General features: G+C 63.4%; 108 protein-coding genes and 1 pseudogene. 46 read left to right on the top strand and 63 right to left on the bottom strand.

Translation table 11 applies throughout. The features are described 5' to 3' along the window. Window positions 1-115: 115 nt before the first annotated feature. Window positions 116-652: a L,D-transpeptidase family protein gene (locus NKI32_RS27355; protein ID WP_196815082.1), complete on the bottom strand. Its 537-nt coding sequence runs from the start codon at window positions 650-652 to the stop codon at window positions 116-118. Between the two features lie 144 nt (window positions 653-796). Between NKI32_RS27355 and NKI32_RS27350 the strand changes: the two genes are divergently transcribed. Together NKI32_RS27350 and NKI32_RS27345 are read left to right on the top strand one after the other, a co-directional pair. Then, window positions 797-1,480, top strand: a complete 684-nt coding sequence (locus NKI32_RS27350) for a response regulator transcription factor (protein WP_023670493.1) — start codon at window positions 797-799, stop codon at window positions 1,478-1,480. Window positions 1,481-1,657: 177 nt separating this feature from the next. Next, window positions 1,658-2,113 (top strand): cyclic nucleotide-binding domain-containing protein, encoded by a 456-nt coding sequence (locus tag NKI32_RS27345; RefSeq protein ID WP_023670494.1) that lies wholly within the window; start codon window positions 1,658-1,660, stop codon window positions 2,111-2,113. Between the two features lie 155 nt (window positions 2,114-2,268). Here the strand turns inward: NKI32_RS27345 and xth are convergent, their stop codons facing one another. From xth to tesB, 6 genes are all read right to left on the bottom strand, one after another. Continuing rightward, window positions 2,269-3,075, bottom strand: a complete 807-nt coding sequence (gene xth / locus NKI32_RS27340; protein WP_353004513.1) for an exodeoxyribonuclease III — start codon at window positions 3,073-3,075, stop codon at window positions 2,269-2,271. A 198-nt stretch (window positions 3,076-3,273) separates the two neighbouring features. Beyond that, on the bottom strand, window positions 3,274-3,954 hold the full coding sequence (locus NKI32_RS27335; RefSeq protein WP_023670496.1) for an outer-membrane lipoprotein carrier protein LolA: 681 nt from the start codon (window positions 3,952-3,954) through the stop codon (window positions 3,274-3,276). Between the two features lie 138 nt (window positions 3,955-4,092). Next, window positions 4,093-6,762, bottom strand: coding sequence for a DNA translocase FtsK (locus tag NKI32_RS27330; protein WP_353004511.1), 2,670 nt, complete (start codon window positions 6,760-6,762; stop codon window positions 4,093-4,095). Between the two features lie 345 nt (window positions 6,763-7,107). Continuing rightward, window positions 7,108-8,556 carry an ammonium transporter gene (locus NKI32_RS27325; RefSeq protein ID WP_373420142.1) on the bottom strand — a complete coding sequence of 483 codons (1,449 nt, stop codon included), beginning with the start codon at window positions 8,554-8,556 and terminating at the stop codon, window positions 7,108-7,110. Window positions 8,557-8,569: 13 nt separating this feature from the next. Beyond that, window positions 8,570-8,908 (bottom strand): P-II family nitrogen regulator, encoded by a 339-nt coding sequence (locus NKI32_RS27320; RefSeq protein ID WP_023670499.1) that lies wholly within the window; start codon window positions 8,906-8,908, stop codon window positions 8,570-8,572. A gap of 218 nt (window positions 8,909-9,126) precedes the next feature. Beyond that, window positions 9,127-10,002, bottom strand: a complete 876-nt coding sequence (gene tesB, locus NKI32_RS27315) for an acyl-CoA thioesterase II (protein ID WP_023687727.1) — start codon at window positions 10,000-10,002, stop codon at window positions 9,127-9,129. A 112-nt stretch (window positions 10,003-10,114) separates the two neighbouring features. On the opposite strand from tesB, the gene NKI32_RS27310 reads away from it, so the two are divergent. After that, window positions 10,115-11,371 carry a ubiquinone biosynthesis hydroxylase gene (locus NKI32_RS27310; RefSeq protein ID WP_353004508.1) on the top strand — a complete coding sequence of 419 codons (1,257 nt, stop codon included), beginning with the start codon at window positions 10,115-10,117 and terminating at the stop codon, window positions 11,369-11,371. Window positions 11,372-11,393: 22 nt separating this feature from the next. Here the strand turns inward: NKI32_RS27310 and plsY are convergent, their stop codons facing one another. Both plsY and NKI32_RS27300 read right to left on the bottom strand, forming a co-directional pair. After that, window positions 11,394-12,032: a glycerol-3-phosphate 1-O-acyltransferase PlsY gene (gene plsY / locus NKI32_RS27305; protein ID WP_353004506.1), complete on the bottom strand. Its 639-nt coding sequence runs from the start codon at window positions 12,030-12,032 to the stop codon at window positions 11,394-11,396. A 17-nt stretch (window positions 12,033-12,049) separates the two neighbouring features. Next, window positions 12,050-12,580 (bottom strand): hypothetical protein, encoded by a 531-nt coding sequence (locus NKI32_RS27300; RefSeq protein ID WP_023670503.1) that lies wholly within the window; start codon window positions 12,578-12,580, stop codon window positions 12,050-12,052. Window positions 12,581-12,777: 197 nt separating this feature from the next. On the opposite strand from NKI32_RS27300, the pseudogene NKI32_RS27295 reads away from it, so the two are divergent. Both NKI32_RS27295 and NKI32_RS27290 read left to right on the top strand, forming a co-directional pair. Beyond that, window positions 12,778-13,368 (top strand): annotated as a pseudogene (locus NKI32_RS27295) (FGGY-family carbohydrate kinase); the annotation flags it as partial. After that, window positions 13,365-14,972: a GMC family oxidoreductase gene (locus NKI32_RS27290; protein WP_353004504.1), complete on the top strand. Its 1,608-nt coding sequence runs from the start codon at window positions 13,365-13,367 to the stop codon at window positions 14,970-14,972. The pseudogene NKI32_RS27295 and the gene NKI32_RS27290, both read left to right, overlap by 4 nt. 19 nt (window positions 14,973-14,991) lie before the next feature. On the opposite strand, the gene NKI32_RS27285 is transcribed toward NKI32_RS27290, so the two are convergent. Both NKI32_RS27285 and NKI32_RS27280 read right to left on the bottom strand, forming a co-directional pair. Next, a complete protein-coding gene (locus tag NKI32_RS27285) occupies window positions 14,992-15,348 on the bottom strand; it encodes a YciI family protein (protein ID WP_353004501.1) in 357 nt (118 codons plus the stop codon). Then, window positions 15,345-15,560: a hypothetical protein gene (locus NKI32_RS27280; protein WP_023687714.1), complete on the bottom strand. Its 216-nt coding sequence runs from the start codon at window positions 15,558-15,560 to the stop codon at window positions 15,345-15,347. The genes NKI32_RS27285 and NKI32_RS27280 overlap by 4 nt, the downstream gene beginning before the upstream one ends. Before the next feature lie 219 nt (window positions 15,561-15,779). Here NKI32_RS27280 and NKI32_RS27275 point away from each other — a divergent pair, with 219 nt between their 5' ends. Beyond that, complete coding sequence (locus NKI32_RS27275; RefSeq protein WP_023670508.1) at window positions 15,780-16,205, top strand: OsmC family protein; 426 nt, start codon at window positions 15,780-15,782, stop codon at window positions 16,203-16,205. A 205-nt stretch (window positions 16,206-16,410) separates the two neighbouring features. Here NKI32_RS27275 and NKI32_RS27270 read toward each other — a convergent pair whose 3' ends face one another. The 7 genes from NKI32_RS27270 to NKI32_RS27240 all read right to left on the bottom strand — a co-directional run bounded on the left by NKI32_RS27270 (window position 16,411) and on the right by NKI32_RS27240 (window position 22,032). Beyond that, the gene (locus NKI32_RS27270; RefSeq protein WP_023708761.1) at window positions 16,411-17,043 is read right to left on the bottom strand and encodes a YceH family protein; all 633 of its coding nucleotides are present in this window, start codon (window positions 17,041-17,043) and stop codon (window positions 16,411-16,413) included. Between the two features lie 6 nt (window positions 17,044-17,049). Further along, window positions 17,050-17,787: a nucleotidyltransferase domain-containing protein gene (locus NKI32_RS27265; protein ID WP_023706720.1), complete on the bottom strand. Its 738-nt coding sequence runs from the start codon at window positions 17,785-17,787 to the stop codon at window positions 17,050-17,052. 65 nt (window positions 17,788-17,852) lie between these two features. Then, window positions 17,853-18,632 (bottom strand): succinate dehydrogenase iron-sulfur subunit, encoded by a 780-nt coding sequence (locus NKI32_RS27260; RefSeq protein WP_023670510.1) that lies wholly within the window; start codon window positions 18,630-18,632, stop codon window positions 17,853-17,855. A 40-nt stretch (window positions 18,633-18,672) separates the two neighbouring features. Further along, window positions 18,673-20,502, bottom strand: coding sequence for a succinate dehydrogenase flavoprotein subunit (sdhA, locus tag NKI32_RS27255; protein WP_023687711.1), 1,830 nt, complete (start codon window positions 20,500-20,502; stop codon window positions 18,673-18,675). 1 nt (window position 20,503) lies between these two features. Then, complete coding sequence (sdhD, locus tag NKI32_RS27250) at window positions 20,504-20,902, bottom strand: succinate dehydrogenase, hydrophobic membrane anchor protein (protein ID WP_023683885.1); 399 nt, start codon at window positions 20,900-20,902, stop codon at window positions 20,504-20,506. Continuing rightward, the gene (gene sdhC / locus NKI32_RS27245; RefSeq protein ID WP_023683884.1) at window positions 20,902-21,321 is read right to left on the bottom strand and encodes a succinate dehydrogenase, cytochrome b556 subunit; all 420 of its coding nucleotides are present in this window, start codon (window positions 21,319-21,321) and stop codon (window positions 20,902-20,904) included. The genes sdhD and sdhC overlap by 1 nt, the downstream gene beginning before the upstream one ends. A gap of 240 nt (window positions 21,322-21,561) precedes the next feature. Beyond that, complete coding sequence (locus NKI32_RS27240; protein WP_023709350.1) at window positions 21,562-22,032, bottom strand: hypothetical protein; 471 nt, start codon at window positions 22,030-22,032, stop codon at window positions 21,562-21,564. Window positions 22,033-22,284: 252 nt separating this feature from the next. Here NKI32_RS27240 and NKI32_RS27235 point away from each other — a divergent pair, with 252 nt between their 5' ends. Then, window positions 22,285-22,656, top strand: a complete 372-nt coding sequence (locus NKI32_RS27235) for a hypothetical protein (RefSeq protein ID WP_023687709.1) — start codon at window positions 22,285-22,287, stop codon at window positions 22,654-22,656. A 37-nt stretch (window positions 22,657-22,693) separates the two neighbouring features. On the opposite strand, the gene NKI32_RS27230 is transcribed toward NKI32_RS27235, so the two are convergent. Beyond that, window positions 22,694-23,890 (bottom strand): GGDEF domain-containing protein, encoded by a 1,197-nt coding sequence (locus NKI32_RS27230; protein WP_352741027.1) that lies wholly within the window; start codon window positions 23,888-23,890, stop codon window positions 22,694-22,696. 162 nt (window positions 23,891-24,052) lie between these two features. Here NKI32_RS27230 and NKI32_RS27225 point away from each other — a divergent pair, with 162 nt between their 5' ends. After that, window positions 24,053-24,364, top strand: a complete 312-nt coding sequence (locus NKI32_RS27225) for a hypothetical protein (RefSeq protein WP_023670517.1) — start codon at window positions 24,053-24,055, stop codon at window positions 24,362-24,364. A 108-nt stretch (window positions 24,365-24,472) separates the two neighbouring features. Here NKI32_RS27225 and leuC read toward each other — a convergent pair whose 3' ends face one another. The 8 genes from leuC to rplS all read right to left on the bottom strand — a co-directional run bounded on the left by leuC (window position 24,473) and on the right by rplS (window position 30,518). Beyond that, entirely contained in the window at window positions 24,473-25,882 is a 1,410-nt protein-coding gene (gene leuC, locus NKI32_RS27220; protein WP_023670518.1) for a 3-isopropylmalate dehydratase large subunit, read from the bottom strand. A gap of 72 nt (window positions 25,883-25,954) precedes the next feature. After that, window positions 25,955-26,167 (bottom strand): hypothetical protein, encoded by a 213-nt coding sequence (locus tag NKI32_RS27215; RefSeq protein WP_198022458.1) that lies wholly within the window; start codon window positions 26,165-26,167, stop codon window positions 25,955-25,957. Further along, window positions 26,164-26,799, bottom strand: coding sequence for a class I SAM-dependent DNA methyltransferase (locus NKI32_RS27210; RefSeq protein WP_023745409.1), 636 nt, complete (start codon window positions 26,797-26,799; stop codon window positions 26,164-26,166). Before NKI32_RS27210 ends, NKI32_RS27215 begins: the two co-directional genes overlap by 4 nt. A 58-nt stretch (window positions 26,800-26,857) precedes the next feature. Then, window positions 26,858-27,673 carry an amino acid ABC transporter permease gene (locus NKI32_RS27205; protein WP_023745410.1) on the bottom strand — a complete coding sequence of 272 codons (816 nt, stop codon included), beginning with the start codon at window positions 27,671-27,673 and terminating at the stop codon, window positions 26,858-26,860. Between the two features lie 170 nt (window positions 27,674-27,843). After that, on the bottom strand, window positions 27,844-28,644 hold the full coding sequence (locus tag NKI32_RS27200; RefSeq protein ID WP_023737994.1) for a transporter substrate-binding domain-containing protein: 801 nt from the start codon (window positions 28,642-28,644) through the stop codon (window positions 27,844-27,846). Between the two features lie 237 nt (window positions 28,645-28,881). Next, window positions 28,882-29,379, bottom strand: coding sequence for a MarR family winged helix-turn-helix transcriptional regulator (locus NKI32_RS27195; protein WP_023683877.1), 498 nt, complete (start codon window positions 29,377-29,379; stop codon window positions 28,882-28,884). After that, window positions 29,376-29,804, bottom strand: coding sequence for an organic hydroperoxide resistance protein (locus NKI32_RS27190; RefSeq protein ID WP_353004496.1), 429 nt, complete (start codon window positions 29,802-29,804; stop codon window positions 29,376-29,378). The genes NKI32_RS27195 and NKI32_RS27190 overlap by 4 nt, the downstream gene beginning before the upstream one ends. Window positions 29,805-29,957: 153 nt before the next feature. Then, window positions 29,958-30,518, bottom strand: a complete 561-nt coding sequence (gene rplS, locus NKI32_RS27185; RefSeq protein WP_023687704.1) for a 50S ribosomal protein L19 — start codon at window positions 30,516-30,518, stop codon at window positions 29,958-29,960. A gap of 325 nt (window positions 30,519-30,843) precedes the next feature. Between rplS and NKI32_RS27180 the strand changes: the two genes are divergently transcribed. Then, the gene (locus NKI32_RS27180) at window positions 30,844-31,596 is read left to right on the top strand and encodes a sulfite exporter TauE/SafE family protein (RefSeq protein WP_353004494.1); all 753 of its coding nucleotides are present in this window, start codon (window positions 30,844-30,846) and stop codon (window positions 31,594-31,596) included. Here NKI32_RS27180 and trmD read toward each other — a convergent pair. Together trmD and rimM are read right to left on the bottom strand one after the other, a co-directional pair. After that, entirely contained in the window at window positions 31,578-32,276 is a 699-nt protein-coding gene (gene trmD, locus NKI32_RS27175) for a tRNA (guanosine(37)-N1)-methyltransferase TrmD (protein ID WP_023726048.1), read from the bottom strand. The two genes, NKI32_RS27180 and trmD, sit on opposite strands and share 19 nt — an antisense overlap. Next, on the bottom strand, window positions 32,273-32,872 hold the full coding sequence (gene rimM, locus NKI32_RS27170) for a ribosome maturation factor RimM (RefSeq protein WP_353004492.1): 600 nt from the start codon (window positions 32,870-32,872) through the stop codon (window positions 32,273-32,275). Before rimM ends, trmD begins: the two co-directional genes overlap by 4 nt. A gap of 118 nt (window positions 32,873-32,990) precedes the next feature. On the opposite strand from rimM, the gene NKI32_RS27165 reads away from it, so the two are divergent. Both NKI32_RS27165 and NKI32_RS27160 read left to right on the top strand, forming a co-directional pair. Continuing rightward, window positions 32,991-33,929 carry a tyrosine recombinase XerC gene (locus tag NKI32_RS27165; protein WP_023736769.1) on the top strand — a complete coding sequence of 313 codons (939 nt, stop codon included), beginning with the start codon at window positions 32,991-32,993 and terminating at the stop codon, window positions 33,927-33,929. Window positions 33,930-34,002: 73 nt separating this feature from the next. Further along, window positions 34,003-35,064, top strand: coding sequence for a TraB/GumN family protein (locus tag NKI32_RS27160; protein WP_353004490.1), 1,062 nt, complete (start codon window positions 34,003-34,005; stop codon window positions 35,062-35,064). 848 nt (window positions 35,065-35,912) lie between these two features. On the opposite strand, the gene lpdA is transcribed toward NKI32_RS27160, so the two are convergent. The 11 genes from lpdA to mdh form a co-directional block, all read right to left on the bottom strand. Further along, window positions 35,913-37,319: a dihydrolipoyl dehydrogenase gene (gene lpdA / locus NKI32_RS27155; protein WP_353004488.1), complete on the bottom strand. Its 1,407-nt coding sequence runs from the start codon at window positions 37,317-37,319 to the stop codon at window positions 35,913-35,915. Between the two features lie 23 nt (window positions 37,320-37,342). Next, window positions 37,343-38,098 carry a glucose 1-dehydrogenase gene (locus tag NKI32_RS27150; RefSeq protein WP_353004486.1) on the bottom strand — a complete coding sequence of 252 codons (756 nt, stop codon included), beginning with the start codon at window positions 38,096-38,098 and terminating at the stop codon, window positions 37,343-37,345. Beyond that, the gene (locus NKI32_RS27145) at window positions 38,095-38,601 is read right to left on the bottom strand and encodes a hypothetical protein (protein WP_352512800.1); all 507 of its coding nucleotides are present in this window, start codon (window positions 38,599-38,601) and stop codon (window positions 38,095-38,097) included. Before NKI32_RS27145 ends, NKI32_RS27150 begins: the two co-directional genes overlap by 4 nt. Continuing rightward, on the bottom strand, window positions 38,598-39,335 hold the full coding sequence (locus NKI32_RS27140) for a DUF4241 domain-containing protein (protein WP_031195599.1): 738 nt from the start codon (window positions 39,333-39,335) through the stop codon (window positions 38,598-38,600). Before NKI32_RS27140 ends, NKI32_RS27145 begins: the two co-directional genes overlap by 4 nt. Window positions 39,336-39,351: 16 nt before the next feature. Beyond that, window positions 39,352-40,644: a 2-oxoglutarate dehydrogenase complex dihydrolipoyllysine-residue succinyltransferase gene (gene odhB / locus NKI32_RS27135; RefSeq protein WP_023745418.1), complete on the bottom strand. Its 1,293-nt coding sequence runs from the start codon at window positions 40,642-40,644 to the stop codon at window positions 39,352-39,354. Between the two features lie 48 nt (window positions 40,645-40,692). Continuing rightward, window positions 40,693-43,680: a 2-oxoglutarate dehydrogenase E1 component gene (locus NKI32_RS27130; protein ID WP_023736764.1), complete on the bottom strand. Its 2,988-nt coding sequence runs from the start codon at window positions 43,678-43,680 to the stop codon at window positions 40,693-40,695. A 132-nt stretch (window positions 43,681-43,812) separates the two neighbouring features. Next, a complete protein-coding gene (gene sucD / locus NKI32_RS27125; protein ID WP_023730253.1) occupies window positions 43,813-44,715 on the bottom strand; it encodes a succinate--CoA ligase subunit alpha in 903 nt (300 codons plus the stop codon). Between the two features lie 12 nt (window positions 44,716-44,727). Beyond that, the gene (locus NKI32_RS27120; protein ID WP_353004482.1) at window positions 44,728-45,219 is read right to left on the bottom strand and encodes a DUF1579 family protein; all 492 of its coding nucleotides are present in this window, start codon (window positions 45,217-45,219) and stop codon (window positions 44,728-44,730) included. Between the two features lie 2 nt (window positions 45,220-45,221). Next, window positions 45,222-45,593 carry a cupin domain-containing protein gene (locus tag NKI32_RS27115; protein ID WP_023702615.1) on the bottom strand — a complete coding sequence of 124 codons (372 nt, stop codon included), beginning with the start codon at window positions 45,591-45,593 and terminating at the stop codon, window positions 45,222-45,224. A 6-nt stretch (window positions 45,594-45,599) separates the two neighbouring features. After that, window positions 45,600-46,793, bottom strand: coding sequence for an ADP-forming succinate--CoA ligase subunit beta (gene sucC, locus NKI32_RS27110; protein ID WP_353004480.1), 1,194 nt, complete (start codon window positions 46,791-46,793; stop codon window positions 45,600-45,602). Between the two features lie 32 nt (window positions 46,794-46,825). Beyond that, window positions 46,826-47,794: a malate dehydrogenase gene (gene mdh, locus NKI32_RS27105; RefSeq protein WP_353004477.1), complete on the bottom strand. Its 969-nt coding sequence runs from the start codon at window positions 47,792-47,794 to the stop codon at window positions 46,826-46,828. A 233-nt stretch (window positions 47,795-48,027) separates the two neighbouring features. Here mdh and NKI32_RS27100 point away from each other — a divergent pair, with 233 nt between their 5' ends. Continuing rightward, the gene (locus NKI32_RS27100; protein ID WP_023687691.1) at window positions 48,028-48,456 is read left to right on the top strand and encodes a GNAT family N-acetyltransferase; all 429 of its coding nucleotides are present in this window, start codon (window positions 48,028-48,030) and stop codon (window positions 48,454-48,456) included. 209 nt (window positions 48,457-48,665) lie between these two features. Here the strand turns inward: NKI32_RS27100 and zapE are convergent, their stop codons facing one another. Together zapE and NKI32_RS27090 are read right to left on the bottom strand one after the other, a co-directional pair. Then, entirely contained in the window at window positions 48,666-49,850 is a 1,185-nt protein-coding gene (zapE, locus tag NKI32_RS27095) for a cell division protein ZapE (RefSeq protein WP_027050498.1), read from the bottom strand. A 30-nt stretch (window positions 49,851-49,880) separates the two neighbouring features. Continuing rightward, window positions 49,881-50,420 (bottom strand): protease inhibitor Inh/omp19 family protein, encoded by a 540-nt coding sequence (locus NKI32_RS27090; RefSeq protein WP_023687689.1) that lies wholly within the window; start codon window positions 50,418-50,420, stop codon window positions 49,881-49,883. A 373-nt stretch (window positions 50,421-50,793) separates the two neighbouring features. On the opposite strand from NKI32_RS27090, the gene NKI32_RS27085 reads away from it, so the two are divergent. The 8 genes from NKI32_RS27085 to NKI32_RS27050 all read left to right on the top strand — a co-directional run bounded on the left by NKI32_RS27085 (window position 50,794) and on the right by NKI32_RS27050 (window position 57,987). Continuing rightward, window positions 50,794-51,417 carry a hypothetical protein gene (locus NKI32_RS27085; protein ID WP_245263098.1) on the top strand — a complete coding sequence of 208 codons (624 nt, stop codon included), beginning with the start codon at window positions 50,794-50,796 and terminating at the stop codon, window positions 51,415-51,417. A 98-nt stretch (window positions 51,418-51,515) separates the two neighbouring features. Next, the gene (locus NKI32_RS27080) at window positions 51,516-51,677 is read left to right on the top strand and encodes a DUF1328 family protein (protein WP_023683859.1); all 162 of its coding nucleotides are present in this window, start codon (window positions 51,516-51,518) and stop codon (window positions 51,675-51,677) included. A 73-nt stretch (window positions 51,678-51,750) separates the two neighbouring features. After that, window positions 51,751-52,635 (top strand): diaminopimelate epimerase, encoded by an 885-nt coding sequence (gene dapF / locus NKI32_RS27075; RefSeq protein ID WP_023671745.1) that lies wholly within the window; start codon window positions 51,751-51,753, stop codon window positions 52,633-52,635. Next, complete coding sequence (gene mtaB / locus NKI32_RS27070) at window positions 52,635-53,954, top strand: tRNA (N(6)-L-threonylcarbamoyladenosine(37)-C(2))-methylthiotransferase MtaB (protein WP_023671744.1); 1,320 nt, start codon at window positions 52,635-52,637, stop codon at window positions 53,952-53,954. The genes dapF and mtaB overlap by 1 nt, the downstream gene beginning before the upstream one ends. A 12-nt stretch (window positions 53,955-53,966) precedes the next feature. Then, the gene (gene ftsY, locus NKI32_RS27065) at window positions 53,967-55,958 is read left to right on the top strand and encodes a signal recognition particle-docking protein FtsY (RefSeq protein ID WP_023671743.1); all 1,992 of its coding nucleotides are present in this window, start codon (window positions 53,967-53,969) and stop codon (window positions 55,956-55,958) included. A gap of 61 nt (window positions 55,959-56,019) precedes the next feature. Continuing rightward, window positions 56,020-56,691, top strand: a complete 672-nt coding sequence (locus tag NKI32_RS27060) for a septation protein A (RefSeq protein WP_023715760.1) — start codon at window positions 56,020-56,022, stop codon at window positions 56,689-56,691. Between the two features lie 67 nt (window positions 56,692-56,758). After that, complete coding sequence (locus NKI32_RS27055) at window positions 56,759-57,379, top strand: pyridoxamine 5'-phosphate oxidase family protein (RefSeq protein ID WP_023671741.1); 621 nt, start codon at window positions 56,759-56,761, stop codon at window positions 57,377-57,379. A gap of 59 nt (window positions 57,380-57,438) precedes the next feature. Continuing rightward, window positions 57,439-57,987: an NADPH-dependent FMN reductase gene (locus NKI32_RS27050; RefSeq protein WP_023687681.1), complete on the top strand. Its 549-nt coding sequence runs from the start codon at window positions 57,439-57,441 to the stop codon at window positions 57,985-57,987. An 83-nt stretch (window positions 57,988-58,070) separates the two neighbouring features. Here NKI32_RS27050 and NKI32_RS27045 read toward each other — a convergent pair whose 3' ends face one another. Both NKI32_RS27045 and NKI32_RS27040 read right to left on the bottom strand, forming a co-directional pair. Further along, window positions 58,071-58,277, bottom strand: coding sequence for a tautomerase family protein (locus NKI32_RS27045; RefSeq protein ID WP_023683852.1), 207 nt, complete (start codon window positions 58,275-58,277; stop codon window positions 58,071-58,073). Window positions 58,278-58,437: 160 nt separating this feature from the next. After that, window positions 58,438-59,358 (bottom strand): SMP-30/gluconolactonase/LRE family protein, encoded by a 921-nt coding sequence (locus tag NKI32_RS27040; protein WP_023671738.1) that lies wholly within the window; start codon window positions 59,356-59,358, stop codon window positions 58,438-58,440. Window positions 59,359-59,644: 286 nt separating this feature from the next. On the opposite strand from NKI32_RS27040, the gene NKI32_RS27035 reads away from it, so the two are divergent. Next, window positions 59,645-59,812 (top strand): hypothetical protein, encoded by a 168-nt coding sequence (locus NKI32_RS27035; RefSeq protein WP_023671737.1) that lies wholly within the window; start codon window positions 59,645-59,647, stop codon window positions 59,810-59,812. A 184-nt stretch (window positions 59,813-59,996) separates the two neighbouring features. Here NKI32_RS27035 and NKI32_RS27030 read toward each other — a convergent pair whose 3' ends face one another. From NKI32_RS27030 to ccmA, 4 genes are all read right to left on the bottom strand, one after another. Next, complete coding sequence (locus NKI32_RS27030; protein WP_353004471.1) at window positions 59,997-60,578, bottom strand: DsbE family thiol:disulfide interchange protein; 582 nt, start codon at window positions 60,576-60,578, stop codon at window positions 59,997-59,999. After that, a complete protein-coding gene (ccmD, locus tag NKI32_RS27025; protein ID WP_353004469.1) occupies window positions 60,575-60,778 on the bottom strand; it encodes a heme exporter protein CcmD in 204 nt (67 codons plus the stop codon). Before ccmD ends, NKI32_RS27030 begins: the two co-directional genes overlap by 4 nt. A gap of 122 nt (window positions 60,779-60,900) precedes the next feature. Next, window positions 60,901-61,566, bottom strand: a complete 666-nt coding sequence (gene ccmB / locus NKI32_RS27020) for a heme exporter protein CcmB (RefSeq protein WP_352861442.1) — start codon at window positions 61,564-61,566, stop codon at window positions 60,901-60,903. Between the two features lie 229 nt (window positions 61,567-61,795). Then, window positions 61,796-62,404 (bottom strand): heme ABC exporter ATP-binding protein CcmA, encoded by a 609-nt coding sequence (ccmA, locus tag NKI32_RS27015; protein WP_353004467.1) that lies wholly within the window; start codon window positions 62,402-62,404, stop codon window positions 61,796-61,798. Between the two features lie 285 nt (window positions 62,405-62,689). Between ccmA and acnA the strand changes: the two genes are divergently transcribed. The 3 genes from acnA (at window position 62,690) to NKI32_RS27000 (ending at window position 67,506) form a co-directional block, all read left to right on the top strand. Beyond that, window positions 62,690-65,380, top strand: coding sequence for an aconitate hydratase AcnA (gene acnA, locus NKI32_RS27010; RefSeq protein ID WP_352512817.1), 2,691 nt, complete (start codon window positions 62,690-62,692; stop codon window positions 65,378-65,380). 349 nt (window positions 65,381-65,729) lie between these two features. Next, a complete protein-coding gene (locus NKI32_RS27005; RefSeq protein ID WP_023671730.1) occupies window positions 65,730-66,509 on the top strand; it encodes a DUF1223 domain-containing protein in 780 nt (259 codons plus the stop codon). Window positions 66,510-67,119: 610 nt separating this feature from the next. Then, window positions 67,120-67,506: a DUF2794 domain-containing protein gene (locus tag NKI32_RS27000; RefSeq protein WP_023683844.1), complete on the top strand. Its 387-nt coding sequence runs from the start codon at window positions 67,120-67,122 to the stop codon at window positions 67,504-67,506. 118 nt (window positions 67,507-67,624) lie between these two features. On the opposite strand, the gene NKI32_RS26995 is transcribed toward NKI32_RS27000, so the two are convergent. The 4 genes from NKI32_RS26995 to NKI32_RS26980 all read right to left on the bottom strand — a co-directional run bounded on the left by NKI32_RS26995 (window position 67,625) and on the right by NKI32_RS26980 (window position 72,563). After that, window positions 67,625-68,215: a GNAT family N-acetyltransferase gene (locus NKI32_RS26995; RefSeq protein WP_352515361.1), complete on the bottom strand. Its 591-nt coding sequence runs from the start codon at window positions 68,213-68,215 to the stop codon at window positions 67,625-67,627. Window positions 68,216-68,332: 117 nt separating this feature from the next. Continuing rightward, window positions 68,333-69,073, bottom strand: a complete 741-nt coding sequence (locus NKI32_RS26990) for a Bax inhibitor-1/YccA family protein (protein WP_023671726.1) — start codon at window positions 69,071-69,073, stop codon at window positions 68,333-68,335. Window positions 69,074-69,312: 239 nt separating this feature from the next. Continuing rightward, window positions 69,313-71,862: an ABC transporter permease gene (locus tag NKI32_RS26985; protein WP_353004465.1), complete on the bottom strand. Its 2,550-nt coding sequence runs from the start codon at window positions 71,860-71,862 to the stop codon at window positions 69,313-69,315. Continuing rightward, a complete protein-coding gene (locus NKI32_RS26980) occupies window positions 71,862-72,563 on the bottom strand; it encodes an ABC transporter ATP-binding protein (protein ID WP_023683841.1) in 702 nt (233 codons plus the stop codon). The genes NKI32_RS26985 and NKI32_RS26980 overlap by 1 nt, the downstream gene beginning before the upstream one ends. Before the next feature lie 86 nt (window positions 72,564-72,649). On the opposite strand from NKI32_RS26980, the gene NKI32_RS26975 reads away from it, so the two are divergent. Continuing rightward, the gene (locus tag NKI32_RS26975; RefSeq protein WP_023671723.1) at window positions 72,650-73,294 is read left to right on the top strand and encodes an arylesterase; all 645 of its coding nucleotides are present in this window, start codon (window positions 72,650-72,652) and stop codon (window positions 73,292-73,294) included. A gap of 273 nt (window positions 73,295-73,567) precedes the next feature. Then, window positions 73,568-74,164 (top strand): RNA 2',3'-cyclic phosphodiesterase, encoded by a 597-nt coding sequence (thpR, locus tag NKI32_RS26970; RefSeq protein WP_023671722.1) that lies wholly within the window; start codon window positions 73,568-73,570, stop codon window positions 74,162-74,164. Here thpR and NKI32_RS26965 read toward each other — a convergent pair. Then, window positions 74,068-74,595: a low molecular weight protein-tyrosine-phosphatase gene (locus tag NKI32_RS26965; RefSeq protein WP_023702599.1), complete on the bottom strand. Its 528-nt coding sequence runs from the start codon at window positions 74,593-74,595 to the stop codon at window positions 74,068-74,070. The two genes, thpR and NKI32_RS26965, sit on opposite strands and share 97 nt — an antisense overlap. Before the next feature lie 104 nt (window positions 74,596-74,699). Here NKI32_RS26965 and NKI32_RS26960 point away from each other — a divergent pair, with 104 nt between their 5' ends. The 5 genes from NKI32_RS26960 to NKI32_RS26940 all read left to right on the top strand — a co-directional run bounded on the left by NKI32_RS26960 (window position 74,700) and on the right by NKI32_RS26940 (window position 78,104). Next, window positions 74,700-74,996, top strand: coding sequence for a 4a-hydroxytetrahydrobiopterin dehydratase (locus NKI32_RS26960; RefSeq protein ID WP_023698863.1), 297 nt, complete (start codon window positions 74,700-74,702; stop codon window positions 74,994-74,996). A gap of 119 nt (window positions 74,997-75,115) precedes the next feature. After that, window positions 75,116-75,478: a YkvA family protein gene (locus tag NKI32_RS26955; protein ID WP_352461003.1), complete on the top strand. Its 363-nt coding sequence runs from the start codon at window positions 75,116-75,118 to the stop codon at window positions 75,476-75,478. Between the two features lie 315 nt (window positions 75,479-75,793). Continuing rightward, a complete protein-coding gene (locus tag NKI32_RS26950) occupies window positions 75,794-76,297 on the top strand; it encodes an invasion associated locus B family protein (protein WP_023671718.1) in 504 nt (167 codons plus the stop codon). Between the two features lie 110 nt (window positions 76,298-76,407). Continuing rightward, window positions 76,408-77,640, top strand: coding sequence for a dual-specificity RNA methyltransferase RlmN (rlmN, locus tag NKI32_RS26945; protein ID WP_353004461.1), 1,233 nt, complete (start codon window positions 76,408-76,410; stop codon window positions 77,638-77,640). Further along, a complete protein-coding gene (locus NKI32_RS26940) occupies window positions 77,637-78,104 on the top strand; it encodes a hypothetical protein (protein WP_353004458.1) in 468 nt (155 codons plus the stop codon). The genes rlmN and NKI32_RS26940 overlap by 4 nt, the downstream gene beginning before the upstream one ends. Here NKI32_RS26940 and NKI32_RS26935 read toward each other — a convergent pair. Beyond that, window positions 78,076-78,717, bottom strand: a complete 642-nt coding sequence (locus NKI32_RS26935; RefSeq protein WP_353004456.1) for a LysE family translocator — start codon at window positions 78,715-78,717, stop codon at window positions 78,076-78,078. The genes NKI32_RS26940 and NKI32_RS26935 overlap by 29 nt on opposite strands. Before the next feature lie 189 nt (window positions 78,718-78,906). On the opposite strand from NKI32_RS26935, the gene NKI32_RS26930 reads away from it, so the two are divergent. From NKI32_RS26930 to NKI32_RS26920, 3 genes are all read left to right on the top strand, one after another. Beyond that, the gene (locus NKI32_RS26930; RefSeq protein ID WP_353004515.1) at window positions 78,907-80,130 is read left to right on the top strand and encodes an argininosuccinate synthase; all 1,224 of its coding nucleotides are present in this window, start codon (window positions 78,907-78,909) and stop codon (window positions 80,128-80,130) included. Between the two features lie 146 nt (window positions 80,131-80,276). Then, the gene (locus NKI32_RS26925; RefSeq protein WP_353004454.1) at window positions 80,277-80,585 is read left to right on the top strand and encodes a hypothetical protein; all 309 of its coding nucleotides are present in this window, start codon (window positions 80,277-80,279) and stop codon (window positions 80,583-80,585) included. 45 nt (window positions 80,586-80,630) lie between these two features. After that, on the top strand, window positions 80,631-81,095 hold the full coding sequence (locus tag NKI32_RS26920; RefSeq protein WP_353004452.1) for a hypothetical protein: 465 nt from the start codon (window positions 80,631-80,633) through the stop codon (window positions 81,093-81,095). 100 nt (window positions 81,096-81,195) lie between these two features. On the opposite strand, the gene NKI32_RS26915 is transcribed toward NKI32_RS26920, so the two are convergent. After that, entirely contained in the window at window positions 81,196-81,993 is a 798-nt protein-coding gene (locus NKI32_RS26915) for a lytic murein transglycosylase (RefSeq protein ID WP_353004450.1), read from the bottom strand. Between the two features lie 293 nt (window positions 81,994-82,286). Here NKI32_RS26915 and NKI32_RS26910 point away from each other — a divergent pair, with 293 nt between their 5' ends. The 7 genes from NKI32_RS26910 to NKI32_RS26880 all read left to right on the top strand — a co-directional run bounded on the left by NKI32_RS26910 (window position 82,287) and on the right by NKI32_RS26880 (window position 88,888). After that, window positions 82,287-83,384 carry a zinc-binding metallopeptidase family protein gene (locus NKI32_RS26910; RefSeq protein ID WP_353004448.1) on the top strand — a complete coding sequence of 366 codons (1,098 nt, stop codon included), beginning with the start codon at window positions 82,287-82,289 and terminating at the stop codon, window positions 83,382-83,384. Window positions 83,385-83,446: 62 nt separating this feature from the next. Beyond that, entirely contained in the window at window positions 83,447-84,046 is a 600-nt protein-coding gene (locus NKI32_RS26905) for a DUF1236 domain-containing protein (RefSeq protein ID WP_023683834.1), read from the top strand. A gap of 147 nt (window positions 84,047-84,193) precedes the next feature. Next, window positions 84,194-85,144 (top strand): CPBP family intramembrane glutamic endopeptidase, encoded by a 951-nt coding sequence (locus NKI32_RS26900; protein WP_353004446.1) that lies wholly within the window; start codon window positions 84,194-84,196, stop codon window positions 85,142-85,144. A 383-nt stretch (window positions 85,145-85,527) separates the two neighbouring features. After that, window positions 85,528-87,114 (top strand): signal recognition particle protein, encoded by a 1,587-nt coding sequence (gene ffh / locus NKI32_RS26895; protein ID WP_353004444.1) that lies wholly within the window; start codon window positions 85,528-85,530, stop codon window positions 87,112-87,114. A 7-nt stretch (window positions 87,115-87,121) separates the two neighbouring features. Further along, window positions 87,122-87,448 (top strand): chorismate mutase, encoded by a 327-nt coding sequence (locus NKI32_RS26890; protein ID WP_023671706.1) that lies wholly within the window; start codon window positions 87,122-87,124, stop codon window positions 87,446-87,448. A 105-nt stretch (window positions 87,449-87,553) separates the two neighbouring features. Next, window positions 87,554-87,955, top strand: coding sequence for a 30S ribosomal protein S16 (gene rpsP, locus NKI32_RS26885; RefSeq protein ID WP_023671705.1), 402 nt, complete (start codon window positions 87,554-87,556; stop codon window positions 87,953-87,955). 87 nt (window positions 87,956-88,042) lie between these two features. After that, window positions 88,043-88,888 carry an acyl-CoA thioester hydrolase/BAAT C-terminal domain-containing protein gene (locus tag NKI32_RS26880; RefSeq protein WP_023736745.1) on the top strand — a complete coding sequence of 282 codons (846 nt, stop codon included), beginning with the start codon at window positions 88,043-88,045 and terminating at the stop codon, window positions 88,886-88,888. An 87-nt stretch (window positions 88,889-88,975) separates the two neighbouring features. On the opposite strand, the gene NKI32_RS26875 is transcribed toward NKI32_RS26880, so the two are convergent. The 3 genes from NKI32_RS26875 to NKI32_RS26865 form a co-directional block, all read right to left on the bottom strand. Continuing rightward, window positions 88,976-89,239 (bottom strand): YMGG-like glycine zipper-containing protein, encoded by a 264-nt coding sequence (locus NKI32_RS26875; protein WP_023683830.1) that lies wholly within the window; start codon window positions 89,237-89,239, stop codon window positions 88,976-88,978. Between the two features lie 152 nt (window positions 89,240-89,391). Next, a complete protein-coding gene (locus NKI32_RS26870) occupies window positions 89,392-89,919 on the bottom strand; it encodes an SRPBCC family protein (RefSeq protein ID WP_023742091.1) in 528 nt (175 codons plus the stop codon). Between the two features lie 13 nt (window positions 89,920-89,932). Further along, the gene (locus NKI32_RS26865) at window positions 89,933-90,343 is read right to left on the bottom strand and encodes a DoxX family protein (protein ID WP_023687655.1); all 411 of its coding nucleotides are present in this window, start codon (window positions 90,341-90,343) and stop codon (window positions 89,933-89,935) included. Between the two features lie 356 nt (window positions 90,344-90,699). Between NKI32_RS26865 and NKI32_RS26860 the strand changes: the two genes are divergently transcribed. Then, the gene (locus NKI32_RS26860; RefSeq protein WP_352514910.1) at window positions 90,700-91,101 is read left to right on the top strand and encodes an ACT domain-containing protein; all 402 of its coding nucleotides are present in this window, start codon (window positions 90,700-90,702) and stop codon (window positions 91,099-91,101) included. A gap of 3 nt (window positions 91,102-91,104) precedes the next feature. Here the strand turns inward: NKI32_RS26860 and NKI32_RS26855 are convergent, their stop codons facing one another. Then, window positions 91,105-91,557 (bottom strand): GNAT family N-acetyltransferase, encoded by a 453-nt coding sequence (locus tag NKI32_RS26855; RefSeq protein ID WP_023742090.1) that lies wholly within the window; start codon window positions 91,555-91,557, stop codon window positions 91,105-91,107. Window positions 91,558-91,737: 180 nt separating this feature from the next. Next, complete coding sequence (locus NKI32_RS26850; RefSeq protein WP_023671698.1) at window positions 91,738-92,772, bottom strand: aspartate-semialdehyde dehydrogenase; 1,035 nt, start codon at window positions 92,770-92,772, stop codon at window positions 91,738-91,740. A 423-nt stretch (window positions 92,773-93,195) separates the two neighbouring features. On the opposite strand from NKI32_RS26850, the gene NKI32_RS26845 reads away from it, so the two are divergent. The 4 genes from NKI32_RS26845 (at window position 93,196) to NKI32_RS26830 (ending at window position 97,154) form a co-directional block, all read left to right on the top strand. After that, a complete protein-coding gene (locus tag NKI32_RS26845; RefSeq protein ID WP_023828756.1) occupies window positions 93,196-95,037 on the top strand; it encodes a DEAD/DEAH box helicase in 1,842 nt (613 codons plus the stop codon). Between the two features lie 324 nt (window positions 95,038-95,361). Further along, window positions 95,362-96,084 carry a DUF805 domain-containing protein gene (locus NKI32_RS26840; protein WP_023730273.1) on the top strand — a complete coding sequence of 241 codons (723 nt, stop codon included), beginning with the start codon at window positions 95,362-95,364 and terminating at the stop codon, window positions 96,082-96,084. Between the two features lie 193 nt (window positions 96,085-96,277). Further along, window positions 96,278-96,706 carry an SRPBCC family protein gene (locus NKI32_RS26835; protein WP_023708789.1) on the top strand — a complete coding sequence of 143 codons (429 nt, stop codon included), beginning with the start codon at window positions 96,278-96,280 and terminating at the stop codon, window positions 96,704-96,706. A gap of 70 nt (window positions 96,707-96,776) precedes the next feature. Then, on the top strand, window positions 96,777-97,154 hold the full coding sequence (locus NKI32_RS26830; protein WP_023683823.1) for a MarR family winged helix-turn-helix transcriptional regulator: 378 nt from the start codon (window positions 96,777-96,779) through the stop codon (window positions 97,152-97,154). A gap of 8 nt (window positions 97,155-97,162) precedes the next feature. Here the strand turns inward: NKI32_RS26830 and leuB are convergent, their stop codons facing one another. The 3 genes from leuB to NKI32_RS26815 form a co-directional block, all read right to left on the bottom strand. Continuing rightward, window positions 97,163-98,266 carry a 3-isopropylmalate dehydrogenase gene (gene leuB / locus NKI32_RS26825; RefSeq protein WP_023742087.1) on the bottom strand — a complete coding sequence of 368 codons (1,104 nt, stop codon included), beginning with the start codon at window positions 98,264-98,266 and terminating at the stop codon, window positions 97,163-97,165. 149 nt (window positions 98,267-98,415) lie between these two features. Next, complete coding sequence (locus NKI32_RS26820) at window positions 98,416-98,766, bottom strand: VOC family protein (RefSeq protein WP_352596795.1); 351 nt, start codon at window positions 98,764-98,766, stop codon at window positions 98,416-98,418. A gap of 13 nt (window positions 98,767-98,779) precedes the next feature. Next, a complete protein-coding gene (locus tag NKI32_RS26815; protein WP_353004439.1) occupies window positions 98,780-99,163 on the bottom strand; it encodes a RidA family protein in 384 nt (127 codons plus the stop codon). Window positions 99,164-99,631 lie beyond the last annotated feature (468 nt).

Here is a 99,631-nt window from a genome sequence, read left to right as displayed (position 1 = left end):
ACAAAACACACTATCTCCTTAATTTTATCTCATATCTCATACATCCTACTCATTACTGCGGACTCCCTTGTCCATAGTCCATACTCCCTACTCCCTACTCCCTACTCCCTACTCCCTACCTCACCACCCTCACCACCGTCCGGTCCGACACCAGCGGCAACAGCCGCGCCATTGTCCGCGCTGTCACCGCCACGCAGCCTTGCGTCGGTGTGAAGCCTGGGCGCGCCAGATGGAAGAAGATGGCGCTGCCGCGGCCGCGCCGGCGCGGCGCCATGTTCCAGTCCAGCACAAGGCAGGCGTCATAGAGGCGGTCGTCGCGCCGCATTCGCTCATGGCTGGCGCCATAAGGGATTTTCACCGGCCGGTTGTAGTTGCGGTCGTCCGGCACCTCGCACCAGCCGAGATCGGCGCCGATCGGCGCCATCGCCAGCCGGGTTTTGCGGCCGGCCGCGAAATGATCGCCCCGAAAATATCCTGACAAAATCCGCATCTCGCCAAGCGGCGTCGCACCGTCGCCTTCGCGCTTGTTGGCCGAGATGCCGCCGCGTCCGAGCGCACAGGCAAACACCTTGCTGCCGGCCTGCAATATCCCCTGGCTGGGGTTGCCCGGCCTCGCCCGAACCACCAGCACACGCAGCCTTTTCGGCAAAATTGCGCCGGCTGCATTGCGATCGCGTTTTTTCTTGTATGATCGTGTCACGGAACAAATCACTGTGTCGGACTGTTGCGCCGGTCAGCTTCCGCATAAATGGGGGGCGGTCAACTGAAAATTCTTTTCAAAACAATGGATTGATCCATGACATCACGTACCATTCTGATCGTTGACGATGATGACGACCTGCGCGGAACCCTCGTCGAGCAACTGGCCCTTTACGAAGAATTCGACGTCTTGCAGGAAGCGACCGCCGCCAAAGGCGTCGCCGCGGCGCGCGGCGGGCTCATCGACCTGCTCATCATGGATGTCGGGCTGCCCGACATGGATGGCCGCGAGGCGGTGAAGATCCTGCGCAAGGGCGGCTACAAGGCGCCGATCATCATGCTGACCGGCCACGATACCGATTCCGACACAATTCTGGGCCTCGAGGCCGGCGCCAACGACTATGTCACAAAGCCGTTCCGCTTCGCCGTGCTGCTCGCCCGCATACGCGCACAACTGCGCCAGCACGAGCAGAGCGAGGACGCCACCTTTTCGGTCGGGCCCTACACGTTCAAGCCCAGCCAGAAGCTTCTGATCGACCAGCGCGGCGGCAAGGTGCGGCTGACCGAGAAGGAAGCCTCGATCATCAAATATCTCTATCGAGCCGACCAGAAGGTGGTGACGCGCGACGTCCTGCTCGAGGAAGTGTGGGGCTACAATTCCGGCGTCACCACGCACACGCTGGAAACTCACGTCTACCGGCTGCGCCAGAAGATCGAGCGCGATCCTTCCAATGCTGAAATTCTTGTGACAGAAAGCGGCGGCTACAAGCTGGTTCCTTAAACTTTTCATTGTTCAATAAGCGGTCGGGGCGGGACTGTTTCGGGGAGGATCCGGCTGGGGGAGCCTGGATCGGCCCGCTGCGCAGATTGAAGTGTTAGAGCGTCCTTTGCGCGTCCAATTGGACACGCGGCGCTCTAAAGGAGGGATTGGACTGACCGTTCGGGGACGCAGCTAGAGATGGCGCTGGATGACGACATCCGCATCCTGTCCGCCGTGAAGCTCTTTGAGGGTTTCACGCAGGAACAGCTGCGCCTGCTCGCCTTCGGCGCCGAAGCCACCCATCTGCAGGCCGACCGCAAGCTGTACCGCGAGGATGACGAAGCCGACTCAGCCTATATCGTGGTCAGTGGCCGCATCGTGCTCTACCGCGAGCATGACGGCGACCGCATCCCGATCGGCACCGCCGGCCCCGGCACGATCCTCAGCGAACTGGCGCTGATCGCCGACTCAAGACGGCTGACCAGCGCCTCAGCCGAGACCGATTCGGAAGTGATAAGGTTGAGCCGCAAGATGTTTCGCCGCATCCTGGAGGAATATCCCGAGGTGGCGGTGAAACTGCACCAGCGCATCCTCGATGATTTCCAAGCCATGATCGCCCGCATCGAGAAGCTGGCGCCAAGGTTTGGCGGGTAGGTCCCCGCGACCGCGCTCACGCTTGGGTGTGTCGAGATTCAGGTCAGGCCGAGTCGAAAATGGCTGATACCGAGAACCGGAGCGTATTCAAAGTACGCACCGGAAGCGCAGGTATCGGCCATTTGCAGGCCGGCCTCACCTGAATATCGGCACGCCTAATCCAGGTCGAACCGCGCAATCACCGGCACATGGTCCGAGGGCCGCTCCCAGCCACGCGCCTCTCGCAGGATCCCATAGCCGGCAAAGCTCGGCACCAGGTTCGGTGACGACCAGACATGGTCGAGCCGGCGGCCGCGGTTCGAGGCTTCCCAGTCCCGCGCGCGATAGCTCCACCAGGTGTAGAGCTTCTGCTCTGGCGGCACGTCGAGCCGCATCAGGTCGACCCAGTCGCCGGCGATCCGCATCGCGTCGAAATTTTGCGTCTCGACCGGCGTGTGGCTGACGACGTTGAGCAATTGCTTGTGCGACCAGACATCGTGCTCCTGCGGAGCGATGTTGAGGTCGCCGACCAGGATCGAGGCCGACACCTCGTCATGCGCGGCGCGGATGGCGTTCATCTCGGCAACGAAATCGAGCTTGTGGCGGAACTTGCGGTTGATCTCCGGATCGGGCTCGTCGCCGCCGGCCGGCACGTAGAAATTGTGGACCAGGATTGCCTTGCCGCCGGCCTGCACCTTGACCGACAGATGCCGGCTGTCATCGATCTCGCAGAAGCGCCGTTTCTCGACAATCTCGATCGGCCGCCGCGCCACCGTCGCAACGCCGTGATAGCCCTTCTGGCCATGGAATGCGATGTGCTCGTAGCCGGCCTTGCGGAACGCCTTTTCCGGAAACAGCTCGTCGGGAACCTTCGTCTCCTGCAGGCAAAGCACATCGGGCGCCTGCTCCGTCAGCAGCCGCTCGACGATCGGCATGCGCAGGCGCACGGAGTTGATGTTCCAGGTGGCGATGGAGAAGGGCATGCGGCGGTCCGAACAAGGTCGCCGATCTACTGCCAGCCGAGCGCCACAAACACAAGCCAGCCTTTGCGGGCGGCGGCCCTGATTCAGGTCAGGCCGAGTCGAAAATGGTGGTCTCCGAGAACCGGAGCGGAGCGTACTTAAACCACGTGAGCACCGGAAGCGCAGGAGATCGCCATTGGCAGGCCGGCCTCACCGCATCTAGCGCTGGTTGGTGTTCAGCTCGCGGTTCGCCGCATAGTCGATGGCAAAGGTGTCCGCAGGGAAGCTGACGCCTTCCTTGGTGTTGTAGATCATCACCGTGGTGTCCTTGCCCTGCGCGTCGGTGATGGTCCACTGGCGCAGATCATAGGATTTCGGATCGAACATCATGGTGATCTTCGAATTGCCGAACACCGACTTGTCGGCAAGCTGGATGGTGGTGAGGTCGCTCTCTTCCTTGATCGATTTCACGCGGCCCCCCGAGAGGTCGATCTTGGTGTCGAGCAACAGCTTCAGCGGCGTCTTCGACAACGGATAGAGATCGGACGTTTTCAGCCGCTTGTTGAGGATGACCACCGACTTGCCGTCGGAAATCACCCGGAAATTCGACTTGCCGTCATAGTTGAAGCGAATCTTGCCTGGCCGCTCAAGGAAGAACTTGCCGCCGGTCTGCTGGTTGTTGGGGCCGAACTGGACGAACTCGCCGCTCATCGATTTGACCGAGGAGAAATGGTCGGCGATCTTTTGCGCCGTCGGCGGCACTGCCGCCTGCGCCGAGGCCAGGAGCTGGAACCCCGGCACGACGTTGATGGCCGCGGCGCCGGCAAGCATCAGGCCAAGGCCGAGCAACTGGCGACGGTTTGGAGCGAAATCGCTGATCGCGGAAAGATCGTTTTTCATGCCGGTCACTCTCGTGTGGTGTGTGTCTCGTTGCAGTCCGTGGACCCCCAGTTAGACTTAAGTTTGGCGGGCCGGACAGCGCTCAGTCGCTGTAACGCGCCAAAAGGTTCAAGGTTGCCGCCGGGCCGTATCGGCTGATCAGAACTTGTCGTCCTCGGTCGGCACCAGGATTTCGCGTTTGCCGGCATGGTTGGCCGGGCCGACAATGCCTTCCTTCTCCATCTTCTCGATGATCGAGGCGGCGCGGTTGTAGCCGATGCCGAGCCGGCGCTGGATATAGCTGGTCGACGCCTTGCCGTCGCGCAGCACGACCGAGACCGCCTGGTCGTAGGGATCGTCGGAATCCTCGAAATTGCTGTTGCCGCCACCACCAGCGCCGCCCTTGCCCGACGGCTCGTCATCGTCCTCGCCGTCATCCTCGGTGATGGCGTCGAGATATTCGGGCACGCCCTGCAGCTTCAGATGGGCGACGATCTTCTCGACCTCGTCGTCGGCGACGAACGGGCCGTGCACGCGCTGGATGCGGCCGCCGCCGGCCATGTACAGCATGTCGCCCATGCCGAGCAGCTGCTCGGCGCCCTGCTCGCCCAGAATGGTGCGGCTGTCGATCTTCGACGTCACCTGAAAGGAGATACGGGTCGGGAAATTGGCCTTGATGGTGCCGGTGATGACGTCGACCGACGGACGCTGCGTCGCCATGATTACATGGATGCCGGCCGCGCGCGCCATCTGTGCCAGGCGCTGCACCGCGCCTTCGATGTCCTTGCCGGCTACCATCATCAAATCGGCCATCTCGTCGATGATGACGACGATGTAGGGCATCGGCTCAAGATCGAGGTTCTCGGTCTCGTAGATCGCCTCGCCGGTCTGGCGGTCGAAGCCGGTCTGCACGGTGCGCGAGATTTTTTCGCCCTTCTTTTCAGCCAACTGCACGCGCGCGTTGAAGCCGTCGATGTTGCGCACGCCGACCTTGGACATCTTGCGGTAGCGGTCCTCCATCTCGCGCACCGTCCACTTCAACGCCACCACGGCCTTCTTCGGGTCGGTGACCACCGGGGTCAGCAGGTGCGGGATGCCGTCATAGACGGAGAGTTCGAGCATCTTCGGGTCGATCATGATCAGCCGGCAGTCCTGCGGCGTCAGCTTGTAGAGCAGCGACAGGATCATGGTGTTGATGGCGACGGACTTGCCGGAGCCGGTGGTGCCGGCGACCAGCACATGCGGCATCTTGGCGATGTCGACGATCACCGCCTCACCATTGATGGTCTTGCCCAGCGCCAGCGCCAGCTTGGACTTGGTCGTCTCGAAATCGCGGCTGGCCAGGATCTCCCGGAGATAGACGGTCTCGCGCTTGGCATTCGGCAATTCGATGCCGATGGCGTTGCGGCCGGGCACCACGGCGACGCGGCAGGCAATCGCGCTCATCGAGCGGGCGATGTCGTCGGACAGGCCGATGACGCGCGACGATTTGATGCCGGGCGCCGGCTCCAGCTCATAGAGCGTGACGACGGGGCCGGGCCGCACCGCGATGATCTCGCCCTTGACGCCGAAATCCTCCAGAACGCCTTCGAGCAGGCGCGCATTCTGCTCCAGCGCGTCCTTGGACAGGCTGGCGTCGCGCACCACGTTCTTCGGCTCCGACAGGAAATGCAGCGACGGCATTTCGAATGTTTCCGAGCCAATCAGCGAGGTCTGCGCCTCGCGCTGGACGCGCGCGCCCGGAGCGGGACGCGGCGCAGGTGCGGCGACGCGGGTCGCTGCATCGGAGCGGAAGTTCTGCACCTTGGCGTTCGTCGCGGCACGGCGCTGGACCGGCTCGTCGTCGAGTTCGACCTCCTCGTCGCCATTGTCGAAACCGGCATCGAGGACGTCGTCATCGTCCGGATCGACGGAAACGCTGCGGTCATTGACCATGGCGGCGAAGAACTCCGGCTCGACGCGGGCGCGGCCATCCGGGCTCATCCGCGCTTCGGCGAATTCCGCCGATTCGACCCGTTCGGCGGCGCGGCGCCATGCGGTGGAGCGCTGCTCCATCTCCGGCTCGAACTCGTCGCGCTCCTGCTGGCGGCGCACAGCCCGGCGATGCATCCAGGCGCGGAAAGACAGCCACCAGTGGGTAACGGCGCCGAGCGCCAGTATCCCCTCGTCGCCCTCGTCCTCGTCTTCGTCGAAGAGCAGGTCGTCCTCTCGGGGATCGGGCTCCGCGGTGCGCTCCATGACGGCAAAGCCGTTCTTGCGCGCAATCAGCGCCGAGCCATAGGCAAACAGCCACAGCGCCGGCGCAATGAGCACCATGGCAATGATGCTGGCAACAATGCCGGTCGGGTAGCCGCCAATGACCAGGCCCGGAATATTGAGCACCATGTCGCCGAACACGCCACCGAGGCCGGTCGGCAACGGCCACGTCTTGGGCGGCACCACGCAGCCGGCCATCGCCGCCGCGAGCAGCGCGAAGCCGAACCAGGCAAGGCCGCGCTTCGGCAGCCTATCGACGCCGCGCGCCGAAAACAGAAGAAAGCCCCAGATCACCGCCGGCACCAGGGCGGCAACCGCGGCAAGGCCGAAGAACTGCATGGCGAGGTCGGAGAATACCGCGCCCGCATAGCCCATGGCGTTGGTGACGATGTTGTCGGTGGCGTGCGAGAAGCTGGGATCGGCGACGTTCCAGGTCGCCAGCGCCGCGACGCCAAAGGCGACCAGCGCAAACAGGCCGGCGCCGACCAGCCGCCCGACCTGGCGCCGCGCGAATGCCTGGATGCCGTGCCCCGTATCGGTCAGCGCGAGCGGTGCTAAAGCCCCTGAACGCATGCTTCGTTCCCCGTCTGTCATGGCTGGCCGGGCGCATGACGCACTCCGGCAGATTCGGATGTCAGACTATCGGGGGGAAGGTTAAGGCCGCATTAACTATACGCACCCAGAGCCACGATCTTGCTCACTCCACTGTAGGCAGTCTCACCGGTTCGGAACCAATCCGGTCGACGTCTCCCCGCCGGCGGCCATCACTAGAACGTGATTGCGCAGGGACCGAGGCCGGCCAGCACGGTTGCCAAAAAGAGAGGCCCGGAATGACCCGGGCCTCAAAGCGTGAACTCCTTTCGGGAGCGTCACGACGGGATGGGAGAATGCGGGGCGGCCGAGGCCGCCCCGCAAGGCTTACGAGTGGTAGGCCGCTTCGCCATGCGAAGTCAGGTCGAGGCCTTCGCGCTCGGCGTCGGCTGTCGGACGCAGACCGATGATCAAGTCGACGACCTTGTAGAGGATTGCGCTGCCGATGCCCGACCACAGCAGGGTTACCAGGACGCCTTTGCCCTGTGCCAGGAGCTGCGTGGCCGTGCCGGCATAGCCGGCGGCGAAGTCGGCCGTCGAATAGTCGACGATGCCGGCGCCGCCGAGGGCGGGATTGACCAGAATGCCAGTGCCGAGCGCACCGATGATGCCACCGACGCAGTGGACGCCGAAGACATCGAGGCTGTCATCATAGTCGAACGTGTTCTTCACCACCGAGACGAAGAAGTAGCAGACGAAGGTGGCGACGATGCCAAGCACGATAGCGCCCATCGGGCCGGCAAAACCTGCAGCCGGCGTAATCGCGACGAGGCCGGTGACCGCGCCCGAAACAGCGCCGAGCATGGAGGCTTTGCCGCGCAGCAGCGATTCAAGCACGATCCAGGCCACTGCCGCCGCCGCCGTGGCGACGAAGGTGTTGATCATCGCCAGCACCGCATAGGCGTTCGCTTCGAGGTTCGAACCGGCGTTGAAGCCGAACCAGCCGACCCACAGCAATGAAGCGCCGACCATGGTCAGCGTCATCGAGTGCGGCGCCATGATGTCCTTCTTGTAGCCGATGCGCTTGCCGATCATCAGCGCGCCGACGAGACCGGCAATGCCCGCATTGATGTGAACGACCGTGCCGCCGGCGAAGTCGATGGCGCCGAAGCTGAAGATCAGGCCGGACGGGTCGGCATAGGCGCTCGGGCCGCCCCAGAACCAGACCATGTGCGCGATCGGGAAGTAGATTAACGTCACCCATAGGATAACGAAAAGGATCAAGGCGGAGAATTTGACGCGTTCGGCGAATGCGCCGACGATCAGGGCGGGCGTGATGCAGGCGAAGGTCATCTGGAAGACGACGAACACCAGTTCAGGAATGGCGACGCCCTTGCTGAAGGTTTCCGAAAGCGTCGATACGTTGACGCCGGAGAGAAACATCTTCGAAAGGCCGCCGACGAAGGCGTTGCCCGGGGTGAAGGCGAGGCTGTAGCCGTAGAAGACCCAGATGATCATGACCACGCTGGTGATGGTGAAGACCTGCATCAGCACTGACAGCATGTTCTTGGTACGAACCAGGCCGCCGTAGAAAAGCGCAAGGCCGGGAATGGTCATCAACAGCACCAGCACGGTGGAAATCATCATCCACGTGGTGTCGCCCTTGTCGACGGTAAAAGCCGGCGCTGCTGGCGCTGCCGCCGCGACGGCGGGAGCCGCCTCCTGCGCGAAGGCAGCAACCGTGCCCAATGCTCCGAGCGCTAAGGAGCCCAGCAGCGCGGAGCGCGCCACTGACTTCAAGGTGGAAGGTATATTCATTGAACTCTCCATTGGAATACGTGTTCGCCGCTCAAAGTGCGTCGGTGTCTGTTTCGCCGGTACGGATGCGCACCGCCTGATCGATGCCGAAGACGAAGATCTTGCCGTCGCCGATCTGGCCGGTCTTGGCCGCCGCCGTGATGGCTTCGACGGCCTTGTCGACCAGGTCTGTGCTAACCGCGACTTCGATCTTGATTTTCGGCAGGAAACTGACCGCGTATTCCGCCCCGCGATAGATTTCCGTGTGTCCCTTCTGACGCCCGTAGCCTTTGACTTCGGTGACGGTCAGGCCCTGGATGCCGACGGCGGTGAGCGCTTCGCGCACCTCGTCGAGCTTGAACGGCTTGATGATTGCCATCACGATTTTCATAAGGTTTCACCCTTTGCTGTTGCGGTCCCCCGCGTTTGCACACCTTCACCGATCCCAAAAAGCCCGGAGAGTGCCCAACAGGATTCAAGCTCCGTGCCAGTTGCCGAAGCAGGGTGTTAACTCATTGTAAACAAACGGATCGCTCGAGTCCCGGCTCCACGGTGCGCACTGTCAACGGACAGTCACTGATTAAAAAGTAGGCAATTTTTCGAAAATGCCTATTCCGCAGGCGGCCGCTTCAGCCGGATCAGGCCTTCCTGGGCAACCGAGGCGATCAGCGTGCCGTCGCGGGCAAACAGCGAGCCGCGGGTGAAGCCGCGCGACCCCTGCGTCGAGGGGCTGTCCTGCGTGTACAGGATCCAATCATCGAGCGGATGGCTGCGATGGAACCACATCGCATGGTCGAGGCTCGCCGCCTGGATGTCGCGGTCGAAAATGGCGCGGCCGTGCGCAAAGGTCGAGGTGTCGAGCAGCGTCATGTCGGAAAGGTAGGCAAGCACCGCCGCCTGGATGCCGCGGTCGGCCGGCACCGGGCCGGTGGTGCGGATCCAGATGTTCTGCTGCGGCTCCAGCTTTTCGCGGCTGGTGTAATGCTTCAGCATCACCGGCTTCATCTCGATCGGCCGGTCACGCTCCCAGTAGCGCTTGATGCCGTCCGGCACCGCCTCGCCGAACTTGCCCAGCAATTCGCGCTGCGACAACAGGCTGTCGGGCGGCGGCACGTCGCGCGGCATCGGCAGCTGATGCTCAAGGCCAACCTCGTCCTGCTGGAACGAGGCTTCCAGCGAAAAGATCGCCTGGCCGTGCTGGATCGCCACCACGCGCCGCGTGGTGAAGGAGCCGCCATCGCGGATGCGGTCGACCTCGTAGACGATCGGCACCTTGGTGTCGCCGGGCCGCATGAAATAGCCGTGCAGCGAATGCACGTGGCGCTCGGGCTCGACGGTGCGCTGCGCGGCGACCAGCGCCTGGGCGATGGTCTGGCCGCCGAAAACGCGCTGCCAGTCGAGCTTGGGGCTGCGACCACGGTACAGATTGTGTTCCAGCTGCTCGAGGTCGAGAATGCTGAGAAGCTCGTCCATGGCCGCCGTCATGCTTCGTGACCTCGCCGTAAGATGCTATGGCGGTTTCCGACAGGAATGGCGGGCAGTCAAGGCCGGAATGCCCCAATGGGCGGGAATGGTCGAGACTTCGAAAGGAATTGACATGGCGAACCGCAACCCGGACGCAAAAACCCCGCTCGACGTGCTGGTCGCTGGCGCCGGCTATGTCGGCCTCGCCGCCGCCGTGTCGCTGAAACAGGCGCGGCCGGGCCTCGCCGTGGCGGTCGTTGATGCTGCCCCCGCCGGCGTCTGGCAGAAGGACCGCCGCGCCTCGGCGATCGCCGCCGCCGCCTGCCGCATGCTCGACCAGCTCGGCGTCTGGCAGGAAATCGTCGGGCAATCGCAGGCGATCACCGAGATGATCGTCACCGATTCGCGCACCGCCGATCCGGTGCGTCCGGTGTTTCTCACCTTCGATGGCGAGGTCGCGCCGGGCGAACCGTTCGCCCACATGGTCGCCAACAAGGACCTGAACAGCGCCTTGCGCCGCCGCGCGCAAAAGCTCGGCATCGACATCATCGAAGGTGTCGCGGTCGCATCGTTCGACGGCAATGGCGCCGGCATCACCGTGCATCTGGCCGACGGCGCGGCGATTGAGGCGCGGCTGCTGGTCGCCGCCGACGGCGTCAATTCCAAATTGCGCGACATGGCCGGCATCAAGACGGTGAAATGGGAATATGGCCAGTCCGGCATCGTCTGCACGGTGGCGCATGAGCGCCCGCACAATGGCCGCGCCGAAGAGCATTTTCTGCCGGCCGGCCCGTTTGCAACGCTGCCGCTCAAGCCGACCGAGGACGGCACCAACCGTTCGTCGCTGGTCTGGGTCGAACGTTCCGAGGATGCCGAAAAGCTGGTCTCGGGCGACGACCTCGTCTTCGAGCAGGAGCTTGAATTGCGCTTCGGCCTGAAGCTCGGCGAAATCCGCGTCACCGACAAGCCGCGCGCCTGGCCGCTCGGCCTGACCATCGCGCGCGCCTTTGTCGCCCCGCGCATCGCGCTTGCCGGCGACGCCGCGCACGGCATCCACCCGATCGCCGGCCAGGGCCTCAATCTCGGCTTCAAGGATGTGGCGGCCCTTGCTGAAGTGGTGGTCGAGGCCGATCGCTTGGGACAGGATATCGGCGCGCTCGACGTGCTCGAGCGCTACCAGCAATGGCGCCGCTTCGACACGGTGCAGATGGGCGTCACCACAGATGTGCTGAACCGGCTGTTTTCCAACGACATCGGCCCGCTGCGCCAGCTCCGCGACATAGGCCTCGGCCTTGTCGAACGGATGCCCAGGCTGAAGGAGTTCTTCATCTGCCAGGCGTCGGGGTTGTCCAACGGCACACCACGGCTGCTCAAGGGTGAGGCGATTTAGGCCGGGAATGAGTGCCGCTTTGTCATAGACGCGGCTCGGCTCCTGACATCAGCCGCGCAATGTTGGCGCGGTGGCGCACGATCACGTAGATGCCGCCGGCGATGACCAGCAACCGGTAGGGCAATGGTTGTCCCATGCCGCCGACGAGGGCGATCGCGGTGAGCGCCGCCAGCATCGAACTCAGGGACACAATTCGGGAAACTGCCAACACCACGGCAAATGCCGTCGCCGCGCCTAGGCCCACAGGCCAGGACATCGCCAACAAAACACCCAACCCCGTCGCAGCCGATTTGCCGCCGGTGAAATTCAGCCAGATCGAACGGCTATGCCCAAGCAAAACAGCGAGTCCGGCCAGGCATACAATCCAAGGAGCCCAAACGGGCATATCAGATATTGCCGACGGCGGCGTTGCGGAGGACCAGAAACAAAACCAACGGGCAAAGATGACCGCTGCCGCCCCTTTCAGCACGTCCACCAGAAGCACCACCAATGCTGGCCATTTCCCGAGTGTGCGCAATACATTTGTCGCACCGGTGGACTTGGAGCCGTGCTCCCGGATATCGATGCCCTTAAGCAGTTTCCCCGCCAGATAGCCGGCAGGCGTAGAGCCGATAAGGTAAGCGGCAGCCGATCCTGCCACGCTCGCTATCCAGAATGACATGCGGCCCGGGCTGTTTCTCAGTTGACCTCAAACCCCAGCTTCTGCCGCAGTCGCAGCATGCGTTGGTCGGCGACCTTGAAACTCTGCTCGCCGCTCTTGGCAACACGATCCAGCATCTGCAGCAGATCTTCGCGCTCGTGGGGATCGAGGCGCTCGCGCAGGAAGGGCGCCAGCTTGTCGATGACGATCGTCGTGTCGTCGATCTGCGCCGCGGCCCATTTGGCGTAGACGACGGCTTCATCGGTCTTCTTCTGGTTGTCCGCAATCTGCGAGATCACCTCGCGGATGACCGTTTCGCGCTTCGGCAGGATCGGGCCGTGCTCCGCTGCCAGTGCGGTGATCAGCGTTGCCGCCGCCACCACCGGATCGTCGATCGCCGTCAGCGGCGACAGCGCCGCCTGCTTGCGCAGCTTCTTGCGCCTTATGTTGCCCTGGACGCGGCCGACGACGTCGGCGACCTCGCGCGCGGCTTCGTTCATGGCCTTCATGCGATACCACCAGAACGCCCCGGCTCCCAGCACGCCGAGAATAGCAATCAGGAAAGGCATGTCGAATTCCCCCGAAAATTGCGGCGACGATAGGAGAACTCCGGCGTTGCTTCAACACGCAAGAATTGTATCTGATGAGAAAACAGAGCTGGCCCCCTAATCATCCAGACGCCGAGATCGGACGTCCTGGGTTCAGGTCGCTCGTCACGGGCACTAATGATGCAACCGCTTAGCGATAACGCCGACTTCGCATCGAGCGCGGTGCCCATTATGACGATCCGTTCGGCCACTGCAACGCGGCTGTCGGCGCGGTGACGCCGGCCTGGGACGATCCGATGTTCCACCCGTTTCTCTACGGGTCGGGGCAAGGGGCGGAATACCGCGCCGGCTTCTACGGCCTTGCCGGCTGGCACAAGGAAGGCCATATGCTGCGCGCGCTGTTCGAGGGCGTGATGTTCGAGCATAGGCGCCACATCAATGTCCTGAAGGACGCCGGTGTCAGCTTCGACAAGGCGGTCCTGTCCGGCGGCGGCTCGCGCAGCGAGCACTGGCCGCAGATCTTCGCCGATGGGCTCGGCGTGCCGATCACCGTGCCCGAGGCGCGCGAGACCGGCGCGCTTGGCGCGGCGATCGGCGCTGGGGTCGCGGCCGGTCTCTTCGCGAATTATGAGGCCGGCGTCGAGGCCATGACCCGGTCAAGCGCCGCCTATCGTCCGAATCCGGCCATGCAGGACCATTACAACAGGCGTTATCGCGCCTATTGCGGCCTTGCCGTTACGCTGCGATCGTTCTGGGCCGAACAGGCGGCAGAACCGAGTAGAACATCGCCGAGTAAACCACCGCAATGACCCAACGGCTCGATGGCGACTACGACTACATCATCGTCGGCGCAGGCACGGCGGGCTGCGTGCTGGCCAATCGCCTGAGCGAAGACCCGGCGACGCGCGTGCTGCTGCTCGAGGCCGGCGGCAGCGACAATTATCACTGGGTGCATATCCCGGTCGGCTATCTCTATTGCATCGGCAATCCGCGCACCGACTGGATGATGAAGACTGCCCCCGAAGCCGGCCTCAACGGCCGCTCGCTGGTCTATCCCCGGGGCAAGGTGCTGGGCGGCTGCACCTCGGTCAACGGCATGATCTACATGCGGGGACAGGCGGCGGACTATGATGGCTGGCGGCAGATGGGCAATGTCGGCTGGGGCTGGGACGATGTGCTGCCCTACTTCCTCAAATCCGAGGACCATCATGGCGGCAAGACCAAGCTGCATGGCTCCGGCGGCGAATGGAAAGTGGCGCGGCAACGCCTGTCCTGGCCGATCCTGAACACCGTGCAGGAGGCGGCCAAGGAATTCGGCATCATGCCGCGCGAGGATTTTAACGACGGCAACAATGAGGGGTCCGGCTTCTTCGAAGTCAACCAGAGCAAGGGCGTGCGCTGGAACACAGCCAAGGCATTCTTGCGCCCGGCGCTGCGACGGCCCAACCTTCGGCTGGTCGTCAACGCGCATGTCGAGAAGGTGCTGTTCGAGGGCAAGCGTGCTATCGGCGTTTGTTATCGCGTCGGCGGCCAAACCATCGAGGCAAAGGCCAGGAGCGAGGTGCTGCTGACCGCCGGCTCGATCAACACGCCGAAACTGCTGGAGCTTTCCGGGGTCGGCGAGCCGGATCGCCTCGCCGCGCTCGGCATCGATGTGGTTCACGCGAGCCCCAATGTCGGCGAGAACCTTCAGGACCATCTGCAGATCCGTACCGTCTATAAAGTGTCGGCGGCGCTGACGCTCAACACGCTTGCCAACAGCCTGAGCGGCAAGGCGAAGATCGCGCTGCAATATGCCTTTGGCCGCTCGGGACCGATGTCGATGGCGCCGAGCCAGTTCGGCATGTTCTCGAAATCCGATCCGTCGATGGCGACGCCGGACCTGGAGTACCACGTCCAGCCCTTGTCTACCGACCGGCTGGGCGACCCGCTGCACCCGTTCCCGGCAATCACCATGTCGGTCTGCAATCTGCGCCCCGACAGCCTCGGCTCCGTGCATGCCACGACGCGCGACCTGGCGGTGCAGCCGGAGATCCGGCTGAACTACCTCTCGACGGTGCGCGACCGCGAGATCGCGCTGCGCTCGGTGCGCCAGGCGCGCGGCATCATGACTGCGAAGGCGCTTGCCGGTTTCCGGCCGGAGGAGATCCTGCCGGGCCTCACCCACCAGTCCGACGATGACCTGCTGCACCAGATCGGCTCGATCGCGACGACCATCTTCCACCCGGTCGGCACCTGCCGGATGGGTGTCGACGACCGCGCCGTCGTCAGCCCGGACCTGCGCGTGACCGGTATCGAGGGCCTGCGCGTCATCGACGCCTCGATCATGCCGCGCATCGTCTCCGGCAACACCGCCTCGCCAGTGGTGATGATCGCCGAGAAGGCGGCGGACATGATTCGACGCCCTGCATAGATGTGTGGGGGAGCGGGGGCTAAGACCCCGGCACGTCGTAGATCGCCCTGACCTCGATCGTGCCGATTTCGGCCAGCGGAATCTCGCCTGCGATCGCCAGCGCCTGTTCGAGACCGTCGGCCTCGATCATGACGAAACCGAGCAATTGCTCCTTGGTTTCGGCAAACGGACCGTCCGTGATCAGCCGCTTGCCCTCGCGGCGCCGCACCGTCTTCGACGTCTTCACCGATTGCAGCGCCTGCGCGATGATCAGCTTGCCTTGCTGGTCCAATGACCGGTCGTAGGTCATCGAATCGGCGTCGAGCTTGGCCAGACGCTCCGGCGTCATGGCATGGAGGTCCTTTTCCTCGCCGTAGACCAGACAGACATATTTCATTTCCAGCTCCCTTGCTGTGACGAAGCATATGCGATCACGGCGCCGGCGGCATCCCTGCCGGCAGCAGCGTGGTCGAGCACGCAGACCGCAATGCCGATCACAGCGACCGCAGCAAGCAGCCGGCCGAAGCCGGAAGGTCGCGAGCAGTCGATCTCGTGTAGACGCGCGCTTTTGTCGGCGTCGTTCCAATGGGCAGAAAACAGATTGTTCATCTTGGATCTCCATCCGCCACGAGAATCCGTGGACGCTCGCAGGACGGCCGGCGCCGATGCAAGTCGACATTTTTGCACGCACATTTTTTCAGAAAAATTTGCAGGGCACGCCGGCGTCGCATCCGGCCGAAACAGCGCGGTGGTCTTCCCCTGCCGCCGCGCTATAGTTGGAGGGAACGCCGCGTGGCCGGCGCTGTCGCTGTAATCAAGGAGAATTCTATGGACCGTACCGCAAACGCCGTCTGGAAAGGCAATCTGAAGGAGGGCACGGGCACGCTCGACAGCCAGAGCGGCACCTTGAAGGGCACGCCCTATTCGTTCAAGGCTCGCTTCGAGGACGAGAGCGGCAAATCCGGCACCAATCCCGAAGAGTTAATCGCGGCGGCACACGCCGGATGCTACGCCATGCAGCTGTCGCATTTCCTGGCCGAGAACGGCACGCCCGCCACCGAGCTCGACGCCAAGGCGGTGGTGACGCTGGTCCCCGGCACCGGCATCACCGGCAGCGCCATCACCCTGATCGGCAAGGTACCGGGCATCGATGCGGCGAAGTTCAAGGAATTGGCCGAGAAGGCCAAGGCCGAATGCCCGGTTTCGAAGGCGCTCGGCGCCATCAAAGTGTCGCTCGACGCGAAACTGGGGTGATCCGCCGATTTTGCCCGGGGTAGCGATTCTTCGCGCCCCCCTCTGCCCTGCCGGGCATCTCCCGGGGAAATTGGAAGCTCGGTAGCTGGCACTCTTCTTTCGACGTTCGTAATTGGCGAAGGCCGGCGTGACATCTGATCTCCCCACTTGAGGGGGAGATGGCCGGCAGGCCAGAGGGGGTGCTGTCCCGCCGACGTCTCGGATACTATTGGGCGCCCAGCGCATCAAGCCGGGCGCGAAGGGCTACGACTTCCTGCTCCAGAGCCTCCAATCTCGCTTCCAGGTCGGAAGCAGGCAAGGCCGGCGCGCTCCGCTGCACCGATAACGCCGCGACGTCCACCGGTCCTGCGAGCAGATGCATAAAACGGTCCTCGCGCTGCCCCGGCCCGCGCGGTATTTCCTGGACGAGCGGCGGGCGGCGGCCGATCAGCATGTCGAGTTCGCCACGCAGGTCCTCGACGGACGAAAACCGCGCCATGCGCTCAGCTCGCGCCAGCAACTCATGCGCCGTCTGCGGCCCGCGCAGCAAAAGCAGGCCGATCACCGCGGTCTGCGGCGTGGTCAGCGAGAAGCGCTGCGCCATCTGATGCTCATAGCGCTCGACGCGCGAGCCGAACATCTGACGCACCAGCCCCTTCTGCTCGAGCAGCTTGAGAGTCCGATGCACCTCCGTCTGCTCCAGCGCCATGACAGGCTCGCGCGCCGTCTTCTGGTTGGCGGCTGCAAGTGCTGCATTCAGCGTCAGCGGATAGACATCCGGCGTCAGCTCCCTCTTCTCGATCAGGCAGCCGAGCACACGGGCTTCGACGGGATTGAGAATGGGAAGGTCATCGCTCATTGAAGTTCAGCCTCCCGGCGGTAAAATTCGGTTGCAAGGGCATGTTTGCGCGCTTGGCCGGCTTTGTCCCTGACGGGGCCGACTAGGTTCATTTCGTGGTGACCATAGCGGGCTTCGAGATAGCGCGCGATTGCGGTCGGGATGAGGCCCGAGACCCATCTCCCGCGTCCGGCTTTTGCGCTCGATCAGGCCGCGGATTTCGTCGCTGGCTTGAGCCGGTATCTCGGTCTGATCGAGGCATTCGCCAAGGTTCATCGGCGGCAGGCTGGCAAAGCCGCGCTGTTCCATCCAGTCGAGCGCCACGAGCGGGCGGATCAGATAGAACAGCTTCTTCAACTTCACCTCGCCGGAGAAACTGCCGATCTTGGCGACATGCGAACGCGCAAGGCCGAGATAGTGGTGCGATACCTTCGCCGGATCGACGATCTCGGCCAGCAAATCGAGAAGGCGCTGGCGAAACCCCGAAACCTCCTCATAGACGATCGGCGACTTCGCCCATTCGACTATGACGGCATTGCCGCCAAGCGCCAGCAGCAACGCCTTGCGCAGATCCCAGCCGCCGGCATCGATCTCGCCTTCGATCGGAAACTCGATCACATCGCGCGCCTGCTGCAGCACGAGGTGATCGGTTACCGGTCTGATATAGACAAAGCGGCAGTCATAATCGCTGTCGGGAGACGGAAACCCCCAGGCGCGGCTGCCGCTTTCGATGGCAAACAGGATTTTTACAGGCTGGCTTCGCACCAGATCGAGGCGGGCGCGCAGCGCCGCGACGGCGTCCGGCGAAAAGTCGGCGGGTAGCGACGGCGTCAGACTCTGCGCTCCACCATCATCTTCTTGATCTCGGCAATCGCCTTGGCCGGGTTGAGCCCCTTCGGGCAGGTCTGGGCGCAGTTCATGATGGTGTGGCAGCGGTAGAGCCGGAACGGGTCTTCGAGATCGTCGAGCCGTTCGCCCGTGGCTTCGTCGCGGCTGTCGATCAGCCAGCGATAGGCCTGCAGCAGCGTCGCCGGGCCGAGATAGCGGTCGCCGTTCCACCAATAGCTCGGGCACGAGGTCGAGCAGCAGGCGCATAGGATGCACTCGTAGAGCCCGTCGAGCTTTTCGCGGTCCTCATGGCTCTGCAGCCATTCCTTGGCTGGCTCTGGCGACACTGTCTTCAGCCATGGCTGGATCGAGGCGTGCTGGGCGTAGAAATTGGTGAGGTCGGGCACCAGGTCCTTGACCACCTGCATATGCGGCAGCGGGTAGACTTTGACGGCGCCGGAAATGTCGTCGCAGCCCTTGGTGCAGGCCAGCGTGTTGGAGCCATCGATGTTCATGGCGCAGGAGCCGCAAATGCCTTCGCGGCAGGAGCGGCGCAACGCCAGCGTCGGGTCGATCTTGTTCTTGATCCAGAGCAGCGCATCGAGCACCATCGGCCCACAATCGTCCATGTCGACGAAATAGGTGTCGATGCGCGGGTTCTCGTCATCGTCGGGCGACCAGCGGTAGATGCGGTATTCCCGCAGGTTGGTGGCGCCCTCCGGCTTCGGCCAGGTCTTGCCCGGCTGCACCTTGGAGTTCTTGGGAAGCGTTAGTTCGACCATTACCTCTGGTCCTTTCGGATGACGGGCTTCGGCACCATGGTCAGTACACCCTGGCCTTCGGCGCGATCTTGGCAAGGCTGATGCCGCCGTCCTTTTCCGCCACCAGCGGCTCGGTGTGCACGGGACGATAGCTGAGGCTCACCTGGCCGTCCTCGCTTAGCCGAGCCAGCGTATGCTTGCGCCAGATAATGTCGTCTCGGGCCGAAAAATCTTCGCGCGCATGCGCGCCGCGGCTCTCCTTGCGCGCCTCGGCGCCGTAGACCGTGGTGATGGCGTTGGCCATCAGATTTTCCAGCTCCAGCGTCTCGACCAGGTCGGAATTCCAGATCATCGAGCGGTCGGAGACTTTCAGGTCCTTGAGCTCGGTCCATATCTGCGAAATGCGCTTGCAGCCGTTTTCGAGCGACTCCTGTGTGCGGAACACGGCGGCGTCTTCCTGCATCGCCTTCTGCATTTTCTCACGCAGAACAGCGGTTGGCGTCGAGCCATTGGCGTGGCGCAGCCGGTCGAAGCGGTCCATGATGTTTTCGACCGAGGCTTCGTTGGGCGAAGGGATCGCCGAATTACGGTCGATGACCTGGCCGGCGCGGATTGCGGCGGCGCGGCCGAACACCACCAGATCGATCAGCGAGTTCGAGCCCAGCCGGTTGGCGCCGTGCACGGAGGCACAGCCGGCCTCGCCGACCGCCATCAGCCCGGGTGACACCCGGTCAGGATTCTCGACAGTCGGGTTCAGCACCTCGCCCCAGTAATTGGTCGGCACGCCGCCCATATTGTAGTGCACCGTCGGCAGCACGGGGATCGGCTCCTTGGTCAGGTCGACGCCGGCGAAAATCCTGGCCGATTCCGAAATGCCCGGCAGCCGCTCATGCAGCACGGCCGGATCGAGATGGTCGAGATGCAGGAAAATATGGTCCTTGTTCTTGCCGACCCCGCGGCCTTCGCGGATCTCCAGCGTCATGCAACGCGAGACGACGTCGCGCGAGGCCAGGTCCTTGGCCGACGGCGCGTAGCGTTCCATGAAGCGTTCGCCCTCGGAATTGACGAGATAGCCGCCCTCGCCGCGCGCGCCTTCGGTGATCAGGCAGCCGGCGCCGTATATGCCTGTCGGATGGAACTGCACGAACTCCATGTCCTGCAGCGGGAAGCCCGCCCGTGCCGCCATGCCGCCGCCGTCGCCTGTACAGGTGTGCGCCGACGTCGCCGAGAAATAGGCGCGGCCATATCCGCCGGTCGCCAGCACCACCATCTTGGCGGAGAAGCGATGGATGGTGCCGTCGTCGAGGTTCCAGGCGACGACGCCGGTGCAGGTGCCGTCCGGTTCCATGATCAGGTCGAGCGCAAAATACTCGATGAAGAACTGTGCATTGTTCTTCAGCGACTGGCCGTAGAGCGTGTGCAGGATGGCGTGACCGGTGCGGTCGGCGGCAGCACAGGTGCGCTGCACCGGCGGGCCGTCGCCATAATTCATCATGTGCCCGCCGAACGGCCGCTGGTAGATCTTGCCCTCTTCGGTGCGCGAGAACGGCACGCCGTAATGCTCGAGCTCGTAGACCGCCGCCGGTGCCTCGCGCACCAGATATTCCATGGCGTCGACGTCGCCCAGCCAGTCCGAACCCTTGACGGTGTCGTACATGTGCCACTGCCAGGAGTCCGGACCCATGTTGGACAGCGACGCGGCAATGCCGCCTTGTGCCGCCACCGTGTGCGAGCGGGTCGGGAACACTTTGGTGATGCAGGCCGTGCGCAGGCCCTGCTCGGCCATGCCGAGCGTGGCGCGCAGGCCGGCGCCGCCGGCGCCGACGACCACCACGTCGAACTTGTGGTCGACAAAGGTATAGCCGGTGGCCGATTTCGCGTCCTTGGCCAAATCAGCCTCCGAATGCCAGTTTGAGCAGGGCGAAGATCGAGGCGACGCCGACCGCTATGGTGAAAAACGTGCTGAGTGCGATCAGCGCCAGCTTCATGCCTTCGGCATGCACGTAATCCTCGATAATGACCTGCATGCCGACACGCATATGGGTGAGACCGGAAACGAGCACCAGCGCCAACACCAGCGCCACGAACGGACTGGCGAGCGCCGCCCGCACCTCGGCGAAGCCGGCGCCATTGAGCGCGATCAGGAACCCGACGAAGAACAGTATCAGCGGGATGTTGGCAATGGCCGTCAGCCGCTGTCGCCAGAAATGCCCGGTGCCTTCGCGGGCCGAGCCCAGACCGCGGACCTTGGCCAGCGGCGTGCGCATATCGTTGTTGTTCGTGCCGCTCATCACAAGGTTCCCCGCGCCATGTAGCCGGCGACCCAGATCAGCAGCGTGAGCAGGATGGAACCGGCGAGCGTCGCCCAGGCGATCTTCGATGCCGTGTGTTTCTCCAGCCCGGCGCCGGTGTCCCAGACGAGATGGCGCACGCCGCCCAGCATGTGGTGCATCAGCGCCCAGGTGTAGCCGAACAGGATGAGCCGGCCGAGCCAGGTGCCGAAGGCCCAGTTGATCCAATCGAAAGCGCCTTGCGAACTCGCCGCCGCCATCAGCCACGCGGCGACCAGCAGCGTGCCGAAATACAGCGCCCCGCCAGTGATGCGGTGAATGATCGACATCGTCATGGTGATCGGTGGGCGGTAAATCGTCAGGTGCGGCGAGAGCGGCCGTTCACGTCTGGCGGTTCGGGTGGCTGGTGATTTGCTCATGGCTGCCCCAGTTCGATGTCCGGAGCCGCGGTGGAAAGCGGCACTTACCGCCTCGATATATGACTTCAGACAGCCGGTTTCTAATGCTCTTTTTGCACCGCGTCAAAGCCGGAAAATCGTTTTGAAAACGTCATTTAGTCTGACAAAAGGCTGCTGTTTCGCTTCAATCGATTTGGCCACCGTCGAAAGCCGGCGCACCGTTCGCTGCAGTGCGGCATTTCCTTTGCAATCGACGCCAGGCTATCGTTTGCAGGTCTGTGGTGTCGAGCCCCTCTTCATCACCAGCGCCTCGCGCGCGTCGATCACGATTGCGTCATGCGACGCGGCTTCCTGGTAGCGGCTGGACTGGTTGGCGGGTGATGCGGCAAACTCCTCGGTCGTGCCATCGGGCCTGACAACGCGCAACGCCGTGCCGAGGTTCTGGATGGTGATCATGCCGCCATTGCCGCATCTGTAAGTTGCCGTGCCGACAGCAGACCGCGGCGCGGTAAGGTCGGTGACGATCTTGGCTGAAGGTGCGGCAGGCGCTGTCGGAGCCGTTGCGGAAGCCGGGGGCGCCACAGGTGCGGCGGACTGCTGAGCCGGCACGGGCGCGACAGTGGGTGGTACGGTATTCACCGCCGTCGGCGCGCCGTTCTGCGGCACGCAGGCTGCGGCAGTCAGCAAGGGGATCGACAACAGCGTCACCCGAAACGTCCGGCGTAACGCCATATGCTGTCCTCCTGCGCGGCTAACTAGCCGCGATGTTCCACCAAGATCAAGCTCACCCGACGTCAGCGTAGTTGTGTGCGTCGCGGCCGATGGTGCGGGCAAGCATGGCCGAATGATGACGCCCGGGTTTCCATCCCGTGGGATATTAACCATGTTTGGCGAGAGATCGCCGCCGGATGCGCCTGCCCTCTTAACAAAGGTTAAGAAAAGGTTAATTTCCGATTCGATCGGGTCCACAGCAGAGAGGACACCATGCTTTCGAATTCAGGAAGAGCGCGCCTTGCGGCGCTTGTGCTGGCGACAGCCAGTCTCGGCTTCGCCGCCCCGGCAATGGCCTGGTCGCGCCATCATGACCGCGTCTATGCCGATTCCCTGGGCAATCTCGTCATCGACAGCGCCGCCGGCTACAAGCGCATCATTGTCGGCCAAGGCAGGCTGGCCAAGAAATTGTCCGACTACACCAGCGCCGGGCAGCCGGAAGCGGAACCGGAAGTCCTTTATGAAGACGAGGCGGATCACATCTCCAGGCGTGGCTGCTACCAGCCGCCGGTGTTCGTGAAGGGCCGCTCCTATATGTACGGCCTCTCCGATGGCGAAATGCCCAACCTCAGCCCTTGCCGCTGATGATCCGGCACGGCCGAGAGGCCGTTTAAGCGAGACGCTAACCGACGCTGCCTGTATCCGGGATGAACACCGTTTCCGCCCGCTCATAGGACAATCGCACACTGTCGCGGCCGTTCTTCTTGGCCTTGTAGAGCGCTTCGTCGGCGCGCCGCATCAGCGGCTCCAGCCCTTCGTCGCCGGTGCGCGCCGCGACGCCGAAGCTCGCGGTCACCCTGGTGCCCGGCGGCAACCCGTCGACACTGCCGGCCGAATAGTGCGTGCGCACGGCTTCGGCAAACAGCCGCGCCGTGGCAAGATCGCTCAGCGACAGAAGCACGGCGAACTCCTCGCCGCCGATGCGGCCAGCAACCGCACGCATGCCGGCGGCCGCGCGAAGCTTGGCGGCGAAGTCGGCGATCACCTGGTCGCCCGCGGCATGTCCGTATTTGTCGTTGAGCGCCTTGAAGTGATCGAGATCGGCCAGCACCAGCGCGACCGGCACCTTGGTAACAGCGCAATGCTGCAGCACCAGCAAGGCGCGCTCCTCGAAACCCCTGCGGTTGAGCAGGCCAGACAGCGGATCGGTGTGCGTCTCGGTCTTCAGCGCCTTCATCACGTCGAGCGCAGCTGCCGAGAACAGGCAGAGCGCGATCAGCAACGACAGCAGCGCGTGCGTCAAAAGCGCCGTCGTCCAGTAGGACGAGCCATAAAACCCGTCATAGCTGGTGAACGGCCCGTGCGAGATGACGACGAGCAGCGTGCGGCCGATGAAGTTCAGCCCGGACAGCAGCGACAATACGAACAGGATTTTTTCCGTCGGGCCGTTCTTGCGCACGGCGCGCAGCTCGGCGGCGACCAGCAGGCTGAGGCCGCCAAAGCCGAAATTGATCGACAGGATGCGCCAAGTTAAGTCCGGCTGGACGAACAGGAACCAGCAGAATGCGACCATCCCGCCACCCGCCAGAATGCCGATCGCGATATAGGGCACGCGCCTGCCGTAGCGCGAGATGATCGCACCGACGAGGCAGCAGGCGGCGAGCGTGAAGCAGAGGTTGGAGACCAGCTTGGTCAGCACCATGCCGCCGGGCAGCGTGAAATACTGCAGCAGGAAGCCGGGCGCGGACACGCAATAGCTCGTGCCGAGCACAGCCAGATAGGGCCGGTGGCGCTGATAGAACCATAGCACGAGGAACGCCGCGCCGAGCGCCAGCGCGATCGTCGGATTGAGCAGCGCTATGAACAGGCCGGTGTCCAAAGGACGGTGACTTCCCGCTTGACGTCCGGGAAGACCTTAGAGCGCAAGCCCCAACAAGCGGTTAAGCCGGGACGAATATGCAAGTCGCCACTCATGAAGCTGGTGCACGGAACCGGGACCTGAGGCCGGCGTTTCCTGACAGCAATCAAGGAGAAGTTGTTCATGGCCGACACGATCACGCTGACCGATCACGAAGCAATTCGCTCATGGGCCGCAGGGCGCGCCGGATTTCCGGCGATCGTCGATGTATCGCCCGAAACCGGAACGCAGCCGTTGCTGAGGCTCGTCTTCGGCCAGCACGCCTATCAGGACCAGGATCAGCCTGAACGCCCGGTCAACGCAGGCGGCTACGAGCTGGTCGAATGGGACGAGTGGTTCAAGATCTTCGACGAGCGCGAACTGGCGCTGGTGGTCGCGGCCGACGAACCCGGCAGCCGGGAGGAATTTCATGAAATCATCCGGCGTGCCGGCTAGGGCATAATACCCCAAGGGTCTTAGAGCGGCGCGCTTTAAACAAAACCCCGAACGGTGTTGCCGTTCGGGGTTTTGCATACGCTCAGATCAGGCTTGAACCAGTCTGCGCTATTTCCAGTCGCGGATGTCGACGAAATGGCCGGCGATCGCCGCCGCCGCCGCCATGGCCGGCGATACCAGATGGGTGCGGCCCTTGAAGCCCTGCCGGCCTTCGAAATTGCGGTTCGAGGTCGAGGCGCAGCGCTCATGCGGCTTCAGCCGGTCGTCGTTCATGGCCAGGCACATCGAGCAGCCCGGCTCGCGCCAGTCGAAACCGGCGGCAATGAAGATCTTGTCGAGACCCTCGGCCTCCGCCTGTTCCTTGACCAGACCGGAGCCCGGCACGATCATCGCATCGACATGCGCACTCACCGTCTTGCCTTCGACCACCTTGGCCACCGCACGCAGATCCTCGATGCGGCCATTGGTGCAGGAGCCGATGAAGACGCGGTCGAGCGTGATGTCGGTGATCTTCGTGCCCGGCGTCAGCCCCATATAGTCGAGCGCGCGGATCTTTGACGTCCGCTTGTTCTCGTCCGTGATCTCTTCCGGATTGGGAACGACGCCCTGCACCGAAACGACGTCCTCGGGCGAGGAACCCCAGGAGACGATCGGCGGCAGCTTGGCCGCGTCGAGCACGATCACCTTGTCGAAATGCGCGCCCTCGTCGGACTGCAGCGTCTTCCAGTATTCGAGCGCGGCGTCCCACGACGCGCCCTTCGGCGCGCGCGGCTTGCCCTTGACATAGGCGAAGGTGGTTTCGTCGGCCGCGATCAGGCCGGCGCGCGCGCCGCCCTCGATCGACATGTTGCAGATCGTCATGCGGCCTTCCATCGACAGCGCGCGGATCGCCTCACCGGCATATTCGATGACATAGCCGGTGCCGCCGGCGGTGCCGATCTCGCCGATGATGGCGAGGATAATGTCCTTGGCGGTGACGCCTTCCGGTAACTGGCCATCGACACGCACCAGCATGTTCTTGGCCTTGCGCTGGATCAGCGTCTGGGTCGCCAGCACATGCTCGACCTCGGAGGTGCCGATGCCATGTGCCAATGCGCCGAAGGCGCCATGCGTCGAGGTGTGGCTGTCGCCGCAGACGATGGTCATGCCAGGCAGCGTGAAGCCCTGCTCCGGCCCGATGATGTGGACGATGCCCTGGCGGATATCGTTTTCGGAGTAATATTCGACGCCGAAATCCCTAGCGTTCTTGGCCAAGGCCTCGACCTGGATGCGGCTTTCCTCGTTCTTGATGCCGAACTTGCGCTCGGGCGAGGTCGAGACATTGTGATCGACCACGGCCAGCGTCTTTTCCGGATGCCGGACTTTTCTGCCGGTCATGCGCAGACCTTCGAAGGCCTGCGGGCTGGTCACTTCATGGACGAGATGGCGGTCGATGTAGAGCAGACAGGTGCCATCATCCTGGCGGTCGACGACATGGTCGTCGAAAATCTTGTCGTAGAGGGTGCGCGGTGCGCTCATGTGCGTAAATCCGTCGATTTGCAAAAAGGGGAAGGGCAGACGCGCCGAAGCCTTCGGCCCAGCGAAAGCGGCTTAGCTAAGTCGGCTGGTGAGCGCGCCGGAAATGCGCGAAGAGAAACGCGACGGCAGGCGTTTTCTGTCCTGCAGCACGAAACCCTTATAGGCCGGATCGCCAAAAAGCTCTTCCATGGCGTGGCTCATACCAATGTTTTGGCTTTTCGGCAATTGCGGCGTGTTTTCCCTTCTCCCCTTGTTGTGGGAGAAGGCGAAGAGGGCGGCGCTCAAACCACCTCGAATACGAAAGTCTTCACCAGCGCGTCCGCCTCGGCGATCGCATAGCAGCGGAACCATGGGCTTTGCTCGACCGGCTGCCATTTCCCGGCCCGTTCCAACCCGTCGAACACGGCCTGGAAGCCACCGCTGTCGAACACCTGGTCGCGCACGGTGAAGATAGCGTGGCCGCCTTTCCTGGTGATGCGGACAAGCTCGTGCAGGCCGGACGCCGGCGCATGGCTGATGGTGAACACGCCAGTCGAGAAGAAGGCGCGGAAATGCCCGTCTGGCCAGGGCAGCGGCCCGCCGAGCATTGCCTGCTTCAGATCGCCATAGGCATTGCGGCTGCCGGCGATCTTCAGCATGTCGTCGGAGAGGTCGAGCCCGGCAATGTCGTGATAACCCAGCGCCTTCAATGACGGGCCCGACAGGCCGGTGCCGCAGCCGGCGTCGAGCAGCGGGCCTTCACCCACCTTCACATGGCGCGCCACCCAGGCGGTGATCAGGAACGGCAGCAGATAGCCGAGCGAAGCGGTCTCGCCGTCATAGGTCGCGGCCCAGTCTGCATAGGCCTTGGCCAGCCCTTCCGGCGTGTCGGCCGAATAGACGGTACCCAGCGCCGCATTGGCCTTGTCGATCGTCATCGCCTGCATCCTCCGGAATCCTGTCCTCCGCGATCGTAGCCGTGCCCGCGTCGGACTTCTATTCCTGCTGCGCCCGCCGCAGTCGTTGCTCCAGCCCCCGCAGCGCCAGCGACAGGCTGACGGTGAGGATGAGATAGATATAGGCGACGATCGTATAGGTCTCGAAGAAGCGGAACGAGCCGGCGGCGTAGATCTTGCCCATCTGCGTGATGTCGGCGACGCCGAGCACCGAGACCAGCGAGGAATCCTTGACCATGGCGACGAAGTCATTGCCGAGCGGCGGCAGGATGGTGCGGATCGCCTGTGGGAAGACGATCAGCCGGAAGCGCTGCGTGCGCGTCAGCCCGAGCGCCTTGGCAGCCTCGATCTGGCCTTTCTCGACCGACTGGATGCCCGCGCGAAAAACCTCGGAGATGAAGGCGGAATAACCGATGGTCAGCGCCATGATTGCACGCCACAACAGCGACACGTCGCGCACCAAAAGCTCGCCGAGATAGCCGGCGTTTTGCAGCGGCGCGGTCAGCGCATTCCACGCAGCCACGAAGGCCGGCGCGCCGGCGAAGGCGATCCAGAACAACAGCACCAGGATCGGCACGCCGCGGATGATTTCGACATAGAAACGAGCGATCTGCCTGAGCCAACGCGACCCCGACAACCCCATCAGCGCAACGCCGAGCCCGGTGGCGGAAGCCAGCGCGAAGGCGACCACGGTGACAAGAATGGTGATGCCGATGCCTTTGGCGACGGTGGCAAAAACCTGGGCGTAGAGATCGCTGGCGGCAATGGAGAGCGCAGCGACGACGGCGAGCGCGATCGCGGCGGCAAGCCACCAGGGGAAATCGGATTTGAGAGTCGAAGCGGGGGGCGTGGCCATCAGGGCGCTTCACCCTCCCCCTTGTGGGGAGGGTCGGCGAACAAGCTTTGCATCGCAAAGCTGGTGAGCCGGGGGGGGGGGTCGTGACAAAGCGCCGGCGCTGGCACCCCCACCCCGCTCCGCTTCGCGGATCGACCCTCCCCACAAGGGGGAGGGTAAGGAGTCGGACATCACTGCCCCATCTTGTAGTCGAGAAACCACTTCTTGTTCAGCGCCTCGATCGTGCCGTCAGCCTTCAGCGCCGCGATCGCCGCGTTGACCGGCTTCACCAGGTCCGAGCCCTTCGGGAAGATGAAGCCAAAATCCTCGGTGCCGAGCGGGCCGCCGATCAGCTTGAGCTTGCCGCCGGAGGCATCCACATAGCCTTTGCCGGCGGTGCCGTCGGTCAGGACGACATCGACGTCGCCGGATTTCAGTGCCTGCACCGAAGCGCCGAAGGTCTCGAACTGCTTGATGCGCGGGTTCTGCTCATTGCCGTCGAGCACGCTGTAGACGGCGGTGTAGAACGGCGTCGTTCCGGCCTGCGCGCCGATCAACCCGTCGTTGAAGGCGGCGAAGGTCTTGGCGTCGGTGAAGCGGCTTTCATCGGCGCGCACCAGCATGAACTGCTCCGAACGCATATAGGGGTCGGAGAAATCGACCTTCTCCTTTCGGTCGTCCTTGATGGTGATGCCGGTCATGCCAATGTTGTACTGGTTGTCGGAAACCGCCTGGATCATCGCGTCCCAGGAGGTGTTCTGGTACTCCACCTTGAAGTTCAGCCGCTTGGCGATTTCGTCCATCGCGTCATACTCCCAGCCGATCTGCTTGCCGGTCTTGGCGTCGATGAACTGCAGCGGCGGATAGGCGTTTTCCGTCACCACCACGACCTTCTTGCCGCCGAGATCGGGCAGCGCATCGGCCGCCCATGCAGCGACGGGCGCGAGGAAACAGGCCGCGAGGGCGGCCAGCAGCAGCTTCGATTTGGTCATGACACGCTCCAGGATGAGAAGCCCGCTTGCAGCCGGGCTCGCATGAAAATCCAGGCGCGACTTTAGCCGTCCGCAGACGGCTTGCAAGCCGGTCCGGTGCTCAGCGTCCGGTGAAAGCGGATTCCAATGCCCTCAACCAACGCGGTTTTAGAACGCCCCGTGGTCGGAATTTATTCCGTGATTGCGCCGCCGGCAAACCAGACCCCTCCTGGACACGGGAACCCGTCAGATGACGGATCAGGATGGTGACGTAGCCTCACGCAGCTTGGCGACAAATCCGGTCAAGGTCCGGTGCAGCGACTTCAGCTCCTCGACTTCCAGCGGCATGGCGCAGGCAAGGCCTGCGGATACGTCCTTGATGCGGGCGCGCAGCGCCTGGCCCTTGGCAGTCGGTTCGACCAGCACGCGGCGCTCGTCGGCCGGATCGCGACGGCGGGTGACGAGACCAGCCGCTTCCATCCGCTTGAGCAGAGGCGTCAATGTCGCCGAATCCAGCCCCAGCGCCTCGCCGAGTTCGCCGACCGTGCTCGGCGCATGCTGCCACAGCGCCAGCATCGCCAAATATTGCGGATAGGTCAGGCCGAGCGGGTCAAGCAGCGGCCGATAGAGCTTGGTCATCAGCCCGCTCGCCGAATAGAGCGCGAAGCAGAGCTGTTGGTCGAGGCGCGGAACGGCGATCCTCCCGGCGGTGTCCGCCGGGACTTCGCTGGCCCTGGTTTCGGTCTTCGTCGTCATGCTGCCTTTGCCGGAAGCGCCACTGTCGAAAGCGCCACCTCGATATTGCCTTTGATCGCATTGGAATAGGGGCAAATCTGATGCGCTGCCGATACAAGCGCTTCCGCCACCGCCTGATCAAGGCCTTTCGTCTCCGCGGCGAGTGCGACACCAAGTTTGAAGCCTTCACCATTGGGAAGCAGGCTGACGGTGGCGCTCACCGCCGCATCGTCCAGCGGCAGCTTCTGCTTGCGCGCGACGAAGCGGATGGCGCTTTCGAAGCAGGCGGCATAGCCGACCGCGAACAGCTGCTCGGGATTGGTGGCGCCACCCTGTCCGCCGAGCTCCTTCGGCAAAGCGAGGTCGACCTTCAGCAGGCCGTCGCTGGTCTCGCCGTGGCCGGCGCGGCCGCCGGTGACGCGAGCCTGTGTGGTGTAGAGTGCCATGTCAGTTCTCCATTTTATTTGTACACTATCATTTAGTGTACAAGATAATTCAGGTCAACAGCCGTGGCCAAACTCTCGGCCGGCAATCGTTCACAGTCTGGTGAAACGAAAAAAGGCGGCCGAAGCCGCCTTTTCAAAATCCTTGGACCAGGTTTATTCGGCCGGGGTCGCTTCCGCCGCCTTTGCAGCCTCGTCGGCGGCCTTGGCGGCTTCGTCGACGGCCTTCTTCTCGGCAGCTTCCTTGGCGGCCGTCTCGGCGGCCAGCGCCTGGGCAGCGGCAACCTTCTCGGCTTCGATGCGGGCCTTCTCGGCGTTCAGCGCGTCGCGTTCCTCATCGTTGAGCTTGCGGGCGCGCACGCCGGTGTTTTCCGAAATACGGGCCGACTTGCCGCGACGGTCGCGCAAATAATAGAGCTTGGCGCGGCGCACCTTGCCGCGGCGCACGATCTCGACGCCTTCGACCATCGGCGAGTAGACCGGGAAAACGCGCTCGACGCCTTCGCCGTAGGAGATCTTGCGGACGGTGAAATTTTCCTGGAAGCCGGCGCCGGCGCGGGCGATGACGACGCCCTCATAGGCCTGGACGCGGGTGCGGGTGCCTTCGGTCACGCGGACCTGGACGCGCACGGTGTCGCCGGGCTGAAACTCGGGAAGCTTGCGCTTGGCTTCGATCTTGGCGGCCTGTTCGGCCTCGAGCTGACGGATGATATCCATCTCAATAGTCCACTTCTTGTTCTTCCGACAGTCAGAGCGTCCGACACTCGCCTTGCAGTTCCATTGACCGCTCGGCTATGCCCTTTGTCCCCGAGACATCTTGTCTTCGAAACATTGGGCAGGGGCGACTACACCGTCATTGTTGACGGTCCGGGAGATTTTTCTCGCCAGTACGGGCGGGCACATACAGCTATTTCACTGACTTGTCACGCCTTGGCCCTGTCTTTTTTGGTCGCATGCCACCACGCAATCGTCCAGTGCAGGGTTGCGCCGGCCCTTCAAGCTTCCTAATCCGGGAGCAGCACACTTGTCCGGCGGCCTCACAATGTCTGTTTTCGACGCTATCCTGCTCTTCCTCGCGGGTTTTCTGTCAGGCGCCGTCAACGCGGTTGCCGGCGGCGGCACCTTCATAACCTTCGGCGCCATGACGCTGGCCGGCCTGCCGCCGATCATCGCCAACGCCACCTCCTCGGTGACGCAGTTTCCCGGTTACATCACCTCGACGCTGGCTTACTGGACCGACATCAAGCATTTCTGGCGCGGCGCGCTGCTGCTTTGCCTGATCTCGGCTTTGGGCGCGCTGGCTGGGGCGCTCATCCTGCTGGCGCTCTCAAATCCGTCGTTCCGCGCCCTGGTGCCGTGGCTGCTGCTGGCCGCAACCGCCTTGTTCGCCGCCGGGCCGTGGCTGAAACCAACGCCGAAGCCTGGGCATGAAGCCACGGTCGGCTCTCTGACCGGTTCGCTGGCGCAGTTCGCCACCGCCATCTATGGCGGCTTCTTCGGCGCCGGCATGGGCGTCATGATGCTGGCAACGCTCGGCCTGACGCAATCCGGCGACTATCACCGGCTGAACGCGCTGAAGAACATGCTGGCCGTGGTCATCGCCGCCGTTGCCATACTGGTCTTCGTTTCCGGCGGCGTTGTTGCCTGGCCTCAGGCAATCGTCATGATCCCCGGCGGCGCGCTCGGCGGCTATGCCGGCGTCTGGATCGCCAAGCGCGTGCCGCAAAACGCAGTACGCGGCTTCGTCATCGCCGTCGGCCTGTTTCTCGCCGTCTACTATTTTGCCAAGGGCTGAGCGGCGAGCAAATCCGGCCGGCGCTCCCTGGTCAGCTTCTCGGACTCGGCGCGCCGCCACGCGGCGATCTTCTTGTGATTACCGGAGACCAGCACGTCGGGGATGGGGCGGCCTTCGAACTCCTGTGGCCGCGTGTAATGCGGGTGTTCGAGCAGGCCGTTCTCGAAACTTTCTTCCTCGCCCGACACCGCATTGCCCATGACGCCGGGCAACAGCCGCACAACGGCGTCGAGCAGTACGAGCGCCGCCGGCTCGCCGCCCGACAGGATGAAATCGCCGATGGAGACCTCTTCCAGTCCACGCGCCTCGATCAGCCGCTGGTCGACGCCCTCGAACCGGCCGCAAACGATGACGGCGCCTGGCCCGCCAGCCAGTTCGCGCACGTGCGCCTGCGTCAGCGGCTTTCCACGCGGGCTCATCAGCAAACGCGGCCGCGGATCGCCCGCCGGCGACGTGTGGTCGATCGCCTTGGCCAGCACATCGGCGCGCATCACCATGCCGGCGCCACCGCCGGCCGGCGTGTCGTCGACGGTGTGATGGCGATCGCTGGCGAAGTCGCGGATCTGGATAGCTTCCAGCGACCATGTCCCGACTTCGAGCGCCCGTCCGGCCAGCGACAGGCCTAGCCCGCCCGGAAACATCTCGGGATAGAGCGTCAGCACCGACGCCTTGAACGTCACCGGTTGCCCCCGGCGTCGCGTGGCCCGCGCGGCCGGCCCTTCGCGTCGAAGTCTTCTTCGCGCGGCGCGTCGCCATCCTCGTCCTCGACCAGCCCGGCCGCCGCCGGATCGACACGGACAAAACCTTCGGCAACCACCACCTGCGGCACGGCGGCCTGCGTGAACGGGATCAGCACGCCTTTGCGCCCGCCAAGCGTGACATCGAGAATGTCGCCGCCGCCGAAATTGTGCACCGCCACCACCTTGCCGATGACCGCGTCCTTATCGTCGCGGACTTCAAGTCCGACGAGATCGGCGTGGTAGAATTCGTCCTCCTCGCCATCGTCGGGCAGCATCGAGCGGTCGACGAACAGCTCGGTTCCGGCCAGCGCCTCGGCGGCATTGCGATCGGCAATGCCCTTGAAGCGCACCACCACGACGGTGTTGGCCGGCCTTATGTCGGTGATCTGGAAGGCGCGGCCGTCCTTGGCATAGAGCGGCCCATAATCGGCCAGCGCCATCGGCTCGCCAGTGAAGGTCTTCACCCGCAATTCGCCCTTGATGCCGTGGGCGGCGCCGATCACGGCCATTTGCACGGGGTTCTGGGGCTTCGACATGGCTGATATCCTTTGCCCTGCTCTAACGCCCTACCGGCGTCATTTCAATGATCGCTCGTGGCCATTTCAATGACAGGTTCTTCACCGCTTCCTAACCCGGCTGCCTGACAATGGCGGCATGCAGGAATTTCTCATCCCGGCAAAACCCGACCTCCAGGCAGCGCGCGAAAGCTGGCTGAAGATGCTGGCGCGCGAGCGCCGGCTGTCGCCGGCGACCGTCGAAGCCTATGAGCGCGACACGCGCCAGTTCCTGCATTTCCTCACAGGGCATTGCGGCGGCTCGCCTGGTCTTTCCGACATCGCCACTCTCCGCCCGGCCGATCTGCGCGGCTTTCTTGCCGCGCGGCGCAACGCCGGCGCCGGCGCCCGCACGCTCGGACGCGGCCTCGCCGGCATCCGCTCGCTGCTGCGCTTCCTCGAACGGCGCGGTCTCGCCAATGCCGCCGGTGCCGCGGCGTTGCGCGCGCCGCGCCAGCCGAAATCGCTGCCCAAGCCGCTGACCGCCAGCGATGCCAAACATGTCGTGTCGGTGGAAGGCCAGCTGGCTGAAGAGCCTTGGATCGCCGCCCGCAACGCCGCCGTGCTGACGCTGCTTTATGGATCGGGCCTGCGCATTTCCGAAGCGCTGGGCCTCAGCGCCGCCGACCTGGCATCGGAAGCCGACACCGTGCTGCGCGTCACCGGCAAGGGTGGCAAGACACGGCTGGTGCCGGTGCTGCCGGTGGCGCTCCGGGCAATCGCCGAATACCGAAAACGGTGTCCCTACCATCTCGATCCCAAGGGCCTGCTGTTTCGCGGCGCCCGCGGCGGGCCGCTCAACCCGGCCATCGTCCAGCGCGACATGGCCAGGCTGCGCTCGGCGCTGAACCTGCCCGACACCGCGACGCCGCACGCGTTGCGCCATTCCTTCGCCACCCATCTGCTCGGGCGCGGCGGCGACCTGCGCACCATCCAGGAACTGCTCGGCCACGCCAGCCTGTCAACGACGCAGGTCTATACCGGCGTCGACACCGCAAGACTGCTCGAGATTTACGAATCCGCCCATCCCCGCGCGTGACACTGTATTAGTCCAGGACAATTTCCCCACGTCGGTTAACCGTTTCGCCGCTTTTCAGTCCTAGAACCGCACCATGAAACGCGCCCTTGCCATCGCCGACCGCGCCGCCCTTGTGTCGCTGAAGCTGCTCGTCGCGCTCAACGCCCTGTTTTTCCTGTCTTTCCTCATCGTGCTGCTGCTTGCCATGGGCAGGGCGCATGCCGAAGCCCCGGCCTGCGCCGGCGCCGATCTGCTGTCGGCCCTGCAGAAGGAAGACCCCGCCACCTATTCCAGGATCGAGACGGAAGCAGCAGCGACGCTGAACGGCAAGGGCCTGTTGTGGAAGCTGGAGAAATCAGGCGAAAAGCCATCCTTCCTGTTCGGCACCATGCACATGACCGACCCGCGCGTGACCACTCTGCCGCCGGCAGCCAGGAAAGCCTATGACGCTGCCGGCACCATCATCATCGAGACCACCGACGTGCTCGACAAGCAGAAGATGATGGAGGCCATGCTCAAGGAACCCGAGCTGATGATGTTCACCGACAACACGACGTTGTCGTCGCTGTTGTCGCCGGAGGATGCGGCGGTGGTGAACAAAGGGCTCGATGCGCGCGGCATTCCGCCGGCGAGCGTCTCCAAGATGAAGCCGTGGCTGCTGTCGGCCATGGTCGCGCTGCCGGTCTGTGAGGTCGCCCGTCAGGCAGGCGGCGCACCGGTTCTCGACGTCAAGCTGGCGCAGGACGCCAAGGCTAATGGCAAGCCGGTGGAAGGGTTGGAGACCGCAGCCAGCCAGCTGCGCGCCATGGCCTCGCTGCCGCTTGCGTTCCACATCAAGGGGCTGGTCGAGACCCTGAAGCTCGGCGACAAGATAAACGACATCAACGAAACCATGATCGTGCTTTACCAGCGCGGCGACACCGGCACCTTCTGGCCGCTGTTGCGTTCGATCTCGCCCGACGAAGACGACGCAGGTTACGCCGAATTCGACCGGACGATGATCACCGGCCGCAACAAGGTCATGGCCGACCATGCCGCACGGATCCTGGCCAAGGGCAATGCCTTCATGGCCGTCGGCGCCATGCATCTTCCCGGCCCCGAAGGCCTGGTCGAGGATTTTCGCAAGGCCGGCTATACCGTCACCGCCGTCGACTGAGCAGCGCCCGTCTTGAATACCGAATCACGTAAGCCCGGCTCTGTGCGGTGCGCAACTGATTCGCAAAGCGGAGGCGGTTGGCCCTATTTTTGGCGGAAAAGGCCAGCTAAGCTCGTTCTACCTCGTTCGTGATTGATTTTGCGGGGGAAATACAGGCCAACAAGCGGTTGCGAATCAGAATTTTCCTGCGTTCGTCAATTTGAAGGCCTAATATGAACCCGTTCAACGGTTGCGCGTTGAGGGGTGTTGATTGATGCTTTTCATCCACGGAGGACACTTTTATGGCGAACCCTAACGATCCAGCGCCCAGGTCGGGTGGTGGCAGCGGCTGGCTGATTGCGCTGGTCGTCGTCATCCTTGCGATTGTCGCGTACTATGTTTTCGGCAGAAGCGGCGAACATCCTGCGCCCGCAGAGCCGCCGGCAGCCAGCACACCGGCGCCCGCACCTGCACCGGCTGAGCCGATGAAGCCGGCCGAACCGGCTCCCGCACCAGCCCCTGCTCCCGCACCGGCTCCTGCGCCAGCCCCGGCACCCGCGCCTGCTCCGGCGCCGAGCCCGTAATCTGGCCAACTGATCTGGCATCTTGATTCCAGCCAAGAACGGCCCGCTGAAAAGCGGGCCGTTTTGTGTGGGGCACCTATCGGCGAGCGTCGCGATTCTTCACCGCCCCCTCTGTCCTGCCGGACATCTCCCCCTCGAGAGGGGAGATCGGCAGTTCACGAACAGCGCCAGGTTAGAAACGTGAGAAACTTGAAAGCTCGCGACGCGGCGGTGAAGTCCAATCTCCCCCCTTGAGGGGGAGATGGCCGGCAGGCCAGAGGGGGGTGCTGTCCCTCCAGCGTTTCCTTAAATATGGATCGGCTTGAAGAACGTCGCCAGCGCTGCTTCCTTCACCGCTTCCGACATTGTCGGATGCGCGTGGCAGGTGCGGGCGAGGTCTTCGGATGAGCCGCCGAATTCCATCAGCACCGCCGCCTCATGAATCATCTCGCCGGCGCCGAAGCCGACAATGTGGACGCCGAGCACGCGGTCGCTGGCTTTGTCGGCGAGGATCTTCACGAAGCCGTCCGTGTGGAGCATGGCGCGCGCGCGGCCGTTGGCGGTGAACGGGAATTTGCCGGTTTTGTAGTCGATGCTGGCCTTCCTCAGCTCTTCCTCTGTCTTGCCGACCGAAGCGATTTCCGGGCTGGTGTAGACGACGCTCGGAATGACGTCGTAATTCACATGGCCGGCCTGGCCGGCAATGGTCTCGGCCACCGCCACGCCTTCATCCTCGGCCTTGTGCGCCAGCATCGGACCGGCGATGACGTCGCCAATGGCGTAGATGCCGGCCACGTTGGTCCTGAGATGCCCGTCGGTCTTGACCCGGCCGCGCTCGTCGACCTCGACGCCGGCTTCTTTCAACCCGAGGCTGTCGGAATAGGCCCGGCGTCCGGTCGAGATCAGCACCGCGTCGGCCTCGATGGTCTCGGCCGCACCACCCTTGACCGGCTCGAACGTAACGGCGGCGCCCTTTTTGGCCTTGGTCACCCCTGTCACCTTGGCGCCGAGCTTGAACTCGAAACCCTGCTTGGAAAGCAGGCGCTGGAACTGCTTGGAGACCTCGCCGTCCATGCCGCCCAGGATGGCGTCGAGGAATTCGACCACGGTGACCTTGGCGCCGAGCCGTGCCCATACCGAGCCGAGCTCCAGACCGATGACCCCACCGCCGACAACCACCAGATGTCCCGGCACCTTCTCCAGCGACAGCGCGCCGGTCGACGACACGATCACCTTCTCGTCTATGTCGACCTTGACGCCGGGAATGCCGGCGACATCGGAGCCCGTGGCAATAACGATATTTTTCGTCTCGATCTCCTCGACCTTGCCGTCCTCGGCCGTCACCGACACCTTGCCGGCCGCAACCACCTTCCCGGTGCCACGGAAACTATCGATCTTGTTTTTCTTGAACAGGAAGGCGACGCCATTGACGTTGGCCGAAACGGTCGCGTCCTTGTGCGCCATCATCTTCTTCAGATTGAGTTTCGGCGCCGGTATCTCGACACCCAGCGCATCGAAGGAATGGCCGGCCTCGGCAAACATTTCCGATGCGTAAAGCAGCGCCTTGGATGGAATGCAGCCGATGTTCAGGCAAGTGCCGCCGAAAGTGGCGTTCTTCTCGACCACCGCGACCTTGAGCCCGAGCTGTGCCGCCTTGATGGCGCAGACATAGCCGCCCGGTCCCGACCCGATGATAACGACATCATAAGCCATGTTCGTTTCCCTTAGCTTGGGGCTCAGCGGCCGCCGCTTACATTCAGGATTGCGCCGGTCGTGTAGGACGCCTCATCCGACAAAAGATAGAGAACCGCATGCGCGACTTCATCGGCCGTGCCGGCGCGTTTCATCGGCAGCATGTCGCGGAACCGCTCGACCCGGTCCGGCTGGCCGCCCGAGGCGTGGATCTCGGTGTCGATGATGCCCGGCCGTATCGCGTTGACGCGCACGCCTTCGGTCGCGACTTCGCGCGCCAGGCCGAGCGTAAAAGTGTCGATCGCCGCCTTGGACGCTGCATAGTCGACATATTCGCCGGGCGAGCCGTGTAGCGACGCCGCCGACGAGATGTTGACGATGGCGCCGCCCTGGCCGCCATGCTTGCTCGACATGCGTTTGACCGCTTCGCGCGCGCACAGGAACGAGCCGATGACGTTGATGCGCATCATGCGCTCCAGCCGCGCCAGGCTCATCTCATCGACGCGCGCCTTGACGTCGACGATTCCGGCATTGTTGACCAGGGCGTCGAGCCGGCCATAGGCGCTATCGACGGCTTCGAACATGGCGACGATGTCAGCCTCGACGCCGACATCGCCCTTGACCGCTATCGCTTCACCGCCACCGGCCTCGATCTCGGCGACCAGCGCCTGGGCCGCGGCCTCGTTTGCGGCATAGTTGACCGCGACGCGGTAGCCGGCCTTCGCCGTAAGCCGGCAAGTGGCCGCACCAATGCCGCGGCTGCCGCCGGTGACCAGAAGCACTTTTTGCGATGCACTCATTCCTGGCAGCCCTTCAGCAGAAACACATCCCACGGCAGTTTCGAGAAGCCTTTCGGACCGAAGGCCGACGACATCTGCAGCGACGGGCCGAGATCGGGGAAGATCAGGCTCTGCGGCGCGTCCGTGCTTTCGGCTGCCAGCAGCGCAATGTTGCCCTTGTCGTCGGCGCTGTAGACGACACCCTGCCACACCGTGCAGCCGGCAAGCTCGTCACCGGTGACGTCACCGGTCGGGCATTTGTACATCAGCGATCCGTGCGGCCGCGAAACGCCCGATGTCCACATGACGATGCCGTCGAGAACGATGCCCTTGTCGAGCACCATCTTGAACGAGTTGGTGACGGTGACCGCATCCGTCGTCGGCCGGAAATCAATGCCGGCCTCGCTTTCGGCATCGCCATAGACAGCAAGCGCCAGCGGGCAGGCGGCATGCGCCTCGTAACCCGCTGCGAGAACAGCCAGCCCGGCCATAAATCCGATCATTGGCGAAGCGATGTTTGTCATGAATTGCTCTGGCTGCTCTCGCGGCCGTCGGCGTTTTCGAGCACCTCGAAATCGGTCATCAAGACCAGCGGCTCGCCGGCCGCATCCAGTCCCCAGAAGGAATAATAGTTCCCATCACCGAAGCCAGTGTCGAACATGGCTATATTAAGCGGATTTCCATCAACCGGATTATCCATGCGGAACTTGTCGAACGAGCATGCAACGTCAGCAAGATAGCTGTCGAGTTCCTCCTGGTCGGACATCAGCGTCAGAACCGACTTGTCCATGAACGAAGCAACATTATCATCGACAATAAATCCAGACTTCCAGGACGATGTGCCGACGTCGCGGACGAAGGCAGCCAACTCCCACCGCACCGGCAAGCCAGTGCCAAACCGCAATACCGCTGCAGCAACACGGCCTTGCGCCTCAAGCAACGTGACTGGATAGCATCCCGGCCTGACCTTACGGCTAAACACAGGCCGTTCCAGCCCGGTAATCAGTGGATCGCAAGCGATGATTTCGCCGGTCGGTAGCTCAAGCTCACCGATCGCGGTGACGATGATCTTCCGCTCCGCCATTTCGGCTTCGCTGAGAGCGAAGACACCGAGATTGCTGCTCGCCGGCGCCGAATCCCATTCAGTCGATGTCGCCGGCGGAGAGATGGCGGCGGAAGCCGCCGGCCGGGAACGCCTCAATACGCTACCCGCTACTCGACCCAGCTTGAACCCAAACCGCGCCAGCCAGCCGCTCATGACGGATCAGCTCCGATCACAAATCAAGCACCAGCCGTTCGGGATCCTCCAGGCTATCCTTGACGCGGACCAGGAAGGTCACGGCTTCCTTGCCGTCGACGATACGGTGATCGTAGCTCAGCGCCAAGTACATCATCGGCCGGATCACGATCTGGCCGCCGACCACGACCGGCCGGTCCTGGATCTTGTGCATGCCCAAAATCCCGGACTGCGGCGCATTGAGGATCGGCGTCGACATCAGCGAACCGTAGACGCCGCCGTTGGAAATCGTGAACGTGCCGCCTTGCATGTCGGCGACCGACAGCTTGCCGTCGCGTGCGGCGATGCCCAGCCGGCCGATATCCTTCTCGATTTCGGCAATCGACATCTGGTCGGCGTCGCGCACCACCGGCACGACGAGGCCCTTTTCGGTGCCGACGGCGACGCCGATATGGGCATAGTTCTTGAAGATGATGTCGGTGCCGTCGATCTCGGCATTGACCGAGGGGATCTCCTTCAAGGCGTGGGTGACGGCCTTGGTGAAGAAGCCCATGAAGCCGAGCTTCACGCCGTGCTTCTTCTCGAAGATGTCCTTGTATTTGGTCCGCAGCGCCATGACCGCCGACATGTCGACCTCGTTGAAGGTGGTCAGCATCGCTGCGGTCGACTGCGCTTCCTTCAGCCGGCGCGCAATGGTCTGGCGCAGCTTGGTCATGCGCACGCGTTCTTCGCGCGAAGCATCGTCGCCGGAAGACGGCGCCCTGACCGCCACCGGAGCCGGGGCGGCCTTCGGAATTTCGGCCGGCTGCGACGGCGCGCCCTTGGAAATCGCGTCGAGCACATCGCCCTTCAGCACCTGGCCGCGCTTGCCCGAGCCAGAAACCTGGTCGACCGACAGATTGTTCTCGGCGATCAGCTTTGCGGCAGCTGGCGCCGGCGGCATGGTGCGCGGCTCGACCGGCCCGGCATCGCCGGCAATCTTGGCGGTCTCGGCCGCGGCCTGCTTGGTCGTATGTGCCGCGTCGGGGCTCGACGCCTGCGACACAGCTTGCGGCTTGGTCTCCTGCTTGGACGCCGGGGCGGCGGCAGCGCCTCCAGCCGAGATCGAACCGAGCAGCGCGCCGACGCCAACGGTCTCGCCTTCCTTGGCGGTGATCTCGCCCAGCGTGCCGGCGGCGGCGGCAGGCACCTCCACCGTCACCTTGTCGGTTTCGAGCTCGACCAGCGGCTCGTCGACGGCAATGGCATCGCCGACCTTCTTGAACCACTTGCCGATGGTCGCCTCGGTGACGGATTCGCCGAGAGTGGGAACGCGGATTTCGGTAGCCATTGTGCCTGTTCCGTTTCTTCTCTGTCTGTTCTATTCGCCGGGTTTGTTCTATTCGCCGAGCGCGTCTTCGAGCAGGGCGGCGAGCTGTGCCAGATGCTTCGACATCAGCCCGGTCGCCGGCGACGCCGCCGCCGGCCTGCCGGTGTAGCGCACCCGCTGATGCTTGGCGTCGATATGAGCCAGCACCCATTCCAGATACGGATCGATGAACGACCAGGCGCCCATATTCTTGGGCTCTTCCTGGCACCACACCATCTCCGCATTGCGGAAACGCGACAGCTCGGTGATCAGGGCCTTGGCCGGGAAGGGATAGAGCTGTTCGACGCGCAGCAGGTAGATGTCGTTGATGCCGCGCTTCTCGCGCTCCTCGTAGAGGTCATAATAGACCTTGCCCGAGCACAGCACGACGCGGCGGATCTTGGAATCCTTGGTGAGCTTGATCGCCTGGTTCTGCAGCAGCTGGGCATCGTCCCACAAAAGCCGGTGGAATGAGCTTTCGCCCGAAATCTCCGGCAGCGTCGATACCGCCCGCTTGTGGCGCAGCAGCGACTTCGGCGTCATCAGGATCAGCGGCTTGCGGAAGTCGCGCTTCAACTGCCGGCGCAATATGTGGAAGTAGTTCGCCGGCGTGGTGCAGTTGGCGACTTGCATATTGTCTTCGGCGCAAAGCTGCAGAAAGCGCTCGAGCCGGGCCGAAGAATGCTCTGGACCCTGGCCTTCATAGCCATGCGGCAGCAGGCAGACCAGGCCTGACATTCTGAGCCACTTGCGCTCGCCCGACGAGATGAACTGGTCGAACACCACCTGGGCGCCGTTGGCGAAATCGCCGAACTGCGCTTCCCAGAGCGTCAGCGCCTTCGGCTCGGCCAGGCTGTAGCCATATTCGAAGCCAAGCACCGCCTCTTCCGACAGCATCGAGTTGATGACTTCGTAGCCGGCCTGCGCCGCCGACAGATTGTTGAGCGGGATGTAGCGGGTCTCGTCCCGCTGGTCGTAGAGCACGGAATGGCGCTGCGAGAAGGTGCCGCGTTCGGAATCCTGGCCGGAGAGCCGGATCGGATTGCCGTCGAGCAGGATGGCGCCGAAGGCCAGCGCCTCGGCCGTCGACCAGTCGATGCCTTCGCCGGAGTCGATCGCCTGGCGGCGGTTTTCGAGGAAGCGGATGATGGTCTTGTGCGCCTCGAAACCCTTCGGCACCTCGGTCAGTTTCTTGCCGATGTCCTTCAGCACCTTGACCGGCACCGCGGTTTTCCCGCGGCGCTGTTCGTCCTGGTTGTCGGCGGTGCGCAGGCCGGACCAGGCACCGTCCAGCCAGTCGGCCTTGTTAGGCTTGTAGTGCTGGCCGACTTCCCATTCGGATTCCAGATGGGCGCGCCAGTCGGCCTTCATCTTGTCGAGTTCGGCCTGGCTGATGTGGCCCTCTGCGATCAGCCGCTCGCCATAGATCTGCACCGTCGTCTTGTGGTTGCGGATGTTGGCGTACATGATCGGCTGGGTGAAGGCTGGCTCGTCGCCCTCATTGTGGCCGAAGCGGCGATAGCAGAACATGTCCACCACCACCGGCTTGTGGAACTTCATGCGAAATTCGATCGCCACCTTGGTGGCATGCACCACCGCTTCCGGGTCGTCGCCATTGACGTGGAAGATCGGCGCCTCGATCATCTTGGCGACGTCGGACGGATAGGGCGACGAGCGCGAGAAGCGCGGATTGGTGGTGAAGCCGATCTGGTTGTTGATGATGAAATGCAGCGTGCCGGCGACGCGGTGGCCGCGCAACCCCGACAGGCCGAGGATTTCGGCAATCACACCTTGGCCGGCAAAGGCGGCATCGCCATGCAGAAGCAGCGGCAGCACCTTGGCGCGCTCTTCCAGCGGCACGATCTCCTCGCGGCTGCGGCCGAACAGATAGTCCTGCTTGGCGCGCGCCTTGCCCATCACAACCGGATCGACGATTTCCAGATGCGAGGGATTGGCGGTCAGCGACAGATGCACCTTGTTGCCGTCGAATTCGCGGTCCGACGAGGCGCCGAGATGGTACTTGACGTCGCCCGAGCCCTCGACCTCGTCAGGAGCGGCCGAGCCGCCCTTGAACTCGTGGAAGATGGCGCGGTGCGGCTTGGCCATCACCTGGGACAGCACGTTCAGCCGGCCGCGATGCGCCATGCCGAGCACGATCTCCTTCATGCCGAGCTGGCCGCCGCGCTTGATGATCTGCTCCAGCGCCGGGATCAGGCCTTCGCTACCATCGAGGCCGAAGCGCTTGGTACCCTTGTACTTGACATCGATGAACTGCTCGAAGCCTTCGGCCTCGACCAGCTTCTGCAGGATCGCTTTTTTTCCCGTAGCGGTGAAGGAAATCTCCTTGTCGGCACCCTCGATGCGCGCCTGGATCCAGGCCTTCTCCTCGGGATCGGAAATGTGCATGAACTCGACACCTAGCGTCGAGCAATAGGTGCGGGTCAGGATCTCCAGCATCTGCCGGATGGTGCCGAATTCGAGGCCGAGCACATTGTCGAGGAAGATCGGCCGGTCGTAGTCGGCTGCGGTAAAACCGTAATTTTCCGGCGACAGCTCGTTATAGTCCTCAAGCGGCTTGGCGATGCCGAGCGGGTCGAGATTGGCGTGCAGATGGCCGCGCATGCGGAAGGCGCGGATCATCATGATGGCGCGCACCGAATCGCGCGTCGCCTGATGCACGTCGGCATCCGATAGCACGACGCCATTGGTGACCGCCTTGTCCTTGACCTTCTTTTCCAGATGCTTCTCGACGATGCCCCAATTGCCGTCCAGCGCCGACACCAGTTCGCCATTGGCCTGCAGCGGCCAGGACGGCTTTGCCCAGGAAGCGCCCTTGGCGTTCTTGCGCACATCGCCGGCGTCGTCCTTCAGCCCGGCGAAGAAATCCTGCCATTCGGGGTTTACTGACTCTGGATCATCCTCATAGGAGGCATACAACGCGTCGATATAGTCGGCATTGCCGCCATACAGGAAAGAGGTGAGCGAAAATTGGTCGTTGGCCTGATCTTGTCTTGCCATTTTTGTCTGCGGAGCCTGGCTCCGTCTCCTTTTCAAAAGCGAATAGTGAGTAGCGAATAGCGAGTAGGGATTTTTTCCGGGTCGCGCCGTTACTCTCTTTTCCCTATTCGCTATTCACTACTCGCTACTCACTTAGCCTTTGATCGCCTCGACCAGGGTCGTGCCCAGACGCGCCGGCGATGGCGATACCTTGATGCCGGCCGATTCCATCGCCGCGATCTTGTCTTCCGCGCCGCCCTTGCCGCCGGAGATGACCGCGCCCGCATGGCCCATGGTGCGACCGGCCGGCGCGGTGCGCCCGGCGATGAAGCCGGCCATCGGTTTCCTGCGGCCGCGCTTGGCCTCGTCCTTGAGGAACTGCGCGGCGTCTTCCTCGGCCGAACCGCCGATCTCGCCGATCATGATGATCGACTTGGTCTCGTCGTCGGCGAGGAACATTTCGAGCATGTCGATGAACTCGGTGCCTTTGACGGGGTCGCCGCCGATACCGACGGCGGTGGTCTGGCCGAGGCCGACATTGGTGGTCTGGAACACTGCCTCATAGGTAAGCGTTCCCGAGCGCGAAACAACGCCGACCGAGCCCTTGCGGAAGATGTTGCCGGGCATGATACCGATCTTGCATTCGTCGGGGGTGAGCACGCCGGGGCAGTTCGGGCCGATCAGCCGCGAGGTCGAGCGGTCGAGCCGCGCCTTGACCCTGACCATGTCCATCACCGGAATGCCTTCGGTGATGCAGACGATCAGCGGGATCTCGGCTTCGATGGCTTCGAGGATGGCTTCGGCGGCGCCCGCCGGCGGCACATAGACCACCGAGGCATTGGCGCCGGTCTTTTCCTTGCCCTCGGCAACGGAAGCGAAGATCGGCAGGTTTTCGCCCTTGGCGCCGGTCCAGGTCTCGCCACCCTTCTTGGGATGGATGCCGCCGACCATCTTGGTGCCGTGATAGGCCAGCGCCTGCTCGGTGTGGAACGTGCCGGTCTTGCCGGTCAGGCCCTGAACCAGCACCTTGGTGTTCTTGTCGATGAGAATGGACATCGGAGCCCTTTTCTAAAAGCCGTTGATCGAGGAAGGCGAGACGCGCCGGTAGACGCCGCTCACCATGTCTTGCCAGCTGTCGCTGCCGGCAGGTTTGAAATGCAGTCGCATCCGGTAGGCATCGACATTGTCGAAAATATACGTCACGCGCGCTGAGCCGCGCGGCGATGACCGCTCCAGAACCAACTCATCGCCGTTCCATGCGCCTGTAGCCGGTGACATCGGCACAAAGCCCATCGAATCGAACTGGTACATGGTGACGACGTTGTTTTGCTGGTCGAAGCCGAACAAATTGTGCGAGCCGAACGAGATCGTGCCGTCGCGGCGCTGGCGGTAGCGCTGGACCACGAACAGGCCGCCGAACTGTGCCTCCGCCAGCACGTCCGACGTCGCCGGTCCGCCATCGGCCCACTGCGTTTCCGCCACCTCTTCCTCGCCGCGCCACGCGCCGACCAGTGCCTGCAGGCGCTGGTGATCGGCCGAGAGCGAGGAGAACGCGTTCATGGTCAGAGCCGCTTCAGGTCGCAGACGGTGAGGTCGCTCTTGGCGTTGCCGGTGTTGAGCGTCGTTGCCGGCTCGAACATCAGCACCACCGGCTCGGCGGTCAGCGAGCGCGGCCGGTGCTCGACGCCGCGCGGCACGATGATGAAATCACCCTCGCCGAGCTCGACCGGCCCGTCGCGGAAATCGATGGCAATCCTGCCCCGCAGGACGAGGAAGGCTTCGTCCTCATGCTCATGCGCATGCCAGTCGAAGGTCTCGCCGAACTTGGCAACCTTGGCCTGGCTGTCATTGACGTCGCCGGCGATATGCGGATCGAAGACCTTGGTGATCTTCGCGTCCGCCGCCTCGACGAGGTTTATCTTGCGCGGAGGCATTCGCCTTCAGCCCTTCACCGCCGCCACGATCTTCTTGGCTGCGTCGTCGAGATCGTCGGCCGACACGACGTTGAGGCCGCTGTCGTTGATGATCTTCTTGCCGAGTTCGGCGTTTGTGCCTTCGAGGCGCACCACCAGCGGCACTTCCAGGCCGACTTCCTTGACCGCGGCAATGACGCCCTCGGCAATGATGTCGCACTTCATGATGCCGCCGAAGATGTTGATCAAAATGCCTTTGACCGCCGGGTCCCTGGTGATGATCTTGAACGCTGCCGTCACTTTTTCCTTGGACGCACCGCCGCCGACATCGAGGAAGTTGGCGGGTTCCGCGCCATAGAGCTTGATGATGTCCATCGTCGCCATGGCGAGGCCGGCGCCATTGACCATGCAGCCGATATTGCCGTCGAGCGCGACATAGGCGAGGTCGTATTTCGACGCCTCGATCTCCTTCTCGTCCTCTTCGGTGGTGTCGCGCAGTTCCATCAGTTCGGGGTGGCGAAACAGCGCGTTGTTGTCGAACGACACCTTGGCGTCCAGCACGCGCAGGCGGCCGTTTTTCATCACGATCAGCGGGTTGACCTCGAGCAGGCTCATGTCCTTCTCGACAAAGGCCTTGTAGAGGATCGGGAACAGCGTGCCGGCATCCTTGGCGGCATCGCCGGTGAGGCCCAGCGCTTCCACCAATATGTCGACGTCGATGGTCGTCACGCCGGCCAGCGGATCGATGGCGCGGGTGATGATCTTTTCCGGTGTGTCGTGGGCGACGCCTTCAATGTCCATGCCGCCCTCGGTCGAGACGACGAAAGCGATGCGGCCGACCGAGCGGTCGACCAGGATCGACAGATAAAGCTCGCGCTCGATGTCGGCGCCGTCCTCGATATAAAGACGGTTGACCTGCTTGCCGGCGGGGCCGGTCTGCTTGGTCACCAGCGTGTGGCCGAGCATCTCATTGGCGTTGGCAACGACTTCGGCAACCGACTTAGCCAGCCGCACGCCGCCCTTTGCGTCGGGCGACAGTTCCTTGAACTTCCCCTTGCCGCGGCCACCGGCGTGGATCTGGCTCTTCACCACATAGAGCGGGCCGGGCAGCGCTTGTGCCGCGGCTTCCGCCTCGCTTGCCTTGAACACCGGCACGCCTTCGGCCACCGGCGCACCAAACGACTTCAGCAGCGCCTTGCCTTGATATTCATGGATGTTCATCTGGATGTCTCCGGATCGGCTGCTTTGGGGGATTACTTCGAGGCGAGGTGCGGGGCGATCTTGACGCAAGCCTCGGTCAGGCCCTGCACTGTCGCCACCGAAGCGTCGAACATCTTCTGCTCGGCCTTGTTGAGGTCGATCTCGATGATGCGCTCGACGCCGCCGGCGCCGATGACAACGGGAACGCCGACATAGGCGCCCTTGACGCCATACTGGCCCGAGAGATGCGCAGCACAAGGCAGCACGCGCTTCTTGTCCTTGAGATAGGATTCGGCCATCGAAATTGCGGAAGCCGCCGGCGCGTAGAAGGCCGAGCCGGTCTTCAAGAGGCCAACGATCTCGGCGCCGCCGTCACGGGTGCGCTGGACGATCTGGTCGAGCTTTTCCTTCGAGGTCCAGCCCATCTTGATGAGGTCCGGCAGCGGAATGCCCGACACCGTGGAATAGCGGATCATCGGCACCATGGAATCGCCGTGGCCACCGAGCACGAAGGCGGTGACGTCCTCGACCGAGACCTTGAACTCCTCGGCGAGGAAATAGCGGAAGCGCGCGCTGTCGAGCACGCCGGCCATGCCGACGACATGGGTCTTGGGCAGGCCCGAAAACTTCTGCAGCGCCCAGACCATGGCGTCGAGCGGGTTGGTGATGCAGATGACGAAGGCCTTGGGCGCGTATTTCTTCAGCCCGGCGCCGACCTGTTCCATGACCTTGAGGTTGATGCCGAGCAGATCGTCGCGGCTCATACCCGGCTTGCGCGGCACGCCGGCAGTGACGATGCAGACATCGGCGCCCTCGATCCCGGCATAATCATTGACCCCGGTCAGCCGGGAGTCAAAACCATCGACCGGCGAAGACTGCGCGATATCGAGCCCCTTGCCTTGCGGGATGCCTTCGGCAATATCGAACAGCACCACGTCGCCGAGGTCCTTGAGGCCGATCATGTGAGCGAGCGTGCCGCCGATCATGCCGGAGCCGATGAGCGCTATCTTGTTGCGTGCCATGTGAGGAAATTTTCCCTTTGTCTGTGACGACGCCCAAATCTCTGGCGATCTGGTTGACGGCGTCGAGGAAGAGGCCGGAATGCTGTGGTGTCAGCGGATTTCGCCGCATCCAGTAGCCCTGGTGGAAAATATATTCAATCGATTATTTTCGAGTGAATAATTTCAATCGGTTAGAAACATTGGGATTTACGTAAACGTCAAAATTTGTAAGCCGACTTGAGAGATTTTACACAATGAACGTGGAAATCAGAAGACTATATCCAGGCGATGACGCCCTTGTGAAGCGCATCGCCGAAGACGTGTTCGATGAACCGGTACGGGCCGACAGACTGTCCGCCTACCTCGCCTCCTCAGGTCATATGATGATTGTGGCACTGGCCGATGGCGTCGTCGTCGGCCAATGTGCTGCCGTCATCCACCGCCACCTGGACAAGGTCAGCGAACTCTACATCGACGAGGTCGGCGTCTCACCCGCCTACCAGCGCCATGGCATCGCGCGAAAGATGCTCGACGCCATGTTCGCGCTCGGCCGCGAGCAGGGATGCGGCGAAGCCTGGGTCGGCACCGAACCGGACAATGTGCCAGCGCGCGCGCTTTATGAATCGCGCAAGGAGGTGCATGGGCCGGCGGAGTCGTTTGTGATGTATGTGTACGAGCTTTAGGCGTCGGCGGGACAGCGCCCCCCCTCTGCCTTGCCAGGCATCTCCCCCACGAGGGGGGAGATCGGACGTCACGCGACCTTTCGCCAATCTCCAATGGCCGCATGAATGAGCGGAGCGCCGAAACCGCCAATCTCCCCCCGTGTGGGGGAGATGTCCGGCAGGACAGAGGGGGGCGCGAAGGATCACTACATAATGACCTCTTGGAACCCTCAGACCTGCGCTTCCGCGTTGTCCTTCTGCCGTTCCGCCCAGTCCTCCAGCCAGTCGCGGCTTTGCATCTCGATCAGCCGCGAGGCGGTGCGTTCGAATTCGAACACCTCGACGCCGCGCCTGGCCGTGTAAAGCTCAGGCGGGGGAGCCTCAGCGCTCACCACCAGCCGCGTGTGATGATCGTAGAGCGTGTCGATCAACAGGATGAAGCGCTTGGCCTCGTTGCGCTTGCCTTCGCCCAGCACCGGCACGTGATCGATGAAGACGGTCGAGAAGCGGCCGGCAATGGCCAGGAAATCGCGTGCGCCGAGCGGCTTTTCGCAGAGGTCGGCGAAGGAAAACCGCGCTGCATCCCCGGCGGCAGCCGGTATCCTCACTTGCCGCCCCTTGAGCGTCAGCGAGGTCTCGGCCGTCAGCGCTCCACGCGTCATCGCCTGCCAGGCCTCGTCGAGCACACGGTCGGCTTCGGCATCCGCCGGGGTGACATAAACCGGCGTGCGGGCGAGCTTTTCCAGCCTGTAGTCCTTGTCGGCATCAAGCGTCAGCACATGGGCGTGGCGCTCGAGAATGCTGATGAAGGGCAGGAAAAGCTGGCGGTTCAGCCCGTCGCGATAAAGGTCCTGCGGCGCGACATTCGAGGTGGCGACCAGAACCACGCCATTGGCGAACAGCGCCGAAAACAGCCGCGACAGGACCATCGCATCGGCAATGTCGGTGACCGAAAACTCATCGAAGCACAGCACCCAGGCCTGTTCGGCAAGCTGAAGCGCGACCGGCGGGATCGGGTCGTCCTCCTTGACGTCGCCGTTCTTGCGCGCCTGCCGGTGCTTCTGGATGCGGTCCTGCACATCGGCCATGAAGTCGTTGAAATGAACGCGGCGCTTGCGCCTGACCGGCAACAACTCGAAGAACATATCCATCAGCATGGTCTTGCCGCGACCGACGCCGCCATGAATGTAGAGGCCCTTGACGACCTCGCGCGTCTCGCGCTTGCGGGCAAACAGCCAGCCGAGCGCGCTCGACTTGTGCGCCAGCCGCTTGACCGAGATCTCGTCGGTCAGCCGGTCGAGCGCGGCGGCAATGCGCTCCTGCGCCGCATCGCGCTCGATGGCGCCGGTTGCGACCAGATGGTTGTAGCGCTGCCTGACGGTCGCATGGGTCTGGAGGCCGTCACGCAGATGCATCGGTCACGTCGCTGTCTAGGGATAGGCAGCCTATCTTGTAAGCGATATCGGCAAGCCGTTGGTAGTCTGGCCGTCGAATTTCGAACCGCCCGAGGAATAGAGCCGCGCCAGCGTGCCGCCATTCTCGTCATAGAGCGTCAGCTGCTTGCCGGCGACGTTCCACGATTTGATGCCGTCGATGGGCGGCGGGCAATGCAGCGGCCCGGCGCGGAAGCCGGCGCCGAATTTGGTCTGCGGCGTCGCCACCTTGCAGCTCTGTCCGGACACGCTGGCGTTCCAAACGCCGGCAACGCTCGCAGCGGTAAGGTCGGAGGCTCCGGCCGGCGCCGATCCGTCCGGCGGCAGCGAGGCGACCTGCGCGCCTGCCGGCGCGGTCGGGAATTGCGATGGGTCGGTGGTGCCCGGCGCTGCCGGGGGCGGCAGTTGGCTTCCGCTCACCGTGCCGGCGGGCGCGGGCTGCAGCGGGGCGGGCTGCTGGTCATCCATCGATGAAAAACGCGAGGTCGAACAGCCGCTCGCAACGAGCGCTGCCAGCGATACGGCCATCAGCCCGCTTCTCGAAAAAATCATTCCAACCTCCGTCGGATCCGGCTGGGGGGAAGCCGTCCGCACAATCTCACCCCTCACCAAGATGGAGAAGGTGGCGAAATTTCAACCCGATATGGTTAAAATAGGGTTTGCACCACGAATTGTTGTAAATTTGTCGCAAAATGGCTGGCGGACAAAAGGCATGTCTTCGCTCTAGCGCGGTTCCAACCGGTACATTGGTTGCGAAAGCGGCACCGGAGCCCGCGGCAGGTCGGCGCATCGGCGGTCGAGCGCAAATGCCGGCGCAAAACTGACTGAAGCGCTTGAGGCGCAAGGCCTGGGTGAGCGGTTTCGCGCCTTCCGTCCGGGCGAGCTTTGGGACGTTCCCGAGATCGAGCGCGGCTGAAGTCTGCATTTGGCCGTTTACGGCACTGCCGTTTTAGCCGATGGTCTATCGCAACAGGGGGAACAGATGAAATCAATCTTGGCAGTTTTGATCGCGCTGGTAATTTCGACGCCGGCCGCTTTCGCGGGTGAAATCACCGATCGCGCCGCTGAAGCCGAAAAGGCACTGCAGGCGGGTGATGGTGCCGGCGCGCTGGACAAATTCCGCAGCGCCGAGGACGCTCTGTGGCAAGCGATGCCGCTTGGCGTGCAAAATGTGAAGCACATCATGTCGGCCAGCGGGTTCGGGGCCTACGCCGAGCGCCCGAACCATGTCTACAAGCCGGGCGAAGAGATTGTGCTTTATATGGAGCCGGTCGGTTACGGCTACGGCTCGGATGGGCTCGGCAACAACCAGATCGCGCTTTACGTTGACCTTACCGTGCTTTCCCAGTCGGGCGAGAAGCTGGGAACCGTCGAAAAGCTTGGCCGGGTCCAGCTCGCCTCGCGCTCGCATAACCGAGAGATGTTCTTCAAATTAAACGTCTCCCTGGATGGCGTTCCCCCCGGCAAATACCGCGCGGATTTCCTCATGCACGACGAGAACTCGCAAAAGACGGCGCCTTTCACGACCGACTTCGAGATTGCCGAATAGCGCGCCCAGTCGGAAAGAGCCTCGCGGCAACGGAACCAGAGCGCCGCAGATGCGTTCTTAAGCCGGCTGCAGGCCAGTCAATTTGCGAGGCATTGTCCATGATCAAATGGATCATCATTCTTCTCATCGTTGCTGCCGCCGCCAGCCTGCTCGGCATGCCGGCGCTGGCCGGTGCCGCCGCCACCGGCGCGCGCGTGCTGATCGGCATCGTTCTCGTCATCTTCCTGCTGATCGTGCTCGGCGTTTTCGCGGTAACCTAAACGCAGCCCACACTGGTAATTCCCGCCCGTTTCCGCCATATAGCGGCGAAACGTACAGGAATTACCTCAGATCATGGCAGGCACTGCCCCCTTCGCCAAGATGAACGGCATCGGCAACGAAATCATCGTCGCCGACATGCGTGGCCGTGCCGATAGGGTCACGGCGGCGTCGGCTGTCGCGCTGAACGCCGATGCGGCGACTAGGTTCGACCAGATCATGGCGATCCACGATTCGCGCACGCCGGGCACCGCGTTTTACATCGACATTTTGAATTCCGACGGCTCGGGCGCGCAGGCCTGCGGCAACGGCATGCGCTGTGTCGTCCAGGCGCTGGCCGCCGAAACCGGCCAGAAGACTTTCACCTTCGAGACCCGCGCCGGCATCCTCAACGCCGTCGAACATGCCGACGGCACCATCTCGGTCGACATGGGCACTCCGCGCTTTGGCTGGCAGGACATTCCGCTGGCCGAGGAATTCCGCGACACCCGCATGATCGAGTTGCAGATCGGCCCCATCGACGCGCCGGTGCTCCATTCGCCTTCGGCTCTCTCGATGGGCAACCCGCACGCCATCTTCTGGGTCGAAAACGATGTCTGGTCCTACGAACTCGAGCGTTTCGGCCCGCTGCTCGAAAACCATCCGATCTTCCCCGAGCGCGCCAACATCACCATCGCCCAGGTAACGTCGCCGGAGACGATGATCATCCGCACCTGGGAGCGCGGCGCCGGCCTGACCAAGGCTTGCGGCTCGGCCGCTTGCGCTTCCGTCGTCGCCGCTGCCCGCACCCGGCGCACCGGCCGCAGCGTTACGCTGATGACGCCCGGCGGCGGCTCGCTGCATGTGGAATGGCGCGACGACGACCACGTCATCCTGACCGGTGCCGCTGAATGGGAGTTTTCCGGCAATTTCGATCCGTCGACCGGCACCTGGGCCCGCGACACCGAAAGCGCTGCCTGATGTCTGCACTTGCCGATACCAAAGGCCCCAACTCCCAAGGCATAGACGTCGTCACCTTCGGCTGCCGTCTCAACACCTATGAATCCGAGGTGATGCGCCGCGAGGCCGAAAGCGCAGGTCTCGGCGCGCTCAAAGGCGGCGCGATCATCTTCAACACCTGCGCCGTCACTTCGGAAGCGGTGCGCCAGGCCAGGCAGTCGATCAGAAAGGCCCGCCGCGAAAATCCGGCGGCGCGCATCATCGTCACCGGCTGCGCCGCGCAAACCGAACCGCAGAATTTTGCCGCCATGGACGAGGTCGACCTCGTGCTTGGCAATGAGGAGAAGCTGAAGGCCAACTCCTACCGCGCGCTGCCGGATTTCGGCGTCAACGACAGCGAGAAGGCGCGCGTCAACGACATTTTCTCGGTGCGCGAGACCGCCGGCCACATGGTCGACGCCATTGAGGGCCGGGCACGTGCTTTCGTCCAGGTGCAGAACGGCTGCGACCATCGCTGCACCTTCTGCATCATCCCCTATGGCCGCGGCAATTCACGCTCGGTTCCGATGGGCGCCGTGGTCGAGCAGGTCAAGCGTCTGGCCGGCAACGGCTATGCCGAGATCGTGCTGACCGGCGTCGACATGACCTCTTTCGGCGCCGACCTGCCGGGCGCGCCGAAGCTGGGAAAGCTGGTGAAGACCATCCTGAAGCAGGTGCCTGATGTGAAGCGGCTGCGGCTGTCCTCCATCGATTCGATCGAAGCCGACGATGATCTGCTCGACGCCATCGCCACCGAACCCAGGCTGATGCCGCATCTGCATCTGTCGCTGCAATCGGGTGACGACATGATCCTGAAGCGCATGAAGCGCAGGCATTTGCGCGACCAGTCGATCCGCTTCTGCGAGGATGTGCGCAAGCTGCGCCCCGAAATCGTCTTCGGCGCCGACATCATCGCCGGCTTCCCGACCGAGACCGAAGAAATGTTTCAGAATTCGATAAAGATCGTCGAGGAATGTGGGCTGACGCACCTGCATGTCTTCCCGTTTTCGCCGCGCGAAGGCACGCCCGCCGCGCGCATGCCGCAGGTCCGCCGCGAATTGGTCAAGCAGCGCGCGGCCCAGCTGCGCGCCGCTGGTGAGGCTGCGTATCGCCGCCATCTGTCGTCGCTTCCCGGAACGCGCCAAACGATCCTTATCGAGCGCGACGGCGTCGGCCGCACCGAAGGGTTCACGCTTGCCGGGCTCGGCACAGGCGCGCCGGGCGAGATCGTCGAGGCAGACATCACCGGCCATGACGGCGTGCGCCTGATAGCGGCCCCGCTCACTGCCCGCGCCGCCTGAGACGATTGAAGCATGGCCGGTTTTTTCAAGAACATATTTTCGTTCGGCAAGAAGGAAGTCGTCGAGGAGCGCATCGACGAAACCGCTCCCCTGCCGCCGATCAAATGGGATGCGCTTGAGGCGCTGAAGCCGGCGGCCGAGCAGGTCGTTCCGGAGTTCTTGAAGCGCGAGGAGCCCGAGCCGCCGACGCCCCACCCTCCCCTCGATGGGGAGGGTCGCCACGAAGTGGCGGGGAGGGGTGAGAGCGCCGACGCCGACGCCACTCACCCCCACCCCCAAGCTTCGCTTGGGGCCTCCCCCATCGAGGGGGAGGTAAAGCCTGCGCCGCAGTCGGCGCCAGAAGAACCGAAGCCCGAACCCACGCCGACCATCCCGCCCGCGCCGGAACCGGTCGTCCCATCCGAGCCGGAACCGTTGCCGGAGCCCGCGCCGGTAGAAGAACCGCAGCCTGAGCCGGAGATACCCGAGCCGCCTGCACCGGAAGAAGTTCCTGCGCCGCCAGCCGTTCCGGAGCCGGCTCCCGAGCCGCAGCCCCAAGAAGTGCCGCCGGCGCCGGCCGAGCCGGAGATCGAACCATCGCGTCCGGAACCGCAGCTGGAGCCCGCTCCCGTCGAAGTGCCGACGCCTGCCGAGACTCCCGCAGAACCGGCCGCCCCGATCGAAGTGCCGCAACCGTCCGCGCCTCCCGCACAGCCTACCTCAGAGGTCAGCGCCGCCCCTCATCCGCCTGCCGGCACCTTCTCCCCGTATAGCCACGGGGAGAAGGACGAGGCGACCCACCCTCCCCTCGATGGGGAGGGTCGACGCGAAGCGGCGCGGTGGGGTGACAGCGCTGACGCCAGCGCAAATCACCCCCACCCCCAAGCTTCGCTTGGGACCTCCCCCATCGAGGGGGAGGTAAAGCGCACTCCGGTCGAAGCCACACCCGCGCCGGTCGAAGTCCGGGCTGCCACGGCAGGGGTTGCGCCCATGCCTGAACCGGGTTTTCCGCCGACACCACAGCCGACACCGTCAGTCGGCAAAGTCACCGTCACCAAAAAGGTCGAGCAGAAAGCCGAGCCGCAAAAGGCGCCCGAACCGGCGCCGCGACGCTCCTGGTTCCAGCGCATGCGCGACGGGCTTGCCCGCTCCTCGAAAGAACTCACCGGCAACATTGCCGGCGTCTTCACCAAGCGAAAGCTCGATGAAGAGACGCTACAGGACCTCGAAGACGTGCTGATCCGCGCCGATCTCGGCATGGAAACAGCCTTGCGCGTCACCGATGCGCTCGCCGCCAGCCGCTATGGCAAGGATGTCTCCGACGCGGATGTCCGCACCATCATGGCGGCCGAGGTGGAGAAGGTGCTGGCCCATGTCGCCATGCCGCTGGAGCTCGACCTCTCGCACAAGCCCCATGTCATTCTGGTGGTCGGCGTCAACGGCACCGGCAAGACCACGACCATCGGCAAGCTCGCCGCCAAACTGACCGATGGTGGCCTGTCGGTGATGCTGGCCGCCGGCGACACGTTTCGCGCTGCAGCCATCGAGCAGCTGAAGATCTGGGGCGAGAGGACGAAGTCGCCGGTCATCGCCTCGAAGATAGGCGCGGATGCCGCCGGCCTCGCCTACGACGCTTTCGAACGCGCCAAGGAGGCCGGCTCCGACGTGCTGATCATCGACACCGCCGGCCGGCTGCAAAACAAGACCGAACTGATGGCGGAGCTGGAAAAGATCGTGCGCGTGCTGGGCAAGCTCGATCCGGAAGCGCCGCATACCGTGCTGCAGACGGTCGACGCCACCACCGGCCAGAATGCGCTCAATCAGGTCGAGATCTTCCGCAATGTCGCCGGCGTCAACGGCCTGGTGATGACCAAGCTGGACGGCACGGCGCGCGGCGGTATTCTGGTCGCGATCGCGGCAAAGCACAAACTGCCGGTCTACTTCATCGGCGTCGGCGAACAGGTCGACGATCTCGAACCATTCTCGGCCAGCGAATTCGCCAGGGCGATCGCGGGCGTAGCGTAAAAAGCACGATCCCGAAGAGCTGCAGGCTTTTTTGGACAAGATCATGCGTCAGAAGGAAGTCATGAACCCTCCCATCCTCGAACGCGACCCGTCCGACCCGCGAAAGAAGAAAGAAAGCGTCAATCCGCTGCTCAAGCTGGTGCTGGAACTCGGGCCGCTGATGGTGTTCTTCTTCGCCAATGCACGCGGCGCCTGGCTGGTGCAGAAATTTCCTGTCCTGGCCGAATTCGGCGGGCCGATCTTCGTCGCCACCGGCCTGTTCATGGCGGCGACGGCGATCGCGCTGATCGCCTCCTGGCTGCTGCTGCGCACCTTGCCGATCATGCCGATGGTCTCGGGCGTCGTCGTCTTCATCTTCGGCGCGCTGACGCTCTATCTGCAGGACGACGTGTTCATCAAGATGAAGCCGACCATCGTCAACACCCTGTTCGGCGGCGTGCTGCTCGGCGGTCTGTATTTCGGCCGATCGCTGCTCGGCTATGTCTTCGATTCGGCCTTTCGCCTCGATGCCGAAGGCTGGCGCAAGCTGACTTTCCGCTGGGGCCTGTTCTTCCTGTTCCTGGCTCTTGCCAATGAAGTGGTGTGGCGGAATTTTTCCACCGACTTCTGGGTTACCTTCAAGGTCTGGGGCATCATGCCGATCACCCTGTTGTTCACCTTCAGCCAGATGCCGCTGATCCTGCACCATTCGATCGAGGATAAGACCGAGAAGGTGGAAGAAGCCGGCAAGTAGAGCAATTCCAGGAAAAGTGTGAAGCGGTTTTCCGTCCGGAATTGCGTCCGAATAAACGGAGACGGCCATGGAATTCGTTACCACGCGCGATGAACTGAGGGCGATCTACAAAACGCCGCGGCCGACCGACGCATCGATGCGCAAGGAGCTCAAGGCGCTTGACGGCCACTGCCGCTCCTTCATCGGCAAGAGCCCTTTCGTGCTGATCGGTTCTTCCGACGGCGCCGGCAATGCCGACGTGACGCCGAAAGGCGACAGACCGGGCTTTGCCCTTGTCCTCGACGACAGGACCATCGCCATTCCCGACCGGCCCGGCAACAACCGGCTGGACACGCTGGAAAACATCCTGCTCAACCCTTCGGTCGGGCTGCTTTTTCTCATCCCCGGCATGAACGAGACGCTGCGCATCAATGGCGACGCCCGCATAACCGTCGATGCCGGTTTGCGCGAGCGCCTCACCGTCGACGGCAAGCAACCGCAAAGCGTCGTCGTGGTGAGCGTCAAGGCCGCTTACATGCACTGCGCCAAGGCCTTCATGCGCTCCGAATTGTGGAAGCCGGACAGCTGGCACGACCGCGCGACGTTGCCGACGCTCGGTCAGATCCTGTCCGATCAGATGGCGCATGCCGAAACTGCCGACGATTTCGACCGCTCGCTGGACGAAGCCTACAGCAAGACCCTGTGGTAGATTTCGGGTACGATTCGCCATTGCGGTCCTTTGCCGGTTTTCGCTAGCCCTGTTTGCCCTTGATCGAACTCCTCGCCATCTCCGGCAGCCTGCGCGCCGCCTCGACCAATTCGGCGCTGCTGGCGGCGCTGTCCGCGAACGCGCCTTCGGATTGCCGCGTAACTGTCTATGACGGGCTCGGCCTGCTGCCGATCTTCAACCCGGATGACGAAGGCGAGCGCACACCGGCTGAGGCCATGCGGCTGATCGAGGCCGTCACCAGCGCCGACGGCATCATCCTCTCCTGCCCCGAATATGCCCATGGCGTGCCCGGCGGCATGAAAAACGCGCTCGACTGGCTGGTCTCGCGCGACGCCGCAGTCGCCAAGCCCGCCATGCTGGCCCACGCCTCCGCGCGCTCGCTCTACGCCCGCGCCGCGCTGGCCGAGATCATGCGCACCATGTCGTTCGCGCTTTGTGAGAATGCGGTTCTGGAGATTGCCTTGCTCGGCAAGAAACCGCCGGAGATAGAAGCGATCCTAGGAGAGGACGAGAACCTGCGGGCCATGCGCGAAGCGGTGCAGGTTTTCGCGAGTTTTATACGCGCAAACGTTGCCTCGTCATCCTAGGGCGGAGCAAGGAGCGAAGCGACGCGGCGCAGACCCTAGGATGACGAACGAAAGGGTGCGGCGCACCCCAACGTGCCGCAGTGCTACCCCTTCCGCAACGTCTCGACATCGGTCACACCGACATACCAGTCGCGCGCGTTGACCTCTTCGAACACCACCCAGACGTCGTCATTGCTAAGCCCGGTGGCGTCCATGATGGCCGCCGTGACCTTTTTGGCAATGTCGGCCTTCTTGCCAGCGGGATCAGCGGCGATCACTTCCTTGACGATGCGGATGTTGACGAATGGCATGATGTCCTCCCTTGAATTGTGTCTGATACCGCCGCGCCGCGGCTCCGAAATCCGCTCCGGCGAACCGCTTGGCGGTGGTTCCGGCGGCCGCAGCGCAACAGGCGCCGCCGGCAGGCGCAGAAACGCCATCAAGGCCGCCAGAGAAGCGTTTGCAGCAGCCTCAATACGTCTTCGCCCCGTTCACCATCAGCCGCACCATGTAGAGCGACGTGGTGCCGGCGATGTAGAGGCAGTTCAGCTTGTTGCCGCCGAACACGCAATTGGCGGTCACTTCCGGCACCTTGACCTTGCCGATCAGCGTGCCGTCGGGATCGTAGCAATGGATGCCGTCGGCGGCACTGGTCCAGATGCGGCCGGCCTCGTCGAGCCGGAAGCCGTCGAATAGGCCGGCCGTGCAGTCAGCGAACACCTTCCCGCCCGAGACCTTCTTGCCGTGCTTGCCGACGTTGAAGACCCGCATATGCGCGGGGTTCTGCGCGCCATGGGTGCGGCCGGTGTCGACGACATAGAGCTGGCTTTCATCCAGTGAAAAGGCAAGCCCGTTCGGCCGGACCATGTCGGTGATGACGGCCTCGACCTCGCCCGTATCCGGATCGACCCGGTAGACATTGCAAGCGCCGATCTCGCTTTCGGCCTTGTCGCCCTCATAGTCGGTGTCGATGCCGTAGCTCGGATCGGTGAACCAGATCGAGCCGTCGGATTTCACGACCGCGTCATTGGGCGAATTCAGCCGCTTGCCTTTCCATTCGGCCGCGATGGTGGTGACGGAACCGTCATGCTCGGTGCGGCTGACGCGGCGGCCGGAATGCTCGCACGTCACCAGTCGGCCCTGGCGGTCGACGGTGTTGCCGTTGGAATTGCCGGAGGGCTGACGGAAGACGCTGACATTGCCGTCGGTCTCGTCATAGCGCAGCATGCGGTTGTTGGGGATGTCGGACCAGACGACATAGCGGCCGGCGGCGAACCAGGCCGGCCCTTCCGCCCACTGACATCCGGTAAACAGCTTTTCCACCTGGGCGTTGCCGTTGAACAGCCGCGCGAAACGTGGATCGAGAATTTCGTAATAGTCTGCGGTCGCCATGCATTTCCTCCGGGCATCACGTGACCCGCGGATCAAGCCAGCCTGCGGGCGCGATGGCAAGGTGGCGCAGGCGCAATTGTAAGACAAAAGGTGCCCGGCCGGCATGGCCCGCCAGCCTGCCCGGCCGTTTATGGTGCTGTTAGCGCTGTATTAACCTGCTATGCGCCCTGCGCAATGGTGCATTGCAACATCTTCTTTTTGCATCGCACCATTCCTATGTCATGTTGCGAACGACCAAGGGAGGAACAAATTCACCGCTGATATGCGGTACGAAAGGACCCTTGCTATGGCTTTTGACAACCTCTTCTCCCGCGCGCGCACCTCGATGGCCAAGCGCCGCCACTACAACCGCCTCGTCGCGGAAATCGAAAACCTGACGAGCCGCGATCTGGCCGACCTGCGCGCCGACCGCTCGGAAATGCTCTACCAGGTCCACAGGCAGATCTACGGCTGAGCATTTCAGACGTCAGCAGGGCACCGCCCCTCACCCGGATTGCCAAACCGAATTGCATGAGCAATTCGGGCAATCCGACCTCTCCCCTCGGGGAGAGGAGCTAGCCTGTAACGATGCTTCCCTCTTCTCCCTCACGGGGAGGAGGGGGCGCGTAGCGGCCCGATGAGGGGGCATGGCGCCAACGTCAGCCCGGTGCCGCGAGCGCCTTTTCAATCTGCGGCAACAGAACATCCCTCGCCGACTCCCCTGTCAGCGGCCCGACATGCTTGTAGGCAATCTTGCCGTCCTTGCCGATGACGAAGGTTTCCGGCACGCCGTAGACGCCCCAGTCGATGGCCGTGCGGCCGGCCTGGTCGACACCTATCGCCTGGAACGGATTGCCGAGATCACCAAGGAACCGGCGCGCGTTTTGCGCTTGGTCCTTGTAGTTTAGCGCGGCCATGACGAAGCGCTTGTCCTGCGACAGCGCCAGGAGCACCGGATGCTCTTCCCGGCACGGCGCGCACCACGATGCAAAGATGTTGACCAGCGTTACCTTGCCGGCGAAGGCTTTTGAATCCAGCCCGGGCAGGTTTGATCCTTCCAGCGCCGGCAGGTTGGTCTGCGGCGCCGGCAGGCCGATCAGCGCCGACGGCACTGCCGCCTCATCGCGTCCCGACAAAAGCTGCGACAGGAACAATCCGGCGAGGCCGAGAAAAACCAGCAGCGGCATCAGCACGATCAGGCGGCGGCGCGGCGACGCCGGCGTTTCGCTTTCCGTGCTCATGGCTTGCTGGCCCCGGTGCCGGTCCCAGTGCTGGCCCCCATACCGGCTTTGTCCGAGCGACGCCGCACGCCGGCCGCTTCGAGGTCTGCCAGTTCGCGCTTGCGGGTCCGCTGGTCGAGCAGGATCCAGCCGATCAGCCCGGCCAGCACGATCGCCGTGATGCCATAGGCGGCCGCGACATAGAGTGCGTGTGCACTCATGCGCTTCGCTCCCCTTCCACCGTCACTTCGTCGTGCTCGATCATGGCCTTCCCATGGCTTTGCGGCTTTCTTAGCTTTGCGGCTGGGGCTTCGCAATTGATCGTCGCGCCGCAGCGGTCATATCAGTCCGTTCCATGCCGCAGCGCCAGTGCTGCCGCCACCGGACCCAGCACGGCAAGAAACAGCGTCAGCGCGGCAAGAATGAGGAAGGGCTGCAGGAACGGATCAGGATCGGCCACCGCGCCGTAGCTCGCCGACACCCCGAAGATCAGCACCGGGATCGTCAGCGGCAGCACCAGCACCGAGATCAGCAGCCCGCCACGCGGCAGCGCCACCGCCACCGCCGCCCCGACCGCGCCGATGAAAGTGATCGCCGGCGTGCCGACCAGCAGCGTGAGCGCGGTGGCGCCGATGCTGAGCGGCTCCATGTTCATGAACAGGCTCAGCAGAGGTGCCGCAACCACCAGCGGCAGAACGCTGCCCGCCCAATGCGCCAGGCACTTCACCAGCACCGTCAACGCCAGCATGTGGCGGTCATTGCCCAGCACCAGAAGATCGAGCGAACCGTCTTCGCGATCGGCCTGAAACAGCCGGTCGAGGCCGAGCAGGCAGGCGAGCAGAGCGCCGATCCAAAGGATCGCCGGACCGATGCGGGCGAGCAGCTTCAGGTCCGGTCCGACACCGAAGGGGATGGTGACGATGACGGCGAGGAAGAAGATGACGCCGGTGAGCGCTCCGCCGCCGGCGCGGACGGAGAGGCGGATGTCGCGCAGGAAGAGGGCTAGCATTGCCAAGCCGCGCCTGCGGTTTGATCGCCATCTTGCCGAAGGTGGCGTTCCTTCACACCCCCCTCTGTCCTCCCGGACATCTCCCCCGCAAGGGGGGAGATTGGCAGCTCCACTGCTGACGCCTCTTTTTCAATGCCGGTGATTGGCGAAAGCCGGCATGACATCTGATCTCCCCCCCTGCGGGGGAGATGCCCGGCAGGGCAGAGGGGGGTGGGCGGGAATGCCGGCATCACCCTGTTGCTCCCATCCTCAATTCCTTCGCCCCATCCAATCCCAGCGGCAGGTGCGTCGCCGCGACAATAATCCCGCCCTCCGCGCAATGCCTCGTCATCAGCCCCGCAAACCGCGCCTCCGAAGCCTTGTCCAGCCCGGCCGTCGGCTCATCCAGCAGCCACAGCGGCTTATGACTGACCAGCAATTTCGCAATTGCCGCGCGCCGCCTTTGCCCGGTCGACAGATAGCCGAAAGGCAGATGGCCGATGCCGCCGAGACCAACCGTCTCCAGCGCCTCTCCGACACCCAACTGCCCATCGCCGTTGAAATCGCGCCAGAAGCGCAGATCCTCCGCCACGCTGAGCGCCGTCTTCATTGCATTGAGGTGGCCGAGATAGTGGACCGCCGAAGCGATCGTCGGAAACGTCTCGCCGCCGCCCTCGATGCGCACGTCGCCTTGCACCTTCCGCAGCAGCCCGGCGATGACCCTGAGCAGCGTCGATTTGCCCGAACCGTTCGGCCCGGTGACGACCAGCACCTGGCCCTTGTCGAGCGCAAACCCGATGCCGGAAAAGACCGTCTCGCCGCCGCGTTCGCCACCCAGATTTTCGGCAATCAGCCGCATGCCTGCCCGTCCCGAAAACTTTACCGCGCGATAGCTGCCGCATCGCACAAATTTGCTCCGCAACTGTCTAGAACTATTCCAGAAAATTCTCTATATGCGGGACATCCGTGCCAGCGGTCGGCACGGGAACAGAATTTGCGCCGAACCAGCGCACGCGCCGCCTTGAACGGCTCGGGTTGGCTGGGAACGGACAGCGGAAATGGCCGTACCCGCACCTTTGCGCGTGATTGCATGCCCATCGGCGTCCGTTCCCTTTCAGGCTGAACAGACAAGGACGGACCGCACGTGTCAAAATCCCTCGACAGTTTCAATTGCCGCCGCACCCTCACCGTGGGTGGCGCGGACTATGTCTATTACAATCTGGTCGAGGCCGAGAGGAACGGCCTCACCGGCATTGCCCAGCTGCCTTATTCGATGAAGGTGCTGCTGGAAAACCTTTTGCGCAATGAAGACGGCCGCTCCGTCACCAAGGACTCTATCCAGGCTGTTGCCGGCTGGCTGACCGACAAGGGCACCGCCGGCGTCGAGATCGCCTATCGCCCGGCGCGTGTCCTGATGCAGGATTTCACCGGCGTCCCGGCGGTGGTCGACCTTGCCGCCATGCGCGACGGCCTCAAGGCGCTCGGCGGCGATCCGCAGAAGATCAATCCGCTGGTGCCGGTCGACCTCGTCATCGACCACTCCGTCATCGTCGACGAATTCGGCACGCCACTGGCCTTTGCCAGGAATGTCGAGCTCGAATATGAGCGCAACGAAGAGCGCTATAAATTCCTGAAATGGGGCCAGCAGGCGTTCCGCAATTTTCGCGTCGTGCCGCCCGGCACCGGCATCTGCCATCAGGTCAACCTCGAATATCTCGGTCAGGTCGTCTGGACCAACACGGAAGACGGCGAAACGACCGCCTATCCCGACACCTGCGTCGGCACCGATTCGCACACCACTATGATCAACGGCCTTGGCGTGCTCGGCTGGGGCGTCGGCGGTATCGAGGCCGAGGCGGCGATGCTCGGCCAGCCGGTTTCCATGCTGTTGCCCGAAGTCATCGGCTTCCGCCTTACCGGCAAGCTCAGGGAGGGCATCACCGCCACCGACCTGGTGCTGACCGTCACCCAGATGCTGCGCAAGAAGGGCGTCGTCGGCAAGTTCGTCGAGTTCTTCGGCCCGGGCCTGTCCAACATGACGCTGGCCGACCGCGCCACCATCGGCAACATGGCGCCCGAATATGGCGCCACCTGCGGCTTCTTCCCGGTCGACGGCGAGACCATCCGCTATCTCACAATGTCGGGCCGCGAGGAAAGCCGCATCGCCCTGGTCGAGGCCTATTCCAAGGCGCAAGGCATGTGGCGTGACGCCGGCTCGGCCGACCCTGTCTTCACTGACCTGCTCGAACTCGAGCTCGACAGCGTCGTGCCGTCGATGGCAGGTCCCAAGCGCCCCGAAGGCCGCGTTCCGCTCGAAGGCATTCCGGCCGGCTTCGCAAAGGCGATGGAGACCGAGTACAAGAAGGCTGCCGAAATCCACAAGCGCTATGCCGTCGAAGGCACCGAGCATGATCTCGGCCATGGCGATGTCGTCATTGCCGCCATCACGTCCTGCACCAACACCTCCAACCCGAGCGTGCTGATCGGCGCCGGCCTCTTGGCGCGCAACGCCAACCGGCTCGGCCTCAAGCAGAAGCCGTGGGTGAAGACCTCGCTGGCGCCGGGCAGCCAGGTGGTCGCCGAATATCTGGAAAAGTCCGGCCTGCAGAAGGAGCTCGACCAGATCGGCTTCAACCTGGTTGGTTTCGGCTGCACCACCTGCATCGGCAATTCCGGCCCGCTGCCGGCGCCGATCTCCAAGACCATCAACGATAAGGGCCTGATCGCCGCCGCGGTGCTCTCCGGCAACCGCAACTTCGAAGGCCGTGTTTCACCTGACGTGCAGGCGAACTATCTGGCGTCGCCGCCGCTGGTGGTAGCCCATGCTTTGGCCGGCACCGTCACCAAGGACCTGACCACCGAGCCACTCGGCGAAGGCCGCGACGGCAAGCCGGTCTATCTCAGGGATATCTGGCCGAGTTCGGCCGAGATCCAGGAGTTCATCGAGAAGAACGTCACACGTGAGCTGTTCGCCCGCAAATATGCCGACGTCTTCAAGGGCGACGAATACTGGCAGAACGTCAAGGCGCCGGAAGGCCAGACCTATGCCTGGGACGACAACTCGACCTATGTGCAGAACCCGCCCTATTTCGCCGGCATGACCTCCGGTTTCGGCAAGATCGGCGACATCAAGGGCGCGCGCGTGCTCGGCCTGTTCGGCGACAAGATCACCACCGATCACATCTCACCGGCGGGTTCGATCAAGGCCGCTTCCCCGGCCGGCAAATACCTCACCGACCATGGCGTCGGCGTTGCCGACTTCAACCAGTACGGCACAAGGCGCGGCAACCATGAGGTGATGATGCGCGGCACCTTCGCCAACATCCGCATCCGCAACCACATGCTGGGCGAGAACGGCCGCGAGGGCGGCTACACCATCCACTACCCGTCGAAGGAAGAGGAATCGATCTACGACGCGGCGATGAGATACAAAAAGGAAGGCGTGCCGCTGGTCATCTTCGCCGGCGTCGAATACGGCAACGGCTCCTCGCGCGACTGGGCAGCTAAAGGAACGAATCTCCTCGGTGTCCGTGCCGTCATCGCCCAGTCCTTCGAGCGCATCCATCGCTCCAACCTGGTCGGCATGGGCGTCATCCCCTTCGTCTTCGAGGAAGGCACCTCATGGGCCTCGCTCAACCTCAAGGGTGACGAGCTGGTCGAGATCGACGGCATAAGCACCATCAAGCCACGCCAGACGATGATCGCCAAGGTGACCTATGGCGACGGCACCGTGAAGAACGTGCCGATCATCTGCCGCATCGATACGCTGGACGAACTCGACTACTTCAAGAATGGCGGCATTTTGCAATACGTGCTGCGCGATCTGGCCGCGTAGCGGCCAGGGCTTAGGCAGTAGGGATTGGGCGGTAGCGGGGAACGACATCCCCTACTCGCTACTCCCTACTCCCTACTCCCAGTCTTTCCAAAGCATTGCCCGACCCGATCGAAGCCCCGCCCTGTACGACAGGAGTAAAAACCGGCTGGGCTCAGCAAGATCTGCCCCACGCTCCTGATGCCATGCTCCCGATCGAACCGGGCGGTGAAGTGCTCCCCCTGTGATGCCATACCCATGGTTGCGGCAGCAAAAATTTCACCGCAACGTGACTTCCCGTTGACTGTCGCTTCTGCCACAAATCTGGGCAACCAGAACAAGGCCGGCGTCACCGGCGGGAATCGGAACGATCATGGCACCTCGACAACCTCTGCGGCTTGCGGCTTTTGCGCTGGCCTTCTCGGCGCTTGCCGGGACCGGGTTCGCCGAGGAATCGGGAACGACCCAGACCGACAAACCGCAGATTGACAGGCCCTTGGGCGTGGTCGAGCTGTTCACCAGCCAGGGCTGCAATTCCTGCCCGCCGGCGGACGCTTTCTTTGCCGAGCTGGCGGCCAAGGACAACGTCGTCGCGCTCGCCTACCACGTCAATTACTGGGACTATCTCGGCTGGCAGGACACGCTGAGCAGCAAGGACAATACCGACCGGCAATATGACTATATGCGCGCCTTCGGCACCCGCTCCGTCTACACGCCGCAAGCCGTCATCAATGGTCGCAGCCATGTCAACGGCGCCAGCCGCAAGGAGGTCGACGGCGCGCTTGCCCGCATGGAGAAATCCGGTGAAGGCATGCGGGTCAGCGTCAAGGTCAGCCGCACCAGCGATCGCGTCATGATCGATGCCGGCGACGCCGGTAGCGGCCCGAGCGACGCCCATGTCGTCATCGTCTATTTCGAACCACCGCAGACGGTGACCATCGCCAAGGGCGAGAACACCGGCCGCAGCATGACCTACTGGAACGCCGTCACCGGCATCCAGACCGCCGGCATGTGGCACGGCAAGGCGCAGCGCTACGAATTGCCGATGACCGAGATCGCCAAGAAAGGCGGCTGCGCCGTGCTGCTGCAATCGGTTGGCAAGGACGGCCTGCCGGGGCCTATTCTGGGCGCGGCGTTTATTCACAAGCCTTAAGAGGCTGGTCCATACCTTTTGATATCGGCGGGACAGCACCCCCCTCTGGCCTGCCGGCCATCTCCCCCGCAAGGAGGGAGATTGGCAGCTTCGCCACATCCGCCATCCTGTCCCACGTTTGAGATTGGCGAAAGCAAACGCGAAATCTGATCTCCACCCTTGCGGGGAGATGTCCGGCAGGACAGAGGGGGGTGTGAAGGATCACGACGACAAGTGTCTGGCGCCGCCCAACAAAAAAACCGACGTCAGCTTGCTTCTGACGTCGGTCATTTAGGCTTTGGGATCGTCGCACCCGGTCTCTCCCTGAGGAAAGTCCGAGGTTGGTTCGATCCGACGCAGACCCGTGGGCGGGGGGCTTGGGGTTTACGAGCCGGTGCCGGACCGAACCGTCTCAGGCAACGCCGGTAAATTCGTCGGACATTGGGGCATGAGCGCGGATAAAAAAGGGCGGAAATGTGGCGAGGCATCACCAATTCAAACACCGCGTTTTATAAAAGTGACTGGACGTTGCGAAAACAGCGCGGTCCCGGGATGGTTAGCCGGGCCTTGCAATTCCACGGCGAACACGCCAACTTCTGCAAGCGAGATTCATTTTCAAAGGGATCGCGGGATGACCGATCGCAGCGGTGGGACGGAGGATGGGGACGCATCCGCAATATTGATCCCGCTGCACGAGGCGCGACGCGAACGCCTCGACCAGCCGGTCCGTTTCGACCGGCGTGAACTCGATGAGATCCTGAGGCTGTACGGACGCATGGTCGCCGCCAACGAATGGCGCGACTATGCCATCGATCATCTGTCTGATCGGGCTGTGTTTTCAGTCTTCCGCCGGGCCAGCGAAGTGCCGCTGTTCCAGATCGTCAAGGATCCGAAACTGGCGCGCCGGCAAGGCGCCTTCGCCGTCATCGCCGCCGGCGGCCGAATCCTCAAGCGCGGCCAGGAACTCGGTCGCGTGCTCAACGTCTTCGATGCTAAGCTGAAGATTGTCCAGGCCTAATTGAGAATTGGGGAATTGAAGAACTGAAGAATTGAAGAATTGAAAAAAGAGGATGTAACGGTCGAAGTACCGCCGGGTTTGTTCTCAGCTATTCGGATCCTCAATTCTTCAGTTCTCTTCAGTTCTCCTCAATTCCCCTCCTCAGGCTCTCACGAAACTTCCGCTCCGGCAGCGAATGCGGATCGGGCGGAACCGTTACGCCGCCATTCAGCGACAGCTGCATGAACACCGTGTCAAGCCAGCGCCCATGCTTGTAGCCCGAGCCTTCCAGGCGACCGGAATGGCGAAAGCCGAGCTTTTCATGCAGCCGCACCGAGGCGCTGTCTGCATGGCCGTCGCCGATCACCGCGACGATCTGGCGAAAGCCCGCCATACGGCAGGCTTCAATCAGCGCCTGCATCAGCAGCAGCCCGACGCCCTGGCCCTTCGCATCAGGCGCGACATAGACGGAATCCTCTACGATGAAGCGGTAGGCCGGGCGCGGCCGGAACGCGCCGGCATAGGCGTAGCCGAGCAGCGCGCCATCTCGTTCCGCCACCAGATAGGGAAATCCCCCCGCCATCAGGCTGTCGAAGCGCCCACCCATCTCAGTGCGGCTGGGCGGCTCCAGCTCATAGCTCGCGGTGCCATGCGTCACGGCATCGCCGTAGATCTCGGTGATTCGGCCGAGGTCGCCTTCCAAGGCCGCGCGGATGGAAATAGTGCTCATGATTTATGCAGACGATTCATCTGCCTCCATGACAGCAAAGGCCGGCACAAAAGAAAAGGGCGGCCGTTGGCCGCCCTCTTGATATCAGCTGGTCCAGTGGCCTGATGGGAAGACCGCCTAGCGGCGATCGCCCATGAACTGCAGCAGGAACATGAACAGGTTGATGAAGTCGAGATATAGCCTCAACGCGCCCATGATCGCCTTGCGGCCGGCAACGTCGGCCTGATCGCCTTCGTAGTACATTTCCTTGATGGTCTGCGTGTCATAGGCGGTGAGCCCGGCGAAGATCAGCACGCCGATCGCCGAGATGGCGAAGCCGAGCGCCGACGACTGCAGGAAAATGTTGATCAGCATGGCGATCACCAGGCCGACCACGCCCATGACCAGGAACGAGCCGAAGGCCGAAAGGTCGCGCTTGGTCGTGTAGCCGTAGAGCGACAGCGCGCCGAAGGCGGCCGCCGTGGCGAAGAAGGTCTGGGTGATCGACGCGCCGGTGTAGACCAGGAAGATGGTCGACAGCGACAGGCCGACCAGGCCCGAATAGACCCAGAAGGTGGTTTGCGCCGCGGCCACGCTCATCGACTGGATCCTGAACGACAGGAAGAAGACGGCGGCGAGCGGAGCCAGGATGACCACCCAGCGGAAGGCGCTGGCATAGATCAGCGTGCCGAAAGCGGTCAGCTGTCCGTCGCCGGTGACGGCGAGCTGGAAAGCGCCCCAGGCGGCGACGCCGGTGATGAGGAGGCCAAGCCCCATCAAATTGTAGACCTTGAGCATGTAAGTGCGCAGGCCTTGGTCAATGTCGGCGCGCGCGCCCGGCACGGCCGAAGTCTGGTAGTTGCGAATGGGCTCAGCCATTGGAATCCTCTGTTGCTTCTGCCCCGTACGGTGTCAGGCCCTTTCGGACCTGGGCGCCGCTGGCGGGGCTCCAGCATGCCTGTGGCGAAATATGATGGTTCTTGACGTCAAGAACAAGACCGTAACGGGCTGCAACGCTTGGTGAATCTCCGGAAGCCGGTTTTCTTGGGCTTCCATGACTGCACATTACCAAGATTTAATCGGAAACGGCAGATTCGGCCAACCTTGCCGTTTGGGGCCTAGAGGTCGCGCAGCACCGGCGCCGCCTTGTGCCCGAGCACCCGCCAGGTGCCGGCAAGGCCGATGCCGACCGTGATCACCAGCGCAAACACCAAGGTCGCCACTGCCACCTCCGGCATGAAATGCGACGGCAACGTCATGATGCGGGCAACGATGTACCAGGCGGCGATGCCGCCGGCAGCCAACGCAAACACCGCGGTGGCCAGGCCGATCAGCATGTATTCCAGCGAAAACGCCGCGATCAGCGTGCGCCTCGTGGCGCCCAGCGTCTTCAGCACCACGGCATCGTGGATGCGGGCGCGATTTCCCGCGGCGAGCGCGCCGGCCAGCACCAGCACCGAAGCGATAAGCGCCACGCCGGCCGCGGCCCGGATCGCCGTGCCGAGCTGGCCGACCAGCCGATTGATGACATCGAGCGCGTCCTTGACCCGAACTGTCGTCACCGCCGGGAAGGCGCGGGTGACGGCGTTGAGCAGGCGGGCATCCTCTGCTGCCGTGGCATCCTTTTCGGTCAGCGTCGCCAGCCAGCCATGGGGCGCGCCTGCAAAAGTGTTGGGCGAGAACACCATGACGAAGTTGATGCCCATCGTCTCCCATTGCACCTCTCGGAAATTGGCGATCCTGGCCGTCACATTGCGTCCGAGCACATTGACGGTGACGGTATCGCCGAGCTTCAGGCCGAGCGCCTTGCCTTCATCGTTGGAGAACGAGACCAGCGGTTCGCCGCTGTAGTTCTCCGGCCACCAGCTGCCCTCGGTCAATGTCGCATTGGCCGGTTGTTTGGCGTCGTAGGTCAGGCCGCGATCGCCGCGCAGCACCCATGCGCCTTCCGATGGCACATTGGCCTTGTCGACACTAACGCCGTTCAGCGCCATCACCCGGCCGCGCAGCATCGGCACCTTGACCAGCGTTCCCTTCGGCGCCTCTTTGCCGATCAGTGTCGAGAAGGCATCGACCTCGCTATTCTGGATGTCGACGAAGAAGAAATTCGGCGCCCGTTCCGGCAGACTGCCGGAGATCTGCTGCCTGAGATTGCCGTCGATCAGCGCCAGCGTCACCAAAAGCGTTAGCCCGAGGCCCAGCGACAGCACGACGGACGGCGTCAGCGCGCCGGGACGGTGGATGTTGCCGATGGCGAGCCTGAGCGCGACCGAGCGCGCACGCGGGCTTTTGCGCGCCACCCACTGCACCAGCGCACCGACCAGGCGCAACACCAGAAAGGCAAAGACCGTCGCGCCGACGAAGATCAAGGCGATGCGCCGGTCGCCGGAAAACAGGATGGCGAGCGCCGCCAAAGCGAGCGCGATGCCGACCGCCGTGGCAAGATAGGGCAGGCGTGGAAAGCCGCGGCCCTCAAAACCCATTTCGCGAAACAGCGCGGTCGCCGGCACATCGCGGGCGCGGCCGAGCGGCAACAGCGCGAAGGCAAGCGTCACCAGCAGCCCGAACAGCGCGGCAAGAGCCAGCACACCGGGATAGAAGCCGCCTTTAGCCGGCACCGGAATGACCGACTGGAGCGCAGCGCTGGCAGCAAACGGCATGGCGGCGCCGAGGATGAGGCCAAGCGCGATGCCGAGGCCGGCGATCATCAGGATCTGCACGAGATAGACGGTGAAGACGAAGCCGCCCGAGGCGCCAAGGCTCTTGAAGGTGGCGATGACGCCGCGCTTGCCGTCGATATAGGCGCGCACCGCATTGGCAACGCCGACGCCACCGACGACCAGCGCCGTCAGCCCGACCAGCGTCAGGAATTGCGAGAAGCGCTCGATGTTGGAGGACAGCGCCGGCGCGGCGTTCGAGCGGGTGCGGATCGACCAGCCGGCTTCGGGGAAATCGCTCGCCGCCCGATCCTGGATGGCCTTGAGATCGGCCTCGCTGGCGCCGGCCGGCAGCCGAACCTTGTAGGCATTCTCGACCAGGCTGCCTGGCTGGATCAGACCAGAGGCGGCGAGCCCTTGCATCGAAACCATCAGCCGCGGCGCGAAGCCGAAACCGTCCGACACCGCATCCGGTTCGCTCACCAGCCTGGCCCGCAATTCGAATGTCGCGCTGCCGACCTTCAGCCGGTCACCGATCTCCACATTCAGCCGGTCGAACAACAGGTCGGGCGCGGCGGCGCCAAAGACGCCTGATTTCTCGCCGAACAAATCCTCTCTGCCAAGCTGCGGCGCGGTCTCGAGCGCGCCATAGAGCGGATAGGCGTCGTCGACGGCCTTGGCCTCAACCAACGCCTGGTCGGAGCCGTCATCCAGCCGCGCCATCGAGCGCATATTGGCGCTGTGCGACACAGTGCCGAGGCGGTCGAGGAAGGTGCTTTCGGCTGGCGTCGCATCGCGCTGGTTGAGCTGGAAGCGCAAGTCGCCGCCAAGCAGCGTCTGGCCCTGGTCTGCAACGCCTGCGGTGATCGCCTGCGCCACCGAATTGACCCCGCCGATTGCAGCGACGCCGAGCGCAATGCAGGCAAGGAAGATCAGGAAACCCGACAACCCGCCGCGCATCTCGCGCAGCGAGAAGCGGAACGCGAGCTTCAGCGTCTGCGACAGTGGCATCAGGCCGGCACCTTGACCTGCGCTACCGGCGCATCCTCGATGCGGCCCGAGCGCATCGACACCTGGCGCGAGCAGCGCGCCGCAAGGGCCGGATCGTGCGTGACCAGCACCAAGGTCATGCCGCGCTCGGCCGCCTTGGCGAACAAAAGGTCGGCAACCTGCCGCCCCGTCGCCTGGTCGAGATTGCCGGTCGGCTCGTCGGCGATGAGAATGCGCGGCGACGGCGCCAGCGCGCGGGCGATCGCCACGCGCTGCTGTTCGCCGCCGGACAGCTCGCCCGGATAGTGGGTGACGCGGTCGCTCAAGCCCACCGCTGCCAGCTCGCGCGCCGCGACACCGAACGGATCGGCATGGCCGGCCAGTTCCAGCGGCACCGCGACATTTTCGAGCGCCGTCATGTTGGGAATGAGATGGAACGACTGGAAGACGATGCCGATGTTTCGGCCCCGAAACGATGCGACCTCGTCCTCGCTTTTGCCGTTCAGCAATTCGCCGGCGATCCGCACCGTCCCCGAATCGACCTGCTCCAGCCCGGCCAGCACCATCAGCAAGGTCGACTTGCCGGACCCCGAAGGGCCGACGATGCCGGTCGCCTCGCCGCGCGTCACGTCCAGGCTGACGCGTTTCAGCACATGCACTGAGGAAGCGCCTTGGCCAAGGGTCAGGGATACGTCTTTCAGCTCGATGACGGCTTCTGTCACAATTAAAGCGTCCTATATCAGGATGAAGGCTCTGCTTGCCGGAAGCCGTCGCCGGAAGAATTCCTCGGGTATATGGGGGCTGCCACATGTCTTTCAAACGCTTGAATGCCGCAGGGCTCGTCCTTTTCGTCACCCTTTGCGGCGCCATTTCGTCTGTGCGCGCCGAGACGTTCACCATCGTCGGCTTCGGCGACAGCCTGATGGCCGGTTTCGGCCTCGGGCCTGGCGATGGCTTTACCGACAAATTGCAAGCTGCGCTGCGCGCCAAAGGCCATGACGTCACCGTCGCCAACGCCGGCGTTTCAGGCGACACCTCGAGCGGCGGCTTGGCGCGGCTTGACTGGTCGGTGCCGGATGGGACAAGGCTGGTTATCCTCGAACTCGGCGCCAACGACATGCTGCGCGGCGTCTCGCCCAGCATTACGGAAAAGAACCTGGACGACATGCTGGCGAAGCTGAAAGCGCGCAAGATCGCGGTGCTTTTGGCCGGCATGCGCGCCGCTCCCAATCTCGGCGCCGACTACCAGAACGCCTTCGATGCGATCTACCCAAAGCTGGCCGCGAAATACGATGTGCCGCTCTATCCGTTTTTTCTCGATGGCGTCGCCGGGCAGTCCGGCCTGCAGTTGGAGGATGGCCTGCATCCCAATCCGAAGGGCGTCGCAGCGATGGTCGAGCGCATCATGCCCGCCGTGGAGAAGGCGATTGCGGCAGTTGAGGGTGGCGGTTGAACGCCGGCCTGACGAGAATAACGCGGCGTTCGCCTCGCGCGAACTTTGAAACAAAAGACCGGGCTGCCGATGACCCGAGTCATCCATGCTGCGCTCGAAGAGCATATGCAGCATCTGGGTAATGCAAGCGCCGAGGCGGCACGGCAATAGTGCTTATTCATCGCTTGGAGGCGCCTGTTCGTAAAAATGCCTGCAACCAACAAACCACTTGCCCCGTTTGACTATCGATGATTCGCTAGGGGCACAGTTCGATTCGAGGAAGGGAGGCTCACCATGCCGCGTCTTTTCACCGCCCTCGAAATACCCCGTGACGCCGCTCTTTCGCTGTCCCTGCTCAGGGGCGGCCTGCCCGGAGCCCGCTGGATCGATGTCGAAAACTACCATCTGACGCTGCGCTTCATCGGCGACGTTGAAGGCCATATCGCCGACGAAATCGCCAACGCGCTCGACCGGGTGCACCGCCCATCCTTCTCGCTCACCCTGTCCGGAGTTGGCGCTTTCGGCCAGAAGAAGCCGCACGCCGTCTGGGCCGGCGTCTTCGCCTCGCCCGACCTTTCGGCGCTGCAGAGCGAAATCGACCGCATCTGCCAGCGGCTCGGCCTGCCCGCCGACCCGCGCAAGTTCACCCCGCATGTTACGCTGGCACGCTTGCGCAATTCGAGCCCGCTCGACGTCGCCCAGTACCTGTCGGCGCGCGGCAATTTTGCGACGCTACCGTTTCGCGTCGGCCGCTTCGTGCTGATGTCGTCGCGCGATTCGGTCGGCGGCGGTCCCTACATTGTCGAGGAGGCGTGGCCGCTCTCCGGCGTCGACGCCCGCGCCACCAATCTCGTCGCCAGCGCCTCCGACGCTTCGCGGATCATGCGGTAGACCGAAGCGAACGCTTCGGCCCCGTCATAATAGGGATCCGGCACGTCGCGGGTTTTGCCCTGCGCAAACTCTGCCAAGAGATGAATACGTTCCCGCGCACCGGCCGGCGCCAACGCCTTGAGGTCGCGGACATTTTGCCGATCCATGCCGAGGATCAGGTCGAAGCGCGAAAAATCCTCCGGCCTGACCTTGCGTGCCCGCTGCCCTGATATGTCGAGGCCGTGGCGGGCCGCAATCGCGATCGAGCGCGGGTCGGGCGCTTCGCCGAGGTTCCAGCCGCCGGTCGCCGCAGAGTCCAGCACAATATCGTCCAGCACCATGTCGCGGCCGCGCTCCGCCAGCACGGCGCGAAACACGCCTTCGGCCAGGGGTGAACGGCAGATGTTGCCGAGGCAGACGAAGAGTATGGAATTTATCGGCTTTACGCTCATTCGATATGCGCCGTTCGTGCATTTGGAAGCCCAAAACGCAAAGGACTTTTGGGCGACTTGCATTATGGTGAGGGTCGATATCTGGGATAGCACGGGAAATCATCATGAAGAGAGAGAAACTCAGCAAGGACGCCATCGCCGCCGCACTGGCCGAACTGCCTGGCTGGTCGCAGGCAGCCGATGGCGCCTCCATCAAGCGCAGCTTTGTCTTCAAGAATTTTTCCGAAGCCTTCACCTTCATGACCCGCGTCGCGCTGGCCGCCGAGAAGATGGACCATCATCCCGACTGGTCGAACGTCTACAAGACTGTCGACGTGACGCTCAACACCCATGATGCCGGCGGTGTCACCGCGCTCGACATCGCGCTGGCCAAGAAGATGAATGGGTATGCAGGCGGCTGAACGCTGGGGCGGCAACGCCAAATCGGCGCCATCCTCTTGCAGTGGACCGGGACTTTCACCACATTTTCCGTGGCGGCCGCGCGCAACGCGTAGCGCGACGGCCGGCAAGGAGAGGATTGATGGCGCAGCAGCCCGGTTTTGATTTCTTCGGCTTCGGCAGCAAGCTCGGCGACGAGAGTGAAGTGCGCGCCAAATTCTGGCGCACGGCCAAGAAGGCCGCCCGGCAGATTCCGTTCATGGAAGAGGTCGTCGCCGGCTATTACTGCGCGCTCGACAGGAAGACGCCTTTGCGTGCCAAGGGCATATTGCTGGCAGCGCTTGGCTATTTCGTGCTGCCGGTCGATGTCATCCCCGATTTCGTCTTCGGCCTCGGCTTCACCGACGACATCGCCGTGCTGACCGCCGCGATCACCGCCGTAAGCGCCCATATCACCCCTGCGCACCGCAAGGCCGCCAAGGAGGCGATCGCCGACAAGAGCTGAATCGGCGGTCGCGTTGGCAACTGGGTTCAGAAGAAATCCTCCGCTCAAACAGGACGATAGCGGCTTGGCTTCGGGTTCCGCTGCGGCCGTTCAAAAAGTCAAACTCTTGCCGCTTTCGTGGCCTCCAAGTCGCCGCAGGGACATTGCGAAAGCCGTTTTTTCAAGAAGCGGCGCGGAAATGGCGGTGGTTTCCATGGGTGAATGTCCTTTTCCGAGGGAAATTCACCGTTTGGTAACCCAGATTAAATCAAAATGAAGCGACGGGCAGGACGCCAAGCCGGCCTGCCCCGCACCATTTGGAATACGGGAAAAGCGATGCGCGGATTGATTGCACTAGTCTCGAGCCTGGTCCTGGTGGCCTTTGCCGCGCCGGCGCTGGCGCAGCAGGCGACCAAGATCGGCCAGCACAATGCCTGGGGCACCTACAGCTACCAGGCGCAGGGCGGCAAGGTCTGCTATGTGCTCACCGTGCCGACCGACAAGCAGCCGCCGACGCTCGATCACGGCGACATGTTCTTCTTCGTCAGCCAGCGGCCGGGCCAGCAAGTGTCCTACGAGCCGCAATTCATCGCCGGCTACACATTCCAGGAAGGCTCCAAGGCCACCGTCACCATCGACAAGAAGACGTTCTCGATGTTCACCCGCGGCAAGTCGGCCTGGGTCGAGAACGCCGCCGAAGAGCCGGTGCTGATCGCCGCCATGAAGACCGGCACCGACATGAAGGTCTCGGCGAAGTCCGGCCGCGGCAATCCGACGACCTATGTGTTTTCGCTGAAAGGCATCTCGGCCGCGCTGACGTCGATCGCCAAGTGCAAGTAGGCTAGCGCGGTTCCCGCCGCATGACTCTCGCCACAACCTGTGCTATGCGCCGCGCTTCTTTTCGGCACGATGGATGAAATCGGCCGCAATTCGCTTATATTGGCGCTGATATGACCCTTTCCTTCGATCTCACCACTGAGGGCGCACGCGACGCGTTGCGCGCTCGCGCCACGCCCGAGAAGCCGTCGCTGATCGGCCTGACCCGGGCCGAGCTCGGTGAAGCCATTGTCAGTGCCGGCATCGTGCCCGAGCGCCAGGCGAAAATGCGCGCCCAGCAGCTCTGGCACTGGATGTATGTGCGCGGCGTCTCCGATTTTGCCGGCATGTTCAACATCTCCAAGGATCTGCGCGCCGAACTCGACAAGCATTTTACCGTCGCCCGGCCCGAAATCGTCGAGGAGCAGATTTCCTCCGACGGCACGCGCAAGTGGCTGTTCCGCTTTCCGCCGCGCGGCGCCGGCCGTCCGGTCGAGATCGAGACCGTCTACATCCCCGAAGAAGGCCGCGGCACGCTCTGCATCTCCTCGCAGGTCGGCTGCACGCTGACCTGTTCGTTCTGCCACACCGGCACACAGAAGCTGGTGCGCAATTTGACGGCGGAAGAGATCCTGGCGCAATTGCTCACCGCCCGCGACCGGCTCGGCGATTTCCCCGACCGCGACACACCCGACGGCGCCATCGTCCCTGCCGAGGGCAGAAAAGTCTCCAACGTCGTCATGATGGGCATGGGCGAGCCGCTCTACAATTTCGAGGCGGTGAAGAAGGCGCTGCTGATTGCCTCCGACGGCGACGGACTGTCGCTGTCGAAGCGCCGCATTACGCTCTCGACCTCCGGCGTGGTGCCCGAGATCTTCCGCACCGGCGAGGAGATAGGGGTCATGCTGGCGATCTCGCTGCACGCCACCAATGACGATCTGCGCGACCTGCTTGTGCCGATCAACAAGAAGTATCCGCTGAAGGAACTGATCGAGGCCTGCCGCGCCTATCCCGGCCTGTCCAACGCCAAGCGCATCACCTTCGAATATGTGATGCTGAAGGACGTCAACGATTCCATCGAGGACGCCAAGGGGCTGATCAAGCTGCTCAAAGGCATTCCAGCCAAGATCAATCTGATCCCGTTCAACCCGTGGCCGGGCACCAACTACCAGTGCTCGGACTGGGAGACGATCGAGAAATTTGCCGACTACATCAACAATGCCGGCTATGCCTCGCCGATCCGCACGCCGCGCGGCCGCGACATCCTGGCCGCCTGCGGGCAGCTCAAATCCGACTCCGAACGCATGCGCAAGGTCGACCGCCTGGCGCTGGAAGCCATGATGATTGCGGGGCATGGCGAGGCGTGAGCCGCCTCTTCGCCTATATCCTCCGTTTCGCTGTCATCCTGTTCGGCTATGTCGTCGCCTCATTGGCGGCGAGCGCCTTTCTCAACGTGCTGTTCCTGGCTTCCGTCGGTTATAAGCCGGACGATGCGCACCCGATGATGGCCACGGCGCTCCATTTTTCGATTCCGTTCGTGGCGCTGTTTGTCGCCTATTTCGCTTTCATACCGGCGGTGGTCGCAATCCTGATCTCCGAGGTCCTCAGCCGCCGCGACTGGCTGTTCTATGCACTCGCGGGCGGCGTCGTGGCCGCGGCCTTCCTCGGCTTCGTTCATCAGAACGTGGATTTCGACGTCACCAAACCGCACGCCATCGCCGCGGTGATCGGCTGCGGCACGGTCGGCGGCATCTTCTACTGGCTAAGCGCCGGCCGCTGGGCCGGAAGCTGGTGGCAGGCCGCTACTTCGCCTGAGCGGTCAGGATCTTGAGCGCGAAGGCCGAAAACACCCCGGCAAAGAGGTAGTCGACCACCCGCGTCACCCGCGGGCTGGCCTTCATCGCCGCCGAGAACCTTTCCGCGGCAAACACCATCGGCGCCGTCACCGGGATCGACAGCACGATGAACATGAGGCCGAGGGAGAACAGTTTTCCCGGCGCGTTCGGATCGTGAGCCGAGACGAACTGCGGCAGAAACGTCATGAAGAACAGGATGATCTTCGGGTTGAGCAAATTGACGCCGATTCCGGCGGCCCAGCTGCGGAACAGCGAAATCTGCGGCCCGTTCTTCTTCTGCGGTGAAAACGCCGAGCCCTTGGTCATCGCCTGCCAGGCCAGGAACACCAGATAGGCGGCGCCGAAGACTTTCAGCACCAGGAAGGCCATTGGCGAGGCGACGATCAGCGCCGAGATGCCGACCGCCACCAAAGTTGTGTGGATCAGCGTTCCGAACAGAGCACCCGCCAGCGAGGCAAAGCCGGCGGCGCGGCCCTGGCTCAGCGTGCGCGAGACGAACAGCGTCATATCCGGCCCCGGCGTGATCGCCAGGATCATGGTGGCGATGGCGAACTGGACCAGCGTGGTGGTGTCGGGAATGAAGGACATCGGTGGGCCCCGGCGAATGATCGTCGGTCTATAACGCAGCCTCCCCGCTCACGCCAGCAACTGACTGGCGTGGCATCTGGTCCAGCGGCTGCGGCGGCCGGCGCCCGTTCATCCCTTGCGCTGGCCGGAAATGCCGTGATACCTCGCCCGCGAAACTCATCGCGCGGAACCGCCAAAATGTCCTCAGCAATGCCCAAGACAAAAGACGTCAAGAAGGTCGTGCTCGCCTATTCCGGCGGTCTCGACACCTCCATCATCCTGAAATGGCTGCAGACCGAGCTCGGCGCCGAAGTCGTCACCTTCACCGCCGATCTCGGCCAGGGCGGCGAATTGGAGCCGGCGCGCAAGAAGGCCGAGATGATGGGCATCAAGGACATCCGCGTCGTCGATGTGCGCGAGGAATTCGTCGCCGACTTCGTCTTCCCGATGTTTCGCGCCAATGCCGTCTATGAAGGCACCTACCTGCTCGGCACCTCGATCGCCCGGCCGCTGATCTCCAAACACCTGGTCGAGATCGCCCAGGAGGTCGGCGCCGATGCTATTGCGCATGGCGCCACCGGCAAGGGCAACGACCAGGTCCGTTTCGAGCTTTCCGCCTATGCGCTGAACCCCGACATCAAGGTCATCGCGCCGTGGCGGGACTGGTCGTTCAAGTCGCGCACCGACCTGATCAACTTCGCCGAGCAGCACCAGATCCCGGTGGCGAAGGACAAAAGAGGCGAGGCGCCCTTCTCGGTCGACGCCAACCTCCTGCACTCGTCCTCCGAGGGCAAAGTGCTGGAAGACCCGTGGAGCGAGCCGCCGGAATTCGTCCATCAGCGCACCGTCTCGCCGATGGACGCGCCGAACAAGGTCACCGAGATCGAGATCGAATTTTTGAAGGGCGATCCGATTGCGCTGAACGGCAAGAAACTGTCGCCGGCCGCCATGCTGACGGCGCTTAACGATCTCGGCCGCGACAATGGCGTCGGCCGGTTAGACCTGGTCGAGAACCGCTTCGTCGGCATGAAATCGCGCGGCGTCTACGAGACCCCCGGCGGCACCATCCTGATCGTCGCCCACCGCGCCATCGAATCGATCACGCTCGACAGGGGTGCAGGCCACCTCAAGGACGAGTTCATGCCGCGCTACGCCGAGCTGATCTACAACGGCTTCTGGTTCTCGCCCGAGCGGCTGATGCTACAGGCGATGATCGACAAGAGCCAGGAGGACGTCGAAGGCACGGTGCGCCTGAAACTCTACAAGGGCAATGTCATGGTCACCGGCCGCAAATCCAAGAAGACGCTCTATTCCGACGCGCTGGTCACCTTCGAGGATGACCGCGGCGCCTACGACCAGAAGGACGCCGCCGGCTTCATCCGCCTCAACGCGCTGCGGCTGAGGACGCTGGCCGCGCGCAACCGCAAGGGTTGAGCCCAACTACTATTCCAGGAAAACCCGGCGGAGATGCCTGGTTTTATTTGCGCCCAACTATTGCAAAAGACGTACCCGCCTTTTAATGCTTGATATTTGCGCAGCCGTATCTAGCCTCTCATCATGATCGATGGGGGCATTTGACAATGAAGCCGTGGTTTTTAGTGTTGCCTGCAATGGCCGCCATGCTTGCCGGTTGCCAAACCGGACAGGAGCAAGTGAGTGAGTATCCCAAGGCGGCGTACGAGCGCTGCATCATCAAGGTGGCCATATCGAACATATCGGCCAAACACGAGATCGCCGCTTTCATGGGCGTTTCCCTGGAACGCATGCCGCCTTTGCTATGCCGGCGCCTTGTCGATGCCATGAAGAGCGGCCGGCTGACCTTCTCCGACATAAACCGCCTCCAGTTCGACCAGTCCACGGACATCTGGAAGGTCATCAAAGGCGATTGACAGCGGTCCGATCTAAATTACGTGCTGGGCAGAGGAAGTTCGACAATGAAGACCAGTATTTTTCTCTTGCTTTCGGCCGCAATCGTCTTTGGCGGATCGCAGGCCCTGGCAGCACCGCAGTTGCGCACCTGCAAAAGTTTTGACGGCCCCTTCCAGATTCCCGCGTCCCAGAAATGCCCGTTAAGCGGCTACGCGCATTCCGACCAACCGACCTCGGTGGACATTAAAGGCAGGCCAAAGGCTGCCACGCGCGCCAAGACGAAACGGGCGTCCAACTTGCGTAGCTGCAATGGTTTTGACGGCCCCTTCCAGATTCCCGCGTCCCAGAAATGCCCGTTAAGCGGCTACGCGCACGCGGACCAACCGACAGGAGTGGACATTAAGGGCAGGTCAAGGGCGAAAGCCACCGCGCCGCGAACGTCCAAGTACCGCAACTGCAGCGGTGTCGATGGCGCCTTCCAGGTTCCCATCTCCCAAAAATGCCCGTTGAGCGGCTACGCGCATTATTGAGAGCAGTGTGCAGGAGTCGTTTCGAGCGATTGGATTCTGACGTTCTCATTAACAAAGAGCCCGGCACATGGCCGGGCTCTCCATCGAATAGAGGTTTCTATCAGCTGCCGTCGATCGCGTCGGCGATCTGGGCGATGGCCTGCTGGTAGACGCTGGCGGAATTCCAGCCGGCGATGGCCCCCATATTCGCACTCGCGCTCGCACCCGCCCGCCAGCCATGAGCCTTGAGAAAGTTGGCCGTCGAAGCCAAGGCCGTCGCCTTGTCGCGCAGATTTCCGTTGCCGACGCCATACTTCAGGACATTGCCGGGCAGGAACTGCGTATGGCCGATCTCGCCATGCGCAGCGCCGACCGACGAGGCGCTGAGCGCGCCGCGATCGACCAGCTTCAGCGCCGCAATGGCGTGCGGGTAAAAGAACCCCGGGCGACGGCAATCATAGGCAAGTGTCAGAATTGCGGAGACGGTGTTCTGGTTGCCAAGGGAGGCTCCGAAGCCGGTTTCCATGCCCCAGATGGCCAGCAACACGCCCGGCGACACGCCGTAATTGCTCTCGATCCTGTCGAACATCGCCGCATTCGACTTCTTCAGCGCACGGCCCCTGGAAATGATCGCAGCTCCGCCACGGCGCTTCATGAAGGCGTCCACCGAACCGCTGAACGCCTTGTGGATGGCGCGGTCGACGGAGATTGTCTTTGTCGCGTAGCTGGCACCGGCCAGAGCAGCCAGACCCTTCCCACCAACACCTTCGGACCTGGCCTGCGCGGCAAAGTCCTGCTTCCACGCTTCGAAGCCCGCGCCGGTCCTGCCGCAGCTGGCCGCCGCCTGCGCGCCCGTCGCCAGCGCGAGTACCGCGACCACCGCGGCAGCAATAATCTTTCCCTTGGCAAGCAATGCCATGCTTTCTCTCCTGATTGCCTGAATCACGTCCCGGTTGCGAACTTGCCAGCGAAACGCGCCATTGTCACCGTACCCCCGGCGCTACCCTGGCCAATGCAGCGGAATTTGCTTACGATCAAGTGCTTATTGTGGCCGAAACGCCCGGCGCCGGGCAGGCGAATTCGCTGCTCGGGTAAAAAGAGGTGGCGGGGGCATGGAACGGCGGCCCGTGGCGGGCGTTTGGGCGAGGCGCCGCTCCGCACCATATTCCTCCTCTGACGCCATACGCCAACGCCTGACGCATCGAGATCGACATGAAACTGTTCGACTGCCCGCATTGCGGCCACCGCCTCTACTTCGAGAATGCGCAGTGCCTGAATTGCGGGAGTCTCGTGCTTTACGATCCCGAGCATGCGCGCTTTGCCTTGACTGATGTCGACGGCATCTTCCACTGCACCAATGCGGATGAATGCGCCTGCAACTGGATGGCCGAACCGGGCCATACCTACTGCCGCGCCTGCGTGCTGAACCAGCTGATCCCCGACCTCTCCGTCGACGGCAACCGCCGCCGCTGGATTCGCGTCGAGGCGGCCAAGAAGCGCGCCGTCTATTCGCTGCTCGCCTTCGGCCTTCCGGTAGCGCCCAAGCACAACCCCGGCGATGAAATCGGCCTCGCCTTCGACTTCATTGCCGATCCGATCGGCGGCGGTCCCGGCGGCGAACGCATCCTTACCGGCCACGACAACGGCCTGATCACGCTCAACGTCGCCGAGGCGGACTCGGCCGAGCGCGAGCGGCGGCGCGTCGAGATGGGCGAAAATTACCGCACGCTGCTTGGTCATTTCCGTCATGAGCTTGGCCATTACTACTGGGACCGGCTGATCCGCGACGTGCCGCAACGGCTCGAAGCCTTCCGGGCGCTGTTCGGCGACGAACGCCCGGACTACGAGCAGGCGCTGAAGGCCTATTACGCCAATGGCGCTGCGCCCGACTGGCAGCAGAACCACATCTCCGCCTATGCGACGTCGCATCCATGGGAGGACTGGGCCGAGACCTGGGCGCACCATCTCCACATCACCGACACGCTGGAGATGGTGCACGCGCTGAATTTTCCACTCGGCCAGCTTGAGACGATGGAGACCAATGTGCTGCCGCAAGGCGACACCGGCGGCCGGTTGCAGGCGGCGCCCGCGGAACCCAACGCCGTGCCCGAGCCGTTCGGAAAGATTCTCGCCCGCTGGCTGGTACTCTCGGAAGCCTCAAACTCGATCAACCGCTGCATGGGCCTGCCCGACCTCTATCCCTTCGTCATTTCGGACGTGACGGCGCAGAAACTCAGCTTCGTGCATGAGCTTTTGACCGGTTTGCCGAAAGAAACCGGAACAAATCGTGAGCTGGCGTCGGTATTTTAGCCGGAACGCATGCGCTCTGGTTTCGTTGGGTGTCGCGAGGGACCATGAAAGGGAGAGAAACCATGAGACGCATATTGTTTCCGGCCGTCGCCGGGGCGCTTGTCGCGATGTCGGGTGCGGCACTCGCCGATACCGCCGTCTCGGCCGTCACCGATCTTAATGTGCGCGCCGGCCCCGGCCCGCAATATCCCGTGATCGGCGTGCTCGCCGCCGGCCAGTCGGCGACGCTCAATGGCTGCATCGAAAACAGCAAATGGTGCACCATTGCCGAAGCCGGAGGCCAGGGCTGGGTCTATTCCGACTATGTCACGGCCGATTTCGGCGGCAACCGGGTCGTTCTGACACGCCGCCCCGCCGACGCCGCCATCACCGTGGTTACACCGCCGCAGGATGATTATCCCGATACCTATACCGGTGCGATTCTGTCCGACGACGGCCCCGTCGACGCCATCGACAGGCCACCGGCGGAAGTCGGCACCTATGTCAGCACGCACCGGCTCGATCCTGTCTATCTCGAGGGCGAGGTGGTGACCGGTGCTACCTTGCCCGACACGGTCGAACTACGCGAAATCCCCGACTACCGCTACCGCTACGTCTATGTGAATGGCCAGCAGGCGCTGGTCGACCCGCAGACACGGCGCATCATGTACGTCGTGCGCTGATTTTGCCTGGAAAGAATGACAAGTGAACTCGTGCCGCCCTCCTGCCGAGGCTGAGGGCGGCACAAGGGTCGCTGAACAGCAGCAATTGCGCGAGAGCCAACGATCCCCTAGATCATGCGACCCGATGCGTTCGGCAGAGGAACTCGCGTGATATCAGATCCAGCCGCCTTCGAGCGCTATAGCAACACGGCCACCGAAAAGACGAACCTGCCGCGGCTGATAATTGGAACGGCAGTCGTCGTCCTGTTCTGGGTGGCGATCACCCTGGTTGTGGTGCTTGGCGGCACCTATGTCGCGATCGTCTGGCATGTATTGCCGGACGATCCGCGCGGGCCGCTTCAGGGCTTTCTGGCCTCGCCCATCGGCATACTCACCGCACTCACCTCGTTTACCGGCATCTGGCTCGGCCTCTGGCTTGCCATGCGTTTCGTCCATGGCGAGCCGCTCTCGGCGCTTTTCGGTGCCAGCCGCCGCGTGTCCTTGTCGGGCTTCCTCAAGGGCTTGGTCGCGGTGCTGATCACATCGGCGCTTTCCGAAATCCTGCTCTACTGGCTACAGCCCGAAATCGCCCGCGGCACGATCAACCTGTCGACCTGGCTGCTGTTCCTGCTCCCGATCGTGGCGCTGACCCTGCTGCAGACCTCGTCCGAGGAGATGCTGTTTCGCGGCTATCTGCTGCGCGGCCTGGCCAAGCGCTTCGAGAGCCCTTACGTGTGGGCGCTATTGCCCGCTTTGCTGTTCACCTCCTTGCATTGGAGCCCGGGCTCGACCCCCGCCATCAACGCCTGCGTGCTGGCCTCGATCGCCGCGTTCGCCTTGCTGTTGACGCTGGTGGTTTATGTCACCGGCAATCTCGGCGCCGCCTTCGGCGCCCATCTCGGCAACAATCTCACCGGCTTCCTGCTGATCTCGCATCAGGAGAACTACAATTCCTTCGCCCTGTTCAACGCCAAGCCGCTGGAAGGTCCGGACTGGACGACGACGGATGCCGTCATCATCGCCGCCATCGGTATCGTCTGCACCTTGCTGACGATCCTGCTGCTTCTGCACCCGCGCTCGCCGCTGAAGGTTACGGCCGACCCTCGGGATGCAGGGTGAACTAAACAGGGACCGATCCAGAGATCGGCAAGCCGCCCTTGTCTTGACTCTTCGGCCGATTTCCTGTCTACAGCCCCGAAATCCGCGACGAGTATCCCTCCGAGCAAGCCGACCAGGACGCCAAAACCTTTTGAGGTGGGTGCTGTAAACAGATCCTGGAGGCCAACACCCGGCAGCGCTGAGCGCCCCCGGGTGCTTTTTGGTTTTGAGCTTTGCTTGGATGAGCGGCGCGAACGCACTACCTCTCGGGCACCATCGGGGTGCCTGAGAAAAAGGAAACGGAATGTTTAACTCGTTGCAGGAGCGCACAAGAGGCGTGGAGGGCCATCGGCCCGACAGGGATCACCATGAATCCAAGGCGCTCTCGCGCGGCGGGTTGACCAATGTTTGAATCACTTCAGGAGCGCCTTGGCTCCATCCTGAACGGCCTGACCGGCCGCGGCGCGCTGTCGGAGGCTGATGTCTCCGCGGCGTTGCGCGAGGTGCGCCGTGCGCTGCTCGAAGCCGACGTTGCGCTGGAAGTGGTGCGTTCCTTCACCGACAAGGTGCGCGAGAAGGCCGTCGGCGCGGCTGTCGTAAAGTCGATCAAGCCCGGGCAGATGGTCGTCAAGATCGTCCATGACGAGCTGGTCGACATGCTCGGCGCTGAGGGCGTCGCCATCGACCTCAATGCGCCGGCGCCGGTCGTCATCATGATGGTCGGCCTGCAGGGCTCCGGCAAGACGACGAGCTCGGCCAAGATCGCCAAGCGCCTGACCGAGCGCCAGAACAAGAAGGTTCTGATGGCCTCGCTCGACACGCGGCGGCCCGCGGCGCAAGAGCAGCTGCGCCAGCTCGGCGAGCAGGTCAAAGTCGCGACCCTGCCTGTCATTGCGGGCCAGAACCCGGTCGACATCGCCAGGCGCGCCGTCCAGGCAGCCAAGCTCGGCGGTCACGACGTCGTCATCCTCGACACCGCCGGCCGCACCCATATCGATGAGCCGCTGATGGTGGAGATGGCCGACATCAAGAAGATGTCGAGCCCGCACGAAATCCTGCTGGTCGCGGATTCGCTGACCGGCCAGGACGCCGTCAACCTTGCCAAAAGCTTCGACGAGCGCGTCGGCATCACCGGCCTGGTGCTGACTCGCATGGACGGCGACGGCCGTGGCGGTGCCGCGCTTTCGATGCGCGCCGTCACCGGCAAGCCGATCAAGCTGATCGGCACCGGCGAAAAGATGGACGGGCTGGAGGAATTCCACCCCAAGCGTATTGCAGACCGCATCCTCGGCATGGGCGACATCGTCTCGCTGGTCGAAAAGGCCGCCGAAAACATCGACGCCGAGCAGGCGGCGGCGATGGCCAAGAAGATGCAGTCGGGCAAGTTCGACCTGAACGACCTTGCCGGCCAGCTTCAGCAGATGTCGAAAATGGGCGGCATGGGCGGCATCATGGGCATGATGCCCGGCATGGGCAAAATGAAGGACCAGATGGCGGCCGCCGGCCTCGACGACAAGATGTTCGGCCGCCAACTCGCCATCATCTCGTCGATGACCAAGGCCGAGCGCGCCAATCCGGACATGCTGAAACATTCGCGCAAGAAGCGCATCGCCGCCGGCTCCGGCACCGATGCGGCCGAGATCAACAAGCTCTTGAAGATGCATCGCGGCATGGCCGACATGATGAAGGCGATGGGCGGCAAGGGCAAAGGCGGCGGCCTGATGCGCGGCATGATGGGCGGCCTTGCCTCCAAGATGGGCCTCGGCGGCATGATGCCGGGCGGCCCCGGGGGCATGATGGGCGGCGGCATGCCCGACCTCTCCAAGATGGATCCCAAGCAGCTCGAAGCCTTGCAGAAGCAGATGCCCGGTCTTGGCGGCATGAAGGGCCTGCCCACCCCGAGCGGCGGTGGCCTGCCCGGTCTGCCCGGCGGCATGAAGCTTCCCGGCCTTGGCGGCGGTGGTCTGCCCGGTCTCGGAAAGAAGAAGTGAGGACGCTATGAACGAAGAAAAAGACATGGCCGACGCACGCACCATCCTGGCCGGCTATCGCGCCTCGATCGACAACATCGACGCCGCCCTTATCCATATGCTGGCCGAGCGCTTCCGCTGCACCAAGGCGGTCGGCGTGCTCAAGGCCGAGCATGGCCTGCCGCCCGCCGACCCGGCGCGCGAGCAGGAGCAGATCACCCGCCTTCGCCAGTTGGCGAAGGACGCCCATCTCGACCCCGATTTCGCGGAAAAATTCCTCAACTTCGTCGTCCGCGAAGTGATCCGCCATCACGAGCAGATCGCCGCGTCCAACGGCGCAAGCAAAACCGGCTAACAAAGTGCATGTCGCCCAAAAGTGCGCAGCGGTTTTGGGACAACGACCTGCACCAGACAAAGCCATTAACCCAACACTGACATCAGAAATTTTAGGAGAAATGAAATGCCCTTGAAGATCAGACTGGCCCGTGCGGGCTCGAAGAAGCGCCCTTACTACCACGTCGTCATTGCCGACGCCCGTTCGCCGCGCGACGGCCGGTTCATCGAGTCGATCGGCTCGTGGAACCCGCTGCTGCCCAAGGACGGCGAGCGCGTCAAGGTCGACGCCGACCGCGTCAAGCATTGGCTGTCGCACGGCGCCCAGCCGACCGACCGCGTGCTGCGCTTCCTCGATGAGGCCGGCCTCCTCAAGCGCGAAGCCCGCTCCAACCCGAAGAAGGCCGAGCCCGGCAAGAAGGCGCAGGAACGCGCCTCTCTGCTGAAGAAGGCCCAGGAAGACGCTGCCGCCGCCGTTGCCGCCGCTGCTGCAGCCCCGGCCGAAGCGGAAGCCGCCACCGCCGAATAAGCATCGCGTCATCGCATCGACAAAACGGCGGGCCTGTGCCCGCCGTTTTGCTAATGTGCGGCGATGTCATATGCGTTCGAACGAAAGATGACTGAGCGGACCGTCACGGAAGAGACCCTTTTCGGCGGCGTAGCCGGAACGCTGTTGCGATGCGCCGGCGCCACGACAGGCGTCGTCGTGCTCAGCGGATCGAGCGGCCGCATCGACGTCACCCGCGCCCGGCTCTTTGCCAAGGAAGGAGCATCCGCTCTCGCGCTGCAATGGTTTGGCGGCGAAGGTCAGGTGCCCGGCATTTGCGAGATCCCGCTCGAAACGTTTTTCGCGGCGACCGACTATCTTGTCCAGATGGGATGCCGGCGCATCGTCTATGTCGGGACCTCGAAAGGCGCCGAGGCCTCCCTGCTTGCGGCGGCTCACGATCCACGCATCGGCCTCGTGGTTGCGATCAGCCCGACATCGGTGGTCTGGGGCAATATCGGGCCGGGCCGCGACGGCGTCAGCTGGCCGGAACGATCGTCGTGGACGCTCGAGGGGATTCCTTTGCCGTTTGTCCCAAGCAATCCCGCTTGGAACGCTGAGTATGTCGATGGTCTGGTGTCCTACCGGGGGCTCTTCCTACGTGCCTTGCAAACCTTCAAGGACGCAGCGGCCAAGGCTGCCATTCCCGTCGAAGCTATTTCAGCCGACATTGTTCTGGTTGCGGGCGGCGACGACGCGCTATGGCCATCGCTGGATTTTGCCCAGTCGATCGTTCGGTGTCGCCAGGACACCGCAATGACCACCTGCCTCGTCTCAGTGCCCGACGCCGGCCACCGCATTCTGCTGCCGGGCGAAATCACGCCGCGCTCGAGGCTGCATGCCCATGGCGGCAATGACGACGCCGACACGCGCCTGGGCCGCCTGGCTTGGGAGCATATCCGGGGATTGCTGTAGCGCAGGCAGCCATGGTCCAGCTGCCTTGGGCAACAGCGAAACCGGCGATCTATAGCCGCCGGTTTCCGATGTTGGACCTGGCTGTGTTCAATAACCGTCGGGGCAGCTGGCGATATAGGTGCGCCCGTTGCGGCCGCGGTAGCGACATTGACCGCTTTCGCTGGCACGGCCGATCAGCGCGCCGGCCACGGCGCCGACGGCGCCGCCGACGACGGCGCCCTGAACCGGATCATTTGCCACAGCTGCGCCAACCGCCGCGCCGCCGAGGCCGCCGACCGCGGCACCCTTTTCGGTTTGCGAGCACGCACCCAGTGCGGTCGCCAGTACCAGAATGATCATCGCTTTTTTCATTGTCGTTCCTCTCTCACGCGGATCGCCGTCCTCGCCGCCACGGCTCTAACTCCCAGACAGCTGATTTGATCCCGAAGACGTGAGAGATCCCGGTGCGCGCGCCTGTCACATTCGTAACGACCGCCGCCGAGCTTGTTGAAATGCAGGACGTTTTACCTTTCAGTGGCCTTCTTCAGATTGGCGAGGCCAGCCTCGAAATCCTTGCCGATCAGCGTATCGAAATTCATGAAGAGGCCCAAAAGCTTGGCAATGAAGGGCCGGCTGCCGCGCATTGCCCAGGTGACTGCGGTGGTGTCGCCCGAGGGCTTCAGGGTGAAGTCGACGCTGTTGTTGGCCCGGAACGGCTTCTCGAAGTCAAGCTTCAGCGACACGAGCGAGGATGGCACGGAATTGACGATCTCCATGCGTCCCTTGCCGGCCTTGGCATTGCCTTCCCAGGCGTAGGCGGCGCCCTTGCCGGTATCAGCGCCCGACAGCGTGCGCTTCATCAGCGGGTCGAGCTTTTCGTAGGGTGACCATTCCGGCCAGTGCTTGAAATTGTTGATCAGCGGAAAGATCGCTTCCGGCGCGGCCTTGATGCTGGCGGTGCGGGCGGTGACGAAATCATTCGACCTCGTCGCCGCATAGATGAGCACGGCGGCGATGATGACGACCAGGAGGATGAGAATGGTGCTGAGCATGTTTTCTCCTCGCTTAACGGCTGAACGGGATCAGGGCGCGCACGCTTGGGTCGCGCAGATAGAGACCGCCCCACAGGATGATGCCGAGATAGACGCTAAACAGCGTGTGCGAAAACAACGGGCTGCCGACGCGCATGTTTGTGGCGATGGCGCCGCCGAGATAGCCGGTGAGCAGGATGGCGCCGAGCACCGAGGTGCGGGGCAGCGCATAGAGCGCGGTCGAGATCAGCCCGATAATGCCGAGCGTGCGCGCAACATTGACATCGGCCGGCCAGCCGAGCGGCACCATGGTCTGGGTGACGACATCGAGCGGCGGCAGCTTGATGACGCCGTCGAAGATCATGAACAGGATGATGAGGCCGCTGAGCACGCGGCCGGTCCACAGGGCGCCCGATGAGACGGGCATGGTTTGAGAAATACTCACGGGTGTTCCCTCCTAAGCGGTTCGAGCCGTTTGCCGGCTTCGGACCAAGGACGAGCGATGGGGCGGCGATCCTACAGGGTGCGGATTCTTTTTGGATAGCAGCAAGCAAAAGCCGCTGCGTGGCGATCCTTCACACCCCCCTCTGGCCTGCCGGCCATCTCCCCCGCAAGGGGGGAGATTACACGCTCGACCGCTTCGGCAATGCTCCATGAATGAGCGGAGCATCGAAACCGCCGATCTCCCTGCTTGCGGGGGAGATGCCCGGCAGGGCAGAGGGGGCGCTGTCCCTCCACCTTGACGGACTATCGACATCCACCAGTCACGGCTATTGATAGGGCTGGGCGAGAGACGAGCGAATGGCTGGCGAGACTGATCTGAAAAAGCTGCTGGCGGCGATGACGCCGGAACTGCTTCCCGGCGTCCATGTCTTCGCCACCCTGGTCCCCGGTGCACCGGTTCCCGAGACGCTCAATCCGGTGATGCTGTTTCGCGAGAAGGAGGGCACGACGCTGATCTTGCCCGAAGACCAGGCCGCCGGGCTGCAGTCCGCCTTCCGCTGCCGCATGATCACCCTGAACGTCCACTCCTCGCTGGAAGCCGTCGGCTTCCTCGCCGCCATCACCGCCCGGCTGGCCGCCGCCGGCATGGGCGTCAATCCGGTCTCTGCTTTCTATCATGACCATCTGTTCGTGCCCGCTGAGCGGGCCGAGGAAGCGATGGAGTTATTGCGCCAACTGGCCAAGGATAGCGCCGGCTGAGTATCAAGCGCGACGCACGTAGAGGATATCCGGCAGGCCTTCTTCGTTGGTGGTGCCCTCGCCGAACACCTCGGGGCGAAAGCCATGGCGCTCGTAGAAGCGACGCGCGCCGGTGTTGGCCTGGAAGCAATGCAGTTTGACGATCCGTAGCGCGGCGGTCGCTTGCACCAGCAGCCGGCTGCCGATGCCTTGCCCCGTCCAGGCGGGGTCGAGATAGAGCTGTTCCACCCAATCGCCGCTCAGGGCAATGAAGCCGACAATGCCGGTGCCGGCCTCGGCGACCGTCACCTGCTGCCGGGACAGCACGATCTCGCGGATGAAGGCAAGATCCTCATCCGGCGTGTGGATGACCGGCATCCAGGAGAACGAACCAAGTGCGGCCCGCATGACAATGGCGATGGTCGCGGCATCCAAAGCCGTGGCGGGGCGCAGCACGATTTTGGTGGGATCGTTCAAAGGCTTTTCTCAACAGAGGTCAGCGCTGCCCTCATCCCCCTGCCGGGACCTTCTCCCCGTGAACGGGGAGAAGGAAGGCTTCGGCCGAAGGCCGAGCCCGCGACTGCGGGCCGCCGGCTTTCCGGCGCCCCCGCGGGGGGCCCGCCGCGGCAGCGGCGATACGGCCCGTGAGCGAATAAACTATGCCGCCTTCTTCTTCGGCTGGATCAGGCCGCGCTCGACCAGCAGCTCGGCGATCTGCACCGCGTTCAGCGCCGCGCCCTTGCGCAGATTGTCGGAGACGATCCACATCGACAGGCCGTTGTCGATGGTCGAATCCTCGCGGATGCGCGAGATGAAGGTGGCGTCCTCGCCGGCCGATTCCAGCGGCGTGATGTAGCCGCCATCCTCGCGCTTGTCCAAGACCTGGCAGCCTGGCGCTTCGCGCAGGATATCGCGCGCCTCGTCGGCGGTGATCGGCTTTTCGAACTCGATGTTGACGGCTTCGGAATGGCCGATGAACACCGGCACGCGCACACAGGTCGCCGTCAGCTTGATCTTGGGGTCGAGCATCTTCTTGGTCTCGGCGACCATCTTCCACTCTTCCTTGGTCGAGCCGTCGTCGAGGAAGACGTCGATGTGCGGAATGACGTTGAAGGCGATGCGCTTGGTGAACTTCTTGACCTCGACGCCATCGGCGACGAACACCGCGCGGGTTTGTGTAAAGAGTTCGTCCATGCCTTCCTTGCCGGCGCCGGATACCGATTGATAGGTGGCGACGACGACGCGCTTGATGGTGGCAACATCGTGCAGCGGCTTCAGCGCCACGACCAGCTGCGCCGTCGAGCAGTTCGGATTGGCGATGATGTTCTTGCGGGTGAACAGCGAGATCGCATCCGGGTTCACTTCCGGCACGATCAGCGGCACGTCCTGATCATAGCGGAAGGCCGACGAGTTATCGATGACGACGCAGCCCTGCTTGCCGATCTTCGGCGACCACTCCTTCGAGACGTTGCCGCCGGCCGACATGATGCAGATGTCGGTGTCGGAAAAATCATACTGGTCGAGCGTCTTGACCTTCAGCGAACGGTCGCCGAACGACACTTCGGTGCCCTGGCTGCGCCGCGAGGCCAGCGCCACGACTTCGCTTACCGGAAAGCCGCGCTCTTCCAGTATGTTGAGCATTTCGCGACCCACATTGCCCGTGGCGCCGACTACCGCAACCTTGAAACTCATCAGAAATCTCCTGTCCCTCTCCGCTTGGTTTTTGGAGAAAACCCGCCGGCCAATGCGGGTTTCGTCCCCCGGGCCGGACCCGGGAGAGGGTGGTTAGGCCAAGGGAATCACACCGTTTTGGTGGTGGTTTTGGCCATAGTTTTGCTGGAACGGTAAGACGCGCCAACGCGCCCGGCCCCATGATTGTGGCCGGGGAAGTCGAATGCAAGAAGAGCCATCAGAAGGCCGCGCATCGAAAATGATCCCGTTCGATGCCGGCTTTTACGCGGTTTGCGTCAGGAGTCAATTGCGGCCAGGCACACGCCTGCCCTGTACAATAGCGGCCGCAAGAAGTACGAACGCCCAAATAGTGTTTGGCTGGCGTGCGTCAGCCCCGGCATGTGCTCCATGATGAGCCCAGACCCTGAATTCCGAAAGAGTGAGATGTCCAATTTCGAAGCTATTGTTCCTGCGCTGGCAGAAGCGCTGGAAAAACGCGGCTATACCGAGCTGACGCCAGTGCAGAAGGCCGTGCTGGAGCTCGGCGAGTCCGACGCTCTGGTGTCGGCGCAGACCGGCTCAGGCAAGACCGTCGCCTTCGGCCTCGCTTTGGCGCCGACCCTTCTTGGAAGCGCCGAACGTTTTGACCAGGCTGGCGCACCGCTGGCGCTGGCCGTGGCGCCGACGCGCGAGCTCGCTTTGCAGGTGATGCGCGAATTGCAATGGCTCTACGCGCCGACCGGCGCCACCGTCGCGTCCTGCGTCGGCGGCATGGACATGCGCTCCGAACGGCGCGTGCTGGAGCGCGGCGCCCACATCGTCGTCGGCACGCCCGGCCGCCTGCGCGACCACATCACCCGCAACTCCCTCGACATGTCGGCGCTGAAAGCCGTGGTGCTGGACGAGGCCGACGAGATGCTCGACCTCGGCTTTCGCGAGGACCTCGAATTCATCCTCGATGCCGCACCGGCTCAGCGCCGCACGCTGATGTTTTCGGCCACCGTGCCGCGCTCGATCGCCACGCTGGCGCAAGGCTATCAGCGCGACGCCGTACGCATCTCGGCCGGCGGCGAGGAAAAGCAGCATCTCGATATCGAATACCGGGCGCTGAATGTCGCCTATCCCGACCGCGAGAACGCCATCATCAACGTGCTGCGCTTTTACGAGGCGAAGAACGCGCTGGTGTTCTGCAACACCCGCGCCGCCGTCAATCATCTGACGGCACGCTTCAACAACCGCAATTTTTCCGTCGTCGCACTGTCGGGCGAGCTCAGCCAGAACGAACGCACCCACGCGCTGCAGGCGATGCGCGACGGACGCGCCAAAGTCTGCATCGCCACGGATGTCGCCGCGCGCGGCATCGACCTGCCCAATCTCGAACTGGTCATCCATGCCGATCTGCCGACCAATCCCGAAACGCTGCTGCATCGCAGCGGCCGTACCGGCCGCGCCGGCCGCAAGGGTGTCAGCGCGCTGATCGTGCCCAACGGCGCCCGCAAGCGCACCGAGCGCCTGCTGCAGAATGCAGGGCTGAAGGCGACATGGGCGAGCCCGCCCTCGGCCGACGACGTGATCAAGCGCGATGACGAGCGCATCCTTGCCGATCCAGTCTTCGACGAGCCGGTAGCCGAGGACGAGCGCGGTTTCGTCGACACGCTTCTGGCCAGGCATGGCGCCGAACAGATTGCGGCCGCCTTCGTGCGCCAATGCCGCGCCAGCCGCTCGGCGCCCGAGGAGCTTACGGATGTCGCACCGTTCACGCCTTCGCGTGACAAACCGGCGGGCGAAAAATTCGAGCGCCGCGATGAAGCGCCAAGCCGGCGCGACGACTTCGGCGACAGTGTCTGGTTCTCGCTGTCGATCGGGCGCAAGCAAAATGCCGAGCCGCGCTGGCTGATCCCGATGCTGTGCCGCACCGGCAACATCTCCAAGCGCGAGATCGGCTCCATCAAGATGCAGCAGGATGAGACCTACGTGCAGATCGCGGCCGACTGGGCCGATCGCTTCCTCGCCGCCGTCGGCCCCGACAAGAAATTGCAGGGCAACATTGCGGTGAAGCGCCTGGACGGCACGCCCGACCTGTCGCGGGCCGGCTACCAGGCGCCGAAGCCCGACAAGAAGCCGCATCGCGGCAAGCGCCCGTTCGAGGCGCCGCAAAGCGCACACAAGCCGAAATTCGAGAAGCGGGAACGGCCCCCCGGCGATGCAAAGCCTTGGGCCGGGAAACCGAAATTCGACAAGGCTGGACCGCCGAAGAACAAGAAACCGAAGAAGCGGCCGGTTTGAGGCTCTTATCGGCCAATTACAGATGTAGGCGCTGCCCCTCATTGCCCTGCCGGGCGTTTCTCCCCGTATAGTGACGGGGAGAAAGGGCTGACCGCAGCCTTGGCGCTCTCTTGCAACGTTGGCGATTGGCGGAATCGTCGATAACAGCGACCCCTCTCCCCGCCACTATACGGGGAGAGGATGCCGGCAGGCAGGTGAGGGGCAGCGCCAACGCACCGGAAAATAAAGCAACTCATGCCTGAACCGTTCGCCCTCCATTTCGTCCACCCCCTTGCAGTCCGCCGCAACTTTGAACAGTCTGTGCCTGCACGGGGGCGAGGCTAAATGCGCGGCGAAGTTCTTCACTATGACGAGGCCCAGGGTTTCGGCTTCATCACCGGGGCGGACGGCAACCGCTACACCTTCGCGCGCGAGGATCTGCGCCGTGATACCGTGATCGCGAACGGCGCTGTGGTCGAGTTTCTGCCGGCAAGCGGTCAGGCGCGCGACGTTTTTTCAATCCGCGCCCAGCCCGCCAGTCCCGCCACCGCTGCGCCAGCGGCAAGCGCCGCGCCGCCCAAGGCGGCTGCCGCTTCAGCCGCCCCACAGCATTTCGGCCGCCTGGCGGAAGACGGCGCGGTTCGCGATAGCGGACTGCCGGGTTATTTCTGGCGAGGCGTGACGCGCAACTACATCAACTTCGCCGAACGCGCCCGCCGCAAGGAATTCTGGGGCTACTGCCTGTTCTGGACCGTCAGCTTCATCCTGGTCGGAATTGCCGGCGCCCTCGCCGACCAGGCCGTCGGCAATTTCGATGCCGGCAACTGGCCGATTGTGATGATCGGCGTCTGGGGGCTGTTTTGGCTAGCGACGTTCCTGCCCTGGGTCGGGCTCGTCGTGCGCCGCTTGCACGACATCGGCCTGACCGGCTGGCTGGCAATACCTTACTTCGCAATCACCTTCATGTTCGCTCCGGCTACGCTGATCCTCGCGCTGATACTCGGATTGATCCCGACCCAGGCCCACGAAAACCAGTGGGGGCCGGTGCCTAGAGGAGGCGGAGCCTAGACCCGCACCAAGAAATGAGCAGCCGGCTGTTTGCGGACAGCCGTGCTATAACAATGGCTTAGGTCGCAGCCGGGAAGGCAGCTGCTGTTTTGACCGAACGAACGAAATATTTCTCTTGCCATTTAGTCTGTGCACAGACAATCTGTGCAATCATCAAATCGACGATCGAAAACGGATGATGGAGCCAAGACAAATGTGGACCAACGAGTACACCGCAATTTCCCCCCTTTCGGCGCAGGCCATCTGGAACGCGCTCAAGGCGCTGCACGAAGGCCGCCTCACCTACGAAGGCTCCGATACCTTCGTGCTGCACGGCCCGTTCGCCAAGGGCACCCGCGTCTCTGTAACGCCCGTCGGGCAGGACACCTTCGAATCGACGATCGTCGACCTCGTCGACGCTGTAACCTATGCCGACGAGACCTCGTTCGGCGACACGAAACTGCTGTTCAGGCATACGCTGACGCCGGTCGAGGGTGGCACTCAAGTGACTCATCGCCTCGAGATTTCCGGCCCATCGGCCGCCGAGGTCGGACCAGAGCTCGGGCCGCAGATCAGCGGCGATTTCGACACTTCGATGGCTAAACTGTTCGAGCAGGCAATGGTGTTGGCGAACGGTGGCTGATCAAGGGGATCTGAACACGCGCTTCAGCGGACCATCCGAGAGCCCCGGCTTGCTGCTCTGGCGAACCACCATGCGCTGGCAGCGCGTCATGACGGCGGCGCTGGCCCCGCTTGACCTTACCCATGTCCAGTTCGTGCTGCTGGCTTCGGCGATGTGGCTCGGCCGATATGGCGAGCCGCCCAACCAGGTCCAACTCGCCGCGCAGGCCGGCACCGAGGTGAAGATGACGTCGGACGTCGTCGCCCGGCTTGAGGCAAAGGGACTGATTGTGCGGGACACCGACCCGCGGGATTCCCGCGCCAAGGTGATCCGCGTCTCCACGACGGGGACGGCCGCAGTCCAGCGCGCTATCGTCGCCGTCGAAGCCGCCGACGCTGCTTTTTTCTCAACCGTGGATGAGGCGCAACTCGTCGGCCTGCTGAAACGGCTGGCCGGCGAGATCCGCTGAGTCGGCCGCTAAGCCAGGAACTTGGCGATGATGGCATCGCCCATTGCGACAGTGCCGACTTCGGTCATGCCCTCGGACAAAATATCCTTCGTCCGCAGCCCGTCGTCGAGCACGGCGGCTATTGCGCCTTCGAGCTTGTCGGCCTCATCGACCATGCCGAAGGAATATCGCATGCACATGGCAAACGACGCGATCATGGCGATCGGGTTGGCGATGCCCTGTCCGGCAATGTCGGGCGCCGAGCCATGCACCGGCTCGTACAGCGCCTTGCGCTTCCTGGTCTTCACATCGGGCGCGCCGAGCGAGGCCGACGGCAGCATGCCGATCGATCCGGTCAGCATGGCGGCGATGTCGGACAGCATGTCGCCGAACAGATTGTCGGTGACGATGACGTCGAACTGCTTTGGCCAGCGCACCAGCTGCATGCCGCCGGCATCGGCCAGCATGTGGTCGAGCTTGACGTCGGCATAGCGAGTCTTCTGGGTCTGGGTGACAACCTCGTTCCACAGCACCCCGGATTTCATGACGTTGCGCTTTTCCATCGATGTCACGTGGTTCTTGCGCGTGCGCGCCAGCTCGAAGGCGACGCCGGAAATGCGCTCGATCTCGAACGTGTCGTAGACCTGCGTGTCGATGCCGCGCTTCTGGCCGTTGCCGAGATCGATGATCTGCTTCGGCTCGCCGAAATAGACGCCGCCGGTAAGCTCGCGCACGATCAATATGTCGAGGCCCTCGACGACTTCCTGCTTCAGCGAGGACGACGCGGCCAGCGCCGGATAGCAGATGGCGGGCCGGAGATTGGCGAACAGCTCCATATCCTTGCGCAGCCGTAGCAACCCGGCCTCGGGACGCACCTCGTAAGGCACCTTGTCCCATTTCGGCCCGCCGACGGCGCCGAACAGCACGGCGTCCGCAGCCATCGCCTTTGCCATGTCGGCATCCGAAATCGCCGCGCCATGCGCATCGTAGGCGCAGCCGCCGACCAGACCCTCATCGGTGACGAAATCACTGCCGAGCTTGACGTTCATGGCTGCGATCAGCTTCTTCACCTCGGCCATCGCCTCGGGGCCGATGCCGTCGCCGGCGAGCAGGAGAAGATTTTTCGAAGCCATGGAGAACCGTCCCAACACTGTTTGGAGAAACCGCGGCCTTGCTAAACGCCAAGAGCTTGCGGCGCAAGGGGATGAAGAACGCTACGACGGCGCCCGCCTCTCAGAACGTGGGTTCCTCGCCCTCGACAGAGGAGGGGGAGAGGAACAAATCACTTATGCGACAAAATATTCACCAACCGGCCGAACGGATCGCGCAGATAAAACCGCCGTACGCCCCACGGCTCGTCGGCCGGACCGTATTCGACGGCAAAGCCGGCGGCCTTCATGCCTTGCAGCGCCGCATCGACATCGTCGACCTCGATGGAGAGGTCCGGCACCGGCGTGCCGGAGCCGCCCTGGGCCATGAAGCTGATCTGCACCTGCATCCGTTCGTCGGACCCGTAGGTGACGATCCAGCCCTGATCCATCAGCACATCGAGGCCAAGCACGTCCTGATAGAAGCGTTTCGCCGCCGCCGCGTCCTGCGTCCCGATATTGGCTACGATGCGCCGGACCGTCATGGCTTTGGCCTCCTCAAGCCGTGCGCCGCAGCGCCGTGACTTCGATCTCGATCTTCATTTCCGGCTTGTTGAGCTGGCACACGATCATCGTCGCCGCCGGCCTGATCTCGCCGAAAGCCTCGCCGAGGATGGGGAAGACCACGTCCACGAAGGCCTGGTCGGTGATGTAGTAATGCGCCCGCACCACATCAGCCATGTCGAAGCCGCCATCCCTCAGCGCCTCGGCGATGGTCGCCAGGCAATTGCGCGTCTGCGCCTCCACCGTTTCCGGCATGGTCATCGTCGCATAGTCGTAGCCGGTCGTTCCCGACACGAAGCACCAGTCGCCCTGCACCACCGCGCGCGAATAGCCGGCGGTTTTTTCGAAGGGCGAACCGGTGGAGATGAGTGTGCGCATGGAGCCTCGCTGTGGTTTCGGACACTTTTGCAGGGAAAGGGCCGGCCGGCCATGGGCCAAGTCAGGTGCAAATCTTGGTCGTCGGCGGGACAGCACCCCCCTCTGGCCTGCCGGCCATCTCCCCCTCAAGGGGGGAGATTAGCAGTTCGGACGCCTTTCTCGCTTTCCACATTTGCGATTGGCGAAAGCCAGAGTGACGTCTGATCTCCCCCCTTGAGCGGGAGATGCCCGGCAGGGCAGAGGGGGTGTGACGGATCGCGACGGAACAAGCATGAACACCGAGTGTTCGCCGCGCTGCCGCAAACCCTAGTTCCCCGACTCCTGCGCCTTGTCCATTGCTTCCTTCACATCCGCCGGCCAGTCCGCCACCGGCGGCCAGGCCTGGTGTGACGGATCGCGACGGAACAAGCATGAACACCGAGTGTTCGCCGCGCTGCCGCAAACCCTAGTTCCCCGACTCCTGCGCCT

The organism is Mesorhizobium sp. M0761 (assembly GCF_040320205.1).
In the GTDB taxonomy this organism is placed as follows: Bacteria; Pseudomonadota; Alphaproteobacteria; order Rhizobiales; family Rhizobiaceae; genus Mesorhizobium.
Note: the sequence above shows the minus strand (reverse complement) of the source record. Positions and strands in the feature narration are given on the sequence as shown.

Bases quoted from the DNA above. Each gene is read 5' to 3' on its own strand.
- NKI32_RS27350 (WP_023670493.1), top strand. From the start codon at position 797: ATGACATCACGTACCATTCTGATCGTTGACGATGATGACGACCTGCGC.
- NKI32_RS27345 (WP_023670494.1), top strand. From the start codon at position 1,658: ATGGCGCTGGATGACGACATCCGCATCCTGTCCGCCGTGAAGCTCTTT.
- xth (WP_353004513.1), bottom strand. From the start codon at position 3,075: ATGCCCTTCTCCATCGCCACCTGGAACATCAACTCCGTGCGCCTGCGC.
- NKI32_RS27335 (WP_023670496.1), bottom strand. From the start codon at position 3,954: ATGAAAAACGATCTTTCCGCGATCAGCGATTTCGCTCCAAACCGTCGC.
- NKI32_RS27330 (WP_353004511.1), bottom strand. From the start codon at position 6,762: ATGCGTTCAGGGGCTTTAGCACCGCTCGCGCTGACCGATACGGGGCAC.
- NKI32_RS27320 (WP_023670499.1), bottom strand. From the start codon at position 8,908: ATGAAAATCGTGATGGCAATCATCAAGCCGTTCAAGCTCGACGAGGTG.
- tesB (WP_023687727.1), bottom strand. From the start codon at position 10,002: ATGACGGCGGCCATGGACGAGCTTCTCAGCATTCTCGACCTCGAGCAG.
- NKI32_RS27310 (WP_353004508.1), top strand. From the start codon at position 10,115: ATGGCGAACCGCAACCCGGACGCAAAAACCCCGCTCGACGTGCTGGTC.
- plsY (WP_353004506.1), bottom strand. From the start codon at position 12,032: ATGTCATTCTGGATAGCGAGCGTGGCAGGATCGGCTGCCGCTTACCTT.
- NKI32_RS27300 (WP_023670503.1), bottom strand. From the start codon at position 12,580: ATGCCTTTCCTGATTGCTATTCTCGGCGTGCTGGGAGCCGGGGCGTTC.
- NKI32_RS27290 (WP_353004504.1), top strand. From the start codon at position 13,365: ATGACCCAACGGCTCGATGGCGACTACGACTACATCATCGTCGGCGCA.
- NKI32_RS27285 (WP_353004501.1), bottom strand. From the start codon at position 15,348: ATGAAATATGTCTGTCTGGTCTACGGCGAGGAAAAGGACCTCCATGCC.
- NKI32_RS27280 (WP_023687714.1), bottom strand. From the start codon at position 15,560: ATGAACAATCTGTTTTCTGCCCATTGGAACGACGCCGACAAAAGCGCG.
- NKI32_RS27275 (WP_023670508.1), top strand. From the start codon at position 15,780: ATGGACCGTACCGCAAACGCCGTCTGGAAAGGCAATCTGAAGGAGGGC.
- NKI32_RS27270 (WP_023708761.1), bottom strand. From the start codon at position 17,043: ATGAGCGATGACCTTCCCATTCTCAATCCCGTCGAAGCCCGTGTGCTC.
- NKI32_RS27260 (WP_023670510.1), bottom strand. From the start codon at position 18,632: ATGGTCGAACTAACGCTTCCCAAGAACTCCAAGGTGCAGCCGGGCAAG.
- sdhD (WP_023683885.1), bottom strand. From the start codon at position 20,902: ATGAGCGGCACGAACAACAACGATATGCGCACGCCGCTGGCCAAGGTC.
- sdhC (WP_023683884.1), bottom strand. From the start codon at position 21,321: ATGAGCAAATCACCAGCCACCCGAACCGCCAGACGTGAACGGCCGCTC.
- NKI32_RS27240 (WP_023709350.1), bottom strand. From the start codon at position 22,032: ATGGCGTTACGCCGGACGTTTCGGGTGACGCTGTTGTCGATCCCCTTG.
- NKI32_RS27235 (WP_023687709.1), top strand. From the start codon at position 22,285: ATGCTTTCGAATTCAGGAAGAGCGCGCCTTGCGGCGCTTGTGCTGGCG.
- NKI32_RS27225 (WP_023670517.1), top strand. From the start codon at position 24,053: ATGGCCGACACGATCACGCTGACCGATCACGAAGCAATTCGCTCATGG.
- leuC (WP_023670518.1), bottom strand. From the start codon at position 25,882: ATGAGCGCACCGCGCACCCTCTACGACAAGATTTTCGACGACCATGTC.
- NKI32_RS27210 (WP_023745409.1), bottom strand. From the start codon at position 26,799: ATGACGATCGACAAGGCCAATGCGGCGCTGGGTACCGTCTATTCGGCC.
- NKI32_RS27205 (WP_023745410.1), bottom strand. From the start codon at position 27,673: ATGGCCACGCCCCCCGCTTCGACTCTCAAATCCGATTTCCCCTGGTGG.
- NKI32_RS27200 (WP_023737994.1), bottom strand. From the start codon at position 28,644: ATGACCAAATCGAAGCTGCTGCTGGCCGCCCTCGCGGCCTGTTTCCTC.
- NKI32_RS27195 (WP_023683877.1), bottom strand. From the start codon at position 29,379: ATGACGACGAAGACCGAAACCAGGGCCAGCGAAGTCCCGGCGGACACC.
- NKI32_RS27190 (WP_353004496.1), bottom strand. From the start codon at position 29,804: ATGGCACTCTACACCACACAGGCTCGCGTCACCGGCGGCCGCGCCGGC.
- rplS (WP_023687704.1), bottom strand. From the start codon at position 30,518: ATGGATATCATCCGTCAGCTCGAGGCCGAACAGGCCGCCAAGATCGAA.
- NKI32_RS27180 (WP_353004494.1), top strand. From the start codon at position 30,844: ATGTCTGTTTTCGACGCTATCCTGCTCTTCCTCGCGGGTTTTCTGTCA.
- rimM (WP_353004492.1), bottom strand. From the start codon at position 32,872: ATGTCGAAGCCCCAGAACCCCGTGCAAATGGCCGTGATCGGCGCCGCC.
- NKI32_RS27165 (WP_023736769.1), top strand. From the start codon at position 32,991: ATGCAGGAATTTCTCATCCCGGCAAAACCCGACCTCCAGGCAGCGCGC.
- NKI32_RS27160 (WP_353004490.1), top strand. From the start codon at position 34,003: ATGAAACGCGCCCTTGCCATCGCCGACCGCGCCGCCCTTGTGTCGCTG.
- lpdA (WP_353004488.1), bottom strand. From the start codon at position 37,319: ATGGCTTATGATGTCGTTATCATCGGGTCGGGACCGGGCGGCTATGTC.
- NKI32_RS27150 (WP_353004486.1), bottom strand. From the start codon at position 38,098: ATGAGTGCATCGCAAAAAGTGCTTCTGGTCACCGGCGGCAGCCGCGGC.
- NKI32_RS27145 (WP_352512800.1), bottom strand. From the start codon at position 38,601: ATGACAAACATCGCTTCGCCAATGATCGGATTTATGGCCGGGCTGGCT.
- NKI32_RS27140 (WP_031195599.1), bottom strand. From the start codon at position 39,335: ATGAGCGGCTGGCTGGCGCGGTTTGGGTTCAAGCTGGGTCGAGTAGCG.
- odhB (WP_023745418.1), bottom strand. From the start codon at position 40,644: ATGGCTACCGAAATCCGCGTTCCCACTCTCGGCGAATCCGTCACCGAG.
- NKI32_RS27130 (WP_023736764.1), bottom strand. From the start codon at position 43,680: ATGGCAAGACAAGATCAGGCCAACGACCAATTTTCGCTCACCTCTTTC.
- sucD (WP_023730253.1), bottom strand. From the start codon at position 44,715: ATGTCCATTCTCATCGACAAGAACACCAAGGTGCTGGTTCAGGGCCTG.
- NKI32_RS27120 (WP_353004482.1), bottom strand. From the start codon at position 45,219: ATGAACGCGTTCTCCTCGCTCTCGGCCGATCACCAGCGCCTGCAGGCA.
- NKI32_RS27115 (WP_023702615.1), bottom strand. From the start codon at position 45,593: ATGCCTCCGCGCAAGATAAACCTCGTCGAGGCGGCGGACGCGAAGATC.
- sucC (WP_353004480.1), bottom strand. From the start codon at position 46,793: ATGAACATCCATGAATATCAAGGCAAGGCGCTGCTGAAGTCGTTTGGT.
- mdh (WP_353004477.1), bottom strand. From the start codon at position 47,794: ATGGCACGCAACAAGATAGCGCTCATCGGCTCCGGCATGATCGGCGGC.
- NKI32_RS27100 (WP_023687691.1), top strand. From the start codon at position 48,028: ATGAACGTGGAAATCAGAAGACTATATCCAGGCGATGACGCCCTTGTG.
- zapE (WP_027050498.1), bottom strand. From the start codon at position 49,850: ATGCATCTGCGTGACGGCCTCCAGACCCATGCGACCGTCAGGCAGCGC.
- NKI32_RS27090 (WP_023687689.1), bottom strand. From the start codon at position 50,420: ATGATTTTTTCGAGAAGCGGGCTGATGGCCGTATCGCTGGCAGCGCTC.
- NKI32_RS27080 (WP_023683859.1), top strand. From the start codon at position 51,516: ATGATCAAATGGATCATCATTCTTCTCATCGTTGCTGCCGCCGCCAGC.
- dapF (WP_023671745.1), top strand. From the start codon at position 51,751: ATGGCAGGCACTGCCCCCTTCGCCAAGATGAACGGCATCGGCAACGAA.
- mtaB (WP_023671744.1), top strand. From the start codon at position 52,635: ATGTCTGCACTTGCCGATACCAAAGGCCCCAACTCCCAAGGCATAGAC.
- ftsY (WP_023671743.1), top strand. From the start codon at position 53,967: ATGGCCGGTTTTTTCAAGAACATATTTTCGTTCGGCAAGAAGGAAGTC.
- NKI32_RS27060 (WP_023715760.1), top strand. From the start codon at position 56,020: ATGAACCCTCCCATCCTCGAACGCGACCCGTCCGACCCGCGAAAGAAG.
- NKI32_RS27055 (WP_023671741.1), top strand. From the start codon at position 56,759: ATGGAATTCGTTACCACGCGCGATGAACTGAGGGCGATCTACAAAACG.
- NKI32_RS27045 (WP_023683852.1), bottom strand. From the start codon at position 58,277: ATGCCATTCGTCAACATCCGCATCGTCAAGGAAGTGATCGCCGCTGAT.
- NKI32_RS27040 (WP_023671738.1), bottom strand. From the start codon at position 59,358: ATGGCGACCGCAGACTATTACGAAATTCTCGATCCACGTTTCGCGCGG.
- NKI32_RS27035 (WP_023671737.1), top strand. From the start codon at position 59,645: ATGGCTTTTGACAACCTCTTCTCCCGCGCGCGCACCTCGATGGCCAAG.
- NKI32_RS27030 (WP_353004471.1), bottom strand. From the start codon at position 60,578: ATGAGCACGGAAAGCGAAACGCCGGCGTCGCCGCGCCGCCGCCTGATC.
- ccmD (WP_353004469.1), bottom strand. From the start codon at position 60,778: ATGAGTGCACACGCACTCTATGTCGCGGCCGCCTATGGCATCACGGCG.
- ccmB (WP_352861442.1), bottom strand. From the start codon at position 61,566: ATGCTAGCCCTCTTCCTGCGCGACATCCGCCTCTCCGTCCGCGCCGGC.
- ccmA (WP_353004467.1), bottom strand. From the start codon at position 62,404: ATGCGGCTGATTGCCGAAAATCTGGGTGGCGAACGCGGCGGCGAGACG.
- NKI32_RS27005 (WP_023671730.1), top strand. From the start codon at position 65,730: ATGGCACCTCGACAACCTCTGCGGCTTGCGGCTTTTGCGCTGGCCTTC.
- NKI32_RS27000 (WP_023683844.1), top strand. From the start codon at position 67,120: ATGACCGATCGCAGCGGTGGGACGGAGGATGGGGACGCATCCGCAATA.
- NKI32_RS26995 (WP_352515361.1), bottom strand. From the start codon at position 68,215: ATGAGCACTATTTCCATCCGCGCGGCCTTGGAAGGCGACCTCGGCCGA.
- NKI32_RS26990 (WP_023671726.1), bottom strand. From the start codon at position 69,073: ATGGCTGAGCCCATTCGCAACTACCAGACTTCGGCCGTGCCGGGCGCG.
- NKI32_RS26985 (WP_353004465.1), bottom strand. From the start codon at position 71,862: ATGCCACTGTCGCAGACGCTGAAGCTCGCGTTCCGCTTCTCGCTGCGC.
- NKI32_RS26975 (WP_023671723.1), top strand. From the start codon at position 72,650: ATGTCTTTCAAACGCTTGAATGCCGCAGGGCTCGTCCTTTTCGTCACC.
- thpR (WP_023671722.1), top strand. From the start codon at position 73,568: ATGCCGCGTCTTTTCACCGCCCTCGAAATACCCCGTGACGCCGCTCTT.
- NKI32_RS26965 (WP_023702599.1), bottom strand. From the start codon at position 74,595: ATGAGCGTAAAGCCGATAAATTCCATACTCTTCGTCTGCCTCGGCAAC.
- NKI32_RS26960 (WP_023698863.1), top strand. From the start codon at position 74,700: ATGAAGAGAGAGAAACTCAGCAAGGACGCCATCGCCGCCGCACTGGCC.
- NKI32_RS26955 (WP_352461003.1), top strand. From the start codon at position 75,116: ATGGCGCAGCAGCCCGGTTTTGATTTCTTCGGCTTCGGCAGCAAGCTC.
- NKI32_RS26950 (WP_023671718.1), top strand. From the start codon at position 75,794: ATGCGCGGATTGATTGCACTAGTCTCGAGCCTGGTCCTGGTGGCCTTT.
- rlmN (WP_353004461.1), top strand. From the start codon at position 76,408: ATGACCCTTTCCTTCGATCTCACCACTGAGGGCGCACGCGACGCGTTG.
- NKI32_RS26935 (WP_353004456.1), bottom strand. From the start codon at position 78,717: ATGTCCTTCATTCCCGACACCACCACGCTGGTCCAGTTCGCCATCGCC.
- NKI32_RS26930 (WP_353004515.1), top strand. From the start codon at position 78,907: ATGCCCAAGACAAAAGACGTCAAGAAGGTCGTGCTCGCCTATTCCGGC.
- NKI32_RS26925 (WP_353004454.1), top strand. From the start codon at position 80,277: ATGAAGCCGTGGTTTTTAGTGTTGCCTGCAATGGCCGCCATGCTTGCC.
- NKI32_RS26920 (WP_353004452.1), top strand. From the start codon at position 80,631: ATGAAGACCAGTATTTTTCTCTTGCTTTCGGCCGCAATCGTCTTTGGC.
- NKI32_RS26915 (WP_353004450.1), bottom strand. From the start codon at position 81,993: ATGGCATTGCTTGCCAAGGGAAAGATTATTGCTGCCGCGGTGGTCGCG.
- NKI32_RS26910 (WP_353004448.1), top strand. From the start codon at position 82,287: ATGAAACTGTTCGACTGCCCGCATTGCGGCCACCGCCTCTACTTCGAG.
- NKI32_RS26905 (WP_023683834.1), top strand. From the start codon at position 83,447: ATGAGACGCATATTGTTTCCGGCCGTCGCCGGGGCGCTTGTCGCGATG.
- ffh (WP_353004444.1), top strand. From the start codon at position 85,528: ATGTTTGAATCACTTCAGGAGCGCCTTGGCTCCATCCTGAACGGCCTG.
- NKI32_RS26890 (WP_023671706.1), top strand. From the start codon at position 87,122: ATGAACGAAGAAAAAGACATGGCCGACGCACGCACCATCCTGGCCGGC.
- rpsP (WP_023671705.1), top strand. From the start codon at position 87,554: ATGCCCTTGAAGATCAGACTGGCCCGTGCGGGCTCGAAGAAGCGCCCT.
- NKI32_RS26880 (WP_023736745.1), top strand. From the start codon at position 88,043: ATGACTGAGCGGACCGTCACGGAAGAGACCCTTTTCGGCGGCGTAGCC.
- NKI32_RS26875 (WP_023683830.1), bottom strand. From the start codon at position 89,239: ATGAAAAAAGCGATGATCATTCTGGTACTGGCGACCGCACTGGGTGCG.
- NKI32_RS26870 (WP_023742091.1), bottom strand. From the start codon at position 89,919: ATGCTCAGCACCATTCTCATCCTCCTGGTCGTCATCATCGCCGCCGTG.
- NKI32_RS26860 (WP_352514910.1), top strand. From the start codon at position 90,700: ATGGCTGGCGAGACTGATCTGAAAAAGCTGCTGGCGGCGATGACGCCG.
- NKI32_RS26850 (WP_023671698.1), bottom strand. From the start codon at position 92,772: ATGAGTTTCAAGGTTGCGGTAGTCGGCGCCACGGGCAATGTGGGTCGC.
- NKI32_RS26845 (WP_023828756.1), top strand. From the start codon at position 93,196: ATGTCCAATTTCGAAGCTATTGTTCCTGCGCTGGCAGAAGCGCTGGAA.
- NKI32_RS26840 (WP_023730273.1), top strand. From the start codon at position 95,362: ATGCGCGGCGAAGTTCTTCACTATGACGAGGCCCAGGGTTTCGGCTTC.
- NKI32_RS26835 (WP_023708789.1), top strand. From the start codon at position 96,278: ATGTGGACCAACGAGTACACCGCAATTTCCCCCCTTTCGGCGCAGGCC.
- NKI32_RS26830 (WP_023683823.1), top strand. From the start codon at position 96,777: ATGCGCTGGCAGCGCGTCATGACGGCGGCGCTGGCCCCGCTTGACCTT.
- leuB (WP_023742087.1), bottom strand. From the start codon at position 98,266: ATGGCTTCGAAAAATCTTCTCCTGCTCGCCGGCGACGGCATCGGCCCC.
- NKI32_RS26820 (WP_352596795.1), bottom strand. From the start codon at position 98,766: ATGACGGTCCGGCGCATCGTAGCCAATATCGGGACGCAGGACGCGGCG.
- NKI32_RS26815 (WP_353004439.1), bottom strand. From the start codon at position 99,163: ATGCGCACACTCATCTCCACCGGTTCGCCCTTCGAAAAAACCGCCGGC.